The organism is Afipia sp. MLSD5-FHT05B12 (assembly GCF_058793355.1).
Genome location: NZ_JBXAFS010000003.1, coordinates 329,865 through 440,007, shown reverse-complemented (window position 1 = coordinate 440,007; position 110,143 = coordinate 329,865). Strand labels below are relative to the sequence as shown.

Annotated in this window: 116 protein-coding genes, 1 pseudogene and 1 riboswitch (1 of these 118 running past the window's edge); of the genes and pseudogenes, 59 read left to right on the top strand and 58 right to left on the bottom strand. The window is 62.1% G+C overall.

The annotated features are described in order from the left end of the window. Positions 1-22: 22 nt before the first annotated feature. The 4 genes from AC1Q6J_RS06950 to AC1Q6J_RS06935 all read left to right on the top strand — a co-directional run bounded on the left by AC1Q6J_RS06950 (position 23) and on the right by AC1Q6J_RS06935 (position 3,253). Complete coding sequence (locus AC1Q6J_RS06950; RefSeq protein WP_492278579.1) at positions 23-2,005, top strand: flagellin N-terminal helical domain-containing protein; 1,983 nt, start codon at positions 23-25, stop codon at positions 2,003-2,005. A gap of 114 nt (positions 2,006-2,119) precedes the next feature. Beyond that, positions 2,120-2,500 carry a flagellar biosynthesis repressor FlbT gene (gene flbT, locus AC1Q6J_RS06945; RefSeq protein WP_492278578.1) on the top strand — a complete coding sequence of 127 codons (381 nt, stop codon included), beginning with the start codon at positions 2,120-2,122 and terminating at the stop codon, positions 2,498-2,500. 3 nt (positions 2,501-2,503) lie between these two features. Next, positions 2,504-2,872, top strand: a complete 369-nt coding sequence (gene flaF, locus AC1Q6J_RS06940) for a flagellar biosynthesis regulator FlaF (protein WP_492278577.1) — start codon at positions 2,504-2,506, stop codon at positions 2,870-2,872. Positions 2,873-2,887: 15 nt separating this feature from the next. Next, complete coding sequence (locus AC1Q6J_RS06935; protein ID WP_492278576.1) at positions 2,888-3,253, top strand: hypothetical protein; 366 nt, start codon at positions 2,888-2,890, stop codon at positions 3,251-3,253. A 9-nt stretch (positions 3,254-3,262) separates the two neighbouring features. Here the strand turns inward: AC1Q6J_RS06935 and AC1Q6J_RS06930 are convergent, their stop codons facing one another. The 4 genes from AC1Q6J_RS06930 to AC1Q6J_RS06915 form a co-directional block, all read right to left on the bottom strand. Continuing rightward, a complete protein-coding gene (locus AC1Q6J_RS06930; protein WP_492278575.1) occupies positions 3,263-3,625 on the bottom strand; it encodes a hypothetical protein in 363 nt (120 codons plus the stop codon). Positions 3,626-3,780: 155 nt separating this feature from the next. Next, positions 3,781-4,272, bottom strand: coding sequence for a hypothetical protein (locus AC1Q6J_RS06925; protein ID WP_492278574.1), 492 nt, complete (start codon positions 4,270-4,272; stop codon positions 3,781-3,783). A 20-nt stretch (positions 4,273-4,292) separates the two neighbouring features. Next, on the bottom strand, positions 4,293-4,634 hold the full coding sequence (gene flgJ / locus AC1Q6J_RS06920) for a flagellar assembly peptidoglycan hydrolase FlgJ (RefSeq protein WP_492278573.1): 342 nt from the start codon (positions 4,632-4,634) through the stop codon (positions 4,293-4,295). Beyond that, a complete protein-coding gene (locus AC1Q6J_RS06915; RefSeq protein WP_492278572.1) occupies positions 4,634-5,743 on the bottom strand; it encodes a flagellar basal body P-ring protein FlgI in 1,110 nt (369 codons plus the stop codon). Before AC1Q6J_RS06915 ends, flgJ begins: the two co-directional genes overlap by 1 nt. A 308-nt stretch (positions 5,744-6,051) precedes the next feature. On the opposite strand from AC1Q6J_RS06915, the gene AC1Q6J_RS06910 reads away from it, so the two are divergent. Both AC1Q6J_RS06910 and dksA read left to right on the top strand, forming a co-directional pair. Next, on the top strand, positions 6,052-6,459 hold the full coding sequence (locus AC1Q6J_RS06910) for a flagellar assembly protein FliX (protein WP_492278571.1): 408 nt from the start codon (positions 6,052-6,054) through the stop codon (positions 6,457-6,459). Positions 6,460-6,714: 255 nt separating this feature from the next. Beyond that, complete coding sequence (gene dksA / locus AC1Q6J_RS06905; protein WP_006021432.1) at positions 6,715-7,080, top strand: RNA polymerase-binding protein DksA; 366 nt, start codon at positions 6,715-6,717, stop codon at positions 7,078-7,080. A 72-nt stretch (positions 7,081-7,152) separates the two neighbouring features. On the opposite strand, the gene AC1Q6J_RS06900 is transcribed toward dksA, so the two are convergent. The 7 genes from AC1Q6J_RS06900 to flgF all read right to left on the bottom strand — a co-directional run bounded on the left by AC1Q6J_RS06900 (position 7,153) and on the right by flgF (position 13,693). Beyond that, a complete protein-coding gene (locus AC1Q6J_RS06900; RefSeq protein ID WP_492278570.1) occupies positions 7,153-8,301 on the bottom strand; it encodes a GGDEF domain-containing protein in 1,149 nt (382 codons plus the stop codon). A 219-nt stretch (positions 8,302-8,520) separates the two neighbouring features. Next, complete coding sequence (locus AC1Q6J_RS06895; RefSeq protein WP_492278569.1) at positions 8,521-9,573, bottom strand: acyltransferase family protein; 1,053 nt, start codon at positions 9,571-9,573, stop codon at positions 8,521-8,523. A 78-nt stretch (positions 9,574-9,651) separates the two neighbouring features. Continuing rightward, a complete protein-coding gene (locus tag AC1Q6J_RS06890; RefSeq protein ID WP_492278568.1) occupies positions 9,652-9,945 on the bottom strand; it encodes an antibiotic biosynthesis monooxygenase in 294 nt (97 codons plus the stop codon). Between the two features lie 371 nt (positions 9,946-10,316). Beyond that, positions 10,317-11,075 (bottom strand): flagellar basal body L-ring protein FlgH, encoded by a 759-nt coding sequence (flgH, locus tag AC1Q6J_RS06885; protein ID WP_492278567.1) that lies wholly within the window; start codon positions 11,073-11,075, stop codon positions 10,317-10,319. Positions 11,076-11,081: 6 nt separating this feature from the next. Beyond that, positions 11,082-12,113: a flagellar basal body P-ring formation chaperone FlgA gene (flgA, locus tag AC1Q6J_RS06880; RefSeq protein WP_492278566.1), complete on the bottom strand. Its 1,032-nt coding sequence runs from the start codon at positions 12,111-12,113 to the stop codon at positions 11,082-11,084. 11 nt (positions 12,114-12,124) lie between these two features. Next, complete coding sequence (gene flgG, locus AC1Q6J_RS06875; protein ID WP_492278565.1) at positions 12,125-12,913, bottom strand: flagellar basal-body rod protein FlgG; 789 nt, start codon at positions 12,911-12,913, stop codon at positions 12,125-12,127. 12 nt (positions 12,914-12,925) lie between these two features. After that, positions 12,926-13,693, bottom strand: a complete 768-nt coding sequence (gene flgF / locus AC1Q6J_RS06870; RefSeq protein ID WP_492278564.1) for a flagellar basal-body rod protein FlgF — start codon at positions 13,691-13,693, stop codon at positions 12,926-12,928. A gap of 366 nt (positions 13,694-14,059) precedes the next feature. On the opposite strand from flgF, the gene fliL reads away from it, so the two are divergent. Genes fliL through AC1Q6J_RS06845 form a run of 5 tightly spaced genes read left to right on the top strand, consistent with a single transcriptional unit; the run spans position 14,060 to position 20,680 of the window. Continuing rightward, positions 14,060-14,548: a flagellar basal body-associated protein FliL gene (fliL, locus tag AC1Q6J_RS06865; RefSeq protein WP_492278563.1), complete on the top strand. Its 489-nt coding sequence runs from the start codon at positions 14,060-14,062 to the stop codon at positions 14,546-14,548. A gap of 17 nt (positions 14,549-14,565) precedes the next feature. After that, complete coding sequence (fliM, locus tag AC1Q6J_RS06860) at positions 14,566-15,771, top strand: flagellar motor switch protein FliM (RefSeq protein WP_492278562.1); 1,206 nt, start codon at positions 14,566-14,568, stop codon at positions 15,769-15,771. Then, positions 15,768-16,229: a DUF6468 domain-containing protein gene (locus AC1Q6J_RS06855; protein ID WP_492278561.1), complete on the top strand. Its 462-nt coding sequence runs from the start codon at positions 15,768-15,770 to the stop codon at positions 16,227-16,229. The genes fliM and AC1Q6J_RS06855 overlap by 4 nt, the downstream gene beginning before the upstream one ends. Beyond that, positions 16,226-16,993, top strand: coding sequence for a MotE family protein (locus AC1Q6J_RS06850; protein WP_492278560.1), 768 nt, complete (start codon positions 16,226-16,228; stop codon positions 16,991-16,993). Before AC1Q6J_RS06855 ends, AC1Q6J_RS06850 begins: the two co-directional genes overlap by 4 nt. A 12-nt stretch (positions 16,994-17,005) precedes the next feature. Next, on the top strand, positions 17,006-20,680 hold the full coding sequence (locus tag AC1Q6J_RS06845) for a tetratricopeptide repeat protein (RefSeq protein WP_492278559.1): 3,675 nt from the start codon (positions 17,006-17,008) through the stop codon (positions 20,678-20,680). Positions 20,681-20,686: 6 nt separating this feature from the next. Here the strand turns inward: AC1Q6J_RS06845 and fliP are convergent, their stop codons facing one another. Both fliP and AC1Q6J_RS06835 read right to left on the bottom strand, forming a co-directional pair. Next, the gene (fliP, locus tag AC1Q6J_RS06840; protein WP_492278558.1) at positions 20,687-21,445 is read right to left on the bottom strand and encodes a flagellar type III secretion system pore protein FliP; all 759 of its coding nucleotides are present in this window, start codon (positions 21,443-21,445) and stop codon (positions 20,687-20,689) included. Continuing rightward, complete coding sequence (locus tag AC1Q6J_RS06835; RefSeq protein ID WP_492278557.1) at positions 21,442-22,416, bottom strand: flagellar biosynthetic protein FliO; 975 nt, start codon at positions 22,414-22,416, stop codon at positions 21,442-21,444. Before AC1Q6J_RS06835 ends, fliP begins: the two co-directional genes overlap by 4 nt. A gap of 328 nt (positions 22,417-22,744) precedes the next feature. Between AC1Q6J_RS06835 and flgB the strand changes: the two genes are divergently transcribed. The 14 genes from flgB to AC1Q6J_RS06765 all read left to right on the top strand — a co-directional run bounded on the left by flgB (position 22,745) and on the right by AC1Q6J_RS06765 (position 33,713). Beyond that, positions 22,745-23,155, top strand: a complete 411-nt coding sequence (gene flgB, locus AC1Q6J_RS06830) for a flagellar basal body rod protein FlgB (protein ID WP_492278556.1) — start codon at positions 22,745-22,747, stop codon at positions 23,153-23,155. A gap of 31 nt (positions 23,156-23,186) precedes the next feature. Next, positions 23,187-23,609 carry a flagellar basal body rod protein FlgC gene (gene flgC / locus AC1Q6J_RS06825; RefSeq protein ID WP_492278555.1) on the top strand — a complete coding sequence of 141 codons (423 nt, stop codon included), beginning with the start codon at positions 23,187-23,189 and terminating at the stop codon, positions 23,607-23,609. Between the two features lie 16 nt (positions 23,610-23,625). Further along, a complete protein-coding gene (gene fliE / locus AC1Q6J_RS06820; protein WP_492278554.1) occupies positions 23,626-23,946 on the top strand; it encodes a flagellar hook-basal body complex protein FliE in 321 nt (106 codons plus the stop codon). 35 nt (positions 23,947-23,981) lie between these two features. Continuing rightward, positions 23,982-24,245, top strand: a complete 264-nt coding sequence (gene fliQ, locus AC1Q6J_RS06815) for a flagellar biosynthesis protein FliQ (RefSeq protein ID WP_006021413.1) — start codon at positions 23,982-23,984, stop codon at positions 24,243-24,245. Between the two features lie 71 nt (positions 24,246-24,316). Next, complete coding sequence (fliR, locus tag AC1Q6J_RS06810; protein ID WP_492278553.1) at positions 24,317-25,087, top strand: flagellar biosynthetic protein FliR; 771 nt, start codon at positions 24,317-24,319, stop codon at positions 25,085-25,087. 9 nt (positions 25,088-25,096) lie between these two features. Continuing rightward, positions 25,097-26,170 (top strand): flagellar biosynthesis protein FlhB, encoded by a 1,074-nt coding sequence (gene flhB, locus AC1Q6J_RS06805; RefSeq protein ID WP_492278552.1) that lies wholly within the window; start codon positions 25,097-25,099, stop codon positions 26,168-26,170. Positions 26,171-26,346: 176 nt separating this feature from the next. Further along, positions 26,347-28,908 (top strand): cell cycle histidine kinase CckA, encoded by a 2,562-nt coding sequence (gene cckA / locus AC1Q6J_RS06800; RefSeq protein WP_492278551.1) that lies wholly within the window; start codon positions 26,347-26,349, stop codon positions 28,906-28,908. A gap of 323 nt (positions 28,909-29,231) precedes the next feature. After that, positions 29,232-30,200, top strand: a complete 969-nt coding sequence (locus AC1Q6J_RS06795; protein ID WP_492278550.1) for a Tim44 domain-containing protein — start codon at positions 29,232-29,234, stop codon at positions 30,198-30,200. A 163-nt stretch (positions 30,201-30,363) separates the two neighbouring features. Then, positions 30,364-31,020: a lectin gene (locus AC1Q6J_RS06790; RefSeq protein ID WP_492278549.1), complete on the top strand. Its 657-nt coding sequence runs from the start codon at positions 30,364-30,366 to the stop codon at positions 31,018-31,020. A gap of 66 nt (positions 31,021-31,086) precedes the next feature. Continuing rightward, positions 31,087-31,791, top strand: a complete 705-nt coding sequence (locus AC1Q6J_RS06785; RefSeq protein ID WP_492278548.1) for a glutathione S-transferase — start codon at positions 31,087-31,089, stop codon at positions 31,789-31,791. A gap of 125 nt (positions 31,792-31,916) precedes the next feature. Beyond that, the gene (locus AC1Q6J_RS06780; protein ID WP_492278547.1) at positions 31,917-32,207 is read left to right on the top strand and encodes a hypothetical protein; all 291 of its coding nucleotides are present in this window, start codon (positions 31,917-31,919) and stop codon (positions 32,205-32,207) included. Positions 32,208-32,297: 90 nt separating this feature from the next. Next, the gene (locus tag AC1Q6J_RS06775; RefSeq protein ID WP_492278546.1) at positions 32,298-32,705 is read left to right on the top strand and encodes a (R)-mandelonitrile lyase; all 408 of its coding nucleotides are present in this window, start codon (positions 32,298-32,300) and stop codon (positions 32,703-32,705) included. Positions 32,706-32,870: 165 nt separating this feature from the next. Then, complete coding sequence (locus AC1Q6J_RS06770) at positions 32,871-33,116, top strand: hypothetical protein (protein ID WP_492278545.1); 246 nt, start codon at positions 32,871-32,873, stop codon at positions 33,114-33,116. A gap of 249 nt (positions 33,117-33,365) precedes the next feature. After that, entirely contained in the window at positions 33,366-33,713 is a 348-nt protein-coding gene (locus AC1Q6J_RS06765; RefSeq protein WP_492278544.1) for a hypothetical protein, read from the top strand. Between the two features lie 7 nt (positions 33,714-33,720). Here the strand turns inward: AC1Q6J_RS06765 and AC1Q6J_RS06760 are convergent, their stop codons facing one another. Both AC1Q6J_RS06760 and AC1Q6J_RS06755 read right to left on the bottom strand, forming a co-directional pair. Beyond that, positions 33,721-34,143, bottom strand: a complete 423-nt coding sequence (locus AC1Q6J_RS06760) for a hypothetical protein (protein ID WP_492278543.1) — start codon at positions 34,141-34,143, stop codon at positions 33,721-33,723. 215 nt (positions 34,144-34,358) lie between these two features. Further along, on the bottom strand, positions 34,359-34,535 hold the full coding sequence (locus tag AC1Q6J_RS06755) for a hypothetical protein (protein WP_492278542.1): 177 nt from the start codon (positions 34,533-34,535) through the stop codon (positions 34,359-34,361). Between the two features lie 1,170 nt (positions 34,536-35,705). Here AC1Q6J_RS06755 and AC1Q6J_RS06750 point away from each other — a divergent pair. Then, a pseudogene (locus tag AC1Q6J_RS06750) lies at positions 35,706-35,989 on the top strand (GIY-YIG nuclease family protein). A 246-nt stretch (positions 35,990-36,235) separates the two neighbouring features. Here the strand turns inward: AC1Q6J_RS06750 and AC1Q6J_RS06745 are convergent. Both AC1Q6J_RS06745 and AC1Q6J_RS06740 read right to left on the bottom strand, forming a co-directional pair. After that, complete coding sequence (locus AC1Q6J_RS06745) at positions 36,236-36,718, bottom strand: hypothetical protein (protein ID WP_492278541.1); 483 nt, start codon at positions 36,716-36,718, stop codon at positions 36,236-36,238. A gap of 236 nt (positions 36,719-36,954) precedes the next feature. Next, positions 36,955-37,497 carry a hypothetical protein gene (locus AC1Q6J_RS06740; protein WP_492278540.1) on the bottom strand — a complete coding sequence of 181 codons (543 nt, stop codon included), beginning with the start codon at positions 37,495-37,497 and terminating at the stop codon, positions 36,955-36,957. 199 nt (positions 37,498-37,696) lie between these two features. Here AC1Q6J_RS06740 and AC1Q6J_RS06735 point away from each other — a divergent pair, with 199 nt between their 5' ends. Then, complete coding sequence (locus AC1Q6J_RS06735) at positions 37,697-39,349, top strand: fumarate hydratase (RefSeq protein WP_492278539.1); 1,653 nt, start codon at positions 37,697-37,699, stop codon at positions 39,347-39,349. A gap of 153 nt (positions 39,350-39,502) precedes the next feature. Here AC1Q6J_RS06735 and AC1Q6J_RS06730 read toward each other — a convergent pair whose 3' ends face one another. After that, a complete protein-coding gene (locus AC1Q6J_RS06730) occupies positions 39,503-40,084 on the bottom strand; it encodes a TetR/AcrR family transcriptional regulator (RefSeq protein WP_492278538.1) in 582 nt (193 codons plus the stop codon). Between the two features lie 84 nt (positions 40,085-40,168). Between AC1Q6J_RS06730 and AC1Q6J_RS06725 the strand changes: the two genes are divergently transcribed. Then, a complete protein-coding gene (locus tag AC1Q6J_RS06725) occupies positions 40,169-41,506 on the top strand; it encodes a carotenoid oxygenase family protein (RefSeq protein WP_492278537.1) in 1,338 nt (445 codons plus the stop codon). A 267-nt stretch (positions 41,507-41,773) separates the two neighbouring features. On the opposite strand, the gene AC1Q6J_RS06720 is transcribed toward AC1Q6J_RS06725, so the two are convergent. The 5 genes from AC1Q6J_RS06720 to AC1Q6J_RS06700 form a co-directional block, all read right to left on the bottom strand. Further along, a complete protein-coding gene (locus AC1Q6J_RS06720; protein WP_492278536.1) occupies positions 41,774-42,070 on the bottom strand; it encodes a hypothetical protein in 297 nt (98 codons plus the stop codon). 96 nt (positions 42,071-42,166) lie between these two features. Next, entirely contained in the window at positions 42,167-43,153 is a 987-nt protein-coding gene (locus tag AC1Q6J_RS06715; RefSeq protein WP_492278535.1) for an SH3 domain-containing protein, read from the bottom strand. Between the two features lie 26 nt (positions 43,154-43,179). Continuing rightward, on the bottom strand, positions 43,180-43,752 hold the full coding sequence (locus AC1Q6J_RS06710; protein WP_492278534.1) for an inner membrane-spanning protein YciB: 573 nt from the start codon (positions 43,750-43,752) through the stop codon (positions 43,180-43,182). Positions 43,753-43,762: 10 nt separating this feature from the next. Continuing rightward, a complete protein-coding gene (locus AC1Q6J_RS06705; protein ID WP_492278533.1) occupies positions 43,763-44,143 on the bottom strand; it encodes a hypothetical protein in 381 nt (126 codons plus the stop codon). A gap of 44 nt (positions 44,144-44,187) precedes the next feature. After that, positions 44,188-44,757 carry a hypothetical protein gene (locus AC1Q6J_RS06700; RefSeq protein WP_492278532.1) on the bottom strand — a complete coding sequence of 190 codons (570 nt, stop codon included), beginning with the start codon at positions 44,755-44,757 and terminating at the stop codon, positions 44,188-44,190. A gap of 110 nt (positions 44,758-44,867) precedes the next feature. Here AC1Q6J_RS06700 and AC1Q6J_RS06695 point away from each other — a divergent pair, with 110 nt between their 5' ends. Further along, positions 44,868-45,611 carry a TetR/AcrR family transcriptional regulator gene (locus AC1Q6J_RS06695; protein WP_492278531.1) on the top strand — a complete coding sequence of 248 codons (744 nt, stop codon included), beginning with the start codon at positions 44,868-44,870 and terminating at the stop codon, positions 45,609-45,611. Between the two features lie 304 nt (positions 45,612-45,915). Then, positions 45,916-46,653, top strand: a complete 738-nt coding sequence (locus tag AC1Q6J_RS06690) for an SET domain-containing protein (RefSeq protein WP_492278530.1) — start codon at positions 45,916-45,918, stop codon at positions 46,651-46,653. Between the two features lie 32 nt (positions 46,654-46,685). On the opposite strand, the gene AC1Q6J_RS06685 is transcribed toward AC1Q6J_RS06690, so the two are convergent. Both AC1Q6J_RS06685 and AC1Q6J_RS06680 read right to left on the bottom strand, forming a co-directional pair. Next, positions 46,686-46,889: a hypothetical protein gene (locus AC1Q6J_RS06685; RefSeq protein ID WP_492278529.1), complete on the bottom strand. Its 204-nt coding sequence runs from the start codon at positions 46,887-46,889 to the stop codon at positions 46,686-46,688. Between the two features lie 145 nt (positions 46,890-47,034). Continuing rightward, positions 47,035-47,436 carry a hypothetical protein gene (locus tag AC1Q6J_RS06680; RefSeq protein WP_492278528.1) on the bottom strand — a complete coding sequence of 134 codons (402 nt, stop codon included), beginning with the start codon at positions 47,434-47,436 and terminating at the stop codon, positions 47,035-47,037. 178 nt (positions 47,437-47,614) lie between these two features. Between AC1Q6J_RS06680 and AC1Q6J_RS06675 the strand changes: the two genes are divergently transcribed. The 3 genes from AC1Q6J_RS06675 (at position 47,615) to AC1Q6J_RS06665 (ending at position 50,084) form a co-directional block, all read left to right on the top strand. Further along, positions 47,615-48,448, top strand: a complete 834-nt coding sequence (locus AC1Q6J_RS06675) for a helix-turn-helix domain-containing protein (RefSeq protein WP_492278613.1) — start codon at positions 47,615-47,617, stop codon at positions 48,446-48,448. A gap of 216 nt (positions 48,449-48,664) precedes the next feature. Further along, on the top strand, positions 48,665-49,210 hold the full coding sequence (locus AC1Q6J_RS06670) for a hypothetical protein (RefSeq protein WP_492278527.1): 546 nt from the start codon (positions 48,665-48,667) through the stop codon (positions 49,208-49,210). 52 nt (positions 49,211-49,262) lie between these two features. Further along, the gene (locus AC1Q6J_RS06665; RefSeq protein WP_492278526.1) at positions 49,263-50,084 is read left to right on the top strand and encodes a helix-turn-helix domain-containing protein; all 822 of its coding nucleotides are present in this window, start codon (positions 49,263-49,265) and stop codon (positions 50,082-50,084) included. Here AC1Q6J_RS06665 and AC1Q6J_RS06660 read toward each other — a convergent pair. Beyond that, the gene (locus AC1Q6J_RS06660; RefSeq protein ID WP_492278525.1) at positions 50,072-50,926 is read right to left on the bottom strand and encodes a thioesterase family protein; all 855 of its coding nucleotides are present in this window, start codon (positions 50,924-50,926) and stop codon (positions 50,072-50,074) included. The two genes, AC1Q6J_RS06665 and AC1Q6J_RS06660, sit on opposite strands and share 13 nt — an antisense overlap. A 179-nt stretch (positions 50,927-51,105) precedes the next feature. Between AC1Q6J_RS06660 and AC1Q6J_RS06655 the strand changes: the two genes are divergently transcribed. After that, on the top strand, positions 51,106-51,765 hold the full coding sequence (locus AC1Q6J_RS06655; RefSeq protein ID WP_492278524.1) for a DsbA family oxidoreductase: 660 nt from the start codon (positions 51,106-51,108) through the stop codon (positions 51,763-51,765). A gap of 133 nt (positions 51,766-51,898) precedes the next feature. Here AC1Q6J_RS06655 and AC1Q6J_RS06650 read toward each other — a convergent pair whose 3' ends face one another. Further along, positions 51,899-53,155, bottom strand: a complete 1,257-nt coding sequence (locus AC1Q6J_RS06650; RefSeq protein WP_492278523.1) for an MFS transporter — start codon at positions 53,153-53,155, stop codon at positions 51,899-51,901. Between the two features lie 244 nt (positions 53,156-53,399). Here AC1Q6J_RS06650 and AC1Q6J_RS06645 point away from each other — a divergent pair, with 244 nt between their 5' ends. Further along, positions 53,400-54,218, top strand: coding sequence for an AraC family transcriptional regulator (locus tag AC1Q6J_RS06645; protein ID WP_492278522.1), 819 nt, complete (start codon positions 53,400-53,402; stop codon positions 54,216-54,218). Positions 54,219-54,237: 19 nt separating this feature from the next. Here AC1Q6J_RS06645 and AC1Q6J_RS06640 read toward each other — a convergent pair whose 3' ends face one another. The 4 genes from AC1Q6J_RS06640 to AC1Q6J_RS06625 all read right to left on the bottom strand — a co-directional run bounded on the left by AC1Q6J_RS06640 (position 54,238) and on the right by AC1Q6J_RS06625 (position 56,890). Further along, positions 54,238-54,444: a type II toxin-antitoxin system HicB family antitoxin gene (locus AC1Q6J_RS06640; RefSeq protein WP_492278521.1), complete on the bottom strand. Its 207-nt coding sequence runs from the start codon at positions 54,442-54,444 to the stop codon at positions 54,238-54,240. Next, complete coding sequence (locus tag AC1Q6J_RS06635; protein WP_492278520.1) at positions 54,444-54,638, bottom strand: type II toxin-antitoxin system HicA family toxin; 195 nt, start codon at positions 54,636-54,638, stop codon at positions 54,444-54,446. The genes AC1Q6J_RS06640 and AC1Q6J_RS06635 overlap by 1 nt, the downstream gene beginning before the upstream one ends. A gap of 72 nt (positions 54,639-54,710) precedes the next feature. Continuing rightward, entirely contained in the window at positions 54,711-55,652 is a 942-nt protein-coding gene (locus tag AC1Q6J_RS06630) for a cupin-like domain-containing protein (RefSeq protein ID WP_492278519.1), read from the bottom strand. Continuing rightward, positions 55,649-56,890 (bottom strand): GNAT family N-acetyltransferase, encoded by a 1,242-nt coding sequence (locus AC1Q6J_RS06625; protein WP_492278612.1) that lies wholly within the window; start codon positions 56,888-56,890, stop codon positions 55,649-55,651. The genes AC1Q6J_RS06630 and AC1Q6J_RS06625 overlap by 4 nt, the downstream gene beginning before the upstream one ends. Positions 56,891-57,267: 377 nt before the next feature. Between AC1Q6J_RS06625 and AC1Q6J_RS06620 the strand changes: the two genes are divergently transcribed. Continuing rightward, complete coding sequence (locus tag AC1Q6J_RS06620; RefSeq protein ID WP_492278518.1) at positions 57,268-57,600, top strand: PilZ domain-containing protein; 333 nt, start codon at positions 57,268-57,270, stop codon at positions 57,598-57,600. Positions 57,601-57,634: 34 nt separating this feature from the next. Continuing rightward, positions 57,635-57,883 carry a PilZ domain-containing protein gene (locus AC1Q6J_RS06615; RefSeq protein WP_492278517.1) on the top strand — a complete coding sequence of 83 codons (249 nt, stop codon included), beginning with the start codon at positions 57,635-57,637 and terminating at the stop codon, positions 57,881-57,883. A gap of 20 nt (positions 57,884-57,903) precedes the next feature. On the opposite strand, the gene AC1Q6J_RS06610 is transcribed toward AC1Q6J_RS06615, so the two are convergent. Continuing rightward, positions 57,904-58,158 carry a PilZ domain-containing protein gene (locus AC1Q6J_RS06610; RefSeq protein WP_492278516.1) on the bottom strand — a complete coding sequence of 85 codons (255 nt, stop codon included), beginning with the start codon at positions 58,156-58,158 and terminating at the stop codon, positions 57,904-57,906. Positions 58,159-58,525: 367 nt separating this feature from the next. Here AC1Q6J_RS06610 and AC1Q6J_RS06605 point away from each other — a divergent pair, with 367 nt between their 5' ends. Further along, on the top strand, positions 58,526-58,792 hold the full coding sequence (locus AC1Q6J_RS06605; protein ID WP_492278515.1) for a hypothetical protein: 267 nt from the start codon (positions 58,526-58,528) through the stop codon (positions 58,790-58,792). 15 nt (positions 58,793-58,807) lie between these two features. Here the strand turns inward: AC1Q6J_RS06605 and AC1Q6J_RS06600 are convergent, their stop codons facing one another. The 3 genes from AC1Q6J_RS06600 to AC1Q6J_RS06590 all read right to left on the bottom strand — a co-directional run bounded on the left by AC1Q6J_RS06600 (position 58,808) and on the right by AC1Q6J_RS06590 (position 59,922). Beyond that, positions 58,808-59,182 (bottom strand): hypothetical protein, encoded by a 375-nt coding sequence (locus tag AC1Q6J_RS06600; RefSeq protein ID WP_492278514.1) that lies wholly within the window; start codon positions 59,180-59,182, stop codon positions 58,808-58,810. Between the two features lie 192 nt (positions 59,183-59,374). Continuing rightward, a complete protein-coding gene (locus AC1Q6J_RS06595) occupies positions 59,375-59,545 on the bottom strand; it encodes a hypothetical protein (RefSeq protein WP_492278513.1) in 171 nt (56 codons plus the stop codon). A 209-nt stretch (positions 59,546-59,754) separates the two neighbouring features. Further along, positions 59,755-59,922, bottom strand: a complete 168-nt coding sequence (locus AC1Q6J_RS06590) for a hypothetical protein (RefSeq protein ID WP_492278512.1) — start codon at positions 59,920-59,922, stop codon at positions 59,755-59,757. 270 nt (positions 59,923-60,192) lie between these two features. Between AC1Q6J_RS06590 and AC1Q6J_RS06585 the strand changes: the two genes are divergently transcribed. Then, positions 60,193-60,771 carry a peroxidase-related enzyme gene (locus AC1Q6J_RS06585; protein ID WP_492278511.1) on the top strand — a complete coding sequence of 193 codons (579 nt, stop codon included), beginning with the start codon at positions 60,193-60,195 and terminating at the stop codon, positions 60,769-60,771. 537 nt (positions 60,772-61,308) lie between these two features. Continuing rightward, on the top strand, positions 61,309-62,397 hold the full coding sequence (recA, locus tag AC1Q6J_RS06580; RefSeq protein ID WP_024574824.1) for a recombinase RecA: 1,089 nt from the start codon (positions 61,309-61,311) through the stop codon (positions 62,395-62,397). A 404-nt stretch (positions 62,398-62,801) separates the two neighbouring features. On the opposite strand, the gene gcvP is transcribed toward recA, so the two are convergent. The 3 genes from gcvP to gcvT form a co-directional block, all read right to left on the bottom strand. After that, on the bottom strand, positions 62,802-65,666 hold the full coding sequence (gcvP, locus tag AC1Q6J_RS06575; RefSeq protein ID WP_492278510.1) for an aminomethyl-transferring glycine dehydrogenase: 2,865 nt from the start codon (positions 65,664-65,666) through the stop codon (positions 62,802-62,804). 186 nt (positions 65,667-65,852) lie between these two features. After that, positions 65,853-66,218: a glycine cleavage system protein GcvH gene (gcvH, locus tag AC1Q6J_RS06570; protein WP_492278509.1), complete on the bottom strand. Its 366-nt coding sequence runs from the start codon at positions 66,216-66,218 to the stop codon at positions 65,853-65,855. A 22-nt stretch (positions 66,219-66,240) separates the two neighbouring features. Then, positions 66,241-67,416, bottom strand: coding sequence for a glycine cleavage system aminomethyltransferase GcvT (gene gcvT / locus AC1Q6J_RS06565; RefSeq protein ID WP_492278508.1), 1,176 nt, complete (start codon positions 67,414-67,416; stop codon positions 66,241-66,243). Positions 67,417-67,549: 133 nt separating this feature from the next. After that, positions 67,550-67,639: riboswitch (glycine riboswitch) on the bottom strand. Positions 67,640-67,951: 312 nt separating this feature from the next. Between gcvT and alaS the strand changes: the two genes are divergently transcribed. Both alaS and ybaL read left to right on the top strand, forming a co-directional pair. After that, a complete protein-coding gene (gene alaS, locus AC1Q6J_RS06560) occupies positions 67,952-70,618 on the top strand; it encodes an alanine--tRNA ligase (protein WP_492278507.1) in 2,667 nt (888 codons plus the stop codon). A gap of 344 nt (positions 70,619-70,962) precedes the next feature. Next, positions 70,963-72,636, top strand: a complete 1,674-nt coding sequence (gene ybaL / locus AC1Q6J_RS06555) for a YbaL family putative K(+) efflux transporter (protein WP_492278506.1) — start codon at positions 70,963-70,965, stop codon at positions 72,634-72,636. A 202-nt stretch (positions 72,637-72,838) separates the two neighbouring features. Here the strand turns inward: ybaL and AC1Q6J_RS06550 are convergent, their stop codons facing one another. Further along, entirely contained in the window at positions 72,839-74,059 is a 1,221-nt protein-coding gene (locus AC1Q6J_RS06550) for an NADP-dependent isocitrate dehydrogenase (protein WP_492278505.1), read from the bottom strand. A 568-nt stretch (positions 74,060-74,627) separates the two neighbouring features. On the opposite strand from AC1Q6J_RS06550, the gene AC1Q6J_RS06545 reads away from it, so the two are divergent. Beyond that, positions 74,628-75,818 (top strand): TrmJ/YjtD family RNA methyltransferase, encoded by a 1,191-nt coding sequence (locus tag AC1Q6J_RS06545; protein WP_492278504.1) that lies wholly within the window; start codon positions 74,628-74,630, stop codon positions 75,816-75,818. 69 nt (positions 75,819-75,887) lie between these two features. Here the strand turns inward: AC1Q6J_RS06545 and AC1Q6J_RS06540 are convergent, their stop codons facing one another. Continuing rightward, positions 75,888-76,205 (bottom strand): DUF1476 domain-containing protein, encoded by a 318-nt coding sequence (locus AC1Q6J_RS06540; protein WP_492278503.1) that lies wholly within the window; start codon positions 76,203-76,205, stop codon positions 75,888-75,890. Between the two features lie 399 nt (positions 76,206-76,604). On the opposite strand from AC1Q6J_RS06540, the gene purC reads away from it, so the two are divergent. The 5 genes from purC to purQ all read left to right on the top strand — a co-directional run bounded on the left by purC (position 76,605) and on the right by purQ (position 79,905). After that, positions 76,605-77,372, top strand: a complete 768-nt coding sequence (purC, locus tag AC1Q6J_RS06535; RefSeq protein WP_019196322.1) for a phosphoribosylaminoimidazolesuccinocarboxamide synthase — start codon at positions 76,605-76,607, stop codon at positions 77,370-77,372. A 117-nt stretch (positions 77,373-77,489) separates the two neighbouring features. Continuing rightward, on the top strand, positions 77,490-77,732 hold the full coding sequence (purS, locus tag AC1Q6J_RS06530; RefSeq protein ID WP_492278502.1) for a phosphoribosylformylglycinamidine synthase subunit PurS: 243 nt from the start codon (positions 77,490-77,492) through the stop codon (positions 77,730-77,732). Positions 77,733-77,966: 234 nt separating this feature from the next. Then, the gene (locus tag AC1Q6J_RS06525; RefSeq protein ID WP_492278501.1) at positions 77,967-78,344 is read left to right on the top strand and encodes a hypothetical protein; all 378 of its coding nucleotides are present in this window, start codon (positions 77,967-77,969) and stop codon (positions 78,342-78,344) included. A gap of 43 nt (positions 78,345-78,387) precedes the next feature. Continuing rightward, positions 78,388-78,939 (top strand): hypothetical protein, encoded by a 552-nt coding sequence (locus tag AC1Q6J_RS06520; protein WP_492278500.1) that lies wholly within the window; start codon positions 78,388-78,390, stop codon positions 78,937-78,939. A gap of 264 nt (positions 78,940-79,203) precedes the next feature. Beyond that, a complete protein-coding gene (gene purQ / locus AC1Q6J_RS06515) occupies positions 79,204-79,905 on the top strand; it encodes a phosphoribosylformylglycinamidine synthase subunit PurQ (RefSeq protein WP_492278499.1) in 702 nt (233 codons plus the stop codon). A gap of 78 nt (positions 79,906-79,983) precedes the next feature. Here the strand turns inward: purQ and AC1Q6J_RS06510 are convergent, their stop codons facing one another. Beyond that, entirely contained in the window at positions 79,984-81,333 is a 1,350-nt protein-coding gene (locus AC1Q6J_RS06510) for a protoglobin domain-containing protein (protein ID WP_492278498.1), read from the bottom strand. 487 nt (positions 81,334-81,820) lie between these two features. Here AC1Q6J_RS06510 and purL point away from each other — a divergent pair, with 487 nt between their 5' ends. Further along, positions 81,821-84,034, top strand: a complete 2,214-nt coding sequence (gene purL, locus AC1Q6J_RS06505) for a phosphoribosylformylglycinamidine synthase subunit PurL (protein ID WP_492278497.1) — start codon at positions 81,821-81,823, stop codon at positions 84,032-84,034. 142 nt (positions 84,035-84,176) lie between these two features. Here the strand turns inward: purL and AC1Q6J_RS06500 are convergent, their stop codons facing one another. Then, positions 84,177-84,533, bottom strand: a complete 357-nt coding sequence (locus tag AC1Q6J_RS06500; RefSeq protein ID WP_492278611.1) for a DUF427 domain-containing protein — start codon at positions 84,531-84,533, stop codon at positions 84,177-84,179. A 153-nt stretch (positions 84,534-84,686) separates the two neighbouring features. On the opposite strand from AC1Q6J_RS06500, the gene AC1Q6J_RS06495 reads away from it, so the two are divergent. From AC1Q6J_RS06495 to AC1Q6J_RS06485, 3 genes are read left to right on the top strand one after another with little or no spacing between them, the layout of a single operon-like run. Then, positions 84,687-84,923, top strand: coding sequence for a BolA family protein (locus AC1Q6J_RS06495; RefSeq protein WP_006021342.1), 237 nt, complete (start codon positions 84,687-84,689; stop codon positions 84,921-84,923). Between the two features lie 21 nt (positions 84,924-84,944). After that, a complete protein-coding gene (locus tag AC1Q6J_RS06490) occupies positions 84,945-86,129 on the top strand; it encodes a low temperature requirement protein A (protein ID WP_492278496.1) in 1,185 nt (394 codons plus the stop codon). Between the two features lie 9 nt (positions 86,130-86,138). After that, on the top strand, positions 86,139-86,789 hold the full coding sequence (locus AC1Q6J_RS06485; protein WP_492278495.1) for a glutathione S-transferase family protein: 651 nt from the start codon (positions 86,139-86,141) through the stop codon (positions 86,787-86,789). A gap of 32 nt (positions 86,790-86,821) precedes the next feature. Here the strand turns inward: AC1Q6J_RS06485 and egtD are convergent, their stop codons facing one another. Together egtD and egtB are read right to left on the bottom strand one after the other, a co-directional pair. Further along, complete coding sequence (egtD, locus tag AC1Q6J_RS06480; RefSeq protein WP_492278494.1) at positions 86,822-87,787, bottom strand: L-histidine N(alpha)-methyltransferase; 966 nt, start codon at positions 87,785-87,787, stop codon at positions 86,822-86,824. A gap of 22 nt (positions 87,788-87,809) precedes the next feature. Beyond that, positions 87,810-89,081: an ergothioneine biosynthesis protein EgtB gene (gene egtB, locus AC1Q6J_RS06475; protein WP_492278493.1), complete on the bottom strand. Its 1,272-nt coding sequence runs from the start codon at positions 89,079-89,081 to the stop codon at positions 87,810-87,812. Positions 89,082-89,384: 303 nt separating this feature from the next. Between egtB and grxD the strand changes: the two genes are divergently transcribed. From grxD to AC1Q6J_RS06460, 3 genes are all read left to right on the top strand, one after another. Continuing rightward, the gene (gene grxD, locus AC1Q6J_RS06470) at positions 89,385-89,720 is read left to right on the top strand and encodes a Grx4 family monothiol glutaredoxin (protein WP_492278492.1); all 336 of its coding nucleotides are present in this window, start codon (positions 89,385-89,387) and stop codon (positions 89,718-89,720) included. A 177-nt stretch (positions 89,721-89,897) separates the two neighbouring features. After that, the gene (locus AC1Q6J_RS06465) at positions 89,898-91,181 is read left to right on the top strand and encodes a serine hydrolase domain-containing protein (RefSeq protein WP_492278491.1); all 1,284 of its coding nucleotides are present in this window, start codon (positions 89,898-89,900) and stop codon (positions 91,179-91,181) included. Between the two features lie 113 nt (positions 91,182-91,294). Further along, entirely contained in the window at positions 91,295-92,584 is a 1,290-nt protein-coding gene (locus AC1Q6J_RS06460) for a serine hydrolase domain-containing protein (RefSeq protein ID WP_492278490.1), read from the top strand. Here the strand turns inward: AC1Q6J_RS06460 and AC1Q6J_RS06455 are convergent, their stop codons facing one another. After that, entirely contained in the window at positions 92,585-95,314 is a 2,730-nt protein-coding gene (locus tag AC1Q6J_RS06455) for an autotransporter outer membrane beta-barrel domain-containing protein (protein ID WP_492278489.1), read from the bottom strand. It lies immediately after the preceding gene. A gap of 281 nt (positions 95,315-95,595) precedes the next feature. On the opposite strand from AC1Q6J_RS06455, the gene AC1Q6J_RS06450 reads away from it, so the two are divergent. Next, positions 95,596-96,744, top strand: a complete 1,149-nt coding sequence (locus tag AC1Q6J_RS06450) for a hypothetical protein (RefSeq protein ID WP_492278488.1) — start codon at positions 95,596-95,598, stop codon at positions 96,742-96,744. Positions 96,745-96,814: 70 nt separating this feature from the next. Here AC1Q6J_RS06450 and rpsD read toward each other — a convergent pair whose 3' ends face one another. The 6 genes from rpsD to rpe all read right to left on the bottom strand — a co-directional run bounded on the left by rpsD (position 96,815) and on the right by rpe (position 101,884). Next, positions 96,815-97,432 carry a 30S ribosomal protein S4 gene (gene rpsD, locus AC1Q6J_RS06445; protein WP_492278487.1) on the bottom strand — a complete coding sequence of 206 codons (618 nt, stop codon included), beginning with the start codon at positions 97,430-97,432 and terminating at the stop codon, positions 96,815-96,817. Between the two features lie 242 nt (positions 97,433-97,674). Next, positions 97,675-98,076 (bottom strand): cupin domain-containing protein, encoded by a 402-nt coding sequence (locus AC1Q6J_RS06440; protein ID WP_492278486.1) that lies wholly within the window; start codon positions 98,074-98,076, stop codon positions 97,675-97,677. Between the two features lie 83 nt (positions 98,077-98,159). After that, complete coding sequence (murI, locus tag AC1Q6J_RS06435; protein ID WP_492278610.1) at positions 98,160-98,951, bottom strand: glutamate racemase; 792 nt, start codon at positions 98,949-98,951, stop codon at positions 98,160-98,162. Positions 98,952-99,168: 217 nt separating this feature from the next. Beyond that, the gene (locus AC1Q6J_RS06430) at positions 99,169-99,708 is read right to left on the bottom strand and encodes an MOSC domain-containing protein (RefSeq protein ID WP_492278485.1); all 540 of its coding nucleotides are present in this window, start codon (positions 99,706-99,708) and stop codon (positions 99,169-99,171) included. A 66-nt stretch (positions 99,709-99,774) separates the two neighbouring features. Continuing rightward, the gene (gene purB, locus AC1Q6J_RS06425; RefSeq protein ID WP_492278484.1) at positions 99,775-101,079 is read right to left on the bottom strand and encodes an adenylosuccinate lyase; all 1,305 of its coding nucleotides are present in this window, start codon (positions 101,077-101,079) and stop codon (positions 99,775-99,777) included. A gap of 103 nt (positions 101,080-101,182) precedes the next feature. Next, positions 101,183-101,884, bottom strand: coding sequence for a ribulose-phosphate 3-epimerase (rpe, locus tag AC1Q6J_RS06420; protein WP_492278483.1), 702 nt, complete (start codon positions 101,882-101,884; stop codon positions 101,183-101,185). A gap of 289 nt (positions 101,885-102,173) precedes the next feature. Between rpe and AC1Q6J_RS06415 the strand changes: the two genes are divergently transcribed. Both AC1Q6J_RS06415 and AC1Q6J_RS06410 read left to right on the top strand, forming a co-directional pair. After that, complete coding sequence (locus AC1Q6J_RS06415) at positions 102,174-102,911, top strand: EF-hand domain-containing protein (RefSeq protein WP_492278482.1); 738 nt, start codon at positions 102,174-102,176, stop codon at positions 102,909-102,911. A 129-nt stretch (positions 102,912-103,040) separates the two neighbouring features. Next, positions 103,041-104,204 (top strand): outer membrane beta-barrel protein, encoded by a 1,164-nt coding sequence (locus tag AC1Q6J_RS06410; protein WP_492278609.1) that lies wholly within the window; start codon positions 103,041-103,043, stop codon positions 104,202-104,204. Between the two features lie 101 nt (positions 104,205-104,305). On the opposite strand, the gene AC1Q6J_RS06405 is transcribed toward AC1Q6J_RS06410, so the two are convergent. Together AC1Q6J_RS06405 and AC1Q6J_RS06400 are read right to left on the bottom strand one after the other, a co-directional pair. After that, positions 104,306-104,575: a hypothetical protein gene (locus AC1Q6J_RS06405; protein WP_024574861.1), complete on the bottom strand. Its 270-nt coding sequence runs from the start codon at positions 104,573-104,575 to the stop codon at positions 104,306-104,308. Positions 104,576-104,756: 181 nt separating this feature from the next. Then, positions 104,757-105,761 carry a P1 family peptidase gene (locus tag AC1Q6J_RS06400; RefSeq protein WP_492278481.1) on the bottom strand — a complete coding sequence of 335 codons (1,005 nt, stop codon included), beginning with the start codon at positions 105,759-105,761 and terminating at the stop codon, positions 104,757-104,759. A gap of 93 nt (positions 105,762-105,854) precedes the next feature. Here AC1Q6J_RS06400 and AC1Q6J_RS06395 point away from each other — a divergent pair, with 93 nt between their 5' ends. After that, a complete protein-coding gene (locus AC1Q6J_RS06395) occupies positions 105,855-106,589 on the top strand; it encodes a cytochrome c biogenesis CcdA family protein (RefSeq protein WP_492278608.1) in 735 nt (244 codons plus the stop codon). A gap of 124 nt (positions 106,590-106,713) precedes the next feature. On the opposite strand, the gene AC1Q6J_RS06390 is transcribed toward AC1Q6J_RS06395, so the two are convergent. The 5 genes from AC1Q6J_RS06390 to livM all read right to left on the bottom strand — a co-directional run. Continuing rightward, the gene (locus AC1Q6J_RS06390; RefSeq protein WP_492278480.1) at positions 106,714-107,829 is read right to left on the bottom strand and encodes a branched-chain amino acid ABC transporter substrate-binding protein; all 1,116 of its coding nucleotides are present in this window, start codon (positions 107,827-107,829) and stop codon (positions 106,714-106,716) included. 116 nt (positions 107,830-107,945) lie between these two features. Continuing rightward, entirely contained in the window at positions 107,946-108,308 is a 363-nt protein-coding gene (locus AC1Q6J_RS06385; RefSeq protein WP_492278479.1) for a DUF6867 family protein, read from the bottom strand. Next, positions 108,308-109,042, bottom strand: coding sequence for an ABC transporter ATP-binding protein (locus AC1Q6J_RS06380; protein ID WP_492278478.1), 735 nt, complete (start codon positions 109,040-109,042; stop codon positions 108,308-108,310). The genes AC1Q6J_RS06385 and AC1Q6J_RS06380 overlap by 1 nt, the downstream gene beginning before the upstream one ends. Continuing rightward, positions 109,039-109,878 (bottom strand): ABC transporter ATP-binding protein, encoded by an 840-nt coding sequence (locus AC1Q6J_RS06375; RefSeq protein ID WP_492278477.1) that lies wholly within the window; start codon positions 109,876-109,878, stop codon positions 109,039-109,041. Before AC1Q6J_RS06375 ends, AC1Q6J_RS06380 begins: the two co-directional genes overlap by 4 nt. After that, a protein-coding gene (gene livM, locus AC1Q6J_RS06370; protein WP_492278476.1) for a high-affinity branched-chain amino acid ABC transporter permease LivM crosses the window boundary here: on the bottom strand, positions 109,878-110,143 show its 3' portion. It continues 1,072 nt past the right edge of the window; only the last 266 of its 1,338 coding nucleotides appear in the window; its start codon lies off the right edge, out of view; it ends in the stop codon at positions 109,878-109,880. Before livM ends, AC1Q6J_RS06375 begins: the two co-directional genes overlap by 1 nt.

Here is a 110,143-nt window from a genome sequence, read left to right as displayed (position 1 = left end):
TTGTTTTCAGGAAGGTACTCATATGTCCGATATCGTTCTCTCGGCGTCAGTTCGCCAGAACCTGCTGTCGCTGCAGTCGACGGCCGACCTTCTCGCAACAACGCAGACCCGCCTTGCCACCGGCAAGAAGGTCAACACCGCTCTCGACAATCCGACCAACTTCTTCACCGCGGCGGGCCTCGATGCCCGCGCCAGCGACATCAACAACCTCCTCGACGGCATCGGCAACGGCGTGCAGGTCCTTCAGGCGGCCAACACCGGCATCACCTCGTTGCAGAAGCTGATCGACACCGCGAAGTCGATCGCCAACCAGGCGCTGCAAACGCAGGTCGGCTACACCAAGTCCGTTGTCACGACGGCGCCAAATGCCGGCGCGAACGGCGCGAACATTCTCGGGACATCGACGCCCGCGACCGCCGGAACCCTGAATGCCGGCGCCTTCACTCCGGTCAACGTGTCCGGCGCGGGTTCGGCCGCCATTCCGGCAACCGCAGCGACGACCTTCACCGGCTCGGGCTTCTCGGCGCTCGACCTCACCACGGGCTCCGTCAGCTTCACGCTGAATGTCGACGGCACCTCGACCAACGTCACCATCGACGCGGCTGCGGTCACGGCCTTCACCGGCGGTGGCGGTACTCTGACCGGCACTGCCGCTGCGCTGACCGCGCAGGACGTTGCCAAGATCATCGACTTCCAGGTCAACGCCTCCACCACGGGCCTTGCTCCTGTTGCCGTCTCCGGCGGTCAGCTCCAGATTGCTTCGGCGACCACGGGCGCGACGTCGCAGGTCACCATCTCCGGCTTCACCAGCACGGCGGCGGGCGGTTCGACCGGCCTCGCCAACACCACCAGCACCGGCACCGCCGCTGTTGCGGCAGTTCCTGCCGACTCGCTGGCTTTCACTGTAACCGTCGATGGCGGCGCGGCCGCGCCTGTCTCGATCAGCGCGGCATCGGTCGCGGCTTATAACACTGCCAACGGCACGACACTCAACGCCGCCAGCCTCAGCGCCGCTAACATCGCCTCGATCGTCAACTATCAGGTCGGCAGCAATGTCGCTTCGGTGACGGGCGGCAATCTCGTGTTCACCTCGGGCACGACAGGTGCAACCTCGAGCATCGCGACCAGCGCGGTTACGGCAGCGGGTTCCGCCACCAACACGACCGGTATCACAGCGAACAGCGGAACCGGCGCGGCAAGCAGTGGCGGCCTCAACGGCACCACACTGACGATCGCCTCGACCGGCGGCGGCACCGCGACCAACATCACCTTCGGCACCGGCGTCGGACAAGTCTCGACCATCAACCAGCTGAACGCCGCGCTGCTGCCGAACAACCTTCAGGCCAGCATCGCGACGAACGGCGCGATCACCATCACCACCGCGAATGACGCGGCGTCCTCGACGATTGGCGTGCTGGGCGGCACCTCGACCAATCCGGGCGGCGTGTTCGCCGGCCTGAGCATCGCGGCCCCGATCGTCGATCCGACCTCGCAGGCCACGCGCGCGAATCTGGTGTCGCAGTACAACAACATCATCAACCAGATCAAAACCACGTCGCAGGACGCTTCGTTCAACGGCGTCAACCTCCTCAACGGCGACCAGCTCAAGCTGATCTTCAACGAGACCGGCAAATCGACGCTGAACATCACCGGCATCAATCTTGATCCCGCCGGTCTGGGACTCGGCGCGCTGACCGCCGGCACCGATTTCATCGATAACGTCGCGACCAACAAGGTGCTCGACTCGCTCAACTACGCGAGCAGCTTCCTGCGCTCGCAGGCATCGACGCTCGGCTCGAACCTGTCGATCGTGCAGATCCGTCAGGACTTCTCGAAAAACCTGATCAATGTGCTGCAAACCGGCTCGACCAACCTGACCATCGCCGACACCAACGAGGAAGCGGCCAACAGCCAGGCGCTGTCGACCCGCCAGTCGATCGCGGTGTCCGCGCTGGCACTGGCCAACCAGTCGCAGCAGAGCGTGCTTCAGCTGCTCCGGACTTAAGAGACGGCTAAGGCCTGGAACAAGAAGGCGGCGAGGGGGCATCCTCGCCGCCTTTTTGTGCCGTAAACTGCTGCTACTGCTCGAGGTGAACAGCGCGCGCAAGGGAGACAGAATGTGGCCCTCAGAGTCGAACTCAAGCCATTTGAGCGCATCGTGATCGGCAAGAGCGTCATCACGAACTCGGAAACGCGTGCGACGTTTCTGATCGACGGCGAGGCGCCGATCCTGCGCGAGAAAGATATTCTGACGGCGGAGACGGCGAATACGCCGGTGAAGCGAATCTATCTTTGCGTTCAGCAGATGTATCTGGAAGATGACATTCCGAAGTATCAGGAGCTCTATCTCGGCTTCGTGAAAGAACTGCTGGAAGCCGTGCCGAGCTCTCGCAGTCACATAGAAGCCGCAAGTAATCTTATTTTAAGCGGTTATCTTTACAAAGCTCTAAGAGAAATCAGGAAACTGATAAGTCGCGAAGACGAACTCTTGTCGAGGTGATGGATGTCCAACGCTGCTGCCCAGGCTTACGCTCGTACTGCACAAACGACGGCATCTCCACGCGAGATCGAGGCACAGGCCTTGCTGAAAGCGGCGAACAAACTCCAGGATATCGTGAACAATCTCGGCCGCACCGACGACGATTTCGCCGCTGCGCTGTTGTTCAACCGCAAGCTCTGGGCGATTCTGCTCAGCGCCGTCACCAGCGATGACAGTCCGCAGCCCGTCGAAGTTCGTCAGAACATCGTCAATATCGGGACATTCGTCCTGACGCAGACCGCGGAGCTGCAACTCAATCCGCAGCGCGACAAGCTGAAGCCGCTGATCGATATCAACTGCAATCTTGCGGCGGGATTGTCGGGCCGCGCTTAAGGAGCGAGACGCGCCGTGGCTGACCTTCTCGGTATCATATCGGCGAACTACGTCGCGGTCGGTTCGAACGTCAATTATTCGAAGGGTCCCTATGTGGCCGTCGATGCCGCCAGTTACGAAGGCAACTGGACCGGCAAATACGCCAACAACGACGCGTTCAGCATTCAGGTCTCAAACGTCGTCGGCTTTCGCGCCAAGGTGCGCTATCAGAGCGGCTCGGCGGTGAAGTATCAGGACGTGCTGATCAGGGACAGCTCGTTCAGGGTGGGCGATTCGAAGTTCACGCTGACCAAGCAGGGCACGGCGCAGATCAAGACGGTGATGACCAATCCGGCCACCGGCACCCAGTCCATGGAAACGGCCTACGCCAAGCAGGGCTGATTTCGGCGGTTAAACTCTTAGATCGGTATTTCTGCGCATATTGTCTTCGCGGGCGATATCCATTGCCCGCAGATAGGCGCGCGCGCGCAGCCGCGCTTCATCCGGATACTGGCGGACGACAAGGCTCGTTCTGCTGTCGACGGTGCGATAGACGATCTCGGCCGCGGCGCGATCGATCACCACCTGCTTCGAAAGCCGGTCAGTCTCTGCCTGGGGATTGATACGCGCCTGAACGGAGGCGTCCGGCGCTGTAACGGCCTTGTCAGGCGGCAGCTGCGTCTGGACAGCCGTCCGCGCTGCGTCGGACGCAGGCTCGGCATATGTCGTAATAACCGATGCCCCCACCGGTTTGATGTTGAAATCCGCACTCATGGCAGCCTCTGGCTTCCCCTTGAGTCAAACCCCAACCCTCCAATGCCGATTATGAGTGGAACCGGATGAATCCGGTCCTTAAGTTGCTGCGAGGATTTGAATCAAATTGCCGCTTTTGGCGGTGCGCGGATCGCAGAATTCCTGTGGGAAGTGGTTTAAAGCGAACGGCTGACGGAGAGGGGTGTCACCTGGCGCGGCCCCGGCATCGCACGTTGTCCGCCGGCGGTGTAACCGTTCGGAAGATTTTTCCGCTGCATTTCGTTGTTGACGCCGCGCACAATGCCTTCGGAGACGGCGTGAGCCGTCGCAAGCACCGTGAGATTGACCTGTAACATCGCGCGGAAGGTGTCGTGGTGACGGTGCAGCGCGGTGAGCAGTTCGGGTGTCGATTGCCTGAGGTAGTCGCGGCTATGTGCGAGCCGGGAAATCGCATCGGTATACTGCCGCGACATCTCGCCCTTTTCGGTCTCCAGCGCCATTGCTTCGCGGATGTTGCCGGCGCGGACCAGTTCGGTCTCGCGCTCCACGATCCCGAGCAGCGTACTCATGATCTGCATCAGCCCCTCGGCCAGTTTGCGGGCCTCGGCCGGCGTCGCCGCCGGTGTGGAAGCCGAGGGTGCTTTGGCATTTTGCTGTTGGGGGGTCATGCGATGCCCTTCCGGTGGGTCTAGCTGGCGCGGCTGGCCTGCTGAAGGATGAGAGTGCGGTAGACGTCGTTGGAAATTCCGACGCCGCCGGCCTGCGCGAAAGATTTCGAATATTGCTCGGTCATCATCGAGCGCCAGATTCCGGTGCCCGGCGTGTTGCCGTAAGGCCCGTCGCCCTTGATGCCGTTCATCATCTGCGAAAACATCGAGTTGAGAAACACCGCCTCGAAATCCTGCGCCTGCCCTTTGGCTTTTGCCTGTGCCTGCGGTGAAACTTTCGTCAGCGCGTCTTGCAGCGTGAGATCGGGACGTCCGCCGGTGAAGGTGGTCGGAGCCCGCGTGGTTGTCGGGGTGATGCTCATTACATCACCTCGATGTCGGCCTGGATCGCGCCCGATGCCTTGATGGCTTGCAGGATGCCGATCAGGTCGCGCGGGCCGATGCCGAGGCCATTGAGGCCGTCGACCAGTTGTTGCAGCGAGACGCCGTCCTTCACGACGGCGAGTTTCTTGCCGTCCTCCTGGACACCGACGCGGGTATTCGGTGTGACCACGGTGCGTCCGCGCGAGAACGGCGCGGGCTGGCTGACCTGCGGGCTTTCCGAAATCGAGACGGTGAGATTGCCCTGTGCGACCGCGACAGTCGCGACACGCACGTCGCGGCCCATCACGATGATGCCGGAGCGTTCGTCGATGATGATCTTGGCGCCGAGGTCCGGCTCGACCTGCAACTGTTCGATCTCGGTCAGCAGTGCGACAACGTTGCCCTTGAACTCCGCCGGAATGCTGAGTTGCACGGTGGACGGATCGACCGGCTCGGCGGTCTTGGTGCCGAGGTAGTCGTTGACTGCGGCGGCGATGCGCTTGGCGGTGGTGAAGTCGCCGTTGCGCAGGGCGAGGCGGACGTTGGGAAGACGGTTCAGCGCGAATTCGATTTCGCGCTCGATGATCGCGCCGTTGGCGATGCGGCCCACGGTCGGCACGCCCTTGGTGATGCTGGCGGCGGCGCCTTCAGCCGAGAACCCGCCGATAGCGAGCGATCCTTGCGCGACTGCGTAAACATTGCCGTCGGCGCCGAGCAGGGGGGTGACCAGAAGCGTGCCGCCCATCAGGCTTTTGGCGTCGCCGAGCGCCGAGACGGTGACGTCCATGCGGGTGCCCTGGGTGCCGAACGCGGGAAGATTGCCCGTGACCATGACGGCCGCGACGTTGCCGGTGCGGATGGTGGAGCCGCGGATGTTGACGCCCATGCGCTCAAGCATCGCTTGCAGCGACTGCTTGGTGAAAGGGATGTTGTTGAGCGTGTCGCCGGTGCCGTTCAGGCCGACCACAAGGCCGTAACCGATCAACTGGTTCTGGCGCACGCCCTCGATGTTCGCGAGATCCTTGATCCGCGACGTCGCCTGGGCCGGTGCGCTGAAGGCGGACAGCAGGGCGATCGCCATGCAGGCAGCCTGAAAAATCCGAAACATCCCCTGCTCCCCGCTGAGGTCTTTGCGGACCGTCCCCGTGCTCCCCACGAGGTTAGTCCGCAGTTAACTATGCGAGGGCCATGCCAGAGCGCGATGCTCCGTAAGCTGCTGTTTCAGTTGATGAATTATCGAAGGCGTCAGGCAAGTATCATCCGCCAGAAGCGCCGAACTTGCCGTATCCGGCATAAATTGCCGGGTTGTTTACTTCCCGTTAACCATAAGTGGCCACTTTGGGGCATGGGGTTCCGCGGACCGGGTTTAAGAGCAGAGCTGATGGTCCCGACCTGTTGTCTTGCGAGATAGGCACGATGCGAATCTATGGACCGAATGGAGCCAATCTGGCATCGCCCACGGCAAACGCGCGGCGCTCAAGCTCGACAGCCTTTTCCCTCGGCGACATCGGCACAACAGCGGAAACCCGCCCGGCGGCAGCGCCGCGCGCCACCAGCGGCATCGATGCCTTGCTGGCGATGCAGGGTGTTGAAGACTCCACGGAGCGCCGCCGCCGATCGGTGGCGCGGGGCCGGACCGCACTCGATGTCCTCGACGATCTAAAGATCGGCCTGCTGGCGGGATCGTTCGATTCGGCCACAGTCGCCCGCCTGCGCACTGCAGCAACAGACCTGAAGGCCAGCTCCGGCGACCCCGGACTGGACCAGGTGCTGTCCGAAATCGAGCTGCGGGTGGAAGTCGAACTCGCCAAGGCGGGGCAGTAAGGCCAGCCGGCGGACGATCCTTCGCAGCCGGAATTCCAGCCATTTTCAAACTCCGGGTGGGTGCGGTTCCCTGTGGAAGGTCCCATTTGGGAGCCTTATTCGGGTGCTTTCCGGCCCATCCGCGATATTGTCTGTCACAAGGCGTCGCTATATAAGCTGCCGCGCGGACAGGCATTTTCCGTCCGCCTTGCACGTCGACATGGACCGCACTTGGAAAAGTTGAAGAACTACAGGCCCTCTGAAAAAGAGCCTTTCATGAACGAGCGTCAGCGGGAGTATTTCCGCCGGAAGCTGCTCGACTGGAAGGAAGAGATCCTCCGGGAATCGAAGACCACGCTTCAGCAGCTTCAGGAAGAAAACGTCAATCATCCTGATCTTGCCGACCGCGCTTCATCAGAAACCGATCGCGCCATCGAACTTCGCGCGCGCGACCGTCAACGCAAGCTCATCTCGAAGATCGACGCCGCCTTGCAGCGGATCGAAGACAATACCTACGGGTACTGCGAAGAAACCGGCGAGCCGATCTCGCTGAAGCGGCTGGAAGCGCGCCCGATCGCGACGCTGTCGGTCGAGGCGCAGGAGCGCCATGAGAAGCGCGAGAAGGTTTATCGCGACGAATAGAGTGGCCTGGGTTACGGCCAGCTTTGAATCGGAAGAAAGCCCGACAGCCGAAAGGCTGTCGGTTTTTTGTTTTCACGCAGCAAGGCTGAAGCCGGAGATTTGAACGCGATTGCGGCCGGAAGCCTTGGCTTCATAAAGCGCAGCATCTGCTCTGCTGAGCAGCGCGTGGAGCGTCTCCGGCTCCGCCGAACGGATTGCGATTCCCGCGCTGACCGTTGCCCGGACGGGTCCATTCTCCGTATGGACGATTGTCGCTTCAATTTGCGACCTGATGCGGTCCGCAACCGCGGCTGAAGCTTTCGGACTCTGGTCCGGCATGATGATGCAAAATTCTTCGCCCCCCATGCGCGCAGCCAGATCGTTCGCGCGAATGTTCGCGTGGATCACGCCGGCAAAGGCCATCAGAATCCGGTCGCCGGAATCGTGCCCGAAGCGGTCATTGATCGTCTTAAAATAATCCAGATCCATCATCACGACCGCCGTCCCGGCTGGCGCGATCCCCATCCGGCCGTCGAACAATGCGCGCCGGTTGAGAAGGCCGGTCAGGGCGTCTCTCATTGCATCCGACTTGTGGCCATTTGCAATGCGCATCTGGTTGAGGGTGAGAGAGAGCGCGCCGATCCCGGTCAGTCCGGCGATTGCCATGATGGAGTTGATCTCCTCTGCCCAGTTTGAAGGCCGGGATGCCAGAACGATCTGGCCTTGCTCCGCGAGTGCGTAGCCGCACGCGATGAAGGACGCCGCTGTGGCGACACAGCATATGGTATTCGCCGTCATCAGAAGCGGAGATTCGGCGCGCGCCAGCCAATAGTGGCGCGCAATCAATATGAGAAGTGCGCCAATCGCGATATTTCCGATCATCGTTCCGATGCCGGAGTAACCCAGCGCGAAAGCTGCCGATGTCGGGATGAAGGCAAGAGCGACAGATACGGCTGTCGAAGCCCAGTTGGTCTGGCCTGTGCAAAACCTGGCGCAGCCCGCGTGAAGGAACCCAAATCCCCCGATCAGGAACAGGAATGACGTCAGCAGGAGCCCTGAACTGTAGCTTTCAACGACGGCGCCGAAGACAACGACGCCGGCGACGATGAGTGCAAGTCCGATCGACCAGATCAGCAGGTGGGTCTCGGATCGTCCGATCGCCCACATCATGAGGAACGTGATGCCGAGCGACGCGCCCGAAAATCCGATGGCAACGAGGACGGATAGCTGATCAAGGAACATGCGACGAGGCCATGGGTAAATCCTGCGGCCTTAGATAGGTCAATGATCGTTACCCAACCAACGACAGCGGCCTCATTCGCGTCGCAGGGTGATCAAATGGTTACTCTGTTCGATCAAAGGATCGTGGTGCCTGTCGCGTCGGCAAATCCGCGAGGCCAGTTGCGAACGTGACTTCTGTCGGGGGCTATTGCGTTTGGCTATTGAATCCGGGCGGGCGTTTCAGAGTGCGACAATACGCGGATCGCGCGCGGTCCTGCGGTATCTGCTGACCGGCTCTTCGATCCATTTCGCCGATACATAGGCGATGGGGATGGTCAACACGATGACCACGATCGACGCAGCCAGGCCTGCCTCAAGCGGACGGGCCATTGCCAGCGCCGAATTGCGCAGATGCATGCAGATGATTTCGAGAAGCATCACGTTGTAGAGATAGAAGCTGTAGCTGATCCTGCCGAAGAACCTTGCAACGGGACGCCGCAGGACGTTCCCGAGGCCGCCACCGTTGCCGTGATAAAGCAGCGCGACAAGGAGGCCGCAGCAAATCTTTTCCGTCGTTGGCCCGCTGAAATACAGCAGAACAATCATGATGACGATCCAGCCATGGCGTGGCAGGGCACCGGCCACCGTGCTGCCGATCCGTGTCGGTATCAGCATCCCAACCAGAAAGTAGGGCCAGAAGTTCTTGATCGGGCCGATGTTGAGGCCGCCGACGTTGAGGATCAGGGCGACAGCGATACCGGCAACGAGCAGTCCGGTTTCCCGCCCCGCCAGATAGCCGCCGAACGCGATCAGCATCGCGGGCGCCGCCAGCATCTCGACGGACAGTGTCCACGTCGGCCCGTTGACCGGAAAGGAATAGAGCAGGGCGTTTTCGATGAAGCCCTGCATCGAAACCGGGATGCCGAACACTGCGTATGCGCCGGCCATCACAACCAGACATACAATGAGCGGCGGGTAAATTCTCAGGAACCTGCGGATCAGGAATGTTGCCGAACGGGTTGCGATCGAGCCCCGCAACCGGCCCAGGCTGTCGAACAGCACCGTCCCGCTCAGCACGAAGAAGATGGCGACGGCGATGCTTCCGCTGAATGTCCGCAGCACGATCCAGTTGAGCTGGTCATAGAACCCGGCAAGGCTGGCGAAGCCCTGTTGCTGGACGCGCTCGATGAGTCCCAGATCGACATTCATCACGGTATGAAAGACCGCGACCGCCAGCGCGGCGTATCCGCGAAGCCCGTCGAGCGCTTCGTTTCGTTGCTGCGAATGTCCCAAGTCCTGCCCCCGCTGCGCGCGGGACATTAGCACGCAATTTTTGCGTCGCCACCCGGCGGCCCCTTGCGGATGAGGCCGCTATGCCAGGGTGTGAACGATGACCGGTCCGGCGACCGCGGTGGCCGGTCCGGTGAGCAGCGGCGCGAGATCCTTCTCGATCCACGCAAGCCCGCGCTTGTTCGACTCTTCCGCGCCGGCGAAGTTGTTGAAGATGCTGATCGCCGTCACCGTGTCGTCCGGTGCATAGATCACATAATAGGCCATGAAGCCTTCGACATCGCTGATGATCGGGATCGCGCCTTCCTTGATCCTGCGTGTCAGTTCCTCGGCCATGCCGGTTTTTGCCTTTCCCTGACGAATAGCGGCGTACATGACACCCTCCTTCACCGGTCGGCTGCTCAAGGTTGCGAAGGCTGCGACGTTGCATCACGCCCATTCAGAGGCGGCCGAGCAGCAGGACTTTCCGCACTGAACGATACGCAGCTTGCGCGGATGGAAATTATCACCTCCGCAACCGGCTGAACACGGCGAAATGGTTGCCCGAACGATCGCGGCTCCCATCAGGGGAGCTGATGAGAGCCGCGTCGTGAACACCGTGCCGCGCCTAGGTTCGCCGCCTGGTGTGGGAGCTGGGAGAGAGACGGTGGGAGCCGTCTCCTAGATTGTACGAGGTCCTTTCCGAAGGCTGGTTTTCACTTTTCGCCGGCGCGGTTTCCGCGCCGGATCAGGCTCGTGTCGTGCGGTTAGAACGGCAGCAGGATGTCGAAGGCCTGCTGCCCGTAGCGGGCCTGCTGCACGTCGGTGATCTGGCCGCGACCGCCGTAGGCGATACGGGCCTGCGCGATCTTGCTGGAGTCGATGGTGTTGTCGCTCTGGATATCCTCCGGCCGCACGATGCCCGCCACGATCAGTTCGCGAACCTCGAAATTGACGCGGATTTCCTGTTTGCCTTCGACAACGAGGTTGCCATTCGGCAGCAACTGGGTCACGACGGCTGCGACGTTGGTCTGCAACGCTTCCTGCCGGTTGACGGACCCCTTGCCATCGCTCGACGCGGTGGAGTCCGCGGTCAGCATGCGGCCGGGAGGGATCGGAGCATTCGTGAAGGGTATCTTGTTGATGCCGAAGAAGCTGGTGACTCCGGAATTCTCCGAGTTGGTGCGGCTGCGCTGGGTCTCGTTGGCGATGTTGGCCTTGTCGGTGATGTTGACCTGCACCGTCAGAATGTCGCCGATCTGATGCGCACGCTGATCCTTGAAGAAGGCGCGCGAGCCGTTCCGCCACAGCGAATTCGGGTTGAACGATGCCGGTTGCGGCGCGGGCATCGGCATCGACACCGGTTTGTAGCCAGCCTGTGTGGTCGGATTATCGATCGCCGAGAGTTTTGGCTTTTCGCCGATCGCCGCGAGGCGGTCGAGGGACGAACAGCCGCTGGCCATGGTGCCGAGTGCCAGCAGGCTGCCGGCGACTATGAGGCGGTTGAACACGAGAGACTTCGACATGACTGATTACTCGGCTTTTTTGGATTCGGGAGCGGCTGGTGGCTCGCTGTTCGAAAGTGCTGCGGTGGTGAGGCGAGGGCCGGGGGCGGTAATCGTGACCTGACCGGGGCCGGTCACAACGCCCTGGACGGAGCGTTTCGATTGCAGGTTGACGACGTTGACGACGTCGCCTTCGGTGCCGCTGTCGAGTGCCTTGCCGCGGCCGGTGAGGTAGAGGCCCGGTGCTTCGTAGATCAGCATGACACCCTGATCGCGCGAGACCAGATCCGGCTTTCCGAGATCCGCCGCCTTCAGAGCCTGCCCGGCGCGCATCTGCTTGCGGACCTGCATGCCAACCGAACGGTCGCGGCTGGCAATGTCGTTTCCGACCTCGACCTTTGGCCGCCGTTCGACCGCCACGTCCGATGACCGCAGGATCTCGTTGCGCTCCACGGCGCGGGTCAGCACGGCTGCTTCGATGGTCTCAACCGCGGTGCCGATGAAGCGCAGCTTGGTCGGGTTGTAGGTGACATCGTTTGGAATTTCGAAGGTGATGTCGAAGCGGCCATTGCGTGGGTCGAACCGCACGATGGTGGCGCGCATGTCGCCGGTATGGGCGGCATCGAGCTGCAATTCGCGCAAGTCGCGCTCGAAGGTGACGGAGATGTTCGCGGCGTCGCCGAGGCCGTTGCGCCGTTCCAGCACGCGGGCGATCTGCTGCTCGATTTCTTTCGAGACGAGGGTGCGTGAGGAGCGGGTGACCGACACTTCGCGGAGGTCACGGGTATCGACGCCGATCACCTGATGCGTGCGCAGCGCGGTCAGGAGTTGCGCGACGGGCAGCGAGCCGGTGGTGCCGAGGTCGGGCGCGCGGAAGATCGCGATCTGCGCGGCGCTGCCGGCGTTCTCGACGACATCGCCGATGCGCACGACATCGCTGCTCACGGTGACATTCGCGCGCAATACGGGAGAAGCCAGCGAGTCCTGCTCCGGCTGCGCCGGTGCGGCGCCGGGCATTGCGGCGAGGAGAGCGGCGGCGATAATAAATGAACGCAACATCACTCTCTCCCTTAGCGGAACATGCCGGTGGTGGACTGCATCATCTGATCGGCGGCGCTGACGACCTTGGCGTTCATCTCGTAGGCGCGCTGGGCGGCGATCAGGTCGGAGATTTCCGAGACGACCTCGACGTTGGCCGATTCAAGATTGCGCTGCTGCATGTCGCCGAAGCCGTCGGCATTGGCGAGGCCGTCCTGCGGCGGACCGGAGGCGGGCGTGTCGGTGAACAGGTTGTCGCCGATCGATTGCAGGCCCGCCTTGTTGATGAAGCGGGTCAGGCCGATCTGGCCGACCACGGTCGGTGTTGTCGAGCCGGGCGTCGTGACCGAGACCTGACCCTGCTGATTGATGGTGAGGCCGGATGAATTCTGCGGGATCGTGATGGTCGGCTGTACCGGATTGCCCTGCGCCGTCACCACGCGGCCCTGGCCGTCGGTCGTGAACGAGCCGTCACGGGTGTAGGTGTAGGTGCCGTCGGTCATCTGGATCTTGAAGTAACCCTCGCCGCGGATGGCGATGTCGAGATCGCCGCCGGTCGGATTGAGCGTGCCCTGCGTCATCAGGCGCGGCGTGCCGACGGTCTTGACGCCGCCGCCGATATCGATGCCGACCGGAAGGATGGTGCCCTGATCAGACGCCTGCGCGCCGACGCGCTTGACGTGTTCGTAGATGAGGTCCTGGAACTGCGCGCGCTGCTTCTTGTAGCCGGTGGTGCGCAGGTTCGCGATGTTGTTGGAGATGACCTGGACGTTGAGCTCCTGAGCCGCCATTCCGGTCGCTGCTGTATAAAGTGCGCGCATGGATCAATTTCCTTATGCCGGAACGTCGGCGAGCATCTGGATTGCGTTTTTGCGAAGGTCGCTTTGCTGCTGCATCAGCGACGCGACCGACTGGTAGGTGCGCATGACTTCCATCATGCGGGTCATTTCAGCGACGGCGCTGACGTTGGACTTCTCCACGAAGCCCTGATTGAAGCGCGAGGCGAGGTCGGGCTGGGCCACGGTGCCGGCCGGCGCCGAGTACAGGTTCGCGCCTTCCTTCTGGAGCTGCTGCGGATTGTCGAACTTCACGAGCTTGAGCTTGCCGCGAATGGAGTCGAACTGGGTCACGATGCCTTCGCGTACCGTGATGGTGCCTTCGCTCGAGATCACGATATCCTTGTCGGTCGGCTGGAACACGATCGGACCGTTGGTGCCGAGCACGAGGTTGCCGCCGGTGGTTACGAGCTGGCCCTGGGCGTTGATCTGGAATGAGCCGTCGCGGGTGTAGCGTTCGCCGGCCGGCGTCTGGACCGCGATGAAGCCCTTGCCGTCGATCGAGACATCCAGCGGGCTGCCGGTCTTCTCTGACGGGCCTTGCGTGAAATCGTGATAGGCGGCGCGGTCCTGGACGAAGCTGACGCGGCGGTCGCGGGCCGAGAAGTTGTCCTCGTGCGCGCCGGTGGTCAGGAATTCCTCGAACAGCGACTTGTTGGCCTTGAAGCCATTGGTGTTGGTGTTGGACACGTTGTTGGCGATGATGTCGATCTGCCGCTCAAGCGACATCTGCCGCGACAATGCGACGAGAAGCGTATTCTCCATCGGCCAATCTCCCCTTGTTGAACCGCGCCTTGCCTCTCCCAAGGCGTGACGCGGATCGTGCGAACCGTTGAAGCTCTCCCAAGCCGCGGTTCGCCCTTCACAATGCGAGAGCTGTGCCAACTCAAAAATTCAAGTATTTTCAATCTGTTATTGATTTCGAGGGGATGCCGGACCTCGGCAATAACCTCTTGTTGACCATGTTGCCCCGGCAAATTTTTCCCACCTGAAGGACAAAAGAAAGATTTCGTTAACCATTGCGTCACTACGGTGGACACACAGGGCGCTCACGCGCCGGCGGCCTTTGTATCGCGTCATTTAAGCCAGTTCGGCAGCATCGAGCCCATCCCAGGATTGCGGGCGGGGGCAATGGCAGACGACGATCAGGTCGAAGAGGGCGGTGCCGAAGCCGCCGCTCCGAAGAGCAAACGCAAACTCATTATAATTGGCGGCGCCGCTGCGCTGGTGCTCCTGCTGGCCGGGGGCGGCTGGTTCTTCTTCATGCGCGGACACGGCAAGGAGGAGCACGCGGCTGCTCCGCCGCCGAAGCCGCCGGTGTTCCTCGATGTGCCCGAGGTGCTGGTCAATCTCGCGAATGCGCCGGGCGAACGGGTTCAGTACCTCAAGGTCAAGGTCGTACTCGAGGTCAAGGATCAGCCGCTGGTGGCGCAGATCCAGCCGACCATGCCGCGCGTGATGGACCTGTTTCAGACCTATATGCGCGAGCTGCGTCCAACCGACCTCAACGGATCGGTCGGGCTGTTTCGTCTGAAGGAAGAACTGACGCGCCGCGTCAACGCTGCGATTTCGCCCAGTCAGGTGAACGCCGTGCTGTTCAAGGAAATCGTCGTTCAGTGACGAACGGAAGTTGAATCATGTCTTCGGGCGATAATGATGTCGATCAGGATGCGCTAGCTGCCGAATGGGAAGGCGCGCTGGATTCCGAGGACCCGGCCGCGGCCGCGGCCGAGGCGGAAGCCAACACGCTGACCGAGACCATGGCCGAGCAGTGGGCTGCGATGGTCGACGACGGCAGCCGCACGCTCGAAATTGGCAAGGCCGGGGGCGAACGTGTCCTGTCGCAGGAAGAAATCGACAACCTGCTCGGCTTCAGCGACGGCGAACTCAATATCGACGAGAACTCCGGCATTCGCGCGATCATCGATTCCGCGATGGTGTCGTATGAACGTCTTCCGATGCTCGAAATCGTATTCGACCGCCTGGTGCGGCTGATGACGACGAGCCTGCGCAATTTCACCTCCGACAACGTCGAAGTCTCGCTGGACCGCATCACGTCGGTGCGCTTCGGCGACTATCTCAATTCGATCCCGCTGCCCTGCGTGCTCTCGGTGTTCAAGGCCGAGGAGTGGGAGAACTTTGGCCTGTTCACCGTCGATTCGAGCCTGATCTATTCGATCATCGACGTGCTGCTCGGCGGCCGCCGCGGCCAGCCGTCGCTGCGCATCGAAGGCCGTCCCTACACCACGATTGAAACCAATCTCGTCAAGCGCCTCGTGGAAGTCGTGCTCGCCGATGCCGAGCAGGCCTTCCGGCCGCTGTCGCCGGTGACCTTCACGATTGACCGGCTGGAGACCAATCCGCGCTTCGCCGCCATCAGCCGGCCTGCCAACGCCGCCATTCTGGTCCGGCTGCGGATCGACATGGAAGACCGTGGCGGCAACATCGAGCTTCTGCTGCCTTACGCCACCATCGAACCGATCCGCGACGTTCTGTTGCAGATGTTCATGGGTGAAAAGTTCGGCCGCGACCCGATCTGGGAAGGCCATCTGGCGACCGAGATCGCGCGGGCGGAAATCGCCGTCGATGCGGTGCTCTACGAAGCCAACATGCCGCTCAAGCAACTGATGATGCTGAAGGTCGGCGATACCCTGCCGCTCAACGTGCGCCCCGATGCGCTGGTCACGGTCCGCTGCGGCGACGTGCCGCTCAGCGAAGGCCGGATGGGGCGCGTCGGCGACCGGGTCGCCATTCGCGTCACCAAGCCGCTGCGCAAGCCACACACAACTTACGCGATGTTCGAGAAGCAAGACGAGCAAACCAAACTGATGGAGGCACAATGAGTCACTCATTCGGACTTGTGATCGAGAGCCTGGTCGCGGTGCTGCTTCTGCTCACGATCGGTTACTGCATGCTGCTGAACCGCCGGCTCAAACGGCTTCGGGCCGACGAGCAGTCGATGCGCGGCATGATCGCTGAACTCATCACGGCGACCGAAATCGCCGAGCGCGCGATTGGCGGCCTGAAGCTGACCGTGCGGGAATGCGACGAAAATCTCGGCGCCCAGCTCACGGCTGGAACGGCTTTGTCAGCGAAGCTCAGCAAGCAGGTGATGGCCGGCGAAGCGATCCTCAACCGCTTGACGCAGATCGCGCTTGCGGCGCGGCCGTCCGCTCCTGAAGCGGAGACCGTCGCGGAAGCCGTGGCCCCTGTGGCGCACAAGCCGTCGAATGCGAAGACGCTGCTGGCCGCCGCTCAGGCGTTCTCCGAGCGGCAAAGGGCCACCGGTCTCGCTGCATGAAAACGCTTCTTCGCGATATCCGGATCATCCCGATACTTTTGATCGCGACCTGTTGTCTGGTCGTACTCAAGGTATCGGGCCTTCTCCTCGAAGGCGGATACATCCTGAACGATGACATGCCGAAGCCGAAGTCGTGGGCCCAGGACACGTTCAACTTCCCGTCGCCGGGCAAGATGCGCGATTCGGATATCACCGGCTCCGTTGCCGCCAACAAGGATGACAAGCCGGTGGTGGCAGCTCCGGAAGTCGCGCCAATTCCTGATGGAAAAGTGGTCTATCCCGATCCCAACCGCGCGGTGACGGCGTCCGAGCGGGCGGTTCTTGAAAGCCTTCAGTCCCGGCGGCAGGAGATCGAAGCCCGCGCACGCGAAATCGAAATCCGGGAGAGCCTGATGAAGTCCGCGGAAAAGCGGATCGAAGGCAAGATCGAAGAAATGAAGGCGACTGAGGCGCGCGTTTCCGCCGCCGGGCAGCAGAAGAGCGAGGTGGAGGCGGCGCGGTTCAAGGGGCTCGTGACGATGTACGAGTCCATGAAGCCGAAGGACGCCGCGAAGGTGTTCGACCGGCTCGAACTGTCGGTGCTGTTCGAGATCGCTTCGCAGATCGCGCCACGCAAGATGTCCGACATCATGGGGCAGATGCAGCCGGAAGCCGCCGAGCGGCTGACGGTCGAAATGGCGCGCCGCGCAACTGGAGACAAAATGTCATCCGCGAACGACTTGCCCAAGATCGAGGGCAGGCCGCAAGCGCAAGGCCGTAACTGAGGCGTGTTGGGAATGTCCTGCAAGGCCGCCGGCATCATCAAGCCCACCCGAACGTCCGGGCCGAAAACCTGGTTTTTCGCGGACAGGCTTTGCCGTGGCCTGCGGCCATCGGCGCTTGCGCTGGCTGTCCTGCTGTCCTGCCTTTCCCCAGCGGCTGAATCTGCTCCGGCTGATCCTGTGAAAGGCGAGGCGACACTGACCGCGCAGCCCGGCTATGCCCGTCTGATCCTCAAGTTCAAGGAAGACGTTCCGACCGACGTTATTGTCGCGGGCGCGATCCTGGTTATTCAGTTCAAGAAGTCCGTCGATGTTCCGATCGATCTCCTGGCGGATTCCGTTCCAGCCTATGTCGGGTCGATTCGCCGCGATCCCGACGGAACCGCGATCCGCATGGCGCTGACGCAGAAAGTCAGTGTCAACGTGATGACCGCGGGAGAGCGTGTGTTCATCGATCTCTTGCCTGAGAAGTGGACCGGGCTTCCACCGGCGTTGCCGGCAGAAGTTGTGAAAGAGCTGTCCGAGCGCGCGCTCGCGGCGGAACGCGCCTTGCGCATGCAGAAGACGGCGGATGAGGCGCGAAAGCGACCGCCGGTTCGCGTGCGGGCATCGGTTCAGCCGACCTTCGTCCGGTTTGTCTTTGAAATGCCCGACGGTGTGAATGTGTCATCTTCATTGGGCACGGAGAAATTCACGCTGTCATTCACCGCGCCGCTGGTGTTCGATCTGGCTGACGCGAAGATCGCGATGCCGGCGAATATCACGTCGATCAACCAGAAGATCGAAGGCGATGGATCACGCATCGATATCGCGCTGATCGGCGAGGCGGATATTCATGCTTTCCGCGAGGAAAAGAATTATGTCGTCGACGTCGCCTTCGAGCAGGCGCAGAAGCCGCAAACAGTCAATTCGCCGGCAAAATCCTCGGTGCCCGGCGACAAGGCCAGCGAGATAGTCCAGCCGACATCGGAACAGATCGCGCGGCAGATGGCACAGGATGCCAAGTCGTCCGAGACGAAGCCGCCTGAGGTCAAGCTATCCGACGTCAAGCAGCCCGACGTTAAAGCGGCGGACGTCAAGCCATCGGCGACGTCGTCCGATGCGAAGACGGAGGCGGTCATTGCAAAGCCGGAGGCCGCCGCGGCGCCTGCGCCGAAGCCCGCCGCGGCTGCGGAAACGCCTGTGAAGATGCAGTCGGCGCCATCGCCGCCTGCCGTGAAAGCACAGCCGCCCGAAATGGCCGCAGTCAAGCCCGCCGCCGGGATAACGGTTGAGGCGAAACTCACCAGTGACGATTTCCGTCTGACATTTCCGTTCAGCCATCCCACCGCCGCGGCGGTGTTCCGCCGTTCGGACTCGATCTGGCTGGTGTTCGATACCGATCAGGCGATCGATGCCAGTGCCGTCCGTCGCGAGGGCGGATGGATCGTCGCTGAAGCCGTTCCGGCCGATTTGCCGAAAGGGCGCGCGCTGCGGATACGGCTCAACCGTCCGCAGCTTGCGACCCTGATAGGGGACGAGCGCGCGTGGACTCTTGTGCTTGCCGACAAGGCGCTGTCGCCGCCGCAACCATTGATCGCCACGCGCAACATGGCCGATCCCGGGCGCGCCAGCGTAAGCGTCAGCCTCGCAAAAGCCGGACAGCTTCATCGCCTGAACGATCCCGATGCCGGCGATCTGCTGCTGGTGATGACGGCGGGCGCGCCGGCGCGCGGGTTCATGAAGCGCCAGGATTTCGTTGAGTTCTCGCTGCTTGAATCGATCCACGGCGTCGTCATCCAGCAGAAGTCGGACGACATCACCGCGGGTATCTCGTCCGATACGCTGACCCTGACGCGGCCCGGAGGATTGACGTTATCGACCGCGACAGCCGCGCCGGAGCGCGCTGCTGCTCTTATTCGCCCGGTCTTTGACGTCACCGAATGGCGCGATTACCAGAACGCCGAGTTCATACCCACGCGCAACAAGTTGCTGACCAGGGCGGCACTGGCAACCGGAATGGCGCGCTTGCCCGTCCATGTCGACCTTGCGCGGTTCTATCTCGCGCGCGGGATGTATCCCGAGGCAAAAGGCATTCTCGACCTGGCTTTTTCGGAGATCAAACCGGGTGAGGAAGACGCGCCGTCGCTGACCGTTCATGCGGTCGCCAGCACACTGGCGGGCCGCCCCGCGCTTGCGATGACGGATCTCGCCAATCCCCTCGTGACAGCGAATGTCGATTCCCAGCTCTGGAAGGCGCTCGCTTTGGCGCGGCAGGAAAAATGGGCTGAGGCACGCGAGAAATTCAAGAATGTCGAGTTCGCGATCACGGCGCTGCCGCTCGATCTGCAACGTATCGTGATCGCGGATGCGTTTCGTGCGTCGCTGGAGGTGAGGGACTATCCGGGCGCGGCCGTGCGAAGCAACGATCTGGATGTCGTCGGCGTGGGACTTGAGCAGGCGGCGGCGGTCGCCCTGTTGCGCGGGCGTCTCGCCGAAGCGCTTGGCCGCGATCAGGACGCGCTCGCCGCGTTCGAGGCTGCCGCGGGATCTTCCGACCGCCCCTCGGCGGTCGAGGCGCAGGTCCGCCAGATTGCACTGCGCCAGAAGCGCGGCGAGATCGGCGACGACGACGCCCTGCGTGACCTCGAAGCCATCTCAGCCACTTGGCGCGGAGATTCCATCGAGGTGAAAACGCTGGACATGCTGAGCCGGCTTTACGCGGCAAAAGGGCGTTATCAGGATGCTTTTGCCGCGGTGCGCACCGCGACCATGCTGCAGCCGAACTCCGAAACATCGCGGAAAATGCAGGACGAGGCGTCGGCATTGTTCGAGCAGATCTACAACGGCGCGAAGGGCGAAGACCTTCCGCCCGTCGAAGCGCTTGCGATGTTCTATGAGTTTCGCGATCTCACGCCGATCGGCCGCCGCGGTGACGAAATGATCCGGCGTCTGGCCGATCGCCTTGTCGCGGTCGATCTGCTCGATCAGGCGGGCGAACTGCTGCAATACCAGATCGATCACCGGCTTGAAGGTTCGGCCCGCGCGCAGGTCGCCTCACGGCTGGCGATGGTCTATCTGATGAACCGCAAGCCCGAGCGCGCCATCGCGGCGCTGCGGACCACGCGGATCGCCGATCTGGCCGGCGAGATTCGCCAGCAGCGCTTGCTGCTCGAGGCGCGGGCGCAGACCGACATCGGCCGACACGATCTGGCGCTCGACATTATCTCGAACGTGAGCGGCCGCGAAGCGGTCCGGCTTCGATCGGATATCTACTGGGCGTCGCGGCGCTGGCGCGAATCCGCCGAGCAGATCGAACTGCTTTACGGAGATCGCTGGCGCGATTTTCAGCCGCTGTCGCCCACCGAGAAAAGCGACGTCATTCGCGCCGTTATCGGATACGCGCTGGCGGAAGACGCCATCGGCCTCGCGCGTTTCCGCGAGAAGTACAGCCCGAAGATGGACGGCAGCGATCGCACGGCCTTCGACGTGGCGTCGAAGCCGGCGACGGCGAACAGCGCCGACTTTGCCCGGATCGCGAAAATGGCGGCGACCATCGACACACTCGATGGCTTCCTGCGCGAGATGAAGAGCCGCTTCCCCGACGCAATGGCGCGCGCCAAGCTGCCGCCTGAAATCAAAGCCGATCCAAATCCGACGGGCACCTTGCCCGAGATCATTGGTTTGAAGCGGGTCAGGTCCGCCCGCTAGTTCGAATTACCCGCCGCCGTAGCTCTGCACGAGGCTGCCCGCCACCAGCGACCAGCCGTCCACCAGCACGAAGAAAATCAGCTTGAACGGCAGCGACACCACCACCGGCGGCAGCATCATCATGCCCATCGACATCAGGACCGATGCGACGACGAGGTCGATGATCAGGAACGGCAGAAACAGCAGGAAGCCGATCTCGAAGGCACGCTTCAGTTCAGAGATCATGAAGGCAGGGATCAGAATGCGCAGCGACATCTGCTCAGGCGACGCTGCCGGCGGTTCGCCCGACAGATCCATGAACAGCTTGAGGTCTTTTTCGCGGACATTCTTTTGCATGAAGCCGCGCAGCGGCACGGTGCCGCGTTCGAATGCCTGCTCAACGGTGATCTGGTTGGCGACCAGCGGCTTGATGCCGTCGTCGTAGGCCTTTTGCAGCACCGGACCCATCACGAATCCGGTCAGGAATAATGCCAGCGCGATGATGACCGAGTTCGGCGGCGCGGTCGCGGTGCCGAGCGCCGTGCGCAGCAGCGACAACACCACCACGATGCGGGTGAACGACGTCATCATCACCAGGATCGACGGTGCGATCGACAGCACCGTCAGCAGCGCGATCAACTGGATCGCGCGCTCGGTGACGCCGCCGTTGCCCTGGCCCAGATTGATGCTGATATCCTGCGCGCTCGCCGGTTCGATCAGGAATCCGGCGGCGGCGACAAGACTGGCAAAAAATAAAACTCTACGCGGTGATGCCGAGGGTCTCACGCGGGAGGCTTTGGACGGCCGAGGAGATTGGCCATCTCGTCTTCAAGATTTTCGAACGCGGCCTTCGGAGCGGGCGGCGGAGGAGGCGCCGGCGGAGCAGGCGGGCGCGGAGCGCCTTCGGAACGCGGCACCGGCCGATTTCCCGCAGGTTCAGGAGCAACCGGCGGTGCGCCCGGCCGCTCGACCGGGCCGATCGATGGTGCGTTGTCGCCACCGGGCCGGCGCAGGGCGGCTTCGAGCCGCTGCGCCATGTCGGCGAGATTCTGATCGGCCGATGACAGCGCGGGATCGGCTGGGCGTGCCGGCGGACGTGGCGGCTGCGGCGGCGCTTTCGGAGCATCGCCTGAGCGCGGCATACGCGGCGGCAACGGTTCGCTCCGCTCGCTTCGCGGAATGGCGCGGGGCTCCGAACGCAGCATCGGTTCGGGGCGCAGCGAGGGCTCCGGACGGATCATCGGTTCAGGCGCGAAACTCGGCATTACGTCGGGGCTGTGACGCTCAGGCAGCGGAGCCGCGGGCCGGCGGGTGTCGTCGAAATGGGGCGCGCGCACCGGACGCGGCGGCGGTTCAGGCGCGAGGGGCTCGCGATGTTCAAAAGTCTCGGTATGCGGGACTTCGCTGTCGGACCATCCGGCGTCGGGCGCCAGACGCGGCGGAAGCTCGGTTCCCGCAGGCCCTCGGGGCGTTGCCTGATCGCGCTGCGGCATGCTGCGCACGATATTGGGTTCGACCACGAGATCGGCGGGGCCGCCGATCATCAGCAGGTGTTCGACGTTGTCGCGCCGGACCAGCACCAGCCTGCGTCGGCCGTCGACCGCTGCGGCGTCGATGACGGCGAGCCGAGGCATGCGTCCCCGGCTGGCTCCGGAGCCGAGACTGCTTCCGCCAAACCGGCGGACCAGCCAGGCGGCAACTCCGATCAACGCAAGAACGATGACGAAGGCGATGAAGAACCAAAGCGTTTGCGGCATGTCCTGTCCCCGTCAAACAACACTCGCATCTATGCCAGATTCGCAGGTCACTGGCCGCGAAACAAGCAGTTTGGGACGAATTGAGTGTAAGTGCGCGCTATCGGTTAATTATTGGCGGCAAATGCTGCCGCCGGCGGATGATTACCCTATTAAAGCGCGGCGATCCGAAATAGTTCTTCTGCGTTCTTTTGCCGGAACTTCAATGGCTTGTCCGTTGAAGGCCATTCATGGCGAAAATGGGTCCGGGCGGTTCTTAACCTCTTATTAACCATACACACGGCAAATTCTGCCTACCTGGGGCGTTGCGCTTCGGGCTGAGGGCAGGCCGATGGCAATCACCGATCTTCCGATGTTGTCCGCGCTTCGCACCAAGATGCAGTGGCATCAGGAGCGGCAGCGGGTACTTGCGGAGAACATTTCACATTCGGACACACCGAACTTCAAACCGCGCGATCTGGTGGAACCCAAGTTCGACCGGGGCGGTGTGGGGCCGGTGACCGGCGCGATGCCGTCGCTGTCCATGGCGCGCACCAGCGCCGGGCACATCCAGGCAGCCGGTGTCAGCGAGAATTTCAGCTCAAACAGCCGCGGCGGCTACACGACCCGGCCCACAGGCAATGCGGTCAATCTCGAAGATGAAATGCTGAAGGTCTCCGCGAACCAGATGGACTATGCGGCGGCGACCTCGCTCTACACCCGCAGCCTCGGGCTTCTGAAGACCGCCATCGGGAAGCGGTAACGCGCATGATCCAGCCTAGGAGAGCCACAGCATGAGCGACGGCAACGACTTTCTCAGGTCGATGAGCATCGCGACGTCCGGTCTGCGCGCGCAGTCGGGCCGGATGCGGGTGATTTCGGAAAACATCGCCAACGCGGACTCGACGGCGAAGACCGCGGGCGGCGATCCGTATCGCCGCAAGGTGCCGACATTCTCCTCGGAACTCGACCGCACGCTCGATTCACGGGTGGTGACGCTGGGAAAGATCAAGCCGGACAATTCCGAGTTCCGCGTCAAGCACGAGCCGGGCAACCCGGCGGCGGACGCCAACGGCAACGTCAAGTACCCCAACGTGAATTCGCTGATCGAAATGACCGACATGCGCGAAGCGCAGCGATCCTACGAAGCCAATCTCAACATCATCTCCGCCACGCGCCGCATGATCCAGCGCACCCTCGACATTCTCAAGGCCTGACAGGGAGAATTAACTCATGGCTTCGCCAACAGTCGCCGCCAATGCCTATGCAAGCCTCGCTAAAATCATGGATTCAGCCGGCGGGGCCGCTGGCGGCGCCAGGGCCGGCGATACCGGCGGCGTGTCGTTCGGCGCATTGCTCAAGGAAACCCTCGGCAACGTGATGGACGCGGGGCGCAAGTCCGACGCGCAGACCATCGCCATGGCGCAGGGCAAGGCCAACGTCATGGATGTGGTGACGGCAGTCGCCGAAACCGATGTCGCGGTGTCGACCCTGGTGTCGGTGCGGGACAAGGTCATCCAGTCCTACGAAGACATCATGCGGATGCCGATCTGATTTCGTTTTGAAAAGCCTGCGGGCAGGGGATTGAAATGACAGGTGCTGAGGTTCTCGATGTCTCGCGCGATGCGATCTGGACCATCGTGAAGGTGTCGTCGCCGCTCTTGATCGTCGGCCTCGTGGTCGGCGTTGCGATCTCGCTGGTGCAGGCGCTGACGCAGATTCAGGAGCAGACGCTGGTGTTCGTGCCGAAGATTCTCGCGATCTTCGTGACGCTTGTTCTGGCGCTACCGTTCATGGCGGACGCCCTGAACAGCCAGATGCTGCGGATATCGTCGCGAATCATCGGCGGCTAGCGCATGATCGGGGACTTGTTCAGGGACACGTCGTTCAGGGGCGGGGCAGGTCTTCTCGGGGCAAGTCTTCCATGCGTATCGACATCTCGCTGCTTCCGGCGCTCGCCGCGGCCTTCATGCTGGTGTTCGCCCGCATCGGTGCCATGGTGATGCTGTTGCCCGGTTTCGGCGAAGCCAATATTCCGGTCCGCGTCAGGCTTGCGATCGCGCTGGCGCTGACGCTCATCATCCTACCGCTGCATCGCAATGCCTATACCGTCAGCATGACCTCCATCGCGCCGCTGCTGGTGCTGATGGTTCATGAAATCATCATCGGTGTGGTGCTCGGCGCCACCGCGCGCGTGACGCTGTCGGCGCTGGCGGTGGCCGGTTCCGTTATTGCCCAGCAACTCGGCCTCGGCTTCGTGACGACCATCGACCCCACGCAGGGCCAGCAGGGCGCGCTGATCGGCAACTTCCTGACCATGCTCGGGCTGACGCTGCTGTTTGCGACCGACATGCACCATCTGGTGATCGCGGCGCTGAACGAGAGCTACAACGCGTTCTCGCCGGGTGAACTGATGTCGAGCGGCGACGTCGCCGCGCTGGCAACCAAAGCCTTTGCGACGGCATTCAAGATCGGCATTCAGTTGTCCGCGCCGTTCATCGTGTTCGGCCTGGTCTTCAATCTCGGTCTCGGCGTGCTGGCGCGGCTGATGCCGCAGATGCAGGTCTATTTCGTCGGCGTGCCGCTTTCGATTCTCGGCGGCTTCCTGATCCTGGCGGCGATCATCGCCACCATGATGGGCACCTACCTCGACTACTTCAGCGGTGTCCTCCACGAACTCGCGCCGCGGCGCTGAGGGCAGGGCATGTCAGACGAGGACAAGGAATCAAAAACACAGGACCCGACGCAAAAACGTCTCGACGATGCGTTGGAAAAGGGCGATGTCGCCAAGAGCCAGGAGGTCAACACCTGGTTCGTGATCGCGGCGTCGACGCTGCTGCTGTCGTCGTTCTCGGGATCAATCAGCAAGGGCATCGAGGTGCCGATGCGCAACCTGCTGATGAACATGCATCAGATCCGCGTCGATGGCCCCGGCTTGCTGTCGCTGCTCAGCCAGATCGAACTGATGCTGATCGGCGTTCTCGGCGTGCCGCTGCTGCTGCTTTTGATCGCGGGCGTCGGCAGCAACCTGATCCAGCACCGGCTGGTCTTTTCGACGGAGCCGCTGAGCCCGAAATTCAGCAAGATTTCGCCCATGGCGGGCTTTCAGCGGCTGTTCGGCAAGCAGGCGGGCGCGAATTTCCTCAAGGGCCTCTTCAAGGTCGTTCTGCTCGGCGTGGTGATGTGCCTTGTGCTGTGGCCCGAGCGGCACCGTCTCGATGCCATGATCCGGTTCGACCCGATGTCGATCCTGAACGTCACCAAGACCATCTCGGTCCAGTTGATGGGCACGGTCGTGGCCGCGCTCGCGCTGGTGGCGACACTGGATTACCTGTTCCAGTACCGGCAGTGGTTCGAGCGGCAGAAGATGTCGCTGGAAGAGATCAAGGAAGAGTACAAGCAGTCCGAGGGCGATCCCCACATCAAGGGACGTATCCGGCAATTGCGCCATGCGCGGATGAAGAAGCGCATGATGGCGGCGGTGCCTACCGCCTCGGTGATCATCACCAACCCGACCCACTACGCGGTCGCGCTGAAGTACGATCGCGGCATGCCGGCGCCGGTCTGCGTCGCCAAGGGCGTCGACGCGCTGGCGCTGAAGATCAGGGAAATCGCGACGGCCAACAACATCCCGATTGTCGAGAACGTGCCGCTGGCCCGCGCGCTGCATGCAACTGTCGATATCGATGACGAAATTCCGGTCGAGCACTATCACGCGGTCGCCGAGGTGATCGGCTACGTGATGAAGCTCAAGCGCAGGATTTCCGGCCTTGGCTGATCCGTTGTTGACCTTGGGGAACCGGGTCTGGCGCGTGCATCTGCACGGACGTAATGTGCCTTGCGCCAGCGGTCCGATTCACTCCACAAGGATGCCAGATTCAGGCATTCAGAGGCCGGTCGACTGCGAATTACAATGACTTGCGCGTCTTCTGCGGAACGCGCGAACAGGCTGAGATGACAACCGATACGGGCAACGACCTTGGTCCCTCTTTCGCCGCCGTGCATGAGCCGGCCCGGCGGAGCGGCAGCATCTTTCTCGTGCTGCTGGTGGCCGGCGCGATCATCGCAGCGGCAGTGGCCTTCATGACTTTGGGCCGCACGCAAGCCCAGCCTTATATCCTGGTGCTGCTGGCTTTGCTGGCGATGGTCGGACTGTTCACGCTGTTCGCCTTCGCCGCCGGGATTGTGCGGTTCGCCGATCGTCTGGCGGAAGACCCGATCACGCGGCCGATCGCCGATCATGCGTTCGACGGGCTGGCGGTGACCGATCCGCGCGGCCATGTCGTCTACGCCAACACGGCTTATCTGGCGCTGACCGGCGCATCCGGCCCCAACGATGTACGTCCGGTCGAGCGGGTCTTTATCGGCAATCCCGATGTCTCTGAAGCCGTGTTCCGCCTGCTCAAGGCCGCGCGCGAGGGCAAGCGCCAGCAGGAGGAAGTCCGAGTCGCGGGCGCCGGCAACTCTCATGGCCGGTGGCTGCGGATGCGCGTCCGTCCGCTGGGCACCGACAAGCGGCAGTCGAAATTCGCGGTGTGGTCGGTGGCCGACATCACCCGCGACCGCGAGCGGCAGGAAGACGTCTTTCAGGAATTGCAGCATGCCATCGAATATCTCGATCATGCGCCCTGCGGCTTCTTCTCGGTCAACGCAGCAGGTGAACTGGTTTACGTCAACGCGACGCTAGCCAACTGGCTGGACTACGACCTCGCGGAGATCGGTTCCGGCGGCCTGAAGGTTGCCGACATTATGTCCGGCGACGGAGCGTCGCTCTTGACCTTGATCGTCCCGGAGCCGGGCGAAGTGAAGACCGAGGTGTTCGACCTCGATCTGAGGATGCGCAACGGCAAGACCATGCCGGCGCGGCTCTATCACAAGCTCGCGTTCGGCGCCGACGGCACGCCCGGGGCGTCCCGCACGCTGGTCATCAACCGCGCGCGCGACGATCATTCCGATCCCCAGCGCGCGGCGGAAGTGCGCTTCATGCGTTTCTTCGATCACACACCGATGGCGATCGCGACCGTCGACAAGGCGGGCAACATCGTGCGCGCCAATGCGCGGTTCGCGAAACTCACCCAGAGCCTGTCACCGGCCGGGACAGGCAGCAAATCTATCTTCGCGGTGGTGCATGAGCGCGAGCGCGGCGAACTGGTCGCTGCGATCAACAAGGCCGCCGACGGGCAGGGTGACATCCCCCCCGTCGAGGCGATGCTGGACAGCACCAAGGAGCGCTGGGGCCAGTTCTTCGTCACATCCGTCGAACACGACGCGCGCGATGCGGAAGCCGCGATCGTCTACCTGCTCGACACCACCGAGAAGCGCACGCTTGAGAACAGCTTCGCGCAGTCGCAGAAGATGCAGGCGGTGGGCCAGCTCGCCGGCGGTATCGCCCACGACTTCAACAACGTGCTCTCCGCCATCATGATGGCGAACGACTTCCTGCTGAACGCGCACAAGCCCACCGATCCGTCGTTCCAGGACATCATGCAGATCAAGCAGAACGCCAACCGCGCCGCGGCGCTGGTGCGGCAACTGCTGGCGTTCTCGCGCAAGCAGACATTGCGTCCGCAGGTGCTCGACATCGGCGATGTGCTGTCCGACATCAATGTGCTGCTGAAGCGCCTCTTGGGCGAGAAGGTGAAGCCCGAATTCGTCTATGGCCGCGACCTGTGGCCGGTGAAGGCCGACCTGTCCCAGTTCGAACAGGTTATCGTCAATCTTGCAGTGAACGCACGCGACGCGATGCCCGAAGGCGGCAAGCTGACGATTCGCACCGCCAACGTGCCCGCGAAGGACGCCGAGCGCGGCGAGTACAAGGGCATGCCGGCGGCGGACTATGTTCTGGTCGAAGTCACCGATACCGGCAGCGGCATTCCGGCGGATATCGTCGACAAGATCTTCGAGCCGTTCTTTTCGACCAAAGAAGTCGGCAAGGGGACCGGGCTCGGTCTCTCCACGGTCTACGGCATCGTCAAGCAGACCGGCGGCTTTATCTATGTCGACTCGGCCGAGGGACGCGGCACTGTGTTCCGGATTTTCCTGCCGCGGCATTTCCCGGCAGTGGAAGCCGTTCAGGAAGCCCCGGCTGCCAGCAGCGCAGTGGCTCAGGCACCGGCTCCAGCCCGCGCGCCGGATTTGACCGGGCACGGAACCATCCTGCTGGTCGAGGACGAGGACGGTTTGCGCTCGCTCAATGCACGCGGTCTTCGTTCGCGCGGTTACACGGTCATCGAGGCGGAGAACGGTCTGGATGCACTGGAGGCGCTGGAGCGCGAGGAAGGCGCGGTCGATCTCGTGGTGTCCGACGTGGTGATGCCGGAAATGGACGGTCCAACCATGCTGACCGAGATGCGAAAGCGGAATCCGGATCTACGGATCATCTTCGTGTCGGGTTATGCCGAAGATGCGTTCGAGAAGAGCCTGCCGGAAGGCCAGCAGTTCAACTTCCTGCCAAAACCCTTCACGCTGAGCCAGCTTGTGGCTTCGGTGAAGGAAACTATGACAGCTCCGTCATAAACACCTCCAAAGACAGGCGAATCACCGCCCAACACCCGTCCGCGACCGAGCGCCGCAGCCTCTGCGGCATCTACGCGCTTCCCTTTCAGCCGCCGGTGCCCATGTATGGGCCTGTCCACTAGTGTGGTGGTTCGCAAGTCCGCAACATGTTTGCAGCACGGTCATTTGCGGACTTGCGAACCAAAACCACACTAGAACTTTAAGGTTCTAGTGCCCCTTTGAATCCGAAGTTCGCTACGGAGCGTGCTGCAAAATAAGGCGAACTTCGGATTCAGGGCACTAGCCGGGGATCAATGCCCCTTGAGGGCCGAGAGGGAACAGACATGATTTCGTCGCAGCGCTTGCGCTCAGTCATCAAAACACTTGCTGTGGTCATGGCCGTCGCCATGCCGCTGGCAGTTACTATTTCATCTTCCGTGGATGCCCGCCCGAGTAGCGGCGGCAGCCGCGGTACGCGCACATTTTCCGCGCCGCCATCCACCCCGACGGCGCCCAATGCCGCGCAGCCCCTGAACCGCACCATCACTCAGCCCGGCGCGAAGGTACCGGCAGCGGCGCCCGCAGGCGGTGGCTTCTTCAATCGTCCCGGCATGGGCATGCTCGGCGGTCTCGCCGCGGGCTTCCTCGGCGCCGGTCTGCTCGGCATGCTGTTCGGCGGCGGCCTCTTCAGCGGTCTCGGCGGCCTGTCGTCGATCATCGGTCTGATGCTTCAGATCGGCCTGATCTACCTCGTGGTACGTCTCGCCATGTCGTGGTGGAAGCGCCGCAACGCGCCGGCCTATGCCAGTGCTTCGGCCGCTCCGGGCCCTGCACCGATGCAGGATCAAGGACCGATGGCTAATGCGCGGTCGGGCTTCGGCTTCGGTCTGGGCGGCGGATCCAACGACGCGCCGCTTGAGATCAAGCCGGACGACTACGACGCGTTCGAGCGGCTGCTCGGCGAAGTCCAGACCGCGTGGTCGAACGAGGACATCGGCAAGCTGCACACCCTGGCGACGCCGGAAATGGTCTCGTACTTCACCGAAGATCTCACCGCGAACAAGAATCGCGGCGTGATCAACAAGGTCTCCGACGTCAAGCTGTTGCAGGGCGATCTTGCGGAAGCCTGGCGTGAGGGTACGACCGATTACGCGACCGTCGCGCTGCGTTACGGTTTGATCGACAAGACCATCGAGCGGGCCAGCGGCAAGATCGTCGAAGGCAGCGATGCGCCGCAGGAGGTCACCGACGTCTGGACGTTCGTGCGTCGTCCTGGCAGCAATTGGGAACTGTCGGCTATTCAGATGACCTGATCTGTTTGCTGGATCAAATATCGAGAAGGCGTCGCGCATGCGCGGCGCCTTTTTCGTTTGCGCAGCGCTGTCCTGGAATAACTCGCGGCCTTGTGTGTTGATCTTGCGTGCCTGTCAGCGCATCACCGCCGGATAGTTCAAAAAAGACTTCAGGGAGAGATGAATGCTCAAGTTTTATATGATTGCAGCGCCGCTTTTGCTCCTCGCCGCGCCGGCTCAGGCGCAGCAGGCGAACATGACCTTCTTCATCACCAGCACGCCGATCGGGAATGGCGGGAACCTTGGCGGTCTCGCCGGCGCCGACAACCAGTGCCAGACGCTGGCGCAGGCCGCGGGGGCGGGCGCAAAAACCTGGCGCGCTTATCTTTCAACGCAGCCGGCCGACGGCAAACCCGCAATCAATGCGCGTGATCGCATCGGCAAGGGCCCGTGGACGAATGCCAAGGGTGTGGTGGTCGCCAAGGACGTAGCCGATCTTCACGGCCCCAACGCGCTGACCAAGCAGTCCGCCCTGAGCGAGAAGGGCGAAGTCATCAATGGCAGCGGCGATACACCGAACCGCCACGATGTTCTCACCGGCTCGCAACCCGACGGAACGGCTTTCACGGCAACCGACGACAAGACCTGCAAGAACTGGACGAGCAGCATGCAGGGCTCTGCAGTCGTCGGTCACTCCGACCGGATCGGATTGCGTGACGACGAACCCTCGAAGTCCTGGAATTCGTCGCACCCGTCGCGCGGGCCGGACGGTGGATGCTCGCAGAACGATCTGAAGAGCACAGGCGGTGACGGGCTGCTGTACTGCTTTGCCTCGAACTGATCGCAGTCACGGACGTTGACCATTCGGCGCGGACGCTCTCCGCGTCGAATCTTTTGTGAGGCCTCCATGCGATATGAGCTCTATTACTGGCCGACCATTCAGGGACGCGGCGAATATGTCCGGCTCGCGCTGGAAGACGCGGGCGCCGACTACATCGACGTCGCACGGGGCAGAGGCGGCGAAAGCAAGATGATGGCCATGATGAAGTGCGGGGCGATGCCGCCATTCGCGCCGCCGTTTCTGAAAGCCGGAAAGCTGGTGATTGGGCAGACTGCGAATATCCTGCTCTATCTCGGCGTGCGTCACGGGCTTGCGCCGAAAGCCGAGGCGCAGCGGCTTTGGGTGCATCAGCTTCAACTGACCATCGCGGACTTCGTGGTTGAAGTTCACGACACGCATCATCCGCTCGGGCCGACGCTTTATTACGAAGACCAGCGCCCCGCCGCGAAGAGGCGCACATCTGAGTTCTGGAGCGAGCGGGTGCCGAAATTTCTCGGCTATTTCGAGCATCTGATCGGCGGTAGCGGCGGGCCGTATCTCAACGGCCGGCGGCTCTGCTACACCGACCTGTCGCTGTTCCAGATCGCCGAGGGTCTGCGCTACGCGTTTCCGAACAACATGAGGCGCTTCGAGCGCAAGGTGCCGCGCGTGATCGAATTGCATGACCGGGTCGCGGCGCGGCCAAATATCAAGGCCTATCTCGCCAGCGATCGGCGGATTCCGTTCAATGAGGATGGCATCTTCCGGCGCTACAAGGTGCTCGACGCGTAAGGCGTCGTCGTCCTTTATATCGCTCCTATATCGAAGGCGGCGCGGCCGTCTCGAATTCCTATGGGCGGCTGGTCATCTTCCGGCTGTCACGCCGCATCTGCGTGACAGCTTTTCGGGAGGTGGCCATGGCCGCTTTGTTTACAGGCGACGACAAACGCAACGTCCACGCCGAGGACGATTACCGCGCCTATCTGATCAGCCGGAATTCGCCGCCGATCGTTTACCACTCCGCCACGATCCACTGGAAGCGGCTGCGCGTCCATGCGCGGCGCGCGGTGAACCTCGTCGATTTCGTTCTGCATCGCATGGTCGAAGCACTGGCCAGATCAAAAACGCGCCGCATCCAGCGCGAGCTGCAACTGCGCGGTATACGCTATCCGCAAGAGACGCATGACGAGCCGTCATCGCAGCGCTGAAATAAGAACTCCCCGATTGCCGGATTGCCGCGTAGACTGAGCGTCTGTTTTGGCGCCGGTCCCGGCGATCCATCACTTCGGAGTTTTCCCATGAAGATCACGCCATCCGGCTCCGTGCCGACCAGGCGCGCGCCCGCGTCCTATTTCACCGGCACGGTGTGGCAGGACCCGGTGATCGAGACGCCCGCGCCAGGTCGTCTCAACGCGACGCGCGTGACCTTCGAGCCCGGCGCGCGCACGGCCTGGCACACGCATCCGGTGGGGCAGACGCTGTATGTGCTGACGGGCACCGGCCGCGTTCAGACGGAAGGGCAGCCAGTTCGCGAGATTAACCCCGGCGATGTGGTGTGGATTCCGCCGGGCGAAAAGCACTGGCACGGCGCCGCGCCGACAAGCCTGATGACTCACCTCGCGATGCAGGAATCCGAGAACGGCAGCTTCGCGACATGGCTCGAGCATGTGACCGACGCGCAATACGCGGTGGAGCCGTCAACGTAACTGGTTCATCGCGTTGTCGTGCATGTGTCGCAGCGACACGGCGTGAATAATTTCATCGCAAAACATGTCTGAAATACTGACGCATTGCGTTGCGCGACGCAGCGACGAATGCGCTTGACGAGTATGCATACGACTTTAGTTTGCGCGGACTGGGAGGTGCGTATCATGCCTTATAAGTCCGGGGTCCTCATCAACAAACATCCATGCGCTCAATGCGGCCAGCCGATCGCTTCGCCGCTTTGGACCGAGCAAGAGCGCAATCGCGTTTCGTTTCTGTGGTCGTGCAAGGCGTGTGACTATCAGTTTGTCACCGTCGCGATCCTCAAGTCCGAGATGAGGGACGACCCGGTTCCTCAGCAGCCGCCAGTGATTGAAGTCGTGGTCCACGACGAGCCGGCGATCGCAGCCTGACTTTCTTCACGCGCCAGTACCGATCAGCGCCAGACCCGATTCGGGATGGTGCTGCTTGCTCGGATGCGCCGGGTTTTCCGTGAGGATGACGTCGAGGGCGGGGCACATGCGCCTCGCCAAGGGTTCCATGTTGACTGGGTCGTCAACAATGCGCGCCGGGTGGGGTTCCCGAATCACCCGTATCGCCGCAATGCTGTCGCATTCACCCTGTCTGTTCCGGCTTCATTCACATCCGAAGCAGGAGGATCGATGCGCATCATTACCCCCGCCATCTATGCAGCCCTGCTTGGGGGCGCGATTTACATCGCCATCGCGCAGAATCCGCTGCCCAACGCGGTGGCGTCCGTGCAGCCCGAAGGCACCAGGATCACCTACGCAGTGCCGTCCGACGGCAAGCCGCAGCCGGTCTCCCGCATCGGCAAGCGCGAGACCTGCCGCCAGGTGGTGACGGCGAAACATCTCGGCCGGCATCAGGCGCGCGATCAGATGCAGCTTTGTGTGGCGCAGGCACGGGTGGAATGCCTGAAGCAGGCGATCGACCAGAAGCTCCGCGGCGCAGCCCGCCGTGTCTATGTGAAGAGCTGCGTCGCGGCGTAATCCGTCTCTAGCGGATCAGCAGATCCTCAACCCGCGAAACCGTGGGTTCCGCTGCCTCCGGCTGTGCTTCATGCAGAGGCACTGCGGGGAGTTGCAGAACCGTGGCGTACTGACCGGGATCGAGCTGGGTCAGCAGCACGAGCTGCCCGTCGGGGAATTCCAGCGCGTCATGGTGCCGGTTCGGGTTGTCGAGATCGACGGTCCGGAATCTCGCGACGGTATGACGAATCTTCTTTCTGAAGAACGCTCCGTCGTAGTCAACCTCGCGTTCGAACGCGAGTTCGGTGCCGGGGCGAACGCAGACCGCGACATTCGGCTCACCTTCGCCGGTAAAGCCGCGGGTCACGGTCATGGGAAATTTCGTCGACACCAGCTTTTCGCCAAGCCTGGCGGGGCGGCTTGCGACGGCGTGCAAACTATAGTCACACATTGCGGCCACTCCTGTTGTTGATCGATCAACCGGGTGATGCGCGGTGTTGAAGAGGTAATACTCTCGGGGCCGTGTTGTTATGTTGGCGCGCCGTCACCTTTTCGTGAAACGGCGAAGGCCTCGCGCCACCGATCACGGCCGCCGCGGCGCGGCACAACCTCAGATTTTGTTTTCAGATAGTGCGCTCGGCACTTCTTGCGGAATTCAGGCGCCGGTCAGCGCGACATATGCGCCGGCGTCCGCATGCTCATCCGCGATGCGCATTTCTCGCGCGCCATGCGCTCGGCCAGTTCGACGATCTTCAGACGGCCCTGCATGTTGGGAATGGCCCTGAACGCGGCGAGCAAGCGCTGCGCTTCCTCGTCCGATGTCACCAGAATATCCCTGAGCATTGTCCGTCCCTGCGGCTTTATCGTCTGTTAGGCGGCTTCTTAGTTGCGGGACGTTACCATCCGGTTCATGCGCGCATGTGATGGTTTTACCGGGGTTTTGGTGTGGTTAAGGGGGCGTAAGCGCGGGTGAGGGAACTTCAATGTCGTCATGGCCTCAAAGTTGTCATGGCGGGGCGGCGCACGCGCTCTCTCGTCGGTGCGTGCTCTCTCTCTACGTCGTCCCCGCCAACGGGTCCGGCTTCGCCGGCCCGATGACAGGCTCCGGCGGGGATCCATAACCACCGGATGTGGTGATGGCGAAGGAAAGAGTTGTCCCGCATTCCGACAATATCGATGGCCCAGGGAGTATGGGTCCCCGCCTGCGCGGGGACGACATCGGAGGTGTTGCGTGGATCACGCGTCCCTTCAATCCAGATTCAGTTTTCAAACAGCCGCGGCTTTATGTCTGCGCATGACCTGGTCCAAAAAACCGCTTCACACTTTTTGGGGTCATGCGCCATCGCCCCTGTTGTTGTGACGGCGCGGGGGCGCCCGGAGACTCAGTTCGCTTTGCCCTCGAAATGAGGGCGCGCGGAACGCCGGATGCGCGAGCGCATCCGCAGCCCCGTGTGCAAAAGGTAAAAAGCACACGAGCGTCGTCGCCACGGTTACGCCGGAATCATCCGGCGTTCCGCACGCGGTGGTGCTCCGGCTTGCTTCGTGCTCTCCCCGGTGAATGGCCGTAGCCCTGTCACCGTCGTCTCCGCTGAGGCCGACGCTCCCGGTTGGAAGCGAAGGGGCAGACCGGATTTCGCAGGACCACACGACTTGGGCCGGCGCGGAGTTACGCGTTCATGCCAAGCGTTGCCGCTCCGCAATCCTGCGCACAGCGTGGTCCGTCTTGCGTTTGCGAAGATGACTCACGCGCCCTCTGTACGAGGAACACGCCCTGCCACCATCGCTCGCGCCTGACGCTGCCGCGCCACCGCATCCCACCCCGCGTATCGTGACGATCGCGAAACGCCCCTCATGACGGGGACGGGATGAATAGGAATATAGTCTTTTCGTGGGAAATGTCAAGCGCGGCGCTGCGACATCTATCCGTTTATGAGAAGGTGGATGTAGTTAAAGATCGTCATTCCGGGGCGCGCGACTTCGCGCGAGCCCGGAATCCATAGCCATGCGGTTACGATGGCCTACTACGTCTACATGCTCGCGAGCAAAAAGAACGGCACGCTCTATCTCGGCGTGACGAACGACATCGTGCGGCGCGGATACGAACATCGAACCAAGGCCGTTGATGGTTTTACCACGCGATACGGAGTGGATAAACTGGTCTGGTTTGAAATCTATGATGAGGCGCTGATCGCGATCGCCCGCGAGAAGGAAATGAAGAAATGGCGGCGGGCCTGGAAGATTCGGCTGATTGAAACAATCGCGAGTGGGTGGATCTTTATCCCGGGATTGCAAGCTAATCTGGATTCCGGGTCTGCGCCAAAAAGCGCATCCCGGAATGACGAGCTGAGATATCCATGCGGGCAACAGCGCCAACATTGTGTGGCTGTCCCCGGATTGCGCTGCGCTCCATCCGGGCTACGCTGGCTCAAGCCGGGTAAGCTCATGGTCCAAGGAAAAAGAGTCGCCGTGGATGCAGCCCAGATTCAAACTCGCAGCCATGAGATAGAAGAACTCGCTAAGCGCATGCATTAGCGGCGCAGGAACTACACGCCCTTTTCGCGCGACATCGTGATGCGCACGCCGGTCTTGGCGACGGTGCAGTGGATGTCGAGCTTGCGGTAGCGTGAATCGATGTTGTAGCCGCGGATGATGTTGGTGCGGCTGACGCAGCGCTTTGCGCCCTTGACCGCATCCGGCTTCGGAATCGTGAACACCAGCGCCGCCGCCGTGCCGATGAAATCGTAGTAGGCTTCCGCCGGCTTCTTCTTGTCGGTGGAGGCGAACACGTCGTTGGTGCGGTTGCGGCTTGAACAGCCGAGCGACGCCTGCGTTACGGCAGGATGTTCGAGATAGATCACGCCCGCGACAGTCTTGCCGATCTTGAGGTCGGGGATTTGCCTCGTGAGATCCTTGGCGAGATCGTCGCAGCGGTCGGCGCGGGCAGGGGTGCTGCCGAGCGCCGCGATGGCCGCAACGAGTGCCGCCGCGAAAGCGGAATGTCTAAAGAACGAGGTGCATTTTGTCATGGTTTCCCCCGCGCCATTGAAGCGTGCGGCGCTGTTTTGTGCAAGGTCGGCGAGTGCAAGGGGCGCTAATCTCTCTACGGGTCGTCCCCGCGCAAGCGGGGACCCATACTCCCTGATCTCGCGTTTTAAGGGAGATGCTGGAGCGGTCTTTTGGTTATCAGCGCATGGTTCGGTGGTTATGGGTCCCCGCTTGCGCGGGGACGACATCGAAGATGATGCGCGTTCAGTGAACTGAGTCAAAACCCGTGGATCATCACGCTGATCGCAAACCCGACCAGAAGCACGACATTGAACAGCGTCGGGACGGCGACAAGGAACGTTGCGCGGCCCGGATGCTCGTTGTGGGCTGCGTAAGCAATGGCGCAGGCGGCGATCAGCGGGAAGGCGATGACCTTCGCGGTGGTTTCCACGGCGCTAAACGCGCTCCTGAACTCAAGCCCGTGCGCCACCACGGACGGCATGTCACTCAGCCACGCCATAATGATGATGGTGCCGAGCGCGACGATCGCGTGCCGCACGCGGCCGATGGCCGCGAACACGATGACCGCAATCGCCAGCACCGGATGCGCGGCGAGGTGGGCCTTGATGAGGCCGGCGCCGATGCCGGAGCCGATATGCGACATATCGCCAAACAGCGTCGGCACATCTGAAAGCCCGAACCAGGCTTCGATGACGGCGATAACGATGAGCGCAGTGCGCAGGCCGAGCTGGCGCGGGGCGGGCACGGATGTGGGCTCGGGCGCGGCGGAATCGGCAATCACCGGCGTGGCGGGGATCATGTCTGAAAGTCCTGATCGAAATCCACTCTGAAAGGCTGCACCGTAGCGTGTCCTCAGGCCGCGCACAGCCGCCCTGCAACGCTTTTGGCCATCTTCCCTTTGTCGGAAAAGCGATTAGAACGGTTCAAACCTAAGATGAGGCGCGAGCCGGGCCTTTGAAAGTCCTGCGCTTTTCGCCTTCCAACCCGCGAGATACCTGATGAACGCTCCGACCGCCATCCCGTCGCCCAAAGCCGTCCCGCCCTACAAGCACACCCCGCTGTTTCCGCTGGGTGCGGACAAGACGCCTTACCGGAAGATCACGACCGAGGGCGTCCGGGTCGAGACCGTGCTGGGCAAGGAGATGCTGGTGGTGTCGCGCGAGGCGCTGCGCGCGCTCTCCGAAGCAGCCTTCGGCGACATCAACCATTATCTGCGGCCGGGCCACCTGGCGCAGCTCCGCAAGATCCTCGACGACACCGAGGCCAGCGACAACGACAAGTTCGTTGCGTTCGATTTTCTCAAGAACGCCAACATCGCCGCTGGCGGCATCCTGCCGATGTGCCAGGACACCGGCACCGCGATCATCATGGGCAAGAAGGGCGCGCGGGTCATCACCGAGGGCGATGACGAAGCTGCGCTGAGCGAAGGCGCGCGCGACGCGTATCTGCGCCGCAACCTGCGCTATTCGCAGGTCGCGCCGCTCTCCATGTTTGAAGAGAAGAACACCGCCAACAACATGCCGGCGCAGACCGAGATCTACGCCGAGGGCGATGATGCCTACAAGTTCATGTTCATGGCGAAGGGCGGCGGTTCGGCCAACAAGAGCTTCCTGTTTCAGGGCACGCCGTCGCTTTTGACCAAGGATCGCCTGCATGCGTTCCTGAAGGAGAAGGTGCTGACGCTCGGCACCGCCGCGTGTCCGCCGTATCACCTCGCCATCGTCATCGGCGGCACCTCGGCTGAACTGTGCATGAAGACGGTGAAGCTTGCGTCGGCGCGTTATCTCGACGAGTTGCCGACGCAGGGCTCGCCGGACGGCAACGCCTTCCGCGACCTCGAGATGGAGCAGGAAATCCTGAAGATGACGCAGTCGCTCGGCGTCGGCGCGCAGTTCGGCGGCAAGTATTTCTGCCACGATGTGCGCGTCATCCGCTTGCCGCGTCACGGCGCGTCGCTTCCCATCGGTCTCGGCGTGTCGTGCTCGGCGGACCGTCAGGTGCTCGGCAAGATCACCAAGGACGGCGTGTATCTCGAAGAGCTGGAGCACAATCCGGCGAAGTATCTGCCCGAAGTCGAAGCCAGGCTCGGCGGCGAGGTGGTGCAGATCGACCTCAACAAGCCGATGAAGGATATTCTCGCCACCCTGACGCAGTATCCGACCAAGACGCGGCTGTCGCTCACCGGCACCATGATCGTGGCGCGCGACTCCGCGCATGCGAAGCTGCGCGAGCGGCTGGAGAAGGGCGAACCGCTGCCGGATTACTTCAAGAACCATCCGGTCTATTACGCGGGTCCGGCGAAGACGCCGGAAGGTTACGCGTCGGGTTCGTTCGGCCCGACCACGGCGGGGCGCATGGATTCGTTCGTCGATCAGTTCCAGGCCGCGGGCGGCTCGATGGTGATGCTGGCGAAGGGCAACCGCTCGGCGCAGGTGCGCGACGCCTGCAAGAAGTACGGCGGGTTCTATCTCGGTTCGATCGGCGGCTCGGCGGCGAACCTTGCCGAACACTGCATCAAAAAGGTCGAGGTGATCGAATATCCTGAGTTGGGCATGGAAGCGATCTGGCGCATCGAGGTCGAGAACTTCCCGGCCTTCATCATCATGGATGACAAGGGCAACGACTTCTTCAAGGAGTTGAATCTGGGGTGAGTTGTCGGCCGATCAGGTCGAGACGTATCAACACCCTCAATCGTCATGGCCGGGCTTGACCCGGCCATCCACCTTTCAGAAGTGATGGATACACGGGTCAAGCCCGCGTATGACGACTCAATGTGATGCGAAGCTCTTGCCTCACACGTGGGGTCACTTCCCCGGCGCGATGCCCTTGAACGACAGCCGCAGCGCTGCCGCGACGCGCGGATCGTTCTTCTTCCACATGCCGTCGCTGATGAGGGATGCGATGCCATGGGCGACGGCCCATGCCAGCGCCAGCGTGTCGGTATCGACGGGCTTGCCGGGGTCGGCTTGAACGCCGGCCACCGCGATCCGCAATTGCTCGAATGTATCGGGAATGCCGTCGGCTTCGGCGCGGCTGTCCGAGCCGAAGCGGCTGAACGCCAGGCGAAACAGCCGCGGCTCGGCGGAGGCAAAGTCGATATAGGCCATTGCCGCCTCGCGCAGCCGCTCCTTGCCCTTCAGTCCCGCTGTCGCCTTTTGCGTTCGCTTCGCCAGCAACGTCATCGCTTCCGCCGCCACGGCCGCCAGCAACTGATCCTTGTCGGCGAAGTGCTTGTAGGCGGCGCCCGACGTGACGCCGGCATCGCGCGCGGCTTCGCGCAGGCTGAAGCTCTCCGCGCCGTCGCGTCTGACATGATCCATGGCAAGGGCCACCAGCGCGCTGCGCAGGTCGCCGTGGTGATAGGCGTCTTTTTTTACGGGCTTCATGTAACTGGTGTTTACATTGGCTTGGCCGAGTCGTAAAGTATGCACTGTTTACTTAAGCCAAAAGGCATTCAGGGAGGACAAGCAATGAGCCAGGTGGAGACCACGACCGACACGCCGTTCTGGGAGCGGGGCAACCTCGCGCCAGTCCACGAAGAGGTGACCGCGTTCGATCTGCCGGTGGAGGGCGCGATCCCGCCCGAACTGAACGGGCTTTATGCGCGCAACGGCGCCAACCCGCGCGAGGGTCATTCCGGCCACTGGTTCATCGGCGACGGCATGCTGCACGGCGTCTCGCTGAAGGACGGCCGCGCCGAGTGGTACCGCAACCGCTGGGTCCGCACGCCGCGCTTCAACGGCGCGCCGCGGCGGCCGGGTGTCCCCGACATCCGCTCCTCCACGGCCAACACCAACGTCATCGCCCACGCCGGAAAAATCATGGCGCTGGTCGAGAACGCGCTGCCGATGATGATGACCCGCGATCTCGATACGGTCGGCTTCCATGATTACGGCGGCAAGCTCGACACGCCGTTCACCGCGCACCCGAAGATCTGCCCGACGACCGGCGAATTGCATTTCTTCGGTTATGGCTTCGTGCCGCCGTTCCTGACCTATCATGTCGCGGATGCGAGCGGCGCGCTGATCCGAAGCATTCCGGTCAACACGCGCGCGCCGACCATGGTGCATGATTTCGCGATGACCTCGGGTCACGTCATCTTCATGGACCTGCCGGTGGTGTTCGATATGCCGATGGCGCAGCGCGGCACCATGCCGTTCGCCTGGAGCGATAGCTATGGCGCGCGGCTTGGAATTCTCAAGCGCGGCGCCGGCGTCGAGTCATTGCGCTGGGTCGAGATCGAGCCGTGTTATGTCTTCCATGTCGCCAATGCCTTCGAGGAAGCCGACGGCAGCATCGTGATCGATGTCGCCTGGTACAGCGAACTCTGGCGAGGCGGGCCGTCGGCGACAAGCTTCGACAAGGCAATCCTGAAGCGCTGGCGGATTCCACCCGGCGCGACCAAGGCGCAGGAGCAGCAATTCGACGATCGGTCGATTGAATTCCCGCGCGTCAACGACGATCATGGGGGTCTGCACCACGACATTGTCTATGCGGTCGACACCGGCACGGAAGCGCTTATCAGCGAGGGGCGCAGCTCAATCCGCAAATACGATCTTAAGACCGGCAACAGCGCGGAACACGTTTTCAAGAACGGCGTGTCGAGTGAGTTCGTCCATATTCCGGGCAAGGGCGGCACGGGCGAGGATGACGGCTGGCTGATGGGGTTCGTCTATGACCGCGCGCGCAACGCCAGCGATCTGTTGATCCTCGACGCGCAGCGGATCGAGTCAAAGCCGGTGGCGCGGATCGGCCTGCCGGCGCGTGTGCCGCAGGGCTTCCACGGCAACTGGATGCCGGGGGTGTAGGTCTCACCGCGCCTTTTGGTGAAGTGAGGGACTTCAACACGCAAAGTCGTCATGGCCGGGCTTGCCCCGGCCATCCACGTTCTTTCTTAAGAGTGGAAGTAAAGGCGTGGATCACCGGGTCATAGGCGAGCAAAGCGACGCCGTCCTTCAGACGGCTATGCCCGGTGATGACGATGGAATGTGTTGAGCCGTTCACGGCCACACATTCAGAAAGCGTGGGTCCCGGCCTTCGCCGGGACGACCCTGTGTAATGTGGTGTGTGTACTTTTAAGCCCGCGTTCCCTTGAACGGGAATGAGCCCATCGGGCCGATGCTGACATCGCCGGAGATGGAATCGCCGTCGACCTTGCCGCTGAAGGCCAGCGTCAGCGGCATCGGACTGGTGATCGAGGCCTTCCAGGCCACGTCGTTGCCGTTGACTGTTCCGTCGACGATATCGGCTTCGTTGCCGTCCGCGGCCTGCTTGCCGGTTAGCGAGCCGCCGTCGGATTTCAGCGTCAGCGTCGCGTCACGATCGCCGAGCGGCGTGCTCAAGGTGATATTCCAGTTCCCGTCGACTGCCATGTGTTTCCCTCTCTCCGCGCACCGCAAGCCTGAATTGGTCTGAAGCGGGACGCACTGGCCGATATAGCGCATTTCCCCGCGGAGACGCGAATTTTATCAGCTGCAGTTTGTCACCTGGTTCGAACACAGCCGCCGCCACCAGCCGCGCACCTTGTCGTGGCTTTCCACCAGCGCCCAGAAGCCGCTGCAGGCGAGGACTTTCTTCGGGCCGCCATCGGCGCCGATTTCGCTGCCGCCTTCGTTTTTCGCGGGCATCCAGTTCGCATCGGTATGCGGCGCCTGATACAGGCCGCCCATCCGCGTATCGCCGTTGGCATATTGCGCGCCAACCTTGTTCGCAGCGACCCAGCCGCGCCCGGCATACGGCTTCGGAGCGTTGTGCGGATAAGCATCGCCCTCGTAGTCCTTGCCCGGCGGCTGCGCGCGCTCGATCAGAAACCAGCCGTCCCTGTAGCCGATGATGGAAAATTCCGTCAGCCAGCCGCCCTCCGGCGTGTTTTCGCTGCCATCTTTCGCCTTGAACTTGTAGGGCGGGGGCAAGGTCCCGAGCACTTTGGATTTGACATCGGGAGCTGCGCGCACATTCAAGCCTTTGGGATCCTTGTCCTCGGACCAGCCATGAATATCGCAGGGCATGGTGCCGGCAGGGAGGGTCTTCGCCTTCGCCAGAAGTTCGGCGTGGAGCGTGTCATATTCTGTCTCGTCGCGAGCGGCGCTGGTTACGCGCGCGACGTCGCCGGTCAGCACCTTGTCGCGCGGGCGCAGTTCGCCGGCGACGGCCTTGAGCTTGCCGCCGATGCGATTGAGCGTCACCACAAGCACATGCCCGGCGTCGAATGCGCTGGCAGGCGATTTCGGATCGCTCGCACCTCTGGGATACGCCGCGATGTAGGCGGTGAGTGGTTTGCTATCGGTGGGATCGGTGCTGTCTGCCCCAAAACCAAGGCCCGCCACATACCCTTCGGGCATGAACGTGACGGCGCTCGCAAACCATTCCGGCTGCGCAGGTGGAGGCGTGACCGGCTGGGCCGCCGCTTGCGTGATGATAAAGATACCGGTGAGGACAATGGCAAGGCGCGTCATGATGATGTCACGCGTCCGCTGACGGTTCAGTTCGCCGGCTGGGGCGCGGCGGCTGCCGCCGCCCGCAGCTTCCGCGTGATGGTGATCCGGAACACCACATACTGAATGGCGAACGCCAGCACCTTGGCGCCGATGGCGATCACTGTCACGTAAAACGCCCACAGCTTCACATCGCCAATCATGGCAAACACAATGACACCAATGCCGAGGACGAACATCAGGACGGCCCAAGCATAGCCCGCGATGGTGGCGAGGTGAGGGATGTTCTCCTGCACGATCGGCGGCAGGTAACGCAGCATCCAGTTCTTGCGCAGCATGATCGCGCCGATGGCGAAATGCGCGATGCTGGGTTTGATCAGGACGAAGCGGGGGTCTTTTGTGAGCAGGGTCGCGCTGCCGAGGACGATGACGAGCCCAAGGCTCGCCCACGTCATGATGTCGAGCTTCTGCTGTTTGATCCGCGCGCGGATGAATTGCCCGATCGCACCCGCGATGGCGACGCCGGTTGCGATCAGGATGTCTCCCGTCGCGGCGTAAACCACGAGGAAGACGATGGTGGAAAAGAAATCGACGAAGAGCTGACGAAAGACCGCGGCCATGCCGCAACTGTCACACGGGGCCGGGCGGCGGAGCAAGAGCTTTCGGGGTGCCCGGAGTCTGGCGGAACGGGACCGGCAGGCCCCGCACCTTGGTTGCGGGCTTGCAGGCGCAGTTTTCCACCGAGCCGGTGATGTCGGTCTGCGCGGCCGGCGGCGCTGTCGTATCGTCGCCGGCGAGAGAAACGCCTGTGAGGGTCAGGACAATCGCGAGACTGCCCCAGATCGCGACGCTTGGCTTGGCGCTGGTGGTTCGTCCGAACACGATCTGGGCGACGACCACGGCGATAGCGGCGATGGCCGCCAGCACGACATCGCCGACGAGAACGAAGGCCGCGAAAAAGACAGCGGTCGAGAGAAAGCCGAGGAGAACCTTGAGAGTGGTGCGGGCCATTGACGGCTCCTTTGAGTCTGTAACGGATTGCGCTGTGGCCCGGATCAGGCGGCAGCCGTATTGGCGCTGACCGTGATCCCGGCGTGAACGTGCTTCGGGTACCATTGCGTGAAATAGGTGGCGCTGTTGCGGGCGGCGAACGCGGTGGCGGCGTAGACCCACAGCGGCGTGCTGGGCAGATAGATCGCCACAATGTCGGCGACGAGCATCAGGACGAAAGCGGCGCTCCAGACCCAGGTCAGGATGTAGTTGGTGCGCAGGAAATGCGGCAGCCTGGCGGTTTCGGCATCGACCACTTCCCGCGAATGTTGCAACGTGAAGGGCAGACGGATTGCGATGGAAACGAGCGCAATGGCTAAAAGGCTACTATGGACAGCGAGGCGCGCCGAGGTCGGGCTGAGTTCGGCTACAGCGATAAAGTGATAGCCGGCCAGCGAACTGAAAATAACAAGGGCGCCAATGGTCAGCATCTTGATCGAACGGCCCTCGATCATATCTCGCAGGACCACGCCGAGCGCGACCAGAGCGCTGGCCGCAAGGCTGATCTTCACCGTCGTCAGCAATATGAGCGTGGCGAAGGTGGCGAACGGGGCGAGGATCAAAAAGAGAGCCATGGCGACCTGCCTGGGAAAATCTTGACGTTGTAAAGATGCATTTAGACCCTCGCCGGAGAGCCGTCAAGGAAAATCTTGACAGCGTCAAAATGCATACCTAGATTGCGGTCATGGGCACTCAAAACGCAGCAAGGCGGGAGAAACTCCCCAAGGCCGCAGCGGCTGGTAAAAAGCCGTTGTCCAGGCCCGTGTCTGTGAAAAAAAACTCTCCATCCCAGGCTAAATCCACGCACAAATCCGGGCGCGAGCAGCCCTATCATCACGGCGATTTGCATGAAGCCCTGCTGAAGGCGGCCAAGACGGTCGCGGAACGTGAGGGGATCAACGGGCTGACGCTGCGCGCGGTGGCGCGCGAGGCGGGCGTCTCCCATGCCGCGCCGGCGCATCATTTCGGCGACATCACCGGGCTTTTAAGCGAACTGGCGGCCATCGGCTTCGAGAAGTTCTCGGCTGCGCTCGGGTCTGCGATGTGCAGCGAAACCAATCCGGAGGCCATCGCCGCGCGCAAGGCCAGCGCTTATGTCTCCTTTGCGCGCGACAACCCCTGCATGTTCCAGTTGATGTTCCGCAGCGAACGGCTCGATCACGACAGGCCCGCGCTGCGTATAGCGTCCGAATCCGCGTTCCTCAATCTCGCCGGCATCGTCGCTGCCCGCCGTCACGAAGAGGTCGTGCCCGACCATCTGACGCTGGCGCAAGCCGCCGATATCGCGCGGATCTGGTCAATGGTGCATGGGTTTGCGATGCTCTATCTAGATGACCGGCTGAAAGCGATCATGGACGGCCTGCCGCCGGGCACCACCGAGGAATCGCTGCTGGCCGCGATGATGATGCCGGACCACCGGCCGGTTTAACTTCAAGCCAGCAACTGCCGATATTTTAAGCCGGTTGCCCCCGCTGCGGTGCTTGCGACCGCGCGCGGATAGAAGCGTCATCCTGAAAATGCTGCGGAATGTGGCCGGCGCGACCTGGAACCCGTTTTGCAAGCCCGTTTTGCAGGACTGTGGTGTCATACGCCTCGCCGTTGGCCGCGCCGGCGTGTGGATCGTTCGTGTGCGCCGCGCGAAAAACGTGTCATGTTGCGTGGAATCGCATTAGAACACCGCCAGCGCGTTTGTGTCCTCGTTCAGTCGTCCCTCGTTCGTTTTGCAGTGAGCCATGCCCGAAATATCCTCGAACAAGCCCTATCGCATCGGCCGCTCCAAGACCGGCCTCGGTCTCTTCGCCACCCAGAAGATCAAGAAGGGCACCAAGATCATCCGCTATTTCGGGCCGATGCTTGATTCGAAGAACAAGAAGCACGACGCGATCGACAACAAGTATCTGTTTGAAATCAACAATCGCTGGACCATCGATGGCTCGGTGCGCAAGAACACCGCCCGCTATATCAATCATGCGTGCCGGCCGAACGCCGAGTCCGACGTCAACTCGCGCAAGCGCAAGGTCGTGATCCGCGCCATCAAGACCATCCATCCGGGCGAGGAAATCAACTACGATTACGGCACCGACTATTTCAAGATTTTCCTCAAGCCCATCGGCTGCAAGTGCGACCACTGCGAGAAGAAGCGGGCGAAGAAGCGCGCCGAAGCCCGCGCGGAAAAACTGCGGCTGAAGCTGAAGGCGGAGAAGAAGGCCGTCAAAAAGGCGCTCAAGGACGGCAAGAAGGCGGACAAGTCCTTGAAGAAAGTGGTCAAGACAGCGAAGTCCAAGGCCACATCAAAGGCCGCGCCGAAGCGCAAGACCGTGTTCAGCGGCGCCAAGACGAATGTAAAGGCCAATCCGCATGCCCGGGGCACCGGCAAGCCGACCAAGACCAAGTCGGCGCGGACCAGGCCGCTCTCACGGCTCGTCCAGGCGCAAAGCGCGGGCCGTGCGAACCAGGCCTCGTCGACCTGATCGGCGGACCTGTCAGCGCCGATCTGTCACGATTACTCGGCGATAACGGCTTCCACGGCCTTGATGGTCTGCTGAATGGCCGCGATTTCCTGAATCAGGGCCTTCGAAAGGGCAGGCGCCCCGGAGCCCATCTGCATCACCAGTTCGCGGCGGCGTTCGCGCAGCAGAACGAGCGGCAAGCGGTGATCGAACGTGTCCTCACTGGTCATTCCAAATTCCGCTTCGATAACCGACATGTCCGGCTCCCATAAACGACAGAGAGCAAAGCTAGCCGACTTGAATTAAATGGCCGGAACGCGGATCTCTAAATTTTTATCGAATTGGAGAAGCCGGGCGCGGACGGGATGTCCGGCCCGGCTTTTCGCTTCGGATTGTTGAGGGTTAGCGGGCGGCAACGGTGCTTGCGCTCTTGCGCAGCCCGATGAACTCCAGTTCCGCGAACACGCCGACGGCGATCGCCTGCATCACGATGAAAGCCTGCCCGAGGAGATTGGGCGAGAGCCAGCTGCTGGCGAGCAGTGCGATGCTGTCGATGGTCCAGACCGCGTTGATGACGATCACGGCCCACACCGCGGTCTTCGACATCATGCCGCGCGAGGCGAGGTAGCCGACACCCAAGGTGAAGACCACCAGCACGAGGCCCGTGTTGCGCAGAAACGCCTCGGGCAGATTCAGCAGCGTGGCAAAGAAGCTGGCGCCGAACACCAGCATCAGTGCGGCGGCTCCGCTGAAGATCGTATCGATCTGAAGGGCGCGGCGAAGGAAGGCGGACGCATGGATCATGTCAATTCTCCTTGAGGGTTGGCGGGTGGCCGGTCAGGGATTGCGGCGGCGGGCGGGCTGAAACGACGTGGTCATCAGTCATCTCCCGTGACGTGGAAGATGATCCGCTGGCGGGACCAAATCGATTACCTTGCAGGTAATGGAACGCGTGAATTCATCATGGTAGGTTTTTGCCATGATGAACGCACAGTCCTCGGCGCGCCGCGCCGTTAAATCTTCAGCGAAGACCGGGCCCAACCACTTCGGCGATCATTTGCGCGAATGGCGGCAGCGCCGCCATCTCAGCCAGCTCGACCTCGCGGGCCATGCGGAGATTTCCGCGCGGCATTTGAGTTTCGTCGAGACCGGCCGCGCCGCGCCGTCGCGCGACATGGTGCTGCGTCTTGCCGAACGCCTCGACGTGCCGCTGCGCGAACGTAACGTGTTGTTGGTGGCGGCGGGTTTCGCGCCGGCGTTTCCGGCGCGCTCGCTCGACGATCCGGCGCTGGCGGCGGCGCGTCAGGCGATGGAGCTTGTACTCAAGGCGCACGAACCGTATCCGGCGCTGGCCGTCGACCGGCACTGGAATCTGGTGTCGGCCAACGCAATGATCACGCCGTTCCTCGCGGGTGTCGCGCCTTCATTGCTGGAGCCGCCGCTCAATGTCATGCGCCTCAGCTTCCATCCGCAAGGTCTCGCGCCGCTCACGGTCAATCTTGCTGAGTGGTGCGGGCACCTGCTGGAGCGATTGCATCGCCAATGCGAGGCCACCGCCGATCCTGTGCTGGTTGCACTCTATGAAGAACTGAAAACCTATCCGATCCCGGCACGGGGCGGGGCGCGCACCAACCTCGCCGATTCCGTGGCGATCCCTTTCCAGATGCGGTTCGGAAATGAAGTGCTGAGTTTCATCTCGACCACGATGATCTTCGGCACGCCCGTGGACGTCACGTTGTCGGAACTGGCGCTGGAGACCTTCTTTCCGGCGGATGAGAAGACCGCTGCGTTCATGAGGGCAATGCAGCCGCGGTGATTGCAGGTTCTCTCGTTCGTCGCCTAGTGTGGCGGTTCGCAAGTCCGCATCATTCTGCGGCGGGTTCTTTTTCGGACTTGCGAACCAAGGCCACACTAGAATCCTAGTTGCCGGTGTCCTTTTGAATCCGAAGTTCGCTCCGGCGGGTGCTGAAAAATGAAGCGAACTTCGGATTCAGGACACTAGAAGCGCAAAACACCGCCTGGATCGATGGACATGATGATGAACCCCGCCGACGCCGTTGAGACCTACATTCTCGCCAAGGACGGCAACCGGCCGTTCCTGATGCAGCGCGCGTTCGCCGCCAATGCCGAGCTTGAAATGGTGGTGAAGACCGACGCCATTTCCTTTCCAAGCACGGCGAAGGGCGTGAAGGCCATCGCGGACGTTCTGGTTCATCGTTTCGGCATTGATTACGAAAACGTCTACACGGTTTGCCTCTCGCGTCCATCGGACGCGGATCGCCGTCACTTTACGTGCCACTGGCTGGTCGGAATGTCCGCCAAGAGCGACGGCCAGGTCCGGGTCGGCTGCGGACGCTACGACTGGACGTTCGGTCTGGACGGTCTGGTGGAAAAGCTCGTGATCACCATCGATGTCATGAATCTGTTTCCTGCCGCCGAACTCTCGGCGACGATGGTCTGGCTGTCCCGCTTGCCGTATCCTTGGTGCGCGCCGCGCGATGTTCTCGAAGCCATGCCGAAGGCCGCCGGATTTGCGGCGATTGAAGCCTACGTGAAGCAGGTCCAGCCGATCCCGTAGCGCGATAACGCTTGCTGTTTACAGCGCGAAGTGCGGTTCGCATAATCGGGGCATGACAACGCGTACACTGACGGCTCCACATTCTCATCCAGTCGGCGAATTGCTGCGTGGCTGGCGCACCCGCCGCGCCATGAGCCAGGCCGATCTCGCGTTCGAGGCGGGAATCTCGATCCGTCATCTGAGCTACGTCGAAACCGGCAAGGCGGCTGCGAGCCGCGATGCCTTGATGCAATTGTCCGCGGCGCTCGGCCTGTCGCTGCGCGACCGCAACGCCCTGCTGGAGGCCGGCGGTTACGCACGCCAGTATGGCGAGCGCAACCTGTCGGCACCGGAAGTCGCCGATGCCAAGCGCGCCATCGACCTGCTGCTGCACCGTCATGAGCCGTTTCCGGCCATTGTCACCGACCGGCAATGGAATGTCGTTCAGGCCAATCGCGCCGCGCAGCGATTGATGGGGCTGCTGCTCGGGCCCGAGCGCATGAAGCGTCCGCTCAATCACATGCGGATGTTTCTTGCTCCCGATGAACTTCGCCCGTTCGTCGAGAACTGGCCGAATGTCGCCGCCGCATTGCTGGCGCGGGCGCGCCACGAGGCGATGGCGGCGCCGCTCGATCAGGCCTTGCAGGCGACATGGCGCGATCTGCTCAAGCTGCCCGACATCGCCGCGCCCAATCTCAACGAAGGCGAAACGCCGGGTCCCCTGTGCGAGGTGCGTCTGCGCTCAGGTGATATATGCATCGGCCTGATCGGGGCGGTGCTGACGCTCGGCACGCCGCAGGACGTGACGTTGCAGGAGCTGCGCGTCGAGATGTTCATGCCCGCGGATGCGGCCTCCGAAGCGGCGCTGATCGCATTCGCCGGTCAGGATGCCTGAGCCTTTTTGATTATCGCGTTTTCTTCACGCGAACCGGTGCCTACTTCGCCTGAAAACGCTTCCTGTTCACGCCTCTCGAACGTCATCGCCTGCATCACTTCGGCGAATGGTCCGTGCCGGTCACTGAGCGTCGCCATCGTCAACCCCGCGCCGTTGGCACCGACCCGCGTGCGCGAGCGGATCAGGATCCACTCGTCTTCCGGCGCACGGAAGAAATACAGGCTAATCTCCGGATTGACGAAGGTCCATTCGCGCATGTCCACGATCTGCGCGACTCCGCTGGAGAAGTCCGCGGCCTGCACGGCCTGCACCAGCGGTGTGTTGGCCTCGCCCTGAACCAGCGGCGCGTTGAGCCGCATCCAGGCCGCAGCGGGGCCGGGCTTTTCCAGCGCGCCTTCGATCAGCCGCACGGAGACGTTCTGGAAATAGCGGCTCCATTTTTGCGCGAAGGCCGGAGGCGGTGAGCCGGTTTCCGGCGCTGCGTCGACGGCTATCGGTTTTGAGAACGGATCGGTAGGCGACTCGCTTCCTTGTGCAGTCAGGAGCGCCGTGCAGCGGCCGATTTCGGTGTCCCCGTCCATCAGGCGCACCTGCATGGTCTTGGCCTTGCGGCCATCGCGGAGCAGCTCGGACACCACATTGAACGCGCGCAGCCCCGCTGGCCGCCACAGATCGAAGGTGAGGCGGCGCACCGCGAAATTCGACGCCGCCGCCAGCCGCTCGACCTCGCGCGTCATCAAGGCGGTGGTGGCACTGCCCTGAAGCATATCCGGCGACCATGGTCCTCCGGCCAGTTCGGTGGCGCGAAACGAATGGCCTTCCGGAATGAAGATGGCGGTCATGGCGGGCTCCTCGATCGATGTCCGGATCGTCCTAGGAGCCGGGGCGGCGATGCACAATAACCCCGGAGGTTATGTCGTGGCCCATAGGGAGCATTGCCGTGACGGACCTTGCCTCAAGGTTTCATCGGCTTATCTTCCGGGCACACAGTTGGCGAGGGAACAGCCTTGAGGATTTCATCATGAGCACTTTGAAGCCGTTGAAGATCGATATCGTGTCCGACGTGGTGTGCCCGTGGTGCTACATCGGCAAGAAGCGCATTGAAGATGCGCTGGCGCTGGTGCCGGATGTTCCGGTCGAGGTGAACTGGCGGCCGTTCTTCCTCAATCCGTGGGTGCCGCGTGAAGGCATCTCGCGCGATGAATACCTGACCGCGAAATTCGGCTCGCCCGAGGCCTACAAGGGCATCGCGGGCCGTGTCGTTGCGGCGGCCGCGGACGAGGGGCTCGAATACAATTCGGATCGCGTGAAGCGCCAGCCCAACACCATCGATTCCCATCGTCTGATCCACTGGGCCGCGGCTGAGGGCAAGGCGGCGCAAATGAAGCAGCGGCTGATGGAGCTTTATTTCCGCGACGGCGGCGATCTTACGGATACCGATGTGCTGGTGCAGGCGGCGGCGGACGTCGGTCTGGACGCGGACAGCGTGCGCAAGCGCCTTGCCACCGACGAGGATGTGGGCCGCATTTCAGGGCAGGCGCAGGAAGCTTCCGAGAAGGGCATCTCCGGCGTGCCGACCTTCGTGTTCGCGCAGAAGTATGCGGTCTCCGGCGCGCAGCCGGCCGATCAGCTCGCCCGCGCGATCCGGCAGATTTCTGCGGAAATCAATCAGGCGGCGTGAGTCTGCGCGAATATTTTGACTCGTCATTCCGGGATGCGCCTCTTGGCGCAGACCCGGAATCCACTTTCCATCTCACGGATGGATTCCGGGTTCGCAAGCTGAGCTTGCGCCCCGGAATGACGGAGGGGGTGGGTTACGCCGCCGCAGCCGCCGCCGGCGTTGGCAGCCGCGCCGGAAGGCAGGCCACGGCGGCGAAGACGATCGCCGCCGCGCTGGCCATCAGCCGGAACAGCGTGTCGAAGCCGTAGTTGCCGTAGACGAACGAAATCATCGGCAGCGCCAGCGCGAGTGCCGTGAAACTGACGACGTAGCGCACGCCGTAGATCCGCGCGCGGGCTTCGCCGCTCGCCATCTTTCCGATCATGAAATCGTTGATCGGGATCTGCCCGAATGCGCCGAGCATGAAGCCGAATGCCGCCGCCAGCGCCCATGCGTCGCGCAGGCCGGGCATCGCCGCGAAGAACACGATCTGGATCGCGGCCACAATCATGAAAACCGTGCGCGGCCCGAGCCTGTCGAGCAGGCTGCCGACCACGAGTTGCGCCATCGAGGCCACCGCGAACACGATGAAGGTGAATGCGCCGACCATGGTGGCGATGTCGCCCTTCGCCGCCGTCACGCCGCTCGCCGACAGCCATTGCGTCATGTCGGTGGCGATGCCCTGCAGCCGCTCGTCGAAAATCTTCGGCAGCGCGAAGGTGGTCGATTGAAACACCAGGCTGGAGACCGCCGTGGTCAGAAACACGATGGCGGAGATGCGCAGCAACAGCGCCTTCATGCCGGCGGACTGCGCAGGCGCGGCGGCCGCGGCTGCCGGCGCCTTCTGATGCGCGGTGGAAACCTCGCTCCACTGATGGGCGGCATAGAGCACGCCGACAATGATGGAGAAGATGCCCGGCACCACGAAGGCCGTGCGCCAGCCGCCGTGATCGATGAAATAGCCGGTGATGAGCGCCGCGCTGGCGACGCCGAGATTGCCCCACACGCCGTTTACGGCGAGGCGCATCCCGGTGTTCTTCCATTTCTGGGTGACGATGGCGAGCCCGACCGGATGGTAGATCGCGGCGAATACGCCCACGATGAAAAGTCCGATGCCGACCTGAAGCGGCGTCTGCGCGAATGCGGTTGCGATCGACGACACGCCGATGCCGATGAAGAACACCACGATCATGCCCTCGCGGCTCCACTTGTCCGCGAGCCAGCCGGCGGGCAGCGAAAACAGCCCGAACGCGAAGAAGCCCGGCGTCGCATATTTCAGGAGCTCGCTGTAGCTGAGACCCCATTCGCGCGAGAGCGCGAGCGCCGCCACCGTTGCGAAGATCAGCGTGAACAGATGGTCCAGATAGTGGCCGATGTTCAGGAACAGGAAATGGATGCGGTCGCGCGTCATGGGAGGCTCAAAACAGGTTCTCGCTGAAAAGTACCCTTGGCAGGATGGCGCTGTCATGCCAATTTTCGTCGAGAATCTGCCACTGCTCCCTCGCCCCGCAGGCCGGGAGAGGGGCGGGGTGAGGGGCACTTGTTGAAGGTGACTGCCCCTCACCCGGATCGCAGCAGCGATCCGACCTCTCCCCGTAAGAACGGGGAGAGGTAAGTCCGGTCCGCGCTACGATGTCTTCTTCTGGTGCCGTCTCATGTCCAGGTCCCCGCATTCACGCCGCAGCACCGATGCCAACGACTATCAGTTCGTGCCGCGTCCGCTTGGTGCGATGTCGAAGAGCTTCGATGACGGTTTCGAGATCGAGCCGCATCGTCATGCGCGCGACCAGTTCGTCTATGCCGTGACCGGCGTGATGCGCGTGCGCACCTCCACCGAGGCGTGGATCGTCCCGCCCGACCGCGCGGTTTACCTTCCGGCGGGCAAGGTGCATTCCATCAGCATCCGGGGCCACGTCGAGATGCGCACGCTGTACATCGCGCGCGATGCCCATGACGACCTTCCGGCCGAACCGACGGTGCTGGAAGTCTCGGCCTTGTTGCGCGAACTGGTGCTGGCGCTGATCGAGGAGCCGGTGGTCTATGACGAACAGGGGCGCGGCGGCGCGGTGGCGCTATTGATCCTGAGCGAGATCGCGAAAGCGCCGCGGTTGTCGCTGGTGATCCCGATGCCGCGCGATCCGCGTCTCCTGCGCGTCTGCAACGCGCTGCTGGCCGATCCGGCAAGCCGCCTCACGCTTGAAAGCTGGGTCGATACGGCAGGCGCCTCGACGCGGACGCTCGCGCGGCTGTTCGAGGCTGAACTGGGATTGAGCTTCGCCGCGTGGCGGCAGCGGGTGCGGTTTCACAACGCGCTGGAGGCCATCGTCGCCGGCGAGCCGATCGCGCGCGTCGCGGAGCGCAACGGCTATCGCAGCTCGAGCGCGTTCGCGGCGGCGTTCCGCAAGGCGATGGGCCAGCCGCCAAGTTCGTTGAGGGGGAGGGGTGATACGCTGGCTTCGCCGAAGAAAACGTGATGTCAGTTCTTGGAAGAACTTACATCTCCACGTATTTGGCCAAACTTGTAGGGGTGGGGACGTCAAGACCGTCAGCCTTCATGCCTTCGATATGAAACCGGATCGCTTCCCGAATTTCAGTCTCGACGTCGGCGACCGTTGCCCCTGTAGCAACGCAACCCGGCAAATCAGGTACGAATGCAGAATAGTTTTCCGAGGCTTTTTCGATCACCACAGCGTAGCGCATTAGCGGATTTCCTTAAGGCCAGACTGCTTCAAGATACTGTTGAACGTGCCCGACGCAAGATCGTCGGAAGGTTTTCCTGCTACGGTCACCCGGCCTGACTTCACTGGATGCTTATATTGGCGGTGCGAACCACGAGTAGTCACAAGAAACCAGCCGTCCTCCTCCAGCATTGCGATGGCATCTTTGACCTTCACGACCTGCTCCCCGCATGAGCTTAGCGGGCGTCGTAGGCGGTAACAAGCTTCACCTAGCCGGCTGGAATGCCCTCACGCCTTCAGATAATAATTCGCGCCTCTGCCGAGCGCGATGCGGCGGATGATGCGGCGCATGGTCTCCGATCCGCGCAGCGGCTCGATGATCGCGGCGGCGGTGCGGTAAAGGCCGAGCTTCACGCCGTCGAGCGCCGGATTCCTGCCCGGTGCCGCCTGCGGCAGGCCGAGGCCGCGCAGCATTGAGTTGAAGCGATGCAGGTCGTTCAGGCGGCGCACGTCTTCGGTCTTCCAGGTGATCGCCATCGAGATCGAATGCGATCCCCTGGTCTTCACCCAGTGCGGCCACTGATAGGGGATGTAGCAGCCGTCACCGGCGTCGAGATTGAATTCGATGCCGCGCGGCCGGAAGCTCTCGTGGAACGGCACGTTGCGGTGCTTGACGGTGGAATGCTCGACCTGCGCGTCGTCGGCGATCTTGCCGTCGCGGTTGTCGTAGACCGCGAACACCTTCTCGCCGTGGATCTGCACGAAGAAGTTATCTTCCGCGTCCATGTGGAACGGCGTCGTCGAGTTCGGCGACGACACGAACAGGAAACCCTCGATCTGCGAGAAGCCCGCGTCCTCGATGCTCTTGAAGCCGCGCGCGCGGGCGACCGATGTCAGCGCGTCTTCGAGCAATTGGCGATATTCTGGCGACTTCTCGATGCGCTTGAGCACCATCCATGCGCCGGCGGTCTGAATGCGGTTGACCACCTCGACCGGATCGAGATCGACGCTTTTCACCTTGTCGGGATCCTGACTGATCGCGGCGTCGCCGGAATTGTACTCGATCAGGTCGCGGGGCATGTCGGAAGCGAGCTGCGCGATGCGGGGCAGTGTCAGCAGCGGATGACCCGAGAGCTTGTGACGGATCGCGAACGGCTTGAGCGGAAAATCCCGCTTCAGCGATTCATTGTCGGCGGTGATGACCGGCGAAATGCTTGAGGCGACGTTCATGAGCGTGTCTCCCGGAATTTTCTGATAAAATGAACGAGGCGGCGTGCGGGCTCGCGAACGAGCGTGCGCAAGGCGAGGCCGAGCCGGATGACCGGCACGAACGGGTCGCGGCGATTGAGCGGGATCAGGACGTCGCCGATGGCGAGGCGTCCGCGCCAGATCGGATCGATCATGGGATGGCCGGGGATCGCGGTGGAGTCGACCATCGCGATGGCGTCGTCGGCGCACATGTGGCGCGTCAGGTCGAGCGTCAATTGTACGCCGGGGGAGCATTTGGCGAAACGCTCGTCGACGCCGAGCTTGAAGTAGAAGGCGCGGTCGAGATGCCGCAGCACGATGGCGGATGCGACCGGCGTTTCGCCCGCATGCAGCGTCACGATCTCGCAGTTGCCGCGCGCGGCTGCATCGAACACAGCCCGCCGGACAAAGGTCGCGTCGCCTTCATTCTGCGCCAGTGCGGTGCCGCGCCTGGCTTTCCAGCCGCTGGCTTCGAGGGTGAGGAAAATTCCAAGGTCGCGTTTGATCTCGCTCGGCGTCGTCGCGATGGTGAAGATCACCTCGCCGTGCTCGGCGAGCCGGTTGCGCTGGCGGCGGAGTTCTTTCAGCTTCTTCGGGCCGAGCGCGTCACGCAGCAGATCGTCGGCATTGCGCGTGGCGTCGAGGCTGGCGCGGGCGTGGCTTTGCAGGATGCGTGGCTTTAATCCATTGCCTGCGAGGGCGCGGGTGAACGCCGTCATCGCCGGGCCGTCGAGCGGGATGTCGCGCAGGATCAGCGCATGCGCGCCGGCATTGCGCGCCCGCTGCATCAATTCTTCCGCCGCGGCGTCTGCGCGGTCGCGGTCGAGCAGCGGCGTCGCCAGCGTTCCGTAAGGATCGGCGCTGACCAGCGCGGGCAAGGGAAGGCCAAAGGCGCGCCAGGCGGAAATCACCGGCAGCAGGCCGATCAGGCGCGGCGTGTCATTGGCAGCAACGGCATCGGCGGCGGCGAGGGCGCTGACGTTGGTGCGCGCCTGCGCGGAGGCGTTCACCGCCAGTTCCCATTCGGGCAGGTAATAGCCGTTAGGCTCGATCGCGTTGTCGCTCAGGCGTCGCCAGCGTTCCGCGGAAATCGTATCAAGCGGCGCAGGCGCGCCCGATGCTCCGGCGGCGGAGCGGCCGCTCTCGTCCGCTCGCTCGCGGGCAAAGCCCACCGCGCGGTGCGCGGCGGCGGCCTGTGCTGCATTGGCAATCTCGACCACGTCCCAGTCCCTGTTCACGCGTTTTTTTGAGCGCGCAGCTTTTGATGCGTCGCGCAGTTTTGTTGTGCGTCCCTGGTGTTCGACGCTATGCGCGAAACATCAAAATCGGATGTGGGGTTCGGGTTAAATGCACGGTGCTTTTTTCATCGCCCGTTAACGATGCCGCCGCGCGCGGACGATAGCGCAACACCGCTGGCGGTATCATCCGGTGGGAAAGAGGCCATACGCTTAAGGAAGTTTAAGCAATTGCGCGTAATGTCAAACTATTATGACACTACCGGCGCAGGATTTTCATAGCGGCGCCGTTTAAGACGACAGTTTTTGCAACCGAAATTCTGGAAATACATTTTCACAAGCAACCTCTGAAGGAGGTCGCAATGAGCAAAGAACTTCGTAAGAGCCAGCGCATCGATTTTGAGCGCGGTATCGATGTTCAGATCATGGGAATCGACGGCACCTGGCGCCGCCCATGCAAGATGCTGGACGTGTCCGAGGGCGGCGCCCTGCTGAGGGTCGAAGGCTCCGTCGGAAATCTGGACCTGAAGGAATTTTTCCTGCTGCTGTCCTCGACGGGGCTTGCTTACAGGCGGTGCAAGATGGTGCGCGTGAACGGCGACCAGATTGGCGTGATCTTCCTGAAACCCGATACGACCAGGAAAAAAACGGCCTCGCCGTCGGCAAGACGAGCGCCGGTGCAAGGGGTGGCCTGACTTTAAATCCGCAAAACCATTCACGGGTGTTCCCATGTCTCAAGAGCGCCGCTTTAGTCGCGTGAAGCCGTCGGGAAGTCTCTCCCGATCGGGCAAGATCATCGTCGATCCGAAATCTCCGGTGATCGGCTGCAATGTCGTGGACTATTCCGCGGGCGGGGCGTGTCTCGAGGTCATGCCTCGCATGGCGCTGCCGCAACGATTTGAGTTGCTCTACGCCGGCTCCAAAAAGAAATGCCGCGTCGTATGGGTAGACGGCTCGCGTCTCGGGGTTTCGTTCTAGTAATTTGCCGCCGGATGCATTCAGTCGAACGCGATGCCGAAGCGCCGGCCGTTGCTCCAGACCACACGGCACCGGGCGAGGAAATCATCCGCCCTGATCGCGAGCCGGAACGTCGGCGGAATGACCGCAGCGTTGGCGACATCGACAGCAGCGCCGCCGCCCGAGATATTGCGCACGGTGCAATCTACTCCCGCGCCACCGAATGTGATGATGCCGCCCTTGAAGACGCGGCGGCGCGTTTCCGACCGTCTCTCCGCCAACGGTGCTTTCGTCATGGCCGTGACCCTCCGGATCATGGCCGCAGGCTAGTTGGAGACGGTTGCCAGCCTTTAAACCGATGCCCGTTACCAGGCGCGCTCGCGTTCAGGATTGATTCACGACATCGGCCGCGCCGGGCGGCCACGCTGTACGAACGGATGAAATGACTGTGAAACCGCCGATTCCGGTCTTTGCCACGTGCTTGCCCCGTCTTGGCCATCGTTCTTGCCATCGTCCTTGGCTATCGTCCTTGGCTATCGTTCTTGGCTATCGTTCTTGGCTATCGTTCTTGGCCATCGTTTCGTGGTGGAGTAGAACGGTGCGCCGCCGCCGGACGGGCGGCGATGAACAACCTCAAAAGTGGACCGGTCTGGGAGAGTTTCGATGCGGGTGTTTCGGGTTGCGATGCTGGTCGGAGCACTGGCGGTTTCGGTCTCTGTCCCGGCGTTTGCCCAGTTCACTCCCGGCTTCAGGCTGAACGAGGGCAAGGAGCTCTCCGAAGAGGAAAAGGCGCGGAACAAGGCCAACGAGGATGCGGCCAAGGCCGCGCGCTCCAAGATCCCCGATGCCAAGGCGAGCAGCGATCCATGGGCGACCGTTCGCACCGAGCCCGCGGCCAAGCCGGCGAAATCGAAGTCCACCGCGAAGTGATCGTCGCGAGGCCGGCTACTTCGCGGTTTTAGGGTCTGCTGAAAGCCAGCTGTTCAGGTTGACGGCGACATCGAGCTGGCGGGCCTTCTTCAAAAGATCATCACGTTTCTGGCAGGGCGGCATCGCGCTCGCCTCGCTTCGCGTGTCGTCCGCGATCTTTTGCCATTTCTCTTCAATCGAAATCGGGTTCGTCCGGGCCATGGATGGCGTTTTCCTGCTGTCAGGGGTGAGCAGCCGGTTCATCCCGGCGTCCTGGACTGGTTCAACCAGCGGTTGGCCGAAATGATCCTCCCCGGGAACCGCCGAATCGCGGGATTTTTTTGCTTTGCGGTGGAACGAAATCCGCACCGCATTCGTCTGTCCTGTTCGAAATATGTCGAGCGGGGACAATGTTCAGCCTGATCCGGTTCATCCAGGGTTGGCTATGGCCAGCGGCGGCCGAACTCCCGGCACAGGCCGGAGATTCGTCGAGCATGGCCGACCTGGTCCGGCTGCTCGAAAGAGACGGGGAACCCTCCACGCGAACCGACACACCGGCGGCGGACACGACCGATGGCTCTGGCGCGTGACGTATGCGGGGCCTTACTTTTCTTCGGGCGGCCGCACCGCGTGGAGAAGCTTGTCCAGCTTCGGCGATTTGAGCGGATCAATATCGTCGCAGGTTTCGCACAGATACTGTTTGTGCCTGTTCCTGAAGACCAAGGTCATCCGTTGCCCGCAGACGGGACAAACCAAAGGATCGGGCGAGTTCATGAGTCGCTCCGCGTGGACGAGGCGGGAGCACAAAACTCTCAGTCACCGGTGATGCCACAGTCGGACGGTGATCGGACAAGCCTAGCGGGTTCCGGTTTTCGCTGCACGAGAAATCGCTGCGGCAAAATTAGAACACGCCTACTTCCTTCGAGGGAGGTAGAGGCTGTTTGGAATGCGCGGGCGCGGCGAAGCGCGAACTGAAGAGGATTTTAATAAATGCGCGCGGGTTCCTGCTCAGCAAGCTTGAACTTGTCGGCGCGCTCCTGGCGGTCCCGCGCCAGAAACGCTTTCTCGCGTTTTTCAAACGCCTCCAGTTCTTTCTGAACCACCTGCATGAACCGGTCGTGCGCCGATTTGGCGATCTGTTCAGGGCTCATCGCCATCACTCCCGTCAGGAAACTGTCACAAGAGAAAGCATAGCCGTGGCAAAAGTTCGGCTCGGCCTATCACTTCGGGTTACGGCCGGAAGACGCCGGCATGCCGCCAAGGGTTTGCAGGAAGGATTTGCAGGAAGGATTTGCAGGTGCCTGCAACGAAGGAAGCCGCCCCGCTGAGGCAGCCTGCTCAATTAGCACTGGTCACGCGGGGGTGGGTTTGCCAATGTATACATATTAGCATGTTTACATGTGACCTGCATTGGAGCCTTCATGTCCGCAAACCCGATCAGCCGTTACCCTGTGCCCTCGCTCGACGCGATGCCCGATGACATTCGGGAGCGTATTCTCAAGGTGCAGGAGAAGGCCGGGTTCGTCCCCAATGTTTTCCTGATGCTGGCCTACCGGCCCGACGAGTTCCGGGCGTTTCTGGCCTACCATGATGCGTTGATGGATAAACCGGGCGGCCTGACCCAAGCCGAGCGCGAGATGATCGTGGTCGCAACGTCGGCGGTGAATCAGTGCCAGTATTGCATCATCGCGCATGGCGCGATCCTTCGCGTTCGAGCCAAAAACCCGCTGATTGCCGACCAGGTGGCAGGCAACTATCGCAAGGCGGATATTTCGCCCCGGCAGCGGGCCATGATCGATTTCGCCATGAAGATTTCGCAGCGGGCCTATGAGGTGAGCGAAGACGACAGCGTGGATCTGCGGGCACACGGATTCAGCGACGATGACATCTGGGATATCGCGTCCATCTCCGCGTTCTTCGGAATGTCCAACCGTCTGGCAAACTTCACCAGCCTTCGTCCGAACGACGAGTTCTTTTCCCTCGGCCGCGCCTCAAAGTAGGCAATAGAGGGCGAAACAGGCGAGTATCCCTTGTTGAGGGTTGAACAAAGAGGCCGCCAACTGAGGCGGCCTTACTCACTTTTTGCGGGTTACGGTTCTGATGACCATTTCAGAAAGCCGGACCACGAGTTTTCTCAATTGGATGTTCTCTTTTTTAAGAGCGGCCCGCGCCCGGTCGTCATCTCTGTGAAATTGATCAAGACAAGAAGGTCGCCTTTCCTCGCGCGGCTCCTTTTCCATAGCGCGCAGCCTCCTTTGCGGCCTTAGCAGGGGAATCCCAACGAAGGGGCAATGCAAGACAATCCCTGCGTTGAGGTTACGTTCCGTTCAAATTAGGCCACTGCCAAATTCAACTTAGGACACCGAGGGTTAAATACGGACAGCACCCGTCCCCGCAAAAGAACATATTGCGAACTTGGAACAAACAGGGTACATTCTATTCCATCGGATCGATCCTGATTCCGGTCCGCCGCGAGGGTGACAGGCCTGCCAGCCTGTTTGTCCGGCTGGCGAATCCCGTTCATAAGGAGCACCACTATGGCCCCCGCCGCCCTGCGTATCGTTGAAGGATCGTCCATGGACAAGACCAAGGCTCTGTCGGCCGCGCTTTCCCAGATCGAGCGCCAGTTCGGCAAGGGCTCCGTCATGAAGCTCGGCAAGAACGACCGGTCGATGGACATCGAGGTGATTTCCTCGGGCTCGCTCGGGCTGGATATCGCGCTCGGCGTCGGCGGTCTGCCGAAGGGGCGGGTGGTCGAGATCTATGGGCCGGAATCCTCCGGCAAGACCACGCTGGCGCTGCACTGCGTGGCCGAAGCCCAGAAGAAGGGCGGCATCTGCGCCTTCATCGACGCCGAACACGCGCTCGATCCGGTCTATGCCCGCAAGCTCGGCGTCAATGTCGATGAGCTTCTGATTTCGCAGCCCGATCACGGCGAACAGGCGCTGGAAATCGCCGACACGCTGGTGCGCTCCGGCGCGGTCGATGTGCTGATCGTGGATTCGGTGGCCGCGCTGGTGCCGCGCGCCGAACTCGAGGGCGAGATGGGCGACGCGCTGCCGGGATTGCAGGCGCGGTTGATGTCGCAGGCGCTGCGCAAGCTGACCGCCTCGATCAACAAGTCCCACACCATGGTGATCTTCATCAACCAGATCCGCATGAAGATCGGCGTGATGTACGGCTCGCCCGAAACCACCACCGGCGGCAACGCGCTGAAATTCTATGCCTCCGTGCGCCTCGATATCCGCCGCATCGGCCAGATCAAGGAACGCGACGAAGTCGTCGGCAACTCGACCCGGGTCAAGGTGGTGAAGAACAAGCTGGCGCCGCCGTTCAAGCAGGTCGAATTCGACATCATGTACGGCGAAGGCGTCTCGAAGATGGGCGAAATTCTCGATCTCGGCGTCAAAGCCGGCATTGTCGAGAAGTCCGGCGCCTGGTTTTCCTACGACAGCCAGCGCCTCGGGCAGGGCCGCGAAAATTCAAAGGCGTTCCTCAAGGCAAACCCTGAGATCACGGCGAAGATCGAAGCCTCGATCCGGCAGAACTCGGGTCTGATCGCCGAGCAGATTCTGGCAGGGTCGCCTGAGCGCGATGCCGACGGCGAGGAGCCGCAGGACGATTAAGGGAGCGTTTTCGGCGAGGCGTGTCCTCGTGCCTGACCGGGGGCGGATACGGTTCGCGTCAGGAAAGCGCGACCACTTGAAAATTCCATTTCCGGCCCGGATCTAAACGTCCGGGTTCAGGTGCGATCCGAAAAGACGGGAATCCTTTTCGGGCATCCATCGTACCTTCGGAAAGCAAACGGGCGTTGTGGATGTTGAGTTGCCGACATCCCCAGCGCCCGATTTGTTTTTAAGCGACGAGCGGCTGTTCTCTCTCCGCGTCGTCCCCGCGAAAGCGGGGACCCATACTCCCTGGGCTATCGATGCCGTGGGATGTGGGGCAGGTGCGTAGTTCTCTTCAGATGAGAAAGAGGAAGGTGGATCCCCGCTTTCGCGGGGATGACCGGTTTGGAAACCGCGTGCGCTTACTCCGCCGCCTGTGCGTAATCGGCGACCGGCGGACACGAGCAGATCAGATTGCGGTCGCCGTGGACATTGTCCACGCGCCCCACGGGGGACCAGTACTTGTCGCTGCGCGAGGTGCCGGCCGGGAAGCAGCCTTCCGCGCGCGAATAAGGCCGCTGCCAGTGATCGTCGGCGATGTCGTGAACCGTATGCGGCGCATGGCGCAGCGGCGACGCTTCGATCGGCCATCGCCCGGCCTCGACGTCCGCGATCTCGCGGCGGATCGCGATCATGGCGTCGCAGAAGCGGTCCAGTTCCGCCTTCGATTCGGATTCCGTCGGTTCGATCATCAGCGTGCCCGGCACCGGGAAGCTCATGGTCGGCGCATGGAAGCCGTAGTCGATCAGCCGCTTGGCGATGTCGTCCACGGTCACACCCGATCCCGCCTTCAGCCCGCGCGGATCGACGATGCATTCGTGCGCGACGCGGCCGTTGTGGTTGCGATAGAGCACCGGGAAGTGCGGATCGAGCCGCTTGGCAATGTAGTTCGCGTTCAGGATCGCCATTTCCGTGGCGCGGGTCAGGCCGTCGCCACCCATCATCAGGATATAGATGTAGGAGATGACGAGGATCGACGCGGAGCCGTAGGGCGCCGCCGACACTGCCTCGACCGCGACCTTGCCGCCGGACTCGTGGCCCGGCAGGAACGGTGCCAGGTGCTTCTTCACGCCGATCGGGCCCATGCCCGGGCCGCCGCCGCCATGCGGAATGCAGAAGGTCTTGTGCAGGTTGAGATGGCTCACATCCGCGCCGTAATCGCCGGGCCGTGCAAGGCCGACCTGCGCATTGAGATTCGCCCCGTCGAGATAGACCTGTCCGCCGTGGCCGTGGACGATGTCGCAGATCTCGCGGATGTGTTCTTCGAACACACCGTGGGTCGACGGGTATGTGATCATCACCGCGGCGAGATCGTTCGCATGCTGCGCGGCCTTCTTGCGCAGGTCTTCCACATCGACGTCGCCGCGCGCGTCGCAGGCGACCACCACCACGTCCATGCCGACCATGCTGGCGGAGGCCGGATTGGTGCCATGGGCCGAGGAGGGAATGAGGCACACCTTGCGGTGTGCTTCGCCGCGCGAGCGATGATAGGCGCGGATCGCCAGCAGCCCGGCATATTCGCCCTGTGCGCCGGAATTCGGCTGTAGCGACACCGCGTCATAGCCGGTGATGTCCGCCAGCCATTTCTCGAGTGTGGCAAACATGGCGTGGTAGCCGGCGGCCTGCGCCGATGGCGCGAAGGGATGCAATCCGCCGAATTCCGGCCAGGTCACCGGGATCATTTCGGTGGTGGCGTTGAGCTTCATGGTGCAGGAGCCGAGCGGGATCATGGCGCGGTCGAGCGCGAGATCGCGGTCGGAGAGTTTGCGCATGTAGCGTAGCAGTTCAGTCTCCGAGCGATGCTCATGGAACACCGGATGGGTCAGGAACTTGCTGGTGCGTGCAAGGACGGACGGCAGCGCGTCGCGCGCCTCCTTTTCGATGTCGGCGTAAACAAGATTGCCGCCGAAGGTGCGCCACACGCTCTCGACGATCGCGGGCGTCGTGGTCTCGTCCAGCGCGATGCTGACAGTCGCCTCATTCAGCCGCAGATTGATCTGCTCATGGGCGGCATGGGAGATGATCGCCTGCCGCTGGCCGTTCACAGCGACTGTGACCGTATCGAAATAGCTGTCGTTCAGCGGCGCGAAGCCGAGCTTGCGCAATCCTGCCGCCAGCACCGCGGTGCGGCGATGCACGGTGCGCGCGATGTGCGTCAGCCCTTCGGGACCGTGATAGATCGCGTACATCGACGCGATCACCGCAAGCAGCACCTGCGCGGTGCAGATGTTCGACGTCGCCTTCTCGCGCCGGATATGCTGCTCGCGCGTCTGCAGCGCGAGGCGATAGGCTGGCGCTCCGCGCGAATCCACCGACAGGCCGACGATGCGGCCGGGCAGCGAGCGCTTCAGCGCATCCTTCACCGCCATGTAGGCGGCGTGCGGTCCGCCGTAGCCCATCGGTACGCCGAAACGCTGGGTCGAGCCGATCGCAATATCCGTGCCGAGATCGCCGGGCGAAGCCACCAGCGTCAGCGCCAGCGGATCGGCGGCAACGACGGCGATGGCGCCTTTCGCCTTCAACGCCGTGATGGCCGCGCGAGGATCATTCAGCCCGCCATGCGTGCCGGGATACTGGAACAGCGCGCCGAAGACGTCGGCCTTGTCGAGGTCGCGCGCCGGATCGCCGACAATCAGCGACCAGCCGAGCGGTTCGGCGCGGGTGCGCAGCACCGCGAGCGTCTGCGGATGCACCTCATGATCGACAAAGAATGCCTTGGCCTTCACGGATGACGAGCGCTCCGCCAGCGCCATGGCTTCAGCCGCCGCCGTGCCTTCATCGAGCAGCGACGCATTGGCGATGTCGAGCCCGGTGAGGTCGCAGATCACGGTCTGGAAATTGAACAGCGCCTCCAGTCGTCCCTGGCTGATCTCGGGCTGATACGGCGTGTAGGCCGTGTACCATGCGGGATTTTCGAAAATGTTGCGCTGGATCACTGCGGGCAGGATCGTGCCCGAGTAGCCTTGGCCGATCAGCGAGGTGAACACCTGGTTGCGTGCCGCGATACCGCGCATGTGCGTCAGCGCGTCGATTTCGCTCAGGGGCTTGCCAAGATCGAGCGGCGTCTTCAGGCGGATGGAAGCAGGCAGCGTCTGATCCATCAGCGCGCTCAGGCTGGACACCCCGACAGTCTGCAACATCGCGTTGATGTCACGCGGCGAGGGACCAATATGCCGGCGGACGAAATCGACGGCGGGTTCAGCGGCAGGCGAACGATGCGCGGTCATGTAGCTATCCTCGAGGCGCCAGAGTTATTTCATTTCATCATGGCCGGGCTCGTCCCGGCCATCCACGTTTTGATCTATTGCTCACGCGAAAGAAGGAAGACGTGGATGCCCGGCACAAGGCCGGGCATGACGATGGTGAACCATCATGCCTTGCTTCACTTTCGAGCAGTTGCAACATCTGTTTTCCTAGGCCGTATGGGCCTTGTAGGCTGCTTCATCCATCAGGCCGTCGAGATCGCCCTTGTTGGCGATACGCAGCTTGAAGAACCATGCGGCCTTGCCGGGATCGGAATTGATCAGCGCTGGATCGGCGGTCAGCGCGTCATTGACTTCGACCACATCGCCCGCGACCGGGGCGTAGACGTCGGACGCCGCCTTGACGCTCTCGACCACGGCGGCGGCTTCCGCCTTCTTCAGTGTGCGGCCGACCTTCGGCAGTTCGACAAACACCACGTCGCCGAGCTGGGTCTGGGCGTAGTCGGTGATGCCGATGGTGGCGACATCTCCCTCGATGCGGAGCCATTCGTGATCGGGCGTGTACAGTGTGGTCATGAAATCCTCAGCCTGTTGATTGCTATCGTTTGTATCCATTGGGCACGAACGGCATCGCCGATACGCGCAGCGGCAGGCGCTGTCCGCGCACATCGGCAAAGACGACGGTGCCTTCGGCGGAAAGAGCGGTCGGCACATAACCCATGGCGACCGGCGCATTGAGCGTCGGGCCGAAACCGCCGGAGGTGACGGTGCCGATTTTGTCCGGTGATGTTTCGCTGGCGTAGAGTACCGCGTTTTCACGCACCGGCGCGCGGCCTTCAGCGCGCAGGCCGACACGGCGGCGCGATGCGCCGGTCTCGAACTGCTTCAGGATAACATTCGCGCCGGGGAAGCCTCCCGCGCGTGTCCCGCCGGTGCGGCGGCTTTTTTGTACGGACCATTCCAGCGCGCCTTCGACCGGCGTCGTCGTGGTGTCGATGTCGTGACCGTAGAGACAGAGACCTGCCTCCAGCCGCAGGCTGTCGCGTGCGCCAAGGCCGATCGGCAGCACGGCCGGATCGGCGAGCAGGGTGGTCGCGAGCCGTTCGGCGTCCTTGGCGGGTACTGAAATCTCGAAGCCGTCCTCGCCGGTGTAGCCCGAGCGCGAGACGAAGCAATCGATGGCTTGACCAGAGATTTGCACCTTGTGAGGTCCGGTATCCATGAACTTCATCGCCGCGACGGCCGGCGCATGTTTGCCGAGAACCTCGGCGGCCTTTGGCCCTTGAAGCGCGATCAGCGCGCGATCCGGCAGCGGCTCGATGATGCAGGCGTCGGACAGATGTTTGCGCAGATGCGCTTCGTCCTCGGTCTTGCAGGCGGCGTTGACCACCAGGAACAGGTGATCGCCGAAATTCGCCACCATCAAATCGTCGAGAATGCCGCCATCCTCGCCGGTGAACTGCGCATAGCGCTGGCGGCCGAGCGGAACAGCGAGAATGTCCTGCGGCACCAGCCGCTCGAGCGCGCGCGCGGCGTCTTCGACCTTGCCGGATTTCGGTCGCAGTACGATCTGGCCCATGTGGGACACATCGAACAGACCGGCGGAGGCGCGAGTGTGGAGATGCTCTTTCAGCACGCCGGCCGCGTATTGCACCGGCATCTCGTAACCGGCGAACGGCACGATCTTGCCGCCGCGCGCCACATGCAGGCCGTGCAGCGGAACGCGCTTCAGCGTATTTTCGGCGGAGTCTGGTTTTCGCTCAGTGGCAGGCATGTCGGGCTCCTGACGGATTCCGGGACGGTTCCCGAAACCTTGTCGAAGCCCCATCTGTCGCTGTGCCTGAGAGTATTATCCCGTCGGCGGATGCCGCGCCGGATCGTCCGGCCGCATCTCTTTCCAGATTTCAGTCAGTCACACGGTCCGTTTGCCTGAGAGTTTCCGGGGCGGTTGCTCCTTCGGCGCCGGCATAAAGCCGGTCTCTCCCGACGTGACTTGTTCGCTTGTAATACAGCTTACATAGGCAGGGAAACACGCCTTTCGAGGCCCTGTCAACGCAGCTGCGAGATTATCAACGGGCTTCGCGGCGGTTCTGAGACTGCTTGCAAGCCGCTGATCTTTTGCACACTTTCTGGACATCCCTAGCCCGTTCCGTCTAGAAACAGGGCGGGACAAATTGCGCTGCACGCGTCATTGAAGGCGAGCAGCAAAACAGGGCGTTTTCGGGCGAAACGGAGTGCGTTTTGCATGACGAAAATGCATCAGAACATTCAAGGCTTTCTGAAAGCTTTTTGGGCGCGATTGGACGAGCATGAGCGGCGTTAACGAGATCAGGTCGGCGTATCTGAATTATTTCGCGAAGAACGGCCACGAGATCGTGCCGTCGTCGCCGCTGGTTCCGCGCAATGACCCGACATTGATGTTCACCAATGCGGGCATGGTGCAGTTCAAGAACGTGTTCACGGGTCTTGAAAAGCGCCCGTATCAGCGCGCCACGTCGTCGCAGAAATGCGTCCGTGCCGGCGGCAAGCACAACGACCTCGACAATGTCGGCTACACCGCGCGGCATCACACCTTCTTCGAGATGCTCGGGAACTTCTCGTTCGGCGACTATTTCAAGGACCGAGCCATCGAGCTTGCCTGGAATTTGATCACCAGGGAGTACGGGCTCCCGAAGGACAAGCTGCTGGTCACGGTCTATTCCGAGGACGACGAGGCGTTCGGCCTCTGGAAAAAGATCGCGGGCCTGCCCGAATCGAAAATCATCCGAATCGCGACGTCGGACAATTTCTGGCAGATGGGCGACACCGGCCCCTGCGGCCCATGCTCGGAAATCTTCTACGACCATGGCGACAAGATTCCCGGCGGCCCTCCGGGTTCGCCCGATGAAGACGGTGACCGCTTCATCGAGATCTGGAACCTGGTGTTCATGCAGTTCGACCAGATCGCGCCGGGCAACCGCGTCGCGCTGCCGAAGCCGTCGATCGACACCGGCATGGGCCTGGAGCGCATCGCCGCCGTGCTTCAGGGCAAGCACGACAACTACGAGATCGACCTGTTCGTCGCCCTGATCCGCGCCATTGCCGACCTGACCGGAGCCGATCCGCATGGCGAACAAAAGGGTTCGCTGCGCGTCATCGCCGACCATCTGCGAGCGTCGTCGTTCCTGATCGCCGACGGCGTGCTGCCCTCGAACGAGGGACGTGGCTATGTGCTGCGCCGGATCATGCGCCGCGCGATGCGCCACGGGCAGTTGCTCGGGGCCAAAGACCCGCTGATGTATCGCCTTGTGTGGGCGCTGGTGCGCGAGATGGGCCAGGCCTATCCCGAACTGGTGCGCGCGGAAGACCTGATCGAGGAAACGCTGAAGCTTGAGGAAACCCGTTTCCGCAAGACGCTGGATCGCGGTCTCACAATTCTGGACGAGAAAAGCGCGTCGCTGAAGAAGGGCGACATGTTCGACGGCGAGACCGCGTTCACGCTGTACGACACCTATGGCTTCCCGCTCGACCTGACGCAGGACGCGCTGCGCAACCGCGGTATCGGCGTCGACATTGCGTCATTCACCGATGCGATGGACCGCCAGCGCGCGAAAGCGCGCGCCTCGTGGGCAGGGTCCGGCGATACCGCGGCGGAGACCGTCTGGTTTCCGCTGCGCGAGAAGCTCGGCGCCACGGAATTCCTCGGCTACGACACCGAGATCGCTGAAGGCGTCGTCACCGCGCTGGTGAAGGACGGCAAGGAAATCGATGGCGCCAAAGCTGGCGACACCGTTGCGATTATCATGAACCAGACGCCGTTCTACGCGGAGTCCGGCGGTCAGGTCGGCGACACCGGCGTTCTGAGCGGGGACGGCGTGCGCGTGCGCATCACCGACACCCAGAAGAAAGCCGGCGACCTTTATGTGCATCTCGGCACCGTCGAGCAGGGTACGGTAAAGCTCGATTTGCCTCTGCAACTTGAGGTCGATCACGCGCGGCGCACCGCGATCCGCGCCAATCACTCGGCGACACATCTGTTGCATGAAGCTTTGCGTCAGGTGCTGGGCGATCACATTGCGCAGCGCGGCTCACTGGTCGCGCCGGAGCGGCTGCGCTTTGACTTCGCGCACAACAAGCCGATTTCGGCGGACGAACTGCGCCGCATCGAGGACATTGCCAACGGTGTCGTGCTCGAGAACGGGGAGGTCGTTACCCGCTCGATGGCCGTGGACGACGCGCGGGATTCCGGCGCGCGGGCGCTGTTCGGTGAAAAATACGGCGACGAGGTCCGCGTGGTGTCGATGGGCGCGGGGCAGGGTAATGCGCTCGGCTGGTCGGTTGAGCTGTGCGGCGGCACGCATGTGCGGCGGACCGGCGACATCGGCCTGATCTCCATCAGCGGCGAAAGTGCTGTGGCCTCCGGCGTGCGGCGTATCGAGGCGCTGACCGGGAACAATGCCCGTCACGCAGTGAACGCGACCATTCACACCGCGAAAGCCGCGGCTGCGGAGCTGAAAACCACGCTCGACGATCTGCCGGCGCGTGTCGCGGCGCTGATCGAGGAGCGCAAGAAGCTCGAGCGCGATCTGTCCGACGCGCGCAAGAAGCTCGCCATGGGCGGCGGTGCCGCGGCCGGCAGCGGTGCGGGCGCGTCCGCCGACATTCGCACCATCGGCGATGTGAAATTCCTCGGCCGCGCGGTGCAGGGCATTGAGATGAAGGATCTCAAGAGCCTTGCCGACGACGGCAAGAAGCAGCTTGGCTCCGGCGTGGTGGCGATCATCAATGTCGGCGAGGACGGGAAGGCCGGCGCGGTTGTCGGCGTCACGGCGGACCTGACCTCGCGTTTCAGCGCCGTCGATCTGGTGAAGATCGCGTCCGAAGCGCTGGGCGGCAAGGGCGGCGGTGGCCGTCCCGACATGGCGCAGGCGGGTGGTCCCGATGGCGCGAAGGCTGATGCTGCGCTCAAAGCCATTGAAGCTGCGATGGGTGCGTGACGACGCGGGCATTGTCATTCACGCGCAGGCATACATGCGCCGTCATACACCCTCCGTCATTCCGGGGCGCGAGCCGCTTGCGAGCGAACCCGGAATCCAGGATTGCTTCCGATGAACTCTTCTGGATTCCGGATCATCGCGCGAAAGGCGCGATGTCCGGAATGACGTTCGAGGTTGCTATTGTCCGGTTGTCGGGCTGAGAGTTCGTCATCCTGATGTGTGAGCTCTTGTGAGCCTCGAAATACGATGACGTTATGACGTGTTCGGTATGCCGCGATTCAAGTGCGGCGATGAGTCACGAATGAGTGGCTGGCCTCGCTGATGCGCGCGCCGCAAAATGCGGTATGAATCATAACACCCCCTTGATTTCCACGGTCGTCGTAGGCCTCGTGCTGGCCTTTGTACTCGGCGCGCTCGCGCAGCGCGTCCGCATTTCTCCGCTTGTCGGCTATCTCCTCGCCGGCGTGGCGATGGGCCCGTTCACGCCCGGCTATGTGGCGGATCAGAATATCGCCAATGAACTCGCCGAGATCGGCATCATCCTTCTGATGTTCGGCGTCGGTCTGCACTTCTCGTTGAAGGATTTGCTGTCGGTGCGCGCCATCGCCGTCCCCGGCGCGGTGGCGCAGATCGCAGTGGCGACGCTGCTCGGCATGGGGCTCGGCTGGCTGCTTGGCTGGCCGGTCGGCGGCGGGCTGGTGTTCGGCCTCGCGCTGTCGGTGGCGAGTACGGTCGTGCTTTTGCGCGCATTGCAGGAGCGGCGGCTGGTCGACACCGAGCGCGGGCGGATCGCGGTCGGCTGGCTGATTGTCGAGGATCTCGCGATGGTGCTGACGCTGGTGCTGCTGCCGGCGCTGGCCGGATTGCTGAGGGGCGAGGGCGGAGGTGGTCTCAGCGCCTATGCGATGGCGCAGCCGGTCCTCATTACGCTCGGCAAGGTGGCGGCATTCGTCATCTTCATGCTGGTGGTCGGCCGCCGCGTGATCCCGTGGGTCCTGCATTACGTCGCGCATACCGGCTCGCGTGAACTGTTTCGCCTCGCGGTGTTTGCGATTTCGCTCGGTGTCGCATTCGGCGCGGCGGTCCTGTTCGATGTGTCGTTCGCGCTCGGCGCGTTCTTCGCCGGCATGATCCTGAGCGAATCCGAGCTCAGCCAGCGCGCCGCGAACGAAACCCTGCCGCTGCGCGATGCATTCGCGGTGCTGTTCTTCGTGTCGGTCGGTATGCTGGTCGATCCGGCAATCATCGTGCGCGAGCCGCTGCCGCTGCTTGCCACAGTCTTCATCATCATCTTCGGAAAGTCCGTCGCGGCGTTCGGCATCGTGCGGATGTTCGGTTATCCGGCATCGACCGCGCTGACGATTTCGGCGAGCCTCGCCCAGATCGGCGAGTTCTCCTTCATTCTCGTCAGTCTCGGCGTCAGTCTTGCCCTGCTGCCGGATCGCGGCCGCGATCTGGTGCTGGCCGGTGCGATCATCTCGATCATGCTGAACCCGCTGTTCTTTGTGCTGCTCGACCGGATGCTGGCGGCGAAGGAAGAGGCGGCAACACCGGCAAAGCCGGCTGAACCTGCCGCGCCGCGCGTCCCGCTCGAGGCGTCGAAATTGTCAAACCATGTTGTGCTGGTCGGTCATGGCCGCGTCGGCAGCGTCGTCAGCACGGCCTTGCGGCAAGCCGGAATTCCGATCCTCGTGATCGAGGACAGTCCCGGCAGCATCGAGAAGCTGCGGCAGGAGGGCATTGAGGTCATCACCGGCAACGCGGCCGCGCCCGATATGCTTCAGGCAGCCAATGTCGGCGCGGCGCGGGGCCTGCTGGTTGCGATACCCGATGCGTTCGAGGGCGGGCAGATCGTCGCCAAGGCCCGCGCGATCAGCGCGACGCTGCCGATCATCGCGCGGGCGCATTCGGAAGAGGAGATCGCGCATCTCAGGCATCATGGCGCGAATTTTGTGATCATGGGCGAGCAGGAAATCGCCAAGGCGATGATTGCGCAGATCGGTTTTGCCAGCGCCTGAGCGCTGGCCGCTGCCGGTCACGATGCAAGATGTTTTTCGCGTGACGCGATCAGGTTGCGGATCTCCGGTGTGATCGGGGCGGGGCGATGCGTGGATTGATCGCACGTCATGTCAGGCGTTCCGCTTCTTTTTGAAGTTCACAAGCAAACGGCGCAGACAATGTCTGCGCCGTTGAAGGACAAGAGATGCGGCTTGTTAAGTCTTAAGCAGCAGGAGCCATCGCCTTGGTGAGGTTCTCCGCCACCTTGTCGAGGAAGCCCGTGGTCGAGAGCCACTTCTGGTCGGCGCCGACGAGGAGCGCGAGGTCCTTGGTCATGTAGCCGGACTCGACCGTATCGACGCAGACCTTCTCCAGCGTCTTGGCGAACTTCGCCAGTTCCGCGTTGTTGTCGAGCTTGGCGCGGTGGGCGAGGCCCTGCGTCCAGGCGAAGATCGACGCGATCGAGTTGGTCGAGGTTTCCTTGCCCTTCTGGTGTTCGCGGTAGTGACGCGTCACCGTGCCATGCGCGGCTTCGGCTTCCACGACCTTGCCGTCTGGCGTCAGCAGCACCGAGGTCATCAGGCCGAGTGAGCCGTAACCCTGCGCCACGGTGTCGGACTGCACGTCGCCGTCGTAGTTCTTGCAGGCCCACACATAGCCGCCCGACCACTTCAGCGCCGAGGCGACCATGTCATCGATCAGGCGATGTTCGTAGGTGAGGTGCTTGGCTTCGAAGTCCTTCTTGAATTCGGTATCGTAGATTTCCTGGAAAATGTCCTTGAAGCGTCCGTCGTAGACCTTGAGGATGGTGTTCTTGGTCGACAGGTACACCGGATAGCCGCGCGACAGGCCGTAGTTCATTGAGGCGCGTGCAAAGTCGCGGATGGAATCGTCCAGGTTGTACATGCCCATGGCGACACCGGCGTTCGGGGACTTGAACACCTCGCGCTCGATCACCGTGCCGTCCTCGCCGACGAACTTCATTGTCAGCACGCCCTTGCCGGGGAACTTGAAGTCGGTAGCACGGTACTGGTCGCCGAAAGCGTGGCGTCCGATGATGATCGGCTTGGTCCATCCGGGAACCAGACGGGGCACGTTCTTGCAGATGATCGGCTCACGGAAGATCACGCCGCCGAGGATGTTGCGGATGGTGCCGTTCGGCGACTTCCACATTTCCTTGAGGCCGAATTCCTTCACGCGGGCTTCGTCCGGCGTGATGGTGGCGCACTTGACGCCGACGCCGTGCTTCTTGATCGCGTTCGCTGCGTCGATGGTGACCTGATCGTTGGTCTTGTCGCGGTACTCCATCCCAAGGTCGTAGTACTCAAGATTCACATCGAGGAAGGGGTTGATCAGCTTGTCCTTGATGTACTGCCAGATGATCCGGGTCATCTCGTCGCCATCGAGTTCGACGACGGGGTTGGTCACCTTGATTTTTGCCATGGGGGATCGGGCCTTAAATTGGGGGCGGAGAGGGCGAGAGAACCGCAACGGTTCCGTAGCGAGGCTATAGCACCCGCCTTCGCGGGCTGGAAGGCAACGCACCTGAGACTTTCTGGCATGTCGGGCTTGGACAGGCGCTCCGGCGGGGCAATCCGGAGCCATTTAGCCGGTAGATTTTGAAGCGGCCTGTGCTTTGCCGCCGCTTGCGGAAACCGTGCAGTGCCAAAACCCTTCGGCACTTCCCTGGACGCGATTCGGGGCGCCGCAGGGTGGCGCGATCGGGGGCCGGACTCCCACCTCGCGTTTCGCGCGAGATTCAAACCATTTGGCAATCCCGTTGATTTATAAGGATAATTTCATAAATCCTCGGGCGGACTTGAATCAGCCTCTTCGGTTCTTGATTCAATGTCTTCACAGGTTGAATCAGAACCTTCACAAGCTGATTCACGATCCCCCCGGCGGCTGAATCAAAACCTTCAGACGTTGAATCAGGATGGTCAGCACTTGATTCAACGCGTTCAGCGTTTGAATCGGGACCTCCAGTTGTTGACTCAGAGAGTGAGCCCCGATGACCGGTTCAGGCACCGACAAAACCAAGGCGCGAAAGGAGTTGGCCGGGCCCGTGGTGGTCCTGGTCGAACCGCAGCTCGGCGAAAACATCGGCATGTGCGCGCGCGCCATGGGCAATTTCGGCCTGACGCGGCTGCGCATCGTCAATCCGCGCGACGGCTGGCCCAATATGGCCGCCCAGCGCGCTGCCGCAGGCGCCGACCATATTCTCGATAAAGTCGAACTGTTCGATACGGTGGAGGCAGCGGTGGCTGACTGCTCGCTGCTGTTCGCCACCACGGCGCGAGCGCACGATCAGGCCAAGCCGGTGGTCGGGCCGGAGGAGGCCGCCCGCCAGATGGTCGGGGAAACCGCGGCGAGCGGCACGGCGGCGATCATGTTCGGGCGTGAGCGCTACGGCTTGCAGAACGATGAGGTCGCGCTCGCCAACCGGATCGTGACCTTTCCGGTCAATCCGGGTTTCGCGTCGCTGAACCTTGCCCAAGCGGTGCTGCTGATGGGCTATGAATGGTTCAAGCTCGCCACCGCCAATACACTGCCGTTCGACATGCCGGAACGCTCCGAACGGGCCTCGAACCATCAGATCCAGGCGTTTTTCGACAACCTCGTGAGTGAACTCGACAAGGTCGAATTCCTGCGTCCGCCGGAAAAGCGCGACACCATGCTGGTGAACATGCGGAATATCTTTACCCGGATGGAGCCGACCAAGCAGGACATGCACACTCTGCACGGCGTGGTCATGGCCATCGCGGAAGGCCGGAAAGGCCCTGCGAAAGGCGGAGTCCTCGACGGCAACGAGGCGACGCGGCTGCGCGCGCTGCTGGCGGAACATTCCGAAGGCCGGACGGCATCCGACAGCAGCACGGTGAGGGGGCTTGCGCGGCTGCTGCGGCGCAATCCCACCGATGCGGAGCGCATCCTGTGGCAGTCCCTGAGGACAGACCGCCGTTTCGCGTCTCACTTCAAGCGGCAGACGCCGGTGGGGCGTCATATTCCGGACTTCGTGTCGTTCACGAAGCGGCTGGCGATCGAACTCGTCAACGCCAATGAGACCGATGTGATCGCACGGGATCGTGCGGTACGGCGTGAATGGCTTGAGGCGCGGGGGTATCGCGTGTGCCTGATCAACGCGGCGGATGTGGAAACCGACCTCGAGGCGCAGCTCGACCGGCTGGCTGCGGTCAGCTAGCAGGTCTCCGTAACAAAAAACGCCGCGCAATCGGATCGCGCGGCGCTTTTTTTGTTCAACGTGTTGCTCTTACTGCCCGGCCTTGATCTGGCCGACGGCGACCGCCACCAGTTCGTCCATCTTCTTGCGGACATCGGCTTCCGACACACCCTTGCCGGCGAGGTCGGCTGCGACCTTGCGCAGCACGTCGGCATCGCCAGATTCCTCGAAATCGGCCGCGACGACCTCCTTGGAGTAGGCCACGGCGTCGTCGCCGGTTTTGCCCAGTTTTTCGGCGGCCCAAAGACCCAGCAACTTGTTCCGGCGGGCTTCCGCCTTGAACTTCTGTTCCTCGTCGAGGGCAAACTTTTTCTCGAAGCCTTCCTCGCGCTTGTCAAAAGTCGACATATATCTGTTCCGTAAGCTGAATTTGGGATTTGCCGCGCATGATCCGCCAAAGTGTGCGCGGTTTGGCGAAAAGATCATGCGCTTCTAAGAAGTTAGAGCGCGATCGGACGCAAAACCGGTTCCCACTTTTGCTGATCGCGCTCTGCCGGCGGCGGAGGCCCAGCATATAGGGGGTCAGCTCCCCTCAAAGCAATGTCCGAGAGGTCGCAGGAAGCCTAAAAGGAGCCGGTAAAACGCGCGCCCTTACATTGTATCGGCCGGATCAATCGGTTAGTTTGCCGATGAGTCCGGTTCGCGGTTTGTTTCACGATTCCGGGCTTCACGGCAGCTCCGTCGTGGGTCGCGTAAATCATCCGGAGCACCCCATTCATGGACTTCAACAGAACACGGTACATCCCTATGAGCCGTCGGCGTCGCATTTACGAAGGCAAGGGCAAGACCCTTTACGAAGGGCCCGAGCCTGGAACCCTGATTCAGCATTTCAAGGACGACGCCACCGCGTTCAATGCCAAGAAACACCAGATCATTGAGGGCAAGGGCGTCCTCAACAACCGGATCTCGGAGTATGTCTTCCAGCATCTGAACGACATCGGCGTGCCGACGCATTTCATCAAACGGCTCAACATGCGCGAGCAGTTGATCCGCGAGGTCGAGATCGTGCCGCTCGAGGTCGTGGTGCGCAATGTCGCCGCCGGATCGCTGTCGCAGCGCCTTGGCATCGAGGAAGGCACCCAACTGCCGCGCTCGATCATCGAGTTCTACTACAAGAACGACCAACTCGGCGACCCGATGGTTTCCGAAGAGCATATCACCGCGTTCGGCTGGGCCACGCCGCAGGAGATTGACGACATGATGGCGCTTGCCATTCGCGTCAACGACTTCCTCACCGGGCTGTTTCTGGGCGTCGGCATCCGTCTTGTGGATTTCAAGATGGAATGCGGAAGGCTGTTCGAGAACGACATGATGCGCATCATCGTCGCCGATGAAATCTCGCCGGACTCGTGCCGGCTGTGGGACATCAAGTCGAACGAGAAGATGGACAAGGACCGCTTCCGCCGCGATCTCGGTGGGCTGCTCGAGGCCTACACCGAAGTCGCCAAGCGTCTCGGCATCCTGATCGAGAACGACCGTCCCGCAGGCTCCGGCCCGGTGCTTGTGAAGAGCTGAATTCGGCCACGTCATTCCGGGGCGCTCGTGCTTTACGAGCGAACCCGGAATCCAGAAATTGTTTGCGAGATTCCGGATCGACCCGCTGCGCGGCTCGTCCGGAATGACGAGGATAAAATGAAGGCGCGCGTCACCGTCACATTGAAGAACGGCATTCTCGACCCGCAGGGCAAGGCTATCGAAGGAGCGCTGAAATCGCTCGGTGTCGATGGCATTGCCAGCGTGCGGCAGGGCAAGGTGTTCGACATCGAAGTCGCAGGCAGCGACAAGGCGAAGGCCGAGGCCGCACTGAAGGCCGCGGCCGACAAGCTGCTCGCGAATACTGTGATCGAGAATTATAGGGTGGAAATATTGGCCTAAAGGTCAGCGTTACGGGCGGGGGCTTGGGTGGCGTTTTCGATTTTTGTTCGGGTCGCGGCCATAGCCGCGACTGTGTTTGTGCTTGCGGGATGCGTAACGAAGCCTGTTGGGCCAGATAATCCCGGGACGAAGGTTCGCTATAGGCCGCCCGACCCCGACAAGTGGGTGGGGCAGCGCAGCTTCGATTACAGGTCGGTCTTCCGCTGTCGACCGCTGGCGTGTCCTGAAAATTCCATGGTCCATATCAAGCTTGGCGTTAGTCCGACGCGCAGCCCGGACCCGCAGGCGCTCCAGAAGTTTGCCCAGGACGATGCGGCCCGTCAGATGGCCGTAGTTGAAGAAGCCTCGCCGTCGGCAAGCTCGGGACGATTGCAGGACCTCAACCTGCTGACCTCAATTGTCACGAAAGCGAAGGATTTTCCCGCCGTTCACTGGGAATATCGCGGACAGCTTGGCGACAAGTCAGTGTACGTCGTCCGCAAGCTGGTATTCGCGGGCAACGGCACGGTGGACGTCATTTCTTCGTCGCTCAGTCTCGATGTCGCGCGGCGAAACAGCGCCGACTTTGTCGCTCTGATCGAGGTCGAAGACTACTCGCCGCAAGCGCGGTGAAAATCATTGAAATTTCCGGTTATCTTCTGATTTGGGGGATGTGATGCGATTGCTGTTTGTTGGTTTGCTCGCGGTCTTTTGTTCGTTCAGTTCATGGCAGGCTCTTGCTCAAGCGCCGGGGACCACAAGGGTCAAGATAAAGAATCCTGATCCCGCCAAATGGGCCGGCAAGAGCAACTTTTTCAGCAACAGCAATGGCGAATTTGTTTGCCGGCCGTTGGCTTGCCCCGCGCCGTCAACGGTGACGGCGAACATTTCAACCAGCCCGACGCGAAATCCTGACCGGCAAGCGTTGGCGAAGCTTGCCGGAAATATTCCGAATGAAATGTCGCGGGATAACGAGAAAGCGCGTGCATTGGGCCGCAAGGTGGAGCGGATATCCAATGGCACAAGCACCATTCGCGGATATCCGGCAGTCTTCGGGGAAGCGCGTATCGTCAGCGAAAAGGAACCGGTCTATGTGAGCCGGGTGATTTTGTTCGTAAAGTCGGCTCTCGTCACCTTTTCATCTTACTCCGGCTCTCTCGATGTGGCCCGGCGAAATCGAAATCTGTTCACACAAGCGATGGAAGTCGAGGATACTCCGATCCAGTAGTAACGATGGGCCTGTGCCCGTTGGCCGAAAGATCGACGCAAGCTCGTTCCGCTCGCTTGGGCGATTATGCGCACGTCCATTGAATTCCGGGGGATGCGGCTAAATCTGTGATTTCCACAGAGGTTCCCGCTCCAGGTGACCGTGTCCTGCGTGGACGTCAGGGCTCCTCAAGAGGGGCGACACTGGAAAAGTGGCGGCCAAATGGGTATGTCTGGCCCCGGCGGCAATGAATCGCTGAATCTGTCCTCTGTGTCCGGAATTGCAATGAAATCAGCCGTTCTCGTCTTCCCCGGCATCAACCGCGAACGCGACATGGCGCGCGCGCTCAAGCTCGCGTCCGGCAATGACGCGGCGATGGTGTGGCACGCCGACACCGCCTTGCCGAAGGGCACGGATCTCGTCGTGGTGCCCGGTGGGTTTTCCTATGGCGACTATCTGCGCTGCGGGGCGATTGCCGCCCGCGCGCCGATCATGGATGCGGTCCGCGCTCATGCCGCCGCTGGCGGCCTCGTGCTGGGTGTCTGCAATGGTTTCCAGATTCTCTGCGAGTCGGGCCTGCTGCCCGGCGTGCTGATGCGCAACGCGCAGCTCAAGTTCATCTGCCGCGACGTGCATTTGCGCGTCGAGCGTTCCGATACGCCGTTCACGCGCGGCTACAATGCCGGGCAGGTGATCCGCGTGCCGGTGGCGCATGGCGAGGGCAACTATGCCGCCGATGAAGAGACCATCCGCCGTCTCGAAGGCGAGGGCCGGGTGCTCTATCGCTATTGCAGCGCGTCAGGCGAAGTCGGCGATACGCACAACATCAACGGCGCGGCGGCCTCGATCGCCGGCATTGTCAGCGACAAGGGCAACGTGCTTGGCATGATGCCGCACCCCGAAAATCACGTCGAAGACATCATGGGCAACACCGACGGCCGCGGATTGTTCGCGGGCCTCGTTGCGCATCTGGAAAACGCGGCCTGAGACGTTATCCGCGCGTGCGGCAAGATCATTGAACAGAAGGAAAATCGCGGCCCCGGGGAGCCGCGATATTTTTTTGCATCAAGCGCTTCGCAGCGTCGCCAGGAAATGATCGACCTGGGTCCGCAACTGCTGATTTTCCGCCGTCAGCGAGCTTGCTGACGAATAGACGTCCGCCGCCGCGTGTCCGGTGTCCTCGGCGCCCTTGCTGACCGCGATGATGTTGGCAGCCACATTCGACGATCCTGTCGCCGCGACCTGGATGCCGCTGGTGACTTCGCGCGTGGCCGCGTTCTGCTGATCGACAGCTTCGAAGATCGCCCCCGCGATCCGGGATATCGAACTGATCGTGCCGCTGATTTCGGTGATGGCGCCAACGGTTTCGCTGGTCGATGCCTGCATCCCCACGATCTGGGTGCTGATTTCGTCCGTCGCCTTTGCGGTCTGTGAGGCGAGCGCCTTGACCTCCTGTGCCACGACGGCGAATCCCTTGCCGGCCTCGCCCGCGCGCGCTGCCTCGATGGTCGCGTTGAGCGCGAGCAGGTTGGTTTGCTCCGCGATGGCATTGATCATCTTGATGACATCGCCGATGCGCGCTGCGGCTTCGCTGAGGCCGGCCACCCGGCCGCTGGCGCCTTCGGCCTGCTTGACCGCGTCGTTTGCGATCCGCAGCGATTCCTGAACCTGCCGCGATATCTCGGAGACGGAAGCGCTCATTTCCTCCGCGCCAGCCGCCACGGACTGCACGCTTTGCGAAGCCTGTTCGGAAGCCGATGCAACGGAGCTCGAGAGGGTCCGTGTCTGGTCGGCGGTGGATTTCAATGTATCGGCCGCGGCATTGAGATTTTGCGATGTCGTGCCGACACGCCCCACGATCTGCGAGATGGTTTGTTCGAACTGCCCCGCCAGCCGTTCGAGAACGTCGCGCCTTTCGCGCATGCCGGCGTCCAGATAGACCGAGGTGGCGAAATCCATGTCCAGCATCGCAGCTCCGACCACTGCGTCGATGATCGCGGCTTTCTTTTCGCGCAAGGTCCGGCCGCCGAAACGCGCCGTGACGCCGGTTTCGATCGCGGCGACAAGGCCGCTGATGAGCTGTTTGTAGCCGCCGATGTACCAGCGCGGTTCGAGGCCGAGACGGTGATGGGTCTCGCCGATCCGCGTGACGGAGCGGACATAGTCGGCGTCGAAACGCGCGGACAGGATCATGTCCCAGTGGGTAAGCTGCGCGGCCTTCGCGTGAGCGACGATCTCGGGGCGCGGAAACATTTTCTCGACGTCCGGAAACTTCGCGATGGTCCGGTAGAACCCGTCGAGGATCGCTGGCAGCGCCGCCATTGCCATGGGGCGGACCTCGCGCAGCAGAGTGCGGGTCGTGTCGTCGATTCCGATGAAGGCCATGCGGGCGGCGAGAGTGTCGGAAGGGTTCATGGTGTCTGAGCCTGACTTGAGCGTAGCGGCGCGTATACCGCTTGCGGATGCAGGCAGCGGATTACGCAGTCCGATGTGACGGAGATAACCGGGCGCGTTTAAAGCGCGCTGGCTTGGCTACGCTACGGAGATTTGGTTAATGCGGTCTAAATATCATGGGGCGCCGCCGCGTAACGACATGATTTCAATCGCTTTTCGTTCGCCTGCCGGCTGGCTGTGGGTGTTCGCGGCCGGGTTTTGGGGGCGAGCGCGGAGTTTTTGGCGCAGAGCCGTCCGAGTTCTGAAAAGAGGCTCGGTGGGCCCTCACGGAGCCTGTGGCGCGGGCCCGCGACAGGGGGTTTTTTAGCCGGGATTTCTCCCTATCTGATGCTTGCCGCAGGCCGGACTGCCATGCACAAAGAGGTCCGGAATCAAGCATATTCCGTCCATCCCGCACCTCCGGTCGCCCGGAGGGATGCCGAAGCATTTGACCCGGAGCGCCGTCGCCTTGACGATCAGGAACGAACCCCAGATCACCCCCGATCTCGTCGCCAGCCACGGGCTTAAGCCGGACGAATACGAGCGCATCCTGAAGCTGATCGGGCGGGTACCGACGTTCACGGAACTCGGCATCTTCTCGGCGATGTGGAACGAGCATTGTTCCTACAAGTCCTCGCGCATCCATCTGCGCGGCCTGCCGACCAAGGCGCCATGGGTCATTCAGGGGCCGGGGGAGAACGCGGGCGTCATCGACATCGGCGATGGCCTCGCGGTGGTCTTCAAGATGGAGAGCCACAATCACCCGAGCTACATCGAGCCCTATCAGGGGGCGACCACGGGCGTCGGCGGCATTCTGCGCGACGTGTTCACCATGGGCGCACGGCCGATCGCCTGCCTTAATGCGCTGAGCTTCGGCGATCCGAGCCATCCGAAGACGCGCCATCTCGTATCGGGCGTCGTCGCGGGTGTCGGCGGCTACGGCAATTCGTTCGGCGTGCCGACGGTTGGCGGGCAGACGCGTTTTCACACGCGCTATGACGGCAACATCCTCGTCAACGCGATGGCGGTGGGCCTCGCTGAAACCGACAAGATTTTCTATGCCGCCGCGAGCGGCGTGAACATGCCGATCGTCTATCTCGGCTCCAAGACCGGCCGCGACGGCATCCATGGCGCGACCATGGCGTCGGCCGAGTTCGACGATGACTCCGCCGAGAAGCGTCCGACCGTGCAGGTCGGCGATCCGTTCGCGGAGAAGCTGCTGCTCGAGGCATGTCTCGAAATCATGGAAGCGGATTGCGTCATTGCGATTCAGGACATGGGCGCTGCGGGTCTCACCTGCTCCGCGGTCGAGATGGGCGCGAAGGGCGATCTCGGTGTTGAACTCGATCTGGATTCGGTGCCGACGCGCGAAACCGGCATGAGCGCCTACGAGATGATGCTCTCGGAATCGCAAGAGCGCATGCTGATGGTGCTGAAGCCCGAGAAGGAAAAGCAGGCTGAAGCGATCTTCAAGAAGTGGGGGCTGGACTTCGCCATCGTCGGCTACACGACGCCGACGCAGCGTTTTGTCGTGAAGCATGGCGGCGACGTGATGGCCGATCTGCCGATCAAGGAACTGGAATCGGAAGCGCCGCTTTACGATCGTCCGCATGTGCCGTCGCCGCAGTTGCCGTTAATCCATGCGCGCGACGTCACCCCGCCGGTTTCGGTTTCGGATGCGCTGTCCAGGCTGATTGCCACGCCTGAGCTGTGTTCGAAACGCTGGGTCTGGGAGCAGTACGATCACGTCATCGGCGGCAACACGCTGCAGCGTCCCGGCGGCGACGCGGCGGTGGTGCGCGTGCAGGACGGGCCGAAGGGGCTCGCGCTGACCTGCGATGTGACGCCGCGCTATTGCGAAGCCGATCCGTTCGAGGGCGGCAAGCAGGCGGTGGCGGAAGCCTGGCGCAACATCACGGCGGTTGGCGGCAAGCCTCTCGCCATCACCGACAATCTGAATTTCGGCAATCCCGAGCGGCCCGAGATCATGGGCCAGTTCGTCGGCTGCCTGAAGGGCATCGCGGCGGCCTGTACCGCGCTGGATTTCCCGGTCGTGTCGGGCAACGTCTCGCTCTACAACGAAACCAACGGCCGCGGCATTCTGCCGACGCCGTCGATCGGTGGCGTGGGCCTGCTGGACGATTTCACCAAGTCCGCCACGCTGGCGTTCAAGGCCGCGGACGAAGCGATCCTGCTGATCGGCGATACCCAGGGCTGGCTCGGCCAGTCGGTGTATCTGCGCGACATCTGCGGCAGGGAAGAGGGCGCACCGCCGCCGGTCGACCTCAACATCGAGAAGCGCAACGGCGACGTGGTGCGCGGCATGATCAAGGGCGGAACCGCGACCGCCGTGCATGACGTCTCCGACGGCGGCCTGCTGGTGGCGCTGACCGAGATGGCGATGGCCAGCGGTATCGGTGCGATCCTCGATGCGCCGCCGGATGAGATCGTGCCGTATGCGTGGTGGTTCGGCGAGGATCAGGCGCGCTATGTCGTCACCGTGCAGGAGGAACACTTGCTGATGGTGCTGAGCAAGCTCAAGGCCGTGGGCGTGCCGTGTCATGTCATCGGCAAGACCGGCGGTGAGGCCATTGCAATCGAGGGCGAGGCTCCGGTGTCGATTGCCTCGCTCAAGGCGGGCTACGAGAACTGGCTTCCGGCCTACATGGCCGGCAAGGGCTGATTGCGGCCGCTGTCTTTTGGGACTTTCCGTCATGCCCGGCCTTGTGCCGGGCATCCACGTCTTTGCGGCAGTCGTCAAGAAAGACGTGGATGGCCGGGACGACGCCCGGCCATGACGAACTCTGGCTGATGAGACGATGTCCCTAAACCTCCTCGATCGTGACCTTGTCCGGGTAGAACGCCAGGTGTCCGGCGATTTCCCTCACCGCCTCGTAGGGCGTTTCATAGGTCCAGATGGCGTTTTCCAGCGTCTTGCCGCCGGAGACGATGCTGAAATAGTTCGCGTCGCCCTTGTAGGGGCAATACGTGCTGTGTTCGGTCCGTTTCAGCTTGCCGGCATTGGCGTCGGCGCGGGGAATGTACTGGACGGCCGGGTAGCGCGCTTCCTTGAGTGTCAGGGCGTGGCTGGTTTCGGCGATGACATCGCCGCCGACGCTGACGCGGACCCGTTTGGGGTTTGGCGCGATGGTGATCGGGTGGTCCGGGCCTGGAATCTTGATGCGAACATTCATGCTGAGCTCCCTGTTAAGGTCACAATATAGGGGCCATCCTGGGCAATGCTCGCGTGACGGCGCGGGTTGTACGGGCTAGAATCAGGCATATTTCGTGCATTGCCTTGGCCGGGAAGGCTCAAGATCAGGAGATTCAAAGACATGCCAATGGACGCGCGGGACATCGAAACGATGATCAAGGCTGCCTTGCCTGACGCGCAGGTCACCATCCGCGATCTTGCCGGGGACGGCGATCACTACGCGGCCACCGTCATCTCGGAATCCTTCCGCGGCAAGTCGCGGGTGCAGCAACACCAGATCGTCTATCAGTCACTGAAGGGACAGATGGGCGGCGTTCTTCACGCGCTGGCGTTGCAGACGGGTGTGCCCGACGCCTGATCGACGGAAGCGGGGGCAACCGTGTCGACAACAAAAACCTTGCTGCGGGCGCGCGCGCCGCACCAGCATCATCGCGTCACCTACGTCGAGCTGTTCTTCGATCTGGTGTTCGTTTTCGCCATCACCCAGATTTCCCACACCCTGCTGGCGCATTTCACGCCGCTCGGCGTTCTGCAAACCACGATCCTGTTTCTGGCGGTCTGGTGGGTCTGGATTTTCACATCCTGGATCACCAACTGGCTCGACCCGGAGCGCACGCCGGTTCGCGTGATGCTGTTCGGGCTGATGATCGCCGGCCTGCTGCTGTCCACGTCCATTCCCAAGGCTTTCGAAAGCCGGGGACTGGCGTTCGCGCTGGCCTTTGTCGTCATGCAGGTCGGGCGATCGGCCTTCACGTTCCTTTCGATACCGAAGTCCCAGCCTGGCTGGCGTATGAACCTGTTGCGCATCACCCTGTGGCTCGCATGCAGCGGTGTGTTCTGGATCGCGGGCGGGCTCGCGGAGGGGCAGGCGCGGCTTCTTCTTTGGGTCGTGGCGGTAGCAATCGAATATTGCGGCCCGGTGACGCGTTTCTGGTTTCCGGGCCTGGGCGCGACACCGCTCGCGGACTGGGAAGTCGAAGGCGGCCACATGGCTGAGCGCTGCGCATTGTTCATCATCATCGCGCTCGGGGAATCCATCGTGGTCACCGGCGCGACCTTCGCGTCAGCCGCATGGACCGCACCGACGATCATCGGCTTCATTGTCGCGTTGGTCGGCAGCATCGCAATGTGGTGGGTGTATTTCCACATCGGCGCCGAAGCGGGGGCGGAACACATTTCGCATTCCGAAGAGACCGGCAAGCTGGCGCGGCTCGCCTACACCTATCTGCACCTGCCGATTGTCGCGGGGATCGTAGTATCGGCAGTCGGCGACGAGTTGCTGCTGGCGCATCCGGACGGTCACACCGATATCAAAACCATTCTCAGCATGATTGGCGGGCCGCTGCTGTTCCTGATCGGTACTATTCTGTTCAAGCGGAGCATCCGCGGCATCTTTCAGCTCTCGCACCTTGTCGGCATCGGTCTGCTGGCCGCGCTGATCCCGTTCGCGCATGATCTGTCGCCGCTTTCGCTGTCGGCGGCGACGACTGCAATCATGCTGATCGTCGCGGCCTGGGAAGCGATTTCGCTGGGTACCCACCGCGACGAGCCCAAGGAGGTTTAGAGCCTCACGATGACCATCATCATTACTGCCTTTGAAAGCTCACCCGACGGCGGCAAGGGGCTGGCGCGAGATACGCGCGTTCGGTGGGCGCTTGAGGAAGCGGGCCAACGCTACGAGGTTCGTCTTGTTTCATTCCATGCGATGAAGGAGCCAGCGCATATGGCGCTGCATCCTTTCGGGCAGATTCCGACCTATGAGGAAGGCGACCTTGCGCTGTTCGAGACAGGATCGATCGTCTTCCATATCGCCGAGCGCCATGCGGGCCTGCTGCCGGACGACGCCAACGCACGGGCGCGTGCGATCACCTGGATGTTCGCCGCGGTCAACACCGTGGAGCCGCCGATCCTTGAACTTGTCACCGCGAAGATAGTTGAAGGCGACAAGCCCTGGGCCGGGGAGCGCATGCCGCTGGTCATGGATCGCGTGCGCGACCGGCTGAAGCAATTATCCGCCCGCTTGGGCGGTGCCGACTGGCTCGACGGTGCGTTCAGCGCGGGCGACCTGATGATGGCGTCGGTGCTGCTCAGGGTGAAACCATCGGGCATTCTGAACGAATACCCGAACCTTGCCGCCTATGTCGCTCGCGGCGAAGCGCGGCCCGCCTACCAGCGGGCTTTCGCCGCTCAGTTGGCGGTCAACACCCGCAAGCCAGTCGGTTGATCGAGATTTGCTCTCGATTTCCGGGGATTGTCTTACGCTACCAGCGCATGAACCGAGAACATCCCGTCAGGGTCGGTCCATGAGACGCGCGGGGTCCATCCCGAATCGCGCGCCAGCGCCGTGAAACGCTCGATGCTGTATTTATAGCTGCTCTCGGTGTGGATCGTTTCTCCGGTGCGGAACGTCGCCGTATGATCCAGCACCCGCACGGTTTGCGGCTTGCGGCTGATCAGATGCATCTCGATGCGATGGCGTTCGCGGTTGTAAATAGCACTGTGGCTGAAGCCATCGAGATCGAGATTGCCTCCGAGTTCGCGGTTGATGCGTACCAGTACGTTGAGATTGAACTGACCGGTGACGCCCGCAGCGTCGTTATAGGCGTCGTGAAGCACGCGCTCGTCCTTCTCGAGATCGACGCCGACGATCAGCGTCGCGCCTGCGCCGAGAATGGCGCGGGCACTGCACAGGAAGGCGGAAGCCTCATGCGGGTCGAAGTTTCCGATGGTTGAGCCGGGAAAGAAGCCCACCTTGGGCATGTCTTCCACTTCCGGCGGCAGTTCGAACGGCTTGGTGAAATCGGCCGTCACCGGATGAACCGCGAGATTGGGGAAGTCTTCGCGCAAGGCGCTGGCCTGACCGTTGAGGAAATCACCCGAGATGTCCACCGGCACATAAGCCCTGAACGCGCACTGCTTGAGCAGCAGGCGCACCTTGGTCGTCGCGCCGGCACCGAATTCCACCAGCGCCGCATTGGCCGGGATCGCCGCTCCGATCTCCGCGCCGCGCTCGCGCAGAATGCGCAGTTCGGTGCGGGTGGGGTAGTATTCCGGCAGCAGCGTGATCTGCTCGAACAGCTTCGAGCCTGCCTCGTCGTAAAAATATTTGGGCAATAGCTTTTTCGGCTGTTGCGAGAACCCCGCGATCACGTCCTGAGCGAAGGAACGGTCAATTTGATCGTGGGGCGGAGCATCGGCCCGCGCGTTGACATGCACATTCATGACGGTCTCATGTGTTCGGGGTTCAAACGGCGTAATCGGCGAGGCGCAGTCCGGTGAACTGCCAGCGGTGATGCGGATAGAAGAAATTGCGATAGGTGATGCGGCTATGATTGTCCGGTGTTGCCAGCGATGAGCCGCGCAGCACCAATTGGTTGATCATGAATTTGCCGTTGTACTCTCCGAGCGCGCCCTCAACGGCGCGATAACCGGGATAAGGCGAATACGAACTGCGGGTCCACTGCCAGACGATGCCGAAGGCGTCGTTCAGATGACCGGCGCGGGCAGCGACTTCCCATTCCATTTCCGTCGGCAGGTGTTTTCCACTCCAGCGCGCGAATGCGTCGGCTTCGTAGTAACTGACATGGGAGACTGGTGCTGACGGATCGATCGGCTGCAAACCGCCGAGCGTCATGATCTTCCATTCATCGTTGACCTTCCGCCAGTGGCCCGGGGCCTGCCATTCCTCGCGCTCGGCGGTCGCGAAGCCGTCCATCAGCCACAGCGTCGGCGTCGTGTAGCCGCCGTCCTTCATGAAGGCGAGCCATTCGGCATTGGTGACGAGATTGCGCGCCAGCTTCACAGGGCCGACCAGAGCGCGGTGCGCGGGCTTCTCATTGTCGAAATGGAATGACCCGTCGGCATGCCCGATGGTGTGGATACCCTCCATCAGCGTGACCCATGCGTCGCCGCTGCGGGTCGCGGCCGGGAATGTCCAGCCGGGTTCGTAGGCGGGCGGGAGCGGATTCTGCGCGAAGGCGTGCAGGATGTCAGTGAGCAGCAATTCCTGATGCTGCTGCTCGTGATTGAGGCCGACCTCGATCAGCGGCTCCAGCTTCGTCAGGGTGTCCGCATCGGCCGAACTGAAAAATGCCGCGACTGCGGCATCGACGTGCTTGCGGTAGGCCGTCACCTCGTCCGCGCCGGGACGGGTGAGGTCGCCTCGGTGGGCGCGGGAGTGACGGGGTCCGGCGCTGACGTAATAGGAATTGAAGAGGTACGCGTAATCCGGATGGTAGGGCGTATAGCCCGGCGAATACTCGCCCAGCAGGAACTGCTCCCAGAACCAGGTCACGTGAGCGCGGTGCCATTTGGCCGGGCTGGCATCCGGCATCGACTGGACCAACTGGTCCTCAGGTGACAGCGGGGCCGCCCGCCGCTCGGTCTCGTCCCGGACGGTGCGATAGGCCGCCAGCAGCCGCGCGGCCAGCTCATTGCGTGACTTCTGGCCGGATTTGGCCATAAATGCGGAGGAAGTGGCGACACGGGCGTCTGGTTGGGATGCTGGTTTCGTCACGAGAATCTCCGGTTGAGGGGAGAACGATGCTTCTCCGGAACGGTTCCGCAGAACGGATGCTCTACATAGGGGCCCCTGCCGGAGATAAAAGGCACCGTCAGCCATGAAGTGGATACGCGCCGGCTATGGCGCTGTTACAGCGGGCCGAGCATGGCAGCCCCGCATTGCCCCTTTTTAGGACGGCATGGCACCCTTTCGGCGATTTGATTGGGCTGCGACGCCGTTTCACGCTACATATATGCTTAGAGAAAGAGGCCGGTGACCGATTCCGGCTTGGGCAGAGCCAGTTTTAAGGACGCGATTATGAGCATCGACCAATTCATCGACAATGAAGTGAAGTCCAACGACGTCGTGCTGTTCATGAAGGGTACGCCGCAGTTTCCGCAGTGCGGATTTTCGGGCCAGGTGGTCCAGATTCTCGATCACGTCGGCGTCGCCTACAAGGGCCTGAACGTGCTTGAGTCGGGCGAGCTGCGCGACGGCATCAAGATCTATTCGAACTGGCCGACCATTCCGCAGCTTTACGTCAAGGGCGAATTCGTCGGTGGTTGCGACATCATCCGCGAAATGTTCCAGGCCGGTGAATTGCAGCAGTTGCTCGCCGACAAGGGTGTCGCGGTTCAACAGCCCGTTGGCTGATGTTTACTGGGCATGATCTGATCCGAAAACCGGTTTCCACCTTTCGGGACTACGCATTTTGCGAGACGGCTTCAGCCGTCTCGCTTGTGAATCACTCTTCCTGACCGATACACTTCCTCCCAAGCCCGGACACAAACGATCCGGGCGTTCGTCTGAAAAGACTTGGGAGGAATTTCTATGTTCGTGTCTCGCCACATCAGGGCGCCGCTGTTTATTGCCCTGACGCTTGCCGTTGCCAGCACCGCGTTTGCCGACAGTGTTGTCCGTACCCGGCCCGCCGAGGCGGGGCTTTCGCCCGCAGGGCTCGCGCGGATCGGCGCCTACATCAAGAACGAAATCGCTACCAACAAGATTCCCGGTGCTGTGGTGATGATCCAGCGGCGCGGCCAGGTCGCCTATTACGAGACCTTCGGTGTCCGCGATCCGGCCACCAAGGCGCCGATGACGGCGGACACCATCTTCCGGATCTATTCGATGTCGAAGCCTGTCACGACGGTGGCGGCGATGATGCTGGTGGAGGAGGGCAAGCTGCAACTCGGCGACCCCGTTGCGAAGTTCATTCCCGCCTTCAAGGACGTGAAAGTCGGCGTCGAGAAGAAGGGCGATGACGGAAACATGACGCTCGATCTCGTGCCATCCCGCCGCCCCATGACGGTGCAGGATCTGATGCGCCACACCTCGGGCATTACCTACGGCTTCTTCGGCGAGGGGCTCGTCAAGAAGGCCTATGCCGAGGCGAAAATCTTTTCGGAAGATGTCGACAACGCCGGCTTTGCCGACCGCATCGCCAGGCTGCCGCTGGCCTATCAGCCGGGATCGACCTGGGACTACAGTCACTCTACCGACATTCTCGGCCGGGTGGTCGAAGTGGTGTCCGGCAAGTCGCTGTATCAGTTCGAGAAGGAGCGCATTCTCGATCCGCTCGGCATGAAGGACACCAGCTTCTATGTCACCGACAAGGCCAGGCAGCCGCTGATCGCAGAGCCGTTTCCGAACGACCGCAAGATCGGCAATGACGCCGAGATGAACGATCCGCGCATCGCGCGCAAGTGGGAGTCCGGTGGTGGCGGCATGGTCTCGACCATCGGCGATTATGCGCGCTTCACGAAAATGCTGCTGAACGGCGGCACGCTCGATGGGAAGCGCTATCTGAGCCCGAAAACCATCGCCTATATGGGATCGAACCATGTCGGCCCGGCATCGGGCGTGGTGAACGGTCCCTACTATTTGCCCGGGCCGGGCTTCGGTTTCGGCCTCGGATTCGCGGTGCGCACCGAGCCGGGTGTCAGCGTGATGGAGGGCAGCGTCGGCGAGATGAACTGGTCGGGCGTGGGTGGCACCACGTTCTGGGTCGATCCGAAGGAGGACATGTTCGTGGTCTTTATGTCCCAGACCGTCCAGCACCGTGGGCGCCATCGCGTCGCGCTCAAGAACCTCGTCTACGGGTCGTTCGAGAAATAATGCGGGTTGGATCAGCCCGGTACGCGCGCCGGGCTGATCCGTTTCGTTTCCTTGCACGATGGCAGCTAACCGCTAAAGTCCGGCTCATTGACCGGATTTTGCGGAGATCGGTGTTGTTTTATTCAAATATCGCCCGGCGCGTTGGCGCTGCCTTGCTTGTCACATCCATCTCTGCCGCAGTCATATCGCAGTCACCGCAGGCTTTCGCGGAAAGCCTCGGGCGGACCAACCCGGACAAGGCCGGCTTCTTCCCGGAGCGGCTCGCGCGCATTACCGAGTATTTCAACAACGAAGTCGCAACGAGGAAGATTCCTGGCGCGATCGTGCTGATCCAGCGCCACGGCCAGCCCGCATATTACGAAGCTTTCGGCGTGCGCAATCCTGCGACGAAGGCGCCGATGACGCCCGACACCATCTTCACGCTGTTTTCCATGACCAAGCCGATCACCTCCGTGGCGGCGCTGATGCTGGTGGAGCAGGGCAAGCTGGCGCTCGACGACGAGGTCGGAAAATACATCAAGGGATTCTACAACATCAAGGTCGGTGCGGAGAAACCCGGCCCTGACGGCAAGCCCGAACTCGATCTCGTCGCGCCACGCCGCGCGATCCAGATTCACGATCTGCTGCGGCAGTCAGCGGGCATTCCATATGCATCGCTGGCCTACGGCGTGGTGAAGAAGCCTTATGAGGACGCCGACCTGATGTCGGGAAAGTTCACCAACGCGGAAGTCGCGGACAAGATTGCCGCGCTGCCGCTGATCGGCCAGCCCGGTGAGTACTGGACCTATGGTCACGCCACCGACGTACTTGGGCGGGTGATTGAAGTGATTACGGGAAAATCGCTCTACCAGTTCGAGAAAGAGAACCTGCTCGACCCGCTCGGCATGTCGAATACGGGCTTCTTTGTCACAGATCCGGCGAGGCAGGCGCTGCTCGCCGATTCATTTCCGACCAAATACGACAAGCTCGATCGCGATCCACGCGTGGTCACCAAATGGGAATCCGGCGGTGGCGGCATGGTGTCGTCGATGGCCGACTATGCGCGATTTGTGCAGATGCTGCTGAATCGCGGTGAACTCAACGGCACGCGCATTCTGGCGCGCAAGACCGTGGACCTGATGACGTCGAACCATATCGGCGAGGGAACGGGCATCAAACCATGGGTCTACTATTTTCCCGGTGCCGGATTTGGCTTCGGCCTCGGTGTCGCCGTGCGAACCGATGCCGGCGTCAGCCACTGGGCCGGTTCTGTCGGTGAATACGAGTGGAGCGGGGGCAGCGGGACTTACTTCCTGGCCGATCCAAAGGAAAACATGTTCGCGATCCTGATGATCCAGTCGCCCTCGCAGCGCGGACGCATCCAGTCGGCGTTCAGAAGCCTTGTCTACGGCGCGATGAAATAATCAGAACCTGACGGCGAGGTTTGCCCTGACGGAATGAGCGCTGGCATCTGCCGCGAGACGCCCGACATATAGCAGCGTCAGTACCGCATTTCGGTGAACAAGCGCATCCAGCCCGGCTTCGACCAGCAGCGTATCGGCTGCGATCGGAACGCCCGCGATGGCGAACGGCGACGGGCTTGCCGCAAACGCCATCAGCGAGACAGGCACGGCGCCATCGTAGGCATGCTGCCATCCGAGCGATCCGCGCCCGGTCATGGCCCAGGGACCGATCGCCGGGATCGGCGCCTGCGCGCGCAGCCCGAGCGTTGAATAGGTCGCAGACGTGGTGGCCTGTGCCACCCTGAGCGCCGCAGGCCCGCCTGTTTCCGTGAAGCCGTCACTGCGCACGTTTGCGTAGGCGAGGTTCGCGAAGGCTTCAGTATTCACCCAGCTCCTGACGATGCCATAGGCGGCTTCACCGAAGACCTGCGCCGTGCCGGCGTTGTAGCTTGCAGTTGCCATATCGGCGAAGCCGGGGAGGGCGCTGGTGCGCGTTGTCGAGATGTCGTGATGTGAGTAGGCGGCACCTGTGCGCAGCGCAAAGTCGCCGATCCGTCCGCCGCCATAGGCCGCGAGATGGAAGGTATCGATGGTGCCGGATGACGTTCGTGCATCGACGCGGGCATCGGTGCGCCCGCCGCCGGTCGCGACGCCCAGACGCCAGGTGCTGTTGAGCGTCACATCGACACCGCCGATGGCGCCGCCATTGGTCGCGCGCAGCGTCGCGGCATTGCCGTCGCTGTTGAGCCGGATCCAGTTGCCGTAGCCCTGCACCCACGCGCCGTAGACCGGAGCGATGACCGGCGGGGGCGCCTTGATCGGCCATTTGGGCCCGCCTTTGGCCTTGCGCATCTTCTTCGCATAGGCGAGTGCGGATTCCTCTTCATCTGCAAATCCGGTTGCCTGTGAGCCGGTCGCGGGGTCTTGCCGCTGCCGGCCGAGAATGGCGTCGCGGACCAGAGAGCTTTCATCGAGCATCAGCGAATGCAGGCTCGGATGAATTTCGCCCGACACGCTGTCGAACGCGGCACGGGCCTGATCCGGCGTGAGTACGAGCGCCGCGCTGACAATTGGATTGGCCATGCCGAGGGCTGCGAGGCCGCCGCCCGCCGAGATCTGGTTCGGCGTGATCCCGACGCTGGCGAAGTCGATGCTGTTGCGGACCAGCGTGAGATAAACATTGTTGACATCGTAGATCAGCGAGGGATCGAGGAACGCGAAGTTCGATGTCACGCCGCTGAACGTGCCGCTGCGGCCGCCGGTGGCCGTCAGGATCGTATATTGTGTGGTGGGGGCGTAGCTGCCGACGCCGGCCATCACGCGCACGGTGCCGCCGTTGATGGTGGCGGTGTGGCCGGCTCCGGTGATCGCAAGCAGGCCGTTGGCGGAGGGGGTGACGCCGACGGTGAAGAACGCGCCCATCTGGTGAATGTAGTTGCCATTGAATGCCAGCGTGCCGCTGTCGACCTGCACGTTGCCCCCGCTTGCGTTCGTAACATTGCCGATCACGGTGCCATTGCCGGTCAGGGTGCCGCCGTTCTGGATGCCGACTGCGGGACTCGTGAGCTGTCCGCTGATCCGCAGCGTACCGGCTTGCACGGTTGTGGCGGTGGAAAACATCCCGTTTCCGGTCAGGGTCCAGTCCACGCCATTCATCGTCAAAGTTTCGAAGTTGGAAAACTTCGCGATGCCTTCGATGCCGGTACCTTCCAGGATCAGGTTGTCGGTGCCGGTGCCGCCGAGCACATTGCCGTTAAGGACGGAGCCGGTTTGAAGCCGAAGTGTGTGAGTGGCGCCTGCTGGAACACCTGCGTTGGCGGCGAATGTGATCGCATTTGTCTTGCCGGAGATTGTGCCGCTGTTGATGATCTCTGCGGTTGCGACGTTGCGAACCAGAATGCCGTTCCAGTCGGCGGCCGTTCCGGCGCTCCCGGAGTTCGATATGGTGCCGCTATTCGTGATGGTTCCGCCGCCGGTTGCCTCGACCGCCGCGCCGCGATTCGAGGTAATCGAGCCAGCGTTGCTGAACGAGGTCCACACCGCGCTGGCGCTGCCATAGACGCCGTTATAGTCGCCGAAGATCACGCCGGTGCTGGTGTTCGTAAATGTCGAGGGACCACCTTGAATGAGTACGCCGGTGCTGAAGCCGGTTGTCTTGTTCGACTGGATGGTTCCTGCGTTGAACAACGTGCGCGACGTACCTTGCCCGATTGACACTGCGTTGACGCCCGTGTCGGTCTTGATCAGGCCGCTGGAATAGTTGTTGACCGTTCCACCGAGCCACATTGTGACCCCTTCGACACCGCCAGTAATCGTGCCGTAGTTGTTCAGCGTGCCCGGGCCGCCGGCTGGAGGCAGGCCGAACGGCTTGTAGCCGAAGGTGATTGCCGTCGCGGTGCCGGTAACGGTCGCCCCGGCCGTGTTGGTGAAGGTGCCGCCCTGGTCAAGTTTTACAGTGTTGCCGCCGGTCACGGCGCCGTCGTTTGTAATGGACCACGCCTGCAACGTGGCGCTAAGGGCGGGGCTTGCCGATCCCACGGTGACTCCGGTGGCGATATGCGCAGTCGTTCCGGAGAATGTATCGAGATTGACGCTCGGCGTGTTCGCGGTGATTTCGACATCGGCGGCCTGAGCCGGGGGAGGTGAAAAGATTTGCGGAATCGACAACGCCATCACACCGGCGGCGCACATCCATACGACATGCTGGCGGAGCGTTATCTGCCGCCTCTCAATGCAAGGCCGCAACGCAGTCATCGAGCCAAAAATTACAGCATAAAACCTCAGCGCTGGCGCGGTTTGCCCCGCGCCCCGCGCCCCGCCAAATAATTTTGCCACCAGCCGCCCCGTATTCCCCAGAACAACGGCCAGACGGTGCCAAAGGCAGATACGTCACGCACTATTCAAATGAATAGGGTTAGTTTTAAATTGGTGTGTCATCTTAGCTTTCCACAGCGGGTAGCGGCGGGGTGGTCGTGAGCGAGGCCGAAGGCAGGTTTCTGGACGCGCTTTATCAAGGGGTTTCCGATAGTGGCCAACTCACTCTCGCGCTGGAGTTGATCCAGAACATGTTCGGTTGCCGTAGTGCCGTCCTGGTGATGGTCGACGCACGCGATCCGACGGCGAATTTTGTCGAGACATCAGGCACGCTGCATCAGAGCTTGCAGCTTTATGTCGAGAAATATGCCCAGATCGATCCCGCGCCGGCCCGCTTTCTCGCTCTGCCTGCCGGCCAGGCCATGACCACCAACCGGATGTTCACGCCCGAAGAGCGTGCCGTCGATCCCTTTTATAACGAGTTCTTCAAACCGATCGGCCTGATCGAGACGCTCGGCGGACCGCTCTATTCCAACGACGGCAACTTCGCGATGATCGCGCTGATGCGTGGCGATGATCGTGCGCCCTTCAACGAGCAGGAAGTGGCGCACCTCGAGCAACTCATGCCGCACATCACCCGTGCGCTGCAATTGCGCCGCACGTTCTTTCGGATCGATTCAAGAAATGTCGGATTGCAGGCAACGCTTGACCGCCTTCAGGCTGGACTCGTCCTGCTGGCGGCTGACGGAGAGGTGCTGTTCGTCAACGCGGCAATGCAGGCTCTCGCTCAGCAAAATGATGGCTTCATATTCGGCCGCAGGGGCCAACCCCTGGTGACCAATACAGAGGCGCGTCGCCGGTTCGATGCGCTTTTGATCAATGTCGGTGGCGGCGGTTCCGGCGGCGTGGTTGCCGTGCCTCGTAACGAGGGGCGGGACTATGCTGTCCTGGTCGCGCCTTCCCCGGCGTCATCCGCGCAATCCGACTGGGAGCGCGGCGGGCCTCGCGGCGCGATCGTGGTCGTACACGATCCGGACTCCGGATCTGCCAATACGTCCGAAATCCTGGAGCAGGGGCTCGGGCTGTCGAAGGGAGCCGCGCGGCTGGTCGCGGCTTTGGCGGCTGATCACGATCTCAAGACCTTTGCCGAAAGCGAGGGCGTCACAATTCACACGGCGCGATTCCATCTGCGGAGTGCGCTGTCGCGGACTGGAGCCAGGACACAGGCGGAGGTGGTGCGGATCGCAGTTCGCTTGTTGCGGGATTTCGCGTTGGCTGAACCCAATCCCGCATCACCAGCGTCATAATCCATCAGCCAAGGAAAAAGGCCGCCCGGTGGGCGGCCTTTCGCATTTCTGTAATCCGTCGCTGAAGGTATCAGCGCGAATAGAATTCGATGATGAGGTGCGGCTCCATCTGAACCGGGAACGGCACTTCCGAGAGGCCCGGAACGCGCGCGACCTTGGCGGTCTGCTTGCCGTGATCGACTTCGAGATAGTCGGGGGTGTCCCGCTCCGGAAGCTGGTTGGCTTCAAGTACGAAGGCAAGCTGCTTGGACGCTTCCTTGATCTCGATGACGTCGCCGACCTTGACCTTGTAGCTGGCGATGTTGACGCGCTTGCCGTTCACCTTGATGTGGCCGTGGTTGATGAACTGGCGGGCAGCGAACATGGTGGCCACGAACTTTGCGCGGTACACCACGGTGTCGAGGCGGCGCTCCAGCAGGCCGATCAGGTTCTCACCCGAGTCGCCCTTCAGGCGGCTGGCTTCGACGTAGATCGCGTGGAACTGACGCTCGGAAATGTTGGCGTAATAGCCCTTGAGCTTCTGCTTGGCGCGGAGCTGCGTGCCGAAGTCGGAGAGCTTGCCCTTGCGTCGCTGGCCGTGCTGGCCGGGGCCGTATTCGCGCTTGTTGACGGGGCTCTTCGGGCGACCCCAGATGTTCTGGCCCATACGGCGATCGATTTTATACTTCGCCTCACTACGCTTAGTCATCGCGTCCTCTTTCGTGTTTGCGCATGATCTGGTCCGAAAACCGGTGTCCACTTTTCGGGATCATGCGTGTTTGGTTTTGAGGATCGCGCCCTCCTGTGCAGCGGGTGTTATCCCGGTGCTGACAGGTCCGCCTCATAAGCTTGATGGGGAGGACCACGGGTCGCGAAACGCAACGCGGGCCGAAACCGGCCCGCGAGCAACGTGTTCATAGGTAGAAAAGGCCGATAAGTCAAACAGTTCGGCTATTTTGCCGGGGCTGGAGAGGCCAGCGGCTTGGTCTTGTCCACCACGTAAACTCCCAGCACTTTCATAGGCTTATCGCCATGAACAGCGGCATCATGCACCGCCCCCGCCGGGATCTGGTAAGATTCTCCGGCTTTCAGCGTCTTATCGGGCTGCCCGTCGATGGACAGGACCAGTTCACCTTCCAGGACATACCCCGTTTCGGCGCCCGGATGGGTGTGGCGTCCGGCCCTCGTCCCCGGAGCAAGTTCGGCAAGGCCGGTGATCGTATTGTAGCCCTCTGGAAAGGCGATGGTCTGGAGCGGAGTCCGCTTGATGCCCGCGGGCGGCTGCTGGGCGAGGGCCGCGCCAATGCCGGCGAGCGCGAGAACAGAAACGCAAAGCACTGTCTTCTTGAGCATGTGTATCTCCCTTTCACTGTTCTCTTTCGGAACAGATCGCGCGGGAGGCTATCAGCCGAATGATACCGGCGGAAGGGCGGTTCTCAGCTCACGAGGCTGGCGCCGAAGAACGGCATGAGAGCTTTGGCAAGAACCGGCGAGGGTGCATGTCCCGACGTGAAGAGGATACGCGCACCGGGCGCTTCACCAGCGCCGTTCGCGGGGCCGAGCAGGTCGCTGACCCGCCGCGCGATAGCGGGTGCGGGGTCGATCCAGTCCACGCCCCATGGCGCCAGCGCAAGCATCTGATCGATCAGCAGAGGATAGTGCGTGCAGGCCAGCACTATGGTGTCGGTTCGCGCATCGCCATTGAGGAAGCAAGGCGCGATCTCGGCAGCGATGGCGTCGTCGCTGACGCGCTCGCCGCGCAGCGCTGCTTCAGCGAGGCTCGCGAGATTTTCCGCGCCGACCAGCGTCACATCGCAACCCTGAGCGAAGTCCGCGATCAGTTTCTTGGTGTATTCGCGTTTCACGGTGCCGCGCGTGCCGAGTACGGACACGCGCTTTGTTTTTGAAGACGCGCAGGCTGGCTTGATGGCGGGAACCGTGCCGACGAACGGCACGCTGTATGCCTCGCGCAGATGCGTCATCACCAGCGTGGAGGCCGTGTTGCAGGCGATGACGACAAGGTCGGGCTTGTGCTCGGCGATCAGGTCGCCGGCCAGCGGCACGACACGGGCGACGATCTCATCCTCGGTGTGCTGGCCGTAGGGGAAATAGGCATCGTCCGCGACATAGACATAACGCGCGCCCGGCCGCAGTTTCACGATCTCGCGGAACACGGTGAGACCGCCGAGGCCGGAGTCGAAAACAAGGATCGTGGGCACGTGGGACACAAAGGACATGATAGCCGATCTGCGGTTACCACTTTGTTGTAATTGAGGGGCTAGTGGTCCGATTCTAACATTCGCCTAGCGTTCCAGCAGGCATTTCCTGCGAATGTTAGAATCGAAAGACCACTAGCAAATATAGGTTTTTAGTGGAGTTTGGATTTGACATTCGCTTTACGGGCTCGTTGCTGGCAGGGGAGCGAATGTCAAATCCACTCCACTATCACACCGGCTGAAGAGGGCGGTGTGGCCCCTCCGGCAGCACGACCCGGACCGCATCGCCGGGGCGAACGTCTCCGCCAGTCAGCACGATGCTCATGACCCCGGCCTTGCGGATCAGGTTGCCATCGGCGTCCTTGTCCAGAGTCGCCGCCATCAGGCCTTGCTGGAAGCGGTCGATCTGGATGCAGGGATTGCGCAGGCCAGTGACCTCGACCACGGCGCTGCCACCGAGGTGCAGCCGCGTGCCGGTTGGCAGCGCGAGCAGGTCGATGCCGCGGGTGGTGACATTCTCGCCCATCTCGCCGGGGCGGACGATGAAGCTTTTCGGAGCGAGTTCGTCGAACAGCTCTTCGTGGATCAGATGGACCTGACGCAGATTCGGCAGCGTCGGGTCCTTCGCGACACGCGAGCGGTGTTTCACCGTCTCGCCCATATGTGCGTCCCCGTCGACGCCGAGCCCCTTCAAAAGGCGGATGCTCAGTGAGTTCGTCTTGCTGAAATGATGGCCTTTGCGAAGGCTTACCGCGGTGACGGCACCCATCGTCTCAGGACGCTTCTTTAATAGTGGGGATGATTTTATCCGAAAACCGGTGTCCACTTTTCGGAATCATGCCCCGAAGACCCGCTTGAAGATCGTATCGACGTGCTTGAAGTGATACGCGAGATCAAATTGCTCCTCGATCTCCTTGTCCGACAGATATTTCTTCACGTCGGCATCCTTCTTCAGAAGTGACTGGAAGTCGCCTTCGCCGCGCCAGACCGGCATCGCGTTGCGCTGGACCAGCCTGTAGGCATCCTCGCGCGATGCGCCCTTTTGCGTCAGCGCGATCAGCAGCCGCTGCGAATGGACGAGGCCGCCGAGGCGATCGAGGTTCTTCTGCATGTTGGCCGGATAGACCAGCAGCTTTTCGACGACGCCAGCGAGGCGGTTGAGTGCGAAGTCCAGCGTCACCGTCGCGTCGGGGCCGATCATGCGCTCGACCGAGGAATGCGAGATGTCGCGCTCGTGCCAGAGAACCACGTTTTCCAGCGCGGGCGTCACGGCGGAACGGACGATGCGTGCAAGGCCGGTGAGGTTTTCGGTCAGCACCGGATTGCGCTTGTGCGGCATCGCCGACGAGCCCTTCTGGCCTTCGGAGAAGAATTCTTCGGCTTCCAGCACTTCGGTGCGCTGCATGTGGCGGATCTCGGTGGCAAGGCGTTCGACCGAAGAGGCGACGACACCGAGGGTTGCAAAGAACATCGCGTGGCGGTCGCGCGGGATCACCTGCGTCGAGATCGGCTCGACCGAGAGGCCCATGGCCTTGGCGACATGGGCTTCGACGCGGGGATCGATCTGGGCGAAGGTGCCAACGGCGCCGGAAATGGCGCAGGTCGCGATCTCCTTGCGCGCGGCGATGAGGCGTTCCTTCGCGCGGGTGAATTCCGCATAGGCATAGGCGAGCTTGAGGCCGAAGGTGACCGGCTCGGCGTGAATGCCATGAGAGCGGCCGATGGTCGGAGTCATCTTGTGCTCGAAAGCGCGGGTCTTGAGCGCGACGAGTACCTTGTCGGTATCGGCGATCAGGATGTCGGCGGCGCGCGCGAGCTGCACATTGAGGCAGGTGTCGAGCACGTCCGACGAGGTCATACCCTGATGCACAAAGCGTGCTTCGGGTCCGACGATTTCGGCCAGATGCGTCAGGAAGGCGATGACGTCGTGTTTGGTTTCGCGCTCGATCTCGTCGATGCGCTCGACATTGAAGATCGCGTCCTTGGCCCTGGCCCAGATGGTTTTGGCGGCTTCCTTCGGAATGACGCCCAGCTCGGCCAGCGCATCAGCGGCATGCGCCTCGATCTCGAACCAGATCTTGAAACGCGTCTGTGGCTCCCAAATGGAGACCATTTCGGGGCGGGAATAACGGGGAATCATCGCGAACTCTTGAGCTTGGGGATTACGCCGCGCTTTAGCAGATCGTATCCCGCGAGGCCACCCTTGAGGTGCGTTTCTGCGCGGAGAATCGGGCCTTTTTGGCCTAAATCGCTTCGCCGCGCGCGTGGGCGGCTGCGCTGCGGATCGCGGCGATGTTGGCCTTGTAGCTGTCCATCGTGCCGCCCTTGAAAACAGCAGACCCGGCGACCAGAGCGTTGGCCCCGGCGGCGGCGACCTTGGCGGCGTTGTCTGCCGTCACGCCGCCATCGACTTCGATGTCGATGGGGCGCCCGGCGCACATCGCACGGACCTGCGAGATCTTTTCCAGCACGGCGGGAATGAACGACTGGCCGCCAAAGCCGGGATTGACCGACATCACCAGCACGAGATCGATCATGTCGATCACATACTCGATGGCGCTAGCGGGTGTCGCCGGATTGAGCGACACGCCGGCCTTCTTGCCGAGCGCGCGGATCGCCTGCAACGAGCGATGCAGATGCGGACCGGCTTCGGCATGCACGGTGATGATGTCCGAACCGGCCTTGGCGAAGGCCTCGAGATAGGGATCGCACGGTGCGATCATCAGATGCGTGTCGAAGATCTTCTTCGAGTGCGGGCGCATCGCCTTGATGACGTCGGGACCGTAGGAAATGTTCGGAACGAAGTGGCCGTCCATCACGTCGAGATGAATCCAGTCGGCACCGGCCTGATCGACGGAACGGACTTCTTCGCCGAGCCTGGAGAAGTCCGACGCCAGGATCGACGGCGCGATGACCAGCGGACGAGGTGCGAAGGGTTGGGACATGATGGCTTCCGGTGTTGCCCTTGGCGCAGTGAGGATCAGGCGTTCCAGCGATGGTCTTGGTTTCGCCTAACACGCCGCCTGCGCGCGGGCAACGCGAGGCGGGGGACTTACACAGGAACCGCGCTCGAACCGGCAAATCCTGCCCGCAGCGGCAGAAATTGCCCTGCTGGACATCCCATTCTGCGGCGAAAATCATCGTATTTATTGGGGTTTCCGCTGCGGCACGGCAATTGCTGGGTACCTGGCGGGATGATCTGGGCCGCCGTTAGCGGCTTTGGGGAGTATCGCGATGTTTTTTGCCGCTGGTGCCGTTGGAGCTGCCGCTGCCGCCGCAGGCACGGCCCTGGATTTGCTGTCATCGCTGACGCCTGGCAAATCGGGTTCGACGACGGGCGTCAAACAGACGAATTCGCTGTTCGATTTGGGCTCGGCCACCAGTGCGACGAATACGTCGATCATCACTTCAAGCAGCCCAACGCAGACCGGAGCCCTGTCTCCCTCGACATTCAATGCGCTGCTGTCGGCACAGGATTCAAATGGCAAAGCCAGCCCGTCGGCTGCGTTGAAGGATTTGTTCACTCAGATCGACACCAACGGCGACGGCAAGATCACCAAAGCCGAATTCGAGGACAAGCTCGGCGCGGGCGGCACCAACGTCGCAGCCGCTGACAATGTCTTCAGCAAGATGGATGCCGACGGCGATGGCTCGGTCAGCCTCGACGAGATGGCGGCCGCCCTGAAGGGCAAGGGCCGAGGTCATTCCCATGCGCATCAGGCCGGCGATGGCGCCGATGCACTGATGCAGGCTCTGCAAGGCGCTTCAAGCTCTTCGACAACGAACAGCGACGGATCGATCACCACCACGCTGACCTATGCCGACGGATCGAAGATCACGATCAGCCAGCCTGCGGCTTCCAGCACGTCGGGCAGCGCTTCGTCGCAATACAATCTCGTCGAGCGGATGGTGCAGCGTCAGACCGACTCTCTTGCGGCCGCGGCGAGGCAGTCCATCTCCGTCAAGGTTTGACGGTAGCAAATACCGTCTGCATCGGTAGCAACACGCACAAAAGCGCGATTTTCATCAGTCGCTAACCACGCCGGATCGCTAATCGCACCCACGCGATATTCTTGCGGGGTGAGCATTGTGCTGAGACTGATGGTGTGGGCTGGCGTTATCTGTCTCGTTGCAAGCACTTCACATGCCGAGGACGACTTCGTTGCGTCGCTTCGTCTGCGCGGTGGTTTCGACAGCAACCCACAATTCTCGACCGGCAGCGGGATCGGCGGTAGCGCCTTCATCGGAACGGACACCGCGCTTGCTGCCGGCACCAAGGAGAAAGAGCATAGCTACGGCGTCGCCGCGGAAGCGAGCACCACGCAATATGCCAATCCGCTGGCGGTGCCTGCGTTGAACGGAAAGGTCATCCTGCGCGGGACATACGGCGGTGACGATGCCAACATCGCGGCCACCACGACCATCGCCGACACCAGCACCTACAATCTCCGCTCGTCCGACCTCGTGCAGTCGCTCAAGGGCGAGGCAAAATTTGGTGCAATCAAGATTTTCTTGACCACCGAAGGCGCGCGCTCGACGCTGAACCAGACCAACGCGATCTTCCAGGATTTTTTGCCGAGCCCACAGGTCTATCTGCGGGGCACCCTGATCCCAGGCCTTGCCTATGCGCGTGACAAGTTCGAGATCGGCGCGTCGGTCAACCTGTCGGTGCGCCGTTATCAGAAGGAATTGGACGACTTCGGCTATCGCCGCGACAATGAGCGCGTCCAGCCGTTCCTGTTCGCCAGATACCAGGACAAGGACATCACGGTGTTCGGTTCGATCTCGCAGTTATACGCCACGTTTCACGACGTCGACTTCACCAACGTCAACACGACCCTGTTCGATGCGAGCCTGTCCTGGCGTATTGCGCCGTTTACGATCGATCTTGCCGCCTATCGCCGCGCCAGCGAGACCACATTCCCGATCTCGCCGATTACAATCGATACGGCCTATACGGCGAAGGCGAGCTGGCTGGTCGAGCCCAAGCTGACGCTCACAGCGGCGGTCGGTTACGCCACTACGGATTATCTGGATTCGCGCTTCAGTGCGCGGACGCTGACCTATGGCATCGGAGCCTCGCACAATCTCGGAAACGGCTATGCCGTCGGTCTGGATCTCACGCGGGCGCAAGGAACGTTGATTTCGGGGGAGCAAGCCAACGCGATCGTCATCAGTTCATCGCTGACGAAGAAGTTTTCGCCTTTCGCAAAAGACGAGAAGAAAGAAGCATTGAGAGATAAGCCGGCTGTGACCAGGAGCTAGGTGGCAGCCTGACCCTACAGGGGGGATGCAGGACCAGGCTGCCGCGCGAATGAGGCTTGGGATGAGGGGAACTCATTCGCGGTCTTGCAGTGGCTTACACGTCAGTGCCCGCAGCCGCAGCCGCCTCCGAGCAGACCGCCAAGGGCGCCGCCCTTGCCGAGCACGGCGCCGAGGACCCCGCCTTTGCCGGTGGTGACCGCGGCGTTGACGACGAGAGCGCCCCGGCCATCAAGCAGGCCGAGGACACCGCCCTTCCCGGTAAGCACATTCGCTCCGACGTTCAGGCCTTTGCCACCGCCGCCGCCTCCGGCGAGGGCGGGAGCACTGATGAACGCCGTCGCGACAACGGCCAGGCACAGCATTTTCTTCATGACGTTTTCTCCACTGTTACATGCACGACGTTATGCACGCCGCGGACCGTATTGCGGAGAATGCCGGCTGCAATCGAAAGGGAAAGATAACCTTAAACGGCAGGGGTTTTCTGCATTTTGCGACAGCATGATGCGTGTCTACTTACGGACAAATACGTAAGCGGCAGCACGGCAAAATCTGTCACTGTTTCTCAAACCGCATTTTCCACGACGGCAACGCGCCAGCGAACGGCAGCGCTTTCGCTTCGTACACGCCGCGTGCGATGGCGCGCGCGACGACGTTCGCGGCAACCGCACCGAGTTCGGTGAGGCCGTGGAGCGGGTCGATGGCTGTCTCGCCGGTTGCCGCCGCGAACACGATGTCGCCGTCGAGCGGCGCATGTACCGGGTAGATCGCGCGCGCGAATCCGGTCTGCGCGATCATTGCAAGCCGCTGGGCCTGCGGCTTGGAGAGAATGGCGTCGGTAACGACCACGGCCAGCGTGGTGTTTTCGATGGCCGTCGCGGCAGGGCCGCCCTTGAGCCGCATCGCGAGCATGTCCGCGGTGAACGCGGGCGGCAGGCCACGTCCGCCGAATTCATTGTTCTGTTCGAAAGGCGCGGCCCAGAACCACGGTCCATCGCCGACATTGACGCTGCCGACGGCGTTGACCGAAGCGATGGCCGCGACGCGCACACCGTTTGTCATCACGGCGGAAGCTGAGCCAAGTCCGCCTTTGAAATTGGCGGTGGTCGCGCCAAATCCCGCGCCGACGCTGCCGAGCGCGAACGCGCCATCGGTTGCCGCGGCTGCCGCCGTGTAACCGAGATCGCGATAGGGCGGGAAGCGGCCCCATTTCTTGTCGCCGCCGTTCAGCATGTCGAACATCACAGCGCCGGGGACGATGGGAATGAGGGCGTTGCCCACGGCAAAGCCTCGCCCTTGCTCTGCCAGCCACGCCTGCACGCCGCCGCCAGCCTCTAACCCAAAGGCGGAGCCTCCCGAGAGCGCGATTGCATCGATGCGTTCGACCGTATTGACGGGTTCAAGCAAAGCGCCATCCCGGATTCCCGGTCCGCCACCGCGAACATCGGCGGAAGTGACGGCGGCCTTGTCGAAGATCACTGCGGTCACACCGGATGCGACCGTTGCATCGTGGGCGTGGCCGACGCGGACGCCGGGGATGTCGGTCAGCAGGTTCTTCATATCTCTTCTCTTTCCGGTCACATCCCGATCACAACACGCGGAAGCGTCGGACTGGCGCTTGCATAGCACATGGACGACAGTGCAATAAGCGGCATGATCCAGGACGTTTCCATTCCCGCCGCGCTCGCCGCCGGTGTCATCAGCTTTCTCTCGCCATGCGTGCTGCCGCTGGTGCCCCCGTATCTGATCTATCTGACGGGCGCGACCATCGAGCATGTCGCCAACGACGAGGAGCAGACGGCTTCGAAGCGGGCAGTGATGCTGTCGGCGCTGATCTTCGTGCTTGGGTTTTCGACGGTGTTCGTCGCGCTCGGCGCCAGCGCCAGCCTGATCGGCGGCCTGATCCGGGCCTGGTCAGCGCAACTGTCGATCATTGCGGGCATCGCAATCATTCTGATGGGGCTGCATTTTCTGGGCCTGACGCGGATCGGATTTTTGATGCGCGAGGGGCGTCTGCCGATTCCCGAGCCGGTCGGACTATGGGGGGCCTATGTGATGGGGCTCGCCTTCGCGTTTGGCTGGACACCATGCATCGGGCCGATACTCGCGGCAATTCTATCGGTCGCGGCGTCGGAAACCACGGTCACGAAGGGGGCAGGGCTGCTCGCGGTCTACTCCGCCGGCCTCGGCATTCCGTTCCTGGTCGCGGCATTCATGGTTGAGCAATTTTCGTCAGTACTCGCACGGATGAAAAAACACCTCGCGACGGTGGAACGTACAATGGGCGTGCTGATGATCCTGGTGGGAATCGGATTTCTCACCGGCGCGGTCTCGGATGTCAGCATCTGGCTGCTGGAGACATTCCCGGCGTTGCAGAATTTCGGGTGATCGCAAACTTAAAGGTTGTGCCCGGGTCTGTCCCGGGCATCCCGATAAGTCAGGTATGGTACTCAATCAGCCGAGATCACCGGGACAAGCCCGGTGATGACAACTGAACCAAGGCAGTTGTGCCTTACGATCCCTTGTTCAACTCGGCGTAGTTACCCTTGGAATCCCATTTGTAGACGACGTAGTCGAGCAGCTTGATGTCGCCCTTGGCATCGAACGACAGCTTGCCCAGCACGGTGTCCCACTCGCCGCCCTTGATGGCCTCGATGACCTTCTTCGGATCGGTGCTCTTGATCTTGTTCACGGCCTGCGACCAGACCTGGAACGAGGCGTAGGTGTAAAGCGTGTAGCCTTCAGGATCGATGCCCTTCGACTTGAACTTCTCGACGATGGCCTTCGCGGTCGGCTTGTTGCGCGGATCGGGACCGAAGGTGAACAGCGTGCCATCCGCGGCGGCGCCAGTGATCGAGGCGAATTCCTTGTCGTTCATGGCATCGCCGGCCATCAGGATCGTCTTCAAGCCCTGATCGCGCATCTGGCGCAGGATTAGGCCGGCTTCCTGATGATAGCCGCCGACATAGACCAGATCGATGTTGTCGCGCTTCAGGCGCGAGACGATGGAGTTAAAGTCCTTGTCACCCTTGTTGTAGGACTCGAACAGCTTCTCCTTGAATCCTGCGGCGTTCAGGGCCTTCTTGGTCTCATCCGCAAGACCCTTTCCGTAAGTGGTCTTGTCGTTGAGGATGGCGACGTTCTTACCAGCAAAAGCCTTGATGATGTATTGCGCGGCGACAAGACCCTGCTGGTCGTCACGGCCGCAGACGCGGAGCACATTCCACAGCTTGCGTTCGGTGAACACCGGATTTGTCGAGGCTGGTGTGATCTGCAACACGTTGCCTTCGGCATAGGCTTCCGATGCCGGGATCGACGACGATGAACAGAAGTGACCGGCGACGAACTGGATTTTCGAGCTCGCAAGCTTTTCGGCCACCGAACGTGCCTGCTTGGGGTCACATGCGTCGTCACCGATTTGCAGGGCCAGCTTCTTGCCGTTGACACCGCCCGCGGCATTGAGATCGGCTACGGCAAGATCCGCGCCGTTCTTCATCTGGCGGCCGAACGCGGACTCGCTGCCCGTCATCGGGCCGGCGACGGCGACGGAAATGTCTTGCGCAAACGCAGCAGTCGACATGGCAATCGACGCGCCGAGTGCGAGGCCAAGGATGTGGATCGGTTTCATAGGACAGTCCTCATGAAGGTCTCGAAGGAGCGTGGCCAGTCGGCCCGCCGGGCGAACAAATCCCGCGCATTGTCGGCTGATTTTACCGCCAAGTCATCGGCAATTTTCGCGCTTGCTCAGGGGGTGGATGGCGCATCTTGCCGCAGCCGCCAGCCGAGGAGGCCGCTCGGTTCGTACAGCCAGTAATATTGCCGGACCATTTGCAAGGTGCGTGTTCGCTGGAACGCCAGGCACGAGACAACCATAAGGATGGCAGTTTCGAGCAGATAGGTTTGCGGCTGCCACAGGACTTCGTTGAACAGCGCGAAATGCACGAAACGCACCGCCAGTCCCATCGGAATCATGGCAATGGCCGCAATCCAGATGCTTCGCCACGTCAGCGCAATCGCGCGGCCGGCGAGCAGGGCGCAGCCGCCGCCGAGTACCAGGCTGATGAACAGCACCTGAAAAACGGATTCGTTGGAATAAAACTGCTGCATCAGCGCCGCCCACCTTCAAGATAAGCTGCCCTGATCTCCGGCCGTGCCAGCAGTTCCTCACCGGTTCCGCTGAGCGTGATGAGGCCGTTGACCATCACGTAGCCGCGGGTCGCCAGTTTTAGTGCGTGATTGGCGTTCTGCTCGACGATCAGAACGGTCAGGCCGTCCTGACGGTTCAGCGTGCGGACGGCGTCGAATATCTGCCGTGCGATCAGCGGAGCGAGGCCGAGCGATGGTTCATCGAGCATCAGCAGGCGTGGACGGCTCATCAGCGCGCGGCCGATCGCCAGCATCTGCTGCTCGCCGCCGGACAACGTGCCGCCGCGTTGCTCAATGCGTTCCTTGAGGCGCGGAAACAGCGCAAAGACACGTTCAAGATTTTCGCTGCGCTCGGCTTCGGTACTCTCCGCGGCGGCATCCGCGCCCATGCGCAGGTTTTCCGCGACCGTCATGCGCGGGAAGATGCGCCGTCCCTCGGGGGACTGCGCGATGCGCAGCCGCGCGATATGATGGGTCGGCTCAAAGGTGATGTCCCGGCCGTCGAATTCGATGGTGCCGGCGCGGGCGCGGGGTCGGCCGAACACCGACATCATCAGTGTGGACTTGCCGGCGCCGTTGGCGCCGATCAGTGCCACGATCTCGCCGGCATTGATGTCGAGGTCGACGCCCTTCAGTGCCTCGATATTGCCGTAGGCCGCGACGAGACCGCGAATGGAAAGGAGTGGCGCACTCATGTTCCGCCATCCATGACTTCAATTGCGGTCTTTTCGTCCGCGCCGAGATACGCGGCGATGACCTTCGGATCGTCGCGGATTTCGCGCGGGGTGCCGGCAGCGATCTTGATGCCGTGGTCGAGTACGAAGATGCAGTCGGAGATTTCCATCACCACCGACATGTCGTGTTCGATCAGCAGGATCGAGGTGCCGTGATCCTTGCGGATCGCGCGGAGCAGTTCGCTCAATTCGTCGCTCTCGTGTGCATTCAGCCCAGCGGCGGGCTCGTCGAGACAGAGGAGCGCCGGTTCGGAGCACATGGCCCGCGCGATCTCGAGCCGGCGCTGGTCGCCATAGGGCAGATTGCCAGCGGCGTCGTCGGCACGAGAGGTCAGGCCGATGCGGTCGAGCCAATAGCGCGAGAGATCGATGGCCTTGTTCTCGGCGCGGCGAAAACCCGGCGCGCCGACAAGACCGAGAAATGTGTAGCCCGATGCCAGCATCAGCGGGTTGTGCTGCGCCACCATCAGATTTTCCAGCGCGGTCATGCCCGCGAACAGCCGGATGTTCTGGAACGTGCGAGCGACCTTCGCGACCTTGGAAATGCGATAGTCGAATAGCCGCTCCAGCAGGAATTCGCGGCGGTCTTCATGAATGAGACGCATCATGCCGGTGGTCGGCTTGTAGAACCCGGTGATGCAGTTGAATACGGTCGTCTTGCCGGCGCCGTTCGGGCCGATCAGCGCGGTGATGTCGCCGCGCTTCGCGGTGAACGACAGATCGTTGACGGCAACGATACCGCCGAAGCGCATCGACAGGTGATCGACGTGAAGAATGTTGTCGCCAGTTCCCGTCATCAGCCGTGGCCTTCCTTGACCATGGAGGATGAGATTTGCGTCGGCTTTTCCAGAAATACCGAGGGCGCGCGATGGCCGATCAGGCCGCGCGGACGCCAGATCATCAGCAACACCATGGCCGAGCCGAACACCAGCATGCGGAACTGTTCCAGTCCTCTGAACAGTTCAAAACCGCCGATCATTGCAAGCGCGGCGAGGGCGACGCCGAGCTGTGACCCCATGCCGCCGAGTACGACAATGGCGAGCACGAGCGCGGATTCGTGAA

Excerpts from the sequence above, each read along its gene's own strand:
- gcvH (WP_492278509.1), bottom strand. The coding sequence starts at position 66,218 with ATGACCACACTGTACACGCCCGATCACGAATGGCTCCGCATCGAGGGA.
- AC1Q6J_RS06415 (WP_492278482.1), top strand. The coding sequence starts at position 102,174 with ATGTTTTTTGCCGCTGGTGCCGTTGGAGCTGCCGCTGCCGCCGCAGGC.
- purQ (WP_492278499.1), top strand. The coding sequence starts at position 79,204 with ATGAAATCAGCCGTTCTCGTCTTCCCCGGCATCAACCGCGAACGCGAC.
- AC1Q6J_RS06930 (WP_492278575.1), bottom strand. The coding sequence starts at position 3,625 with ATGAGTGCGGATTTCAACATCAAACCGGTGGGGGCATCGGTTATTACG.
- AC1Q6J_RS06590 (WP_492278512.1), bottom strand. The coding sequence starts at position 59,922 with ATGAGCCCTGAACAGATCGCCAAATCGGCGCACGACCGGTTCATGCAG.
- alaS (WP_492278507.1), top strand. The coding sequence starts at position 67,952 with ATGAGCGGCGTTAACGAGATCAGGTCGGCGTATCTGAATTATTTCGCG.
- AC1Q6J_RS06545 (WP_492278504.1), top strand. The coding sequence starts at position 74,628 with ATGACCGGTTCAGGCACCGACAAAACCAAGGCGCGAAAGGAGTTGGCC.
- AC1Q6J_RS06710 (WP_492278534.1), bottom strand. The coding sequence starts at position 43,752 with ATGGCCGCGGTCTTTCGTCAGCTCTTCGTCGATTTCTTTTCCACCATC.
- AC1Q6J_RS06925 (WP_492278574.1), bottom strand. The coding sequence starts at position 4,272 with ATGACCCCCCAACAGCAAAATGCCAAAGCACCCTCGGCTTCCACACCG.
- fliE (WP_492278554.1), top strand. The coding sequence starts at position 23,626 with ATGGCTTCGCCAACAGTCGCCGCCAATGCCTATGCAAGCCTCGCTAAA.
- AC1Q6J_RS06745 (WP_492278541.1), bottom strand. The coding sequence starts at position 36,718 with ATGACAAAATGCACCTCGTTCTTTAGACATTCCGCTTTCGCGGCGGCA.
- flgB (WP_492278556.1), top strand. The coding sequence starts at position 22,745 with ATGGCAATCACCGATCTTCCGATGTTGTCCGCGCTTCGCACCAAGATG.
- AC1Q6J_RS06845 (WP_492278559.1), top strand. The coding sequence starts at position 17,006 with ATGTCCTGCAAGGCCGCCGGCATCATCAAGCCCACCCGAACGTCCGGG.
- purC (WP_019196322.1), top strand. The coding sequence starts at position 76,605 with ATGAGCCGTCGGCGTCGCATTTACGAAGGCAAGGGCAAGACCCTTTAC.
- purS (WP_492278502.1), top strand. The coding sequence starts at position 77,490 with ATGAAGGCGCGCGTCACCGTCACATTGAAGAACGGCATTCTCGACCCG.
- flgH (WP_492278567.1), bottom strand. The coding sequence starts at position 11,075 with ATGTCGAAGTCTCTCGTGTTCAACCGCCTCATAGTCGCCGGCAGCCTG.
- grxD (WP_492278492.1), top strand. The coding sequence starts at position 89,385 with ATGAGCATCGACCAATTCATCGACAATGAAGTGAAGTCCAACGACGTC.
- AC1Q6J_RS06495 (WP_006021342.1), top strand. The coding sequence starts at position 84,687 with ATGCCAATGGACGCGCGGGACATCGAAACGATGATCAAGGCTGCCTTG.
- AC1Q6J_RS06465 (WP_492278491.1), top strand. The coding sequence starts at position 89,898 with ATGTTCGTGTCTCGCCACATCAGGGCGCCGCTGTTTATTGCCCTGACG.
- fliL (WP_492278563.1), top strand. The coding sequence starts at position 14,060 with ATGGCAGACGACGATCAGGTCGAAGAGGGCGGTGCCGAAGCCGCCGCT.
- AC1Q6J_RS06730 (WP_492278538.1), bottom strand. The coding sequence starts at position 40,084 with ATGAAGCCCGTAAAAAAAGACGCCTATCACCACGGCGACCTGCGCAGC.
- rpe (WP_492278483.1), bottom strand. The coding sequence starts at position 101,884 with ATGTCCCAACCCTTCGCACCTCGTCCGCTGGTCATCGCGCCGTCGATC.
- recA (WP_024574824.1), top strand. The coding sequence starts at position 61,309 with ATGGCCCCCGCCGCCCTGCGTATCGTTGAAGGATCGTCCATGGACAAG.
- AC1Q6J_RS06700 (WP_492278532.1), bottom strand. The coding sequence starts at position 44,757 with ATGGCTCTCTTTTTGATCCTCGCCCCGTTCGCCACCTTCGCCACGCTC.
- AC1Q6J_RS06850 (WP_492278560.1), top strand. The coding sequence starts at position 16,226 with ATGAAAACGCTTCTTCGCGATATCCGGATCATCCCGATACTTTTGATC.
- AC1Q6J_RS06640 (WP_492278521.1), bottom strand. The coding sequence starts at position 54,444 with ATGCGCTACGCTGTGGTGATCGAAAAAGCCTCGGAAAACTATTCTGCA.
- dksA (WP_006021432.1), top strand. The coding sequence starts at position 6,715 with ATGAACGAGCGTCAGCGGGAGTATTTCCGCCGGAAGCTGCTCGACTGG.
- AC1Q6J_RS06680 (WP_492278528.1), bottom strand. The coding sequence starts at position 47,436 with ATGATCCATGCGTCCGCCTTCCTTCGCCGCGCCCTTCAGATCGATACG.
- AC1Q6J_RS06950 (WP_492278579.1), top strand. The coding sequence starts at position 23 with ATGTCCGATATCGTTCTCTCGGCGTCAGTTCGCCAGAACCTGCTGTCG.
- AC1Q6J_RS06525 (WP_492278501.1), top strand. The coding sequence starts at position 77,967 with ATGGTCCATATCAAGCTTGGCGTTAGTCCGACGCGCAGCCCGGACCCG.
- AC1Q6J_RS06715 (WP_492278535.1), bottom strand. The coding sequence starts at position 43,153 with ATGACGCGCCTTGCCATTGTCCTCACCGGTATCTTTATCATCACGCAA.
- ybaL (WP_492278506.1), top strand. The coding sequence starts at position 70,963 with ATGAATCATAACACCCCCTTGATTTCCACGGTCGTCGTAGGCCTCGTG.
- AC1Q6J_RS06605 (WP_492278515.1), top strand. The coding sequence starts at position 58,526 with ATGCGGGTGTTTCGGGTTGCGATGCTGGTCGGAGCACTGGCGGTTTCG.
- AC1Q6J_RS06670 (WP_492278527.1), top strand. The coding sequence starts at position 48,665 with ATGATGATGAACCCCGCCGACGCCGTTGAGACCTACATTCTCGCCAAG.
- AC1Q6J_RS06540 (WP_492278503.1), bottom strand. The coding sequence starts at position 76,205 with ATGTCGACTTTTGACAAGCGCGAGGAAGGCTTCGAGAAAAAGTTTGCC.
- flgC (WP_492278555.1), top strand. The coding sequence starts at position 23,187 with ATGAGCGACGGCAACGACTTTCTCAGGTCGATGAGCATCGCGACGTCC.
- AC1Q6J_RS06910 (WP_492278571.1), top strand. The coding sequence starts at position 6,052 with ATGCGAATCTATGGACCGAATGGAGCCAATCTGGCATCGCCCACGGCA.
- flaF (WP_492278577.1), top strand. The coding sequence starts at position 2,504 with ATGTCCAACGCTGCTGCCCAGGCTTACGCTCGTACTGCACAAACGACG.
- AC1Q6J_RS06650 (WP_492278523.1), bottom strand. The coding sequence starts at position 53,155 with ATGACGCGCGACCGCATCCATTTCCTGTTCCTGAACATCGGCCACTAT.
- AC1Q6J_RS06690 (WP_492278530.1), top strand. The coding sequence starts at position 45,916 with ATGCCCGAAATATCCTCGAACAAGCCCTATCGCATCGGCCGCTCCAAG.
- AC1Q6J_RS06775 (WP_492278546.1), top strand. The coding sequence starts at position 32,298 with ATGAAGATCACGCCATCCGGCTCCGTGCCGACCAGGCGCGCGCCCGCG.
- AC1Q6J_RS06620 (WP_492278518.1), top strand. The coding sequence starts at position 57,268 with ATGAGCAAAGAACTTCGTAAGAGCCAGCGCATCGATTTTGAGCGCGGT.
- fliR (WP_492278553.1), top strand. The coding sequence starts at position 24,317 with ATGCGTATCGACATCTCGCTGCTTCCGGCGCTCGCCGCGGCCTTCATG.
- flgJ (WP_492278573.1), bottom strand. The coding sequence starts at position 4,634 with ATGAGCATCACCCCGACAACCACGCGGGCTCCGACCACCTTCACCGGC.
- AC1Q6J_RS06915 (WP_492278572.1), bottom strand. The coding sequence starts at position 5,743 with ATGTTTCGGATTTTTCAGGCTGCCTGCATGGCGATCGCCCTGCTGTCC.
- flhB (WP_492278552.1), top strand. The coding sequence starts at position 25,097 with ATGTCAGACGAGGACAAGGAATCAAAAACACAGGACCCGACGCAAAAA.
- AC1Q6J_RS06395 (WP_492278608.1), top strand. The coding sequence starts at position 105,855 with ATGATCCAGGACGTTTCCATTCCCGCCGCGCTCGCCGCCGGTGTCATC.
- flgA (WP_492278566.1), bottom strand. The coding sequence starts at position 12,113 with ATGTTGCGTTCATTTATTATCGCCGCCGCTCTCCTCGCCGCAATGCCC.
- AC1Q6J_RS06390 (WP_492278480.1), bottom strand. The coding sequence starts at position 107,829 with ATGAAACCGATCCACATCCTTGGCCTCGCACTCGGCGCGTCGATTGCC.
- AC1Q6J_RS06410 (WP_492278609.1), top strand. The coding sequence starts at position 103,041 with ATGGTGTGGGCTGGCGTTATCTGTCTCGTTGCAAGCACTTCACATGCC.
- cckA (WP_492278551.1), top strand. The coding sequence starts at position 26,347 with ATGACAACCGATACGGGCAACGACCTTGGTCCCTCTTTCGCCGCCGTG.
- AC1Q6J_RS06400 (WP_492278481.1), bottom strand. The coding sequence starts at position 105,761 with ATGAAGAACCTGCTGACCGACATCCCCGGCGTCCGCGTCGGCCACGCC.
- AC1Q6J_RS06785 (WP_492278548.1), top strand. The coding sequence starts at position 31,087 with ATGCGATATGAGCTCTATTACTGGCCGACCATTCAGGGACGCGGCGAA.
- AC1Q6J_RS06645 (WP_492278522.1), top strand. The coding sequence starts at position 53,400 with ATGTCCAGGTCCCCGCATTCACGCCGCAGCACCGATGCCAACGACTAT.
- AC1Q6J_RS06695 (WP_492278531.1), top strand. The coding sequence starts at position 44,868 with ATGGGCACTCAAAACGCAGCAAGGCGGGAGAAACTCCCCAAGGCCGCA.
- AC1Q6J_RS06790 (WP_492278549.1), top strand. The coding sequence starts at position 30,364 with ATGCTCAAGTTTTATATGATTGCAGCGCCGCTTTTGCTCCTCGCCGCG.
- AC1Q6J_RS06900 (WP_492278570.1), bottom strand. The coding sequence starts at position 8,301 with ATGTTCCTTGATCAGCTATCCGTCCTCGTTGCCATCGGATTTTCGGGC.
- AC1Q6J_RS06440 (WP_492278486.1), bottom strand. The coding sequence starts at position 98,076 with ATGCTCAAGAAGACAGTGCTTTGCGTTTCTGTTCTCGCGCTCGCCGGC.
- AC1Q6J_RS06455 (WP_492278489.1), bottom strand. The coding sequence starts at position 95,314 with ATGTGCGCCGCCGGTGTGATGGCGTTGTCGATTCCGCAAATCTTTTCA.
- AC1Q6J_RS06550 (WP_492278505.1), bottom strand. The coding sequence starts at position 74,059 with ATGGCAAAAATCAAGGTGACCAACCCCGTCGTCGAACTCGATGGCGAC.
- AC1Q6J_RS06630 (WP_492278519.1), bottom strand. The coding sequence starts at position 55,652 with ATGAACGTCGCCTCAAGCATTTCGCCGGTCATCACCGCCGACAATGAA.
- AC1Q6J_RS06510 (WP_492278498.1), bottom strand. The coding sequence starts at position 81,333 with ATGAACCCTTCCGACACTCTCGCCGCCCGCATGGCCTTCATCGGAATC.
- AC1Q6J_RS06835 (WP_492278557.1), bottom strand. The coding sequence starts at position 22,416 with ATGCCGCAAACGCTTTGGTTCTTCATCGCCTTCGTCATCGTTCTTGCG.
- AC1Q6J_RS06705 (WP_492278533.1), bottom strand. The coding sequence starts at position 44,143 with ATGGCCCGCACCACTCTCAAGGTTCTCCTCGGCTTTCTCTCGACCGCT.
- AC1Q6J_RS06485 (WP_492278495.1), top strand. The coding sequence starts at position 86,139 with ATGACCATCATCATTACTGCCTTTGAAAGCTCACCCGACGGCGGCAAG.
- AC1Q6J_RS06755 (WP_492278542.1), bottom strand. The coding sequence starts at position 34,535 with ATGCTCAGGGATATTCTGGTGACATCGGACGAGGAAGCGCAGCGCTTG.
- AC1Q6J_RS06585 (WP_492278511.1), top strand. The coding sequence starts at position 60,193 with ATGTCCGCAAACCCGATCAGCCGTTACCCTGTGCCCTCGCTCGACGCG.
- egtD (WP_492278494.1), bottom strand. The coding sequence starts at position 87,787 with ATGAATGTGCATGTCAACGCGCGGGCCGATGCTCCGCCCCACGATCAA.
- AC1Q6J_RS06675 (WP_492278613.1), top strand. The coding sequence starts at position 47,615 with ATGAACGCACAGTCCTCGGCGCGCCGCGCCGTTAAATCTTCAGCGAAG.
- AC1Q6J_RS06740 (WP_492278540.1), bottom strand. The coding sequence starts at position 37,497 with ATGATCCCCGCCACGCCGGTGATTGCCGATTCCGCCGCGCCCGAGCCC.
- AC1Q6J_RS06385 (WP_492278479.1), bottom strand. The coding sequence starts at position 108,308 with ATGCAGCAGTTTTATTCCAACGAATCCGTTTTTCAGGTGCTGTTCATC.
- AC1Q6J_RS06765 (WP_492278544.1), top strand. The coding sequence starts at position 33,366 with ATGCGCATCATTACCCCCGCCATCTATGCAGCCCTGCTTGGGGGCGCG.
- gcvT (WP_492278508.1), bottom strand. The coding sequence starts at position 67,416 with ATGCCTGCCACTGAGCGAAAACCAGACTCCGCCGAAAATACGCTGAAG.
- AC1Q6J_RS06375 (WP_492278477.1), bottom strand. The coding sequence starts at position 109,878 with ATGACGGGAACTGGCGACAACATTCTTCACGTCGATCACCTGTCGATG.
- purB (WP_492278484.1), bottom strand. The coding sequence starts at position 101,079 with ATGATTCCCCGTTATTCCCGCCCCGAAATGGTCTCCATTTGGGAGCCA.
- AC1Q6J_RS06405 (WP_024574861.1), bottom strand. The coding sequence starts at position 104,575 with ATGAAGAAAATGCTGTGCCTGGCCGTTGTCGCGACGGCGTTCATCAGT.
- AC1Q6J_RS06380 (WP_492278478.1), bottom strand. The coding sequence starts at position 109,042 with ATGAGTGCGCCACTCCTTTCCATTCGCGGTCTCGTCGCGGCCTACGGC.
- AC1Q6J_RS06760 (WP_492278543.1), bottom strand. The coding sequence starts at position 34,143 with ATGTGTGACTATAGTTTGCACGCCGTCGCAAGCCGCCCCGCCAGGCTT.
- AC1Q6J_RS06780 (WP_492278547.1), top strand. The coding sequence starts at position 31,917 with ATGGCCGCTTTGTTTACAGGCGACGACAAACGCAACGTCCACGCCGAG.
- AC1Q6J_RS06770 (WP_492278545.1), top strand. The coding sequence starts at position 32,871 with ATGCCTTATAAGTCCGGGGTCCTCATCAACAAACATCCATGCGCTCAA.
- AC1Q6J_RS06725 (WP_492278537.1), top strand. The coding sequence starts at position 40,169 with ATGAGCCAGGTGGAGACCACGACCGACACGCCGTTCTGGGAGCGGGGC.
- AC1Q6J_RS06890 (WP_492278568.1), bottom strand. The coding sequence starts at position 9,945 with ATGTACGCCGCTATTCGTCAGGGAAAGGCAAAAACCGGCATGGCCGAG.
- AC1Q6J_RS06685 (WP_492278529.1), bottom strand. The coding sequence starts at position 46,889 with ATGTCGGTTATCGAAGCGGAATTTGGAATGACCAGTGAGGACACGTTC.
- AC1Q6J_RS06855 (WP_492278561.1), top strand. The coding sequence starts at position 15,768 with ATGAGTCACTCATTCGGACTTGTGATCGAGAGCCTGGTCGCGGTGCTG.
- flgF (WP_492278564.1), bottom strand. The coding sequence starts at position 13,693 with ATGGAGAATACGCTTCTCGTCGCATTGTCGCGGCAGATGTCGCTTGAG.
- AC1Q6J_RS06795 (WP_492278550.1), top strand. The coding sequence starts at position 29,232 with ATGATTTCGTCGCAGCGCTTGCGCTCAGTCATCAAAACACTTGCTGTG.
- gcvP (WP_492278510.1), bottom strand. The coding sequence starts at position 65,666 with ATGACCGCGCATCGTTCGCCTGCCGCTGAACCCGCCGTCGATTTCGTC.
- rpsD (WP_492278487.1), bottom strand. The coding sequence starts at position 97,432 with ATGACTAAGCGTAGTGAGGCGAAGTATAAAATCGATCGCCGTATGGGC.
- AC1Q6J_RS06720 (WP_492278536.1), bottom strand. The coding sequence starts at position 42,070 with ATGGCAGTCGACGGGAACTGGAATATCACCTTGAGCACGCCGCTCGGC.
- fliM (WP_492278562.1), top strand. The coding sequence starts at position 14,566 with ATGTCTTCGGGCGATAATGATGTCGATCAGGATGCGCTAGCTGCCGAA.
- flgG (WP_492278565.1), bottom strand. The coding sequence starts at position 12,913 with ATGCGCGCACTTTATACAGCAGCGACCGGAATGGCGGCTCAGGAGCTC.
- AC1Q6J_RS06610 (WP_492278516.1), bottom strand. The coding sequence starts at position 58,158 with ATGACGAAAGCACCGTTGGCGGAGAGACGGTCGGAAACGCGCCGCCGC.
- AC1Q6J_RS06615 (WP_492278517.1), top strand. The coding sequence starts at position 57,635 with ATGTCTCAAGAGCGCCGCTTTAGTCGCGTGAAGCCGTCGGGAAGTCTC.
- AC1Q6J_RS06595 (WP_492278513.1), bottom strand. The coding sequence starts at position 59,545 with ATGAACTCGCCCGATCCTTTGGTTTGTCCCGTCTGCGGGCAACGGATG.
- AC1Q6J_RS06430 (WP_492278485.1), bottom strand. The coding sequence starts at position 99,708 with ATGGGTGCCGTCACCGCGGTAAGCCTTCGCAAAGGCCATCATTTCAGC.
- AC1Q6J_RS06520 (WP_492278500.1), top strand. The coding sequence starts at position 78,388 with ATGCGATTGCTGTTTGTTGGTTTGCTCGCGGTCTTTTGTTCGTTCAGT.
- AC1Q6J_RS06735 (WP_492278539.1), top strand. The coding sequence starts at position 37,697 with ATGAACGCTCCGACCGCCATCCCGTCGCCCAAAGCCGTCCCGCCCTAC.
- AC1Q6J_RS06655 (WP_492278524.1), top strand. The coding sequence starts at position 51,106 with ATGAGCACTTTGAAGCCGTTGAAGATCGATATCGTGTCCGACGTGGTG.
- AC1Q6J_RS06660 (WP_492278525.1), bottom strand. The coding sequence starts at position 50,926 with ATGACCGCCATCTTCATTCCGGAAGGCCATTCGTTTCGCGCCACCGAA.
- fliQ (WP_006021413.1), top strand. The coding sequence starts at position 23,982 with ATGACAGGTGCTGAGGTTCTCGATGTCTCGCGCGATGCGATCTGGACC.
- AC1Q6J_RS06665 (WP_492278526.1), top strand. The coding sequence starts at position 49,263 with ATGACAACGCGTACACTGACGGCTCCACATTCTCATCCAGTCGGCGAA.